Origin of the sequence: Robertmurraya mangrovi (genome assembly GCF_034427655.1) — a bacterium.
GTDB lineage: Bacteria > Bacillota > Bacilli > Bacillales > Cytobacillaceae > Robertmurraya_A > Robertmurraya_A mangrovi.
On record NZ_JAXOFX010000006.1, the window covers coordinates 1 to 115,343 of the forward strand.

Annotated in this window: 109 protein-coding genes, 2 pseudogenes and 4 other annotated features (1 of these 115 running past the window's edge); of the genes and pseudogenes, 19 read left to right on the plus strand and 92 right to left on the minus strand. The window is 36.9% G+C overall.

The features are described 5' to 3' along the window. Nucleotides 1–124: 124 nt before the first annotated feature. Both SM124_RS10730 and SM124_RS10735 read right to left on the minus strand, forming a co-directional pair. Entirely contained in the window at nt 125–889 is a 765-nt protein-coding gene (locus SM124_RS10730) for a hypothetical protein (protein ID WP_322446530.1), read from the minus strand. Between the two features lie 75 nt (nt 890–964). Beyond that, nucleotides 965–1,297 (minus strand): hypothetical protein, encoded by a 333-nt coding sequence (locus SM124_RS10735; RefSeq protein ID WP_322446531.1) that lies wholly within the window; start codon nt 1,295–1,297, stop codon nt 965–967. A gap of 427 nt (nt 1,298–1,724) precedes the next feature. Here SM124_RS10735 and SM124_RS10740 point away from each other — a divergent pair, with 427 nt between their 5' ends. After that, nucleotides 1,725–2,735 carry a DUF3231 family protein gene (locus SM124_RS10740; protein WP_322446532.1) on the plus strand — a complete coding sequence of 337 codons (1,011 nt, stop codon included), beginning with the start codon at nt 1,725–1,727 and terminating at the stop codon, nt 2,733–2,735. 316 nt (nt 2,736–3,051) lie between these two features. Here SM124_RS10740 and SM124_RS10745 read toward each other — a convergent pair whose 3' ends face one another. The 3 genes from SM124_RS10745 to SM124_RS10755 form a co-directional block, all read right to left on the minus strand. Next, nucleotides 3,052–3,561 carry a GNAT family N-acetyltransferase gene (locus tag SM124_RS10745; protein WP_322446533.1) on the minus strand — a complete coding sequence of 170 codons (510 nt, stop codon included), beginning with the start codon at nt 3,559–3,561 and terminating at the stop codon, nt 3,052–3,054. A gap of 167 nt (nt 3,562–3,728) precedes the next feature. Further along, nucleotides 3,729–4,745 (minus strand): DUF3231 family protein, encoded by a 1,017-nt coding sequence (locus tag SM124_RS10750; RefSeq protein ID WP_322446534.1) that lies wholly within the window; start codon nt 4,743–4,745, stop codon nt 3,729–3,731. 121 nt (nt 4,746–4,866) lie between these two features. Further along, nucleotides 4,867–5,568 (minus strand): ArsR/SmtB family transcription factor, encoded by a 702-nt coding sequence (locus SM124_RS10755; protein ID WP_322446535.1) that lies wholly within the window; start codon nt 5,566–5,568, stop codon nt 4,867–4,869. Between the two features lie 93 nt (nt 5,569–5,661). Here SM124_RS10755 and SM124_RS10760 point away from each other — a divergent pair, with 93 nt between their 5' ends. Further along, nucleotides 5,662–6,135, plus strand: coding sequence for a DinB family protein (locus SM124_RS10760; RefSeq protein ID WP_322446536.1), 474 nt, complete (start codon nt 5,662–5,664; stop codon nt 6,133–6,135). Between the two features lie 126 nt (nt 6,136–6,261). Here the strand turns inward: SM124_RS10760 and SM124_RS10765 are convergent, their stop codons facing one another. Further along, nucleotides 6,262–7,890, minus strand: coding sequence for a hypothetical protein (locus SM124_RS10765; protein ID WP_322446537.1), 1,629 nt, complete (start codon nt 7,888–7,890; stop codon nt 6,262–6,264). Between the two features lie 421 nt (nt 7,891–8,311). On the opposite strand from SM124_RS10765, the gene SM124_RS10770 reads away from it, so the two are divergent. Together SM124_RS10770 and asnS are read left to right on the plus strand one after the other, a co-directional pair. Beyond that, nucleotides 8,312–8,686: a hypothetical protein gene (locus tag SM124_RS10770; RefSeq protein WP_322446538.1), complete on the plus strand. Its 375-nt coding sequence runs from the start codon at nt 8,312–8,314 to the stop codon at nt 8,684–8,686. 155 nt (nt 8,687–8,841) lie between these two features. After that, nucleotides 8,842–9,074 (plus strand) — a binding site (T-box leader). A gap of 53 nt (nt 9,075–9,127) precedes the next feature. Then, nucleotides 9,128–10,519 (plus strand): asparagine--tRNA ligase, encoded by a 1,392-nt coding sequence (gene asnS, locus SM124_RS10775; RefSeq protein ID WP_322446539.1) that lies wholly within the window; start codon nt 9,128–9,130, stop codon nt 10,517–10,519. Between the two features lie 94 nt (nt 10,520–10,613). On the opposite strand, the gene SM124_RS10780 is transcribed toward asnS, so the two are convergent. The 15 genes and pseudogenes from SM124_RS10780 to SM124_RS10850 form a co-directional block, all read right to left on the minus strand. Continuing rightward, entirely contained in the window at nt 10,614–10,991 is a 378-nt protein-coding gene (locus SM124_RS10780) for a RidA family protein (protein WP_322446540.1), read from the minus strand. A gap of 48 nt (nt 10,992–11,039) precedes the next feature. Then, nucleotides 11,040–11,660, minus strand: coding sequence for a hypothetical protein (locus SM124_RS10785; protein ID WP_322446541.1), 621 nt, complete (start codon nt 11,658–11,660; stop codon nt 11,040–11,042). Between the two features lie 194 nt (nt 11,661–11,854). After that, nucleotides 11,855–12,604 (minus strand): aminoglycoside phosphotransferase family protein, encoded by a 750-nt coding sequence (locus SM124_RS10790; protein WP_322446542.1) that lies wholly within the window; start codon nt 12,602–12,604, stop codon nt 11,855–11,857. A gap of 65 nt (nt 12,605–12,669) precedes the next feature. Further along, nucleotides 12,670–13,212 (minus strand): type II toxin-antitoxin system HicB family antitoxin, encoded by a 543-nt coding sequence (locus SM124_RS10795; protein ID WP_322446543.1) that lies wholly within the window; start codon nt 13,210–13,212, stop codon nt 12,670–12,672. Nucleotides 13,213–13,307: 95 nt separating this feature from the next. After that, nucleotides 13,308–13,559 (minus strand): hypothetical protein, encoded by a 252-nt coding sequence (locus SM124_RS10800; protein ID WP_322446544.1) that lies wholly within the window; start codon nt 13,557–13,559, stop codon nt 13,308–13,310. A gap of 166 nt (nt 13,560–13,725) precedes the next feature. Then, nucleotides 13,726–14,256: a GNAT family N-acetyltransferase gene (locus tag SM124_RS10805; protein WP_322446741.1), complete on the minus strand. Its 531-nt coding sequence runs from the start codon at nt 14,254–14,256 to the stop codon at nt 13,726–13,728. A gap of 75 nt (nt 14,257–14,331) precedes the next feature. Then, nucleotides 14,332–15,702, minus strand: coding sequence for a PAS domain S-box protein (locus SM124_RS10810; RefSeq protein ID WP_322446545.1), 1,371 nt, complete (start codon nt 15,700–15,702; stop codon nt 14,332–14,334). 195 nt (nt 15,703–15,897) lie between these two features. After that, on the minus strand, nt 15,898–16,302 hold the full coding sequence (locus SM124_RS10815; protein ID WP_322446546.1) for a hypothetical protein: 405 nt from the start codon (nt 16,300–16,302) through the stop codon (nt 15,898–15,900). A 135-nt stretch (nt 16,303–16,437) separates the two neighbouring features. Next, on the minus strand, nt 16,438–16,860 hold the full coding sequence (locus tag SM124_RS10820; protein ID WP_322446547.1) for a DUF3995 domain-containing protein: 423 nt from the start codon (nt 16,858–16,860) through the stop codon (nt 16,438–16,440). Between the two features lie 252 nt (nt 16,861–17,112). Then, on the minus strand, nt 17,113–17,505 hold the full coding sequence (locus SM124_RS10825; RefSeq protein WP_322446548.1) for a DUF2178 domain-containing protein: 393 nt from the start codon (nt 17,503–17,505) through the stop codon (nt 17,113–17,115). Then, nucleotides 17,498–17,710 carry a helix-turn-helix transcriptional regulator gene (locus SM124_RS10830; RefSeq protein WP_322446549.1) on the minus strand — a complete coding sequence of 71 codons (213 nt, stop codon included), beginning with the start codon at nt 17,708–17,710 and terminating at the stop codon, nt 17,498–17,500. Before SM124_RS10830 ends, SM124_RS10825 begins: the two co-directional genes overlap by 8 nt. Nucleotides 17,711–17,832: 122 nt before the next feature. Further along, nucleotides 17,833–18,483, minus strand: a pseudogene (locus SM124_RS10835) (uridine kinase family protein). Nucleotides 18,484–18,501: 18 nt separating this feature from the next. Further along, on the minus strand, nt 18,502–19,095 hold the full coding sequence (locus SM124_RS10840; RefSeq protein WP_322446550.1) for a GNAT family N-acetyltransferase: 594 nt from the start codon (nt 19,093–19,095) through the stop codon (nt 18,502–18,504). 61 nt (nt 19,096–19,156) lie between these two features. Continuing rightward, nucleotides 19,157–19,786 carry an FMN-binding negative transcriptional regulator gene (locus SM124_RS10845; protein WP_322446551.1) on the minus strand — a complete coding sequence of 210 codons (630 nt, stop codon included), beginning with the start codon at nt 19,784–19,786 and terminating at the stop codon, nt 19,157–19,159. 148 nt (nt 19,787–19,934) lie between these two features. Further along, nucleotides 19,935–20,531, minus strand: a complete 597-nt coding sequence (locus SM124_RS10850; RefSeq protein WP_322446552.1) for a class I SAM-dependent methyltransferase — start codon at nt 20,529–20,531, stop codon at nt 19,935–19,937. A 241-nt stretch (nt 20,532–20,772) separates the two neighbouring features. On the opposite strand from SM124_RS10850, the gene SM124_RS10855 reads away from it, so the two are divergent. Further along, complete coding sequence (locus tag SM124_RS10855; RefSeq protein WP_322446553.1) at nt 20,773–21,144, plus strand: VOC family protein; 372 nt, start codon at nt 20,773–20,775, stop codon at nt 21,142–21,144. Nucleotides 21,145–21,349: 205 nt separating this feature from the next. Here SM124_RS10855 and SM124_RS10860 read toward each other — a convergent pair whose 3' ends face one another. From SM124_RS10860 to SM124_RS10880, 5 genes are all read right to left on the minus strand, one after another. Then, entirely contained in the window at nt 21,350–22,399 is a 1,050-nt protein-coding gene (locus tag SM124_RS10860; protein WP_322446554.1) for a DUF3231 family protein, read from the minus strand. Nucleotides 22,400–22,570: 171 nt separating this feature from the next. After that, nucleotides 22,571–23,443: an aminoglycoside 6-adenylyltransferase gene (locus SM124_RS10865; protein WP_322446555.1), complete on the minus strand. Its 873-nt coding sequence runs from the start codon at nt 23,441–23,443 to the stop codon at nt 22,571–22,573. A 58-nt stretch (nt 23,444–23,501) separates the two neighbouring features. Beyond that, on the minus strand, nt 23,502–23,789 hold the full coding sequence (locus SM124_RS10870; protein ID WP_322446556.1) for an SdpI family protein: 288 nt from the start codon (nt 23,787–23,789) through the stop codon (nt 23,502–23,504). Nucleotides 23,790–23,878: 89 nt separating this feature from the next. After that, complete coding sequence (locus SM124_RS10875) at nt 23,879–24,043, minus strand: hypothetical protein (protein ID WP_322446557.1); 165 nt, start codon at nt 24,041–24,043, stop codon at nt 23,879–23,881. A 175-nt stretch (nt 24,044–24,218) separates the two neighbouring features. Then, nucleotides 24,219–24,785 (minus strand): DUF4256 domain-containing protein, encoded by a 567-nt coding sequence (locus SM124_RS10880; protein ID WP_322446558.1) that lies wholly within the window; start codon nt 24,783–24,785, stop codon nt 24,219–24,221. A 264-nt stretch (nt 24,786–25,049) separates the two neighbouring features. Between SM124_RS10880 and SM124_RS10885 the strand changes: the two genes are divergently transcribed. Further along, nucleotides 25,050–25,478, plus strand: a complete 429-nt coding sequence (locus SM124_RS10885) for an ASCH domain-containing protein (protein WP_322446559.1) — start codon at nt 25,050–25,052, stop codon at nt 25,476–25,478. A gap of 499 nt (nt 25,479–25,977) precedes the next feature. On the opposite strand, the gene SM124_RS10890 is transcribed toward SM124_RS10885, so the two are convergent. From SM124_RS10890 to SM124_RS10945, 12 genes are all read right to left on the minus strand, one after another. Then, nucleotides 25,978–26,769 carry a phosphotransferase gene (locus SM124_RS10890; protein ID WP_322446560.1) on the minus strand — a complete coding sequence of 264 codons (792 nt, stop codon included), beginning with the start codon at nt 26,767–26,769 and terminating at the stop codon, nt 25,978–25,980. 149 nt (nt 26,770–26,918) lie between these two features. Further along, nucleotides 26,919–27,767 carry a DUF2785 domain-containing protein gene (locus SM124_RS10895; RefSeq protein WP_322446561.1) on the minus strand — a complete coding sequence of 283 codons (849 nt, stop codon included), beginning with the start codon at nt 27,765–27,767 and terminating at the stop codon, nt 26,919–26,921. A 69-nt stretch (nt 27,768–27,836) separates the two neighbouring features. Further along, a complete protein-coding gene (corA, locus tag SM124_RS10900) occupies nt 27,837–28,793 on the minus strand; it encodes a magnesium/cobalt transporter CorA (RefSeq protein WP_322446742.1) in 957 nt (318 codons plus the stop codon). A gap of 183 nt (nt 28,794–28,976) precedes the next feature. Further along, a complete protein-coding gene (locus SM124_RS10905; protein ID WP_322446562.1) occupies nt 28,977–29,516 on the minus strand; it encodes a histidine phosphatase family protein in 540 nt (179 codons plus the stop codon). Between the two features lie 464 nt (nt 29,517–29,980). Then, a complete protein-coding gene (locus SM124_RS10910; RefSeq protein WP_322446563.1) occupies nt 29,981–30,586 on the minus strand; it encodes a hypothetical protein in 606 nt (201 codons plus the stop codon). A 215-nt stretch (nt 30,587–30,801) separates the two neighbouring features. Next, nucleotides 30,802–31,293, minus strand: a complete 492-nt coding sequence (locus SM124_RS10915) for an STAS domain-containing protein (RefSeq protein ID WP_322446564.1) — start codon at nt 31,291–31,293, stop codon at nt 30,802–30,804. 387 nt (nt 31,294–31,680) lie between these two features. Next, nucleotides 31,681–32,904, minus strand: coding sequence for a threonine--tRNA ligase (gene thrS, locus SM124_RS10920; protein ID WP_322446743.1), 1,224 nt, complete (start codon nt 32,902–32,904; stop codon nt 31,681–31,683). 28 nt (nt 32,905–32,932) lie between these two features. Further along, nucleotides 32,933–33,159 (minus strand) — a binding site (T-box leader). 229 nt (nt 33,160–33,388) lie between these two features. After that, nucleotides 33,389–33,619, minus strand: a binding site (T-box leader). Nucleotides 33,620–33,718: 99 nt separating this feature from the next. Beyond that, complete coding sequence (locus tag SM124_RS10925) at nt 33,719–35,143, minus strand: NAD-dependent succinate-semialdehyde dehydrogenase (protein ID WP_322446565.1); 1,425 nt, start codon at nt 35,141–35,143, stop codon at nt 33,719–33,721. 206 nt (nt 35,144–35,349) lie between these two features. After that, nucleotides 35,350–37,041: a methyl-accepting chemotaxis protein gene (locus SM124_RS10930; protein ID WP_322446566.1), complete on the minus strand. Its 1,692-nt coding sequence runs from the start codon at nt 37,039–37,041 to the stop codon at nt 35,350–35,352. Between the two features lie 185 nt (nt 37,042–37,226). After that, complete coding sequence (locus tag SM124_RS10935; protein ID WP_322446567.1) at nt 37,227–37,568, minus strand: hypothetical protein; 342 nt, start codon at nt 37,566–37,568, stop codon at nt 37,227–37,229. A gap of 49 nt (nt 37,569–37,617) precedes the next feature. Beyond that, on the minus strand, nt 37,618–39,756 hold the full coding sequence (locus SM124_RS10940) for a histidine kinase dimerization/phospho-acceptor domain-containing protein (protein ID WP_322446568.1): 2,139 nt from the start codon (nt 39,754–39,756) through the stop codon (nt 37,618–37,620). Then, nucleotides 39,734–40,426 (minus strand): response regulator transcription factor, encoded by a 693-nt coding sequence (locus SM124_RS10945; protein ID WP_322446569.1) that lies wholly within the window; start codon nt 40,424–40,426, stop codon nt 39,734–39,736. The genes SM124_RS10940 and SM124_RS10945 overlap by 23 nt, the downstream gene beginning before the upstream one ends. Nucleotides 40,427–40,972: 546 nt before the next feature. Between SM124_RS10945 and SM124_RS10950 the strand changes: the two genes are divergently transcribed. Then, entirely contained in the window at nt 40,973–42,184 is a 1,212-nt protein-coding gene (locus SM124_RS10950) for a M14 family zinc carboxypeptidase (protein WP_322446570.1), read from the plus strand. A 53-nt stretch (nt 42,185–42,237) separates the two neighbouring features. Here the strand turns inward: SM124_RS10950 and SM124_RS10955 are convergent, their stop codons facing one another. Next, entirely contained in the window at nt 42,238–42,615 is a 378-nt protein-coding gene (locus SM124_RS10955) for a hypothetical protein (protein ID WP_322446571.1), read from the minus strand. Between the two features lie 220 nt (nt 42,616–42,835). On the opposite strand from SM124_RS10955, the gene SM124_RS10960 reads away from it, so the two are divergent. After that, nucleotides 42,836–43,006: a hypothetical protein gene (locus SM124_RS10960; protein ID WP_322446572.1), complete on the plus strand. Its 171-nt coding sequence runs from the start codon at nt 42,836–42,838 to the stop codon at nt 43,004–43,006. Between the two features lie 163 nt (nt 43,007–43,169). On the opposite strand, the gene SM124_RS10965 is transcribed toward SM124_RS10960, so the two are convergent. Continuing rightward, nucleotides 43,170–44,291, minus strand: a complete 1,122-nt coding sequence (locus tag SM124_RS10965) for an NADH-dependent flavin oxidoreductase (RefSeq protein ID WP_322446573.1) — start codon at nt 44,289–44,291, stop codon at nt 43,170–43,172. 159 nt (nt 44,292–44,450) lie between these two features. Between SM124_RS10965 and yxiS the strand changes: the two genes are divergently transcribed. Continuing rightward, nucleotides 44,451–44,744 carry a protein YxiS gene (gene yxiS, locus SM124_RS10970; RefSeq protein WP_507185123.1) on the plus strand — a complete coding sequence of 98 codons (294 nt, stop codon included), beginning with the start codon at nt 44,451–44,453 and terminating at the stop codon, nt 44,742–44,744. Between the two features lie 104 nt (nt 44,745–44,848). Here the strand turns inward: yxiS and SM124_RS10975 are convergent, their stop codons facing one another. From SM124_RS10975 to garR, 41 genes are all read right to left on the minus strand, one after another. Then, on the minus strand, nt 44,849–45,538 hold the full coding sequence (locus SM124_RS10975; RefSeq protein WP_322446574.1) for a response regulator transcription factor: 690 nt from the start codon (nt 45,536–45,538) through the stop codon (nt 44,849–44,851). Nucleotides 45,539–45,551: 13 nt separating this feature from the next. Continuing rightward, nucleotides 45,552–45,989, minus strand: coding sequence for a redoxin domain-containing protein (locus tag SM124_RS10980; protein ID WP_322446745.1), 438 nt, complete (start codon nt 45,987–45,989; stop codon nt 45,552–45,554). Nucleotides 45,990–46,169: 180 nt separating this feature from the next. Further along, nucleotides 46,170–46,886, minus strand: coding sequence for a cytochrome c biogenesis CcdA family protein (locus SM124_RS10985; protein ID WP_322446575.1), 717 nt, complete (start codon nt 46,884–46,886; stop codon nt 46,170–46,172). Nucleotides 46,887–46,975: 89 nt separating this feature from the next. Beyond that, nucleotides 46,976–47,644 carry a hypothetical protein gene (locus SM124_RS10990; RefSeq protein ID WP_322446576.1) on the minus strand — a complete coding sequence of 223 codons (669 nt, stop codon included), beginning with the start codon at nt 47,642–47,644 and terminating at the stop codon, nt 46,976–46,978. Between the two features lie 35 nt (nt 47,645–47,679). Beyond that, complete coding sequence (locus SM124_RS10995; protein ID WP_322446577.1) at nt 47,680–48,069, minus strand: OsmC family protein; 390 nt, start codon at nt 48,067–48,069, stop codon at nt 47,680–47,682. Between the two features lie 135 nt (nt 48,070–48,204). Continuing rightward, nucleotides 48,205–48,594: a rhodanese-like domain-containing protein gene (locus SM124_RS11000; RefSeq protein ID WP_322446578.1), complete on the minus strand. Its 390-nt coding sequence runs from the start codon at nt 48,592–48,594 to the stop codon at nt 48,205–48,207. Between the two features lie 94 nt (nt 48,595–48,688). After that, entirely contained in the window at nt 48,689–49,822 is a 1,134-nt protein-coding gene (locus SM124_RS11005; protein ID WP_322446579.1) for an MBL fold metallo-hydrolase, read from the minus strand. A 41-nt stretch (nt 49,823–49,863) separates the two neighbouring features. Continuing rightward, complete coding sequence (locus SM124_RS11010; RefSeq protein ID WP_322446746.1) at nt 49,864–50,097, minus strand: glutaredoxin family protein; 234 nt, start codon at nt 50,095–50,097, stop codon at nt 49,864–49,866. A 213-nt stretch (nt 50,098–50,310) separates the two neighbouring features. Beyond that, a complete protein-coding gene (locus SM124_RS11015) occupies nt 50,311–51,090 on the minus strand; it encodes a sulfite exporter TauE/SafE family protein (protein WP_322446747.1) in 780 nt (259 codons plus the stop codon). Between the two features lie 70 nt (nt 51,091–51,160). After that, nucleotides 51,161–52,291, minus strand: coding sequence for an MBL fold metallo-hydrolase (locus SM124_RS11020; protein WP_322446580.1), 1,131 nt, complete (start codon nt 52,289–52,291; stop codon nt 51,161–51,163). A 42-nt stretch (nt 52,292–52,333) separates the two neighbouring features. Beyond that, nucleotides 52,334–52,723 carry a DsrE/DsrF/DrsH-like family protein gene (locus SM124_RS11025; protein ID WP_322446581.1) on the minus strand — a complete coding sequence of 130 codons (390 nt, stop codon included), beginning with the start codon at nt 52,721–52,723 and terminating at the stop codon, nt 52,334–52,336. A 15-nt stretch (nt 52,724–52,738) separates the two neighbouring features. Then, on the minus strand, nt 52,739–53,308 hold the full coding sequence (locus SM124_RS11030) for a sulfurtransferase TusA family protein (protein ID WP_322446582.1): 570 nt from the start codon (nt 53,306–53,308) through the stop codon (nt 52,739–52,741). 165 nt (nt 53,309–53,473) lie between these two features. Next, nucleotides 53,474–53,593, minus strand: coding sequence for a DUF4023 domain-containing protein (locus tag SM124_RS11035; protein ID WP_322446583.1), 120 nt, complete (start codon nt 53,591–53,593; stop codon nt 53,474–53,476). Between the two features lie 149 nt (nt 53,594–53,742). Continuing rightward, entirely contained in the window at nt 53,743–54,393 is a 651-nt protein-coding gene (locus SM124_RS11040; protein WP_322446584.1) for a YdeI/OmpD-associated family protein, read from the minus strand. A gap of 102 nt (nt 54,394–54,495) precedes the next feature. Continuing rightward, on the minus strand, nt 54,496–55,218 hold the full coding sequence (locus SM124_RS11045; RefSeq protein WP_322446748.1) for a rhamnogalacturonan acetylesterase: 723 nt from the start codon (nt 55,216–55,218) through the stop codon (nt 54,496–54,498). A gap of 237 nt (nt 55,219–55,455) precedes the next feature. Beyond that, nucleotides 55,456–55,851 carry a GNAT family N-acetyltransferase gene (locus SM124_RS11050; protein WP_322446585.1) on the minus strand — a complete coding sequence of 132 codons (396 nt, stop codon included), beginning with the start codon at nt 55,849–55,851 and terminating at the stop codon, nt 55,456–55,458. Between the two features lie 1,172 nt (nt 55,852–57,023). Further along, nucleotides 57,024–58,283: an MFS transporter gene (locus tag SM124_RS11055; RefSeq protein WP_322446586.1), complete on the minus strand. Its 1,260-nt coding sequence runs from the start codon at nt 58,281–58,283 to the stop codon at nt 57,024–57,026. 178 nt (nt 58,284–58,461) lie between these two features. Continuing rightward, nucleotides 58,462–59,457 (minus strand): L-glyceraldehyde 3-phosphate reductase, encoded by a 996-nt coding sequence (gene mgrA, locus SM124_RS11060; protein ID WP_322446587.1) that lies wholly within the window; start codon nt 59,455–59,457, stop codon nt 58,462–58,464. Between the two features lie 103 nt (nt 59,458–59,560). After that, nucleotides 59,561–60,898: a glycoside hydrolase family 30 protein gene (locus SM124_RS11065; RefSeq protein WP_322446588.1), complete on the minus strand. Its 1,338-nt coding sequence runs from the start codon at nt 60,896–60,898 to the stop codon at nt 59,561–59,563. Nucleotides 60,899–60,919: 21 nt separating this feature from the next. Beyond that, nucleotides 60,920–64,111, minus strand: coding sequence for a cellobiose phosphorylase (locus tag SM124_RS11070; protein WP_322446749.1), 3,192 nt, complete (start codon nt 64,109–64,111; stop codon nt 60,920–60,922). 23 nt (nt 64,112–64,134) lie between these two features. Then, nucleotides 64,135–65,469, minus strand: coding sequence for a GH1 family beta-glucosidase (locus SM124_RS11075; RefSeq protein WP_322446589.1), 1,335 nt, complete (start codon nt 65,467–65,469; stop codon nt 64,135–64,137). Between the two features lie 19 nt (nt 65,470–65,488). Beyond that, nucleotides 65,489–66,298, minus strand: a complete 810-nt coding sequence (locus tag SM124_RS11080) for a glycoside hydrolase family 16 protein (protein ID WP_322446590.1) — start codon at nt 66,296–66,298, stop codon at nt 65,489–65,491. A 183-nt stretch (nt 66,299–66,481) separates the two neighbouring features. After that, complete coding sequence (locus tag SM124_RS11085) at nt 66,482–67,993, minus strand: response regulator (protein ID WP_322446591.1); 1,512 nt, start codon at nt 67,991–67,993, stop codon at nt 66,482–66,484. Further along, complete coding sequence (locus SM124_RS11090; RefSeq protein ID WP_322446592.1) at nt 67,986–69,848, minus strand: sensor histidine kinase; 1,863 nt, start codon at nt 69,846–69,848, stop codon at nt 67,986–67,988. Before SM124_RS11090 ends, SM124_RS11085 begins: the two co-directional genes overlap by 8 nt. 179 nt (nt 69,849–70,027) lie before the next feature. Then, nucleotides 70,028–71,683: a type 2 periplasmic-binding domain-containing protein gene (locus tag SM124_RS11095; protein ID WP_322446593.1), complete on the minus strand. Its 1,656-nt coding sequence runs from the start codon at nt 71,681–71,683 to the stop codon at nt 70,028–70,030. 210 nt (nt 71,684–71,893) lie between these two features. Beyond that, nucleotides 71,894–72,793: a carbohydrate ABC transporter permease gene (locus SM124_RS11100; protein WP_322446594.1), complete on the minus strand. Its 900-nt coding sequence runs from the start codon at nt 72,791–72,793 to the stop codon at nt 71,894–71,896. Between the two features lie 16 nt (nt 72,794–72,809). Continuing rightward, nucleotides 72,810–73,736, minus strand: a complete 927-nt coding sequence (locus tag SM124_RS11105) for an ABC transporter permease (RefSeq protein WP_322446750.1) — start codon at nt 73,734–73,736, stop codon at nt 72,810–72,812. A 700-nt stretch (nt 73,737–74,436) separates the two neighbouring features. Further along, complete coding sequence (locus SM124_RS11110) at nt 74,437–75,843, minus strand: sensor histidine kinase (RefSeq protein ID WP_322446595.1); 1,407 nt, start codon at nt 75,841–75,843, stop codon at nt 74,437–74,439. Continuing rightward, nucleotides 75,843–76,520: a response regulator transcription factor gene (locus SM124_RS11115; protein ID WP_322446596.1), complete on the minus strand. Its 678-nt coding sequence runs from the start codon at nt 76,518–76,520 to the stop codon at nt 75,843–75,845. Before SM124_RS11115 ends, SM124_RS11110 begins: the two co-directional genes overlap by 1 nt. A gap of 93 nt (nt 76,521–76,613) precedes the next feature. Next, nucleotides 76,614–77,294 (minus strand): ABC transporter ATP-binding protein, encoded by a 681-nt coding sequence (locus SM124_RS11120; protein ID WP_322446597.1) that lies wholly within the window; start codon nt 77,292–77,294, stop codon nt 76,614–76,616. 1 nt (nt 77,295) lies between these two features. Then, nucleotides 77,296–78,330, minus strand: coding sequence for an ABC transporter permease (locus SM124_RS11125; RefSeq protein ID WP_322446598.1), 1,035 nt, complete (start codon nt 78,328–78,330; stop codon nt 77,296–77,298). 171 nt (nt 78,331–78,501) lie between these two features. Then, a complete protein-coding gene (ilvA, locus tag SM124_RS11130; protein WP_322446599.1) occupies nt 78,502–79,764 on the minus strand; it encodes a threonine ammonia-lyase IlvA in 1,263 nt (420 codons plus the stop codon). Nucleotides 79,765–79,788: 24 nt separating this feature from the next. After that, on the minus strand, nt 79,789–81,456 hold the full coding sequence (gene ilvD / locus SM124_RS11135; RefSeq protein ID WP_322446751.1) for a dihydroxy-acid dehydratase: 1,668 nt from the start codon (nt 81,454–81,456) through the stop codon (nt 79,789–79,791). Nucleotides 81,457–81,597: 141 nt separating this feature from the next. After that, complete coding sequence (locus SM124_RS11140) at nt 81,598–82,587, minus strand: ketol-acid reductoisomerase (protein ID WP_322446600.1); 990 nt, start codon at nt 82,585–82,587, stop codon at nt 81,598–81,600. Nucleotides 82,588–82,601: 14 nt separating this feature from the next. Then, on the minus strand, nt 82,602–82,832 hold the full coding sequence (locus SM124_RS11145) for an ACT domain-containing protein (protein ID WP_322446601.1): 231 nt from the start codon (nt 82,830–82,832) through the stop codon (nt 82,602–82,604). Further along, complete coding sequence (ilvB, locus tag SM124_RS11150) at nt 82,829–84,553, minus strand: acetolactate synthase large subunit (RefSeq protein WP_322446602.1); 1,725 nt, start codon at nt 84,551–84,553, stop codon at nt 82,829–82,831. The genes SM124_RS11145 and ilvB overlap by 4 nt, the downstream gene beginning before the upstream one ends. Before the next feature lie 23 nt (nt 84,554–84,576). Next, nucleotides 84,577–85,476, minus strand: coding sequence for a branched-chain-amino-acid transaminase (gene ilvE / locus SM124_RS11155; RefSeq protein WP_322446603.1), 900 nt, complete (start codon nt 85,474–85,476; stop codon nt 84,577–84,579). A 138-nt stretch (nt 85,477–85,614) separates the two neighbouring features. Further along, nucleotides 85,615–85,864 (minus strand) — a binding site (T-box leader). Nucleotides 85,865–86,392: 528 nt separating this feature from the next. Further along, nucleotides 86,393–87,622: a GGDEF domain-containing protein gene (locus SM124_RS11160; RefSeq protein ID WP_322446604.1), complete on the minus strand. Its 1,230-nt coding sequence runs from the start codon at nt 87,620–87,622 to the stop codon at nt 86,393–86,395. A gap of 206 nt (nt 87,623–87,828) precedes the next feature. Next, on the minus strand, nt 87,829–89,172 hold the full coding sequence (locus SM124_RS11165; protein WP_322446605.1) for a GntP family permease: 1,344 nt from the start codon (nt 89,170–89,172) through the stop codon (nt 87,829–87,831). Nucleotides 89,173–89,278: 106 nt separating this feature from the next. Continuing rightward, a complete protein-coding gene (locus SM124_RS11170) occupies nt 89,279–90,706 on the minus strand; it encodes a four-carbon acid sugar kinase family protein (protein WP_322446752.1) in 1,428 nt (475 codons plus the stop codon). After that, entirely contained in the window at nt 90,706–91,599 is an 894-nt protein-coding gene (garR, locus tag SM124_RS11175) for a 2-hydroxy-3-oxopropionate reductase (protein ID WP_407691400.1), read from the minus strand. Before garR ends, SM124_RS11170 begins: the two co-directional genes overlap by 1 nt. Before the next feature lie 321 nt (nt 91,600–91,920). Between garR and SM124_RS11180 the strand changes: the two genes are divergently transcribed. The 3 genes and pseudogenes from SM124_RS11180 to SM124_RS11190 all read left to right on the plus strand — a co-directional run bounded on the left by SM124_RS11180 (nt 91,921) and on the right by SM124_RS11190 (nt 95,150). Beyond that, a complete protein-coding gene (locus SM124_RS11180) occupies nt 91,921–92,538 on the plus strand; it encodes a GntR family transcriptional regulator (protein ID WP_322446606.1) in 618 nt (205 codons plus the stop codon). Nucleotides 92,539–92,826: 288 nt separating this feature from the next. Beyond that, nucleotides 92,827–94,220, plus strand: a pseudogene (locus SM124_RS11185) (PQQ-dependent sugar dehydrogenase). 222 nt (nt 94,221–94,442) lie between these two features. Beyond that, a complete protein-coding gene (locus SM124_RS11190) occupies nt 94,443–95,150 on the plus strand; it encodes a DNA alkylation repair protein (RefSeq protein ID WP_322446607.1) in 708 nt (235 codons plus the stop codon). A 195-nt stretch (nt 95,151–95,345) separates the two neighbouring features. Here the strand turns inward: SM124_RS11190 and SM124_RS11195 are convergent, their stop codons facing one another. Continuing rightward, nucleotides 95,346–96,395 (minus strand): DmpA family aminopeptidase, encoded by a 1,050-nt coding sequence (locus tag SM124_RS11195; RefSeq protein WP_322446608.1) that lies wholly within the window; start codon nt 96,393–96,395, stop codon nt 95,346–95,348. A gap of 451 nt (nt 96,396–96,846) precedes the next feature. On the opposite strand from SM124_RS11195, the gene SM124_RS11200 reads away from it, so the two are divergent. From SM124_RS11200 to SM124_RS11225, 6 genes are all read left to right on the plus strand, one after another. Beyond that, a complete protein-coding gene (locus SM124_RS11200) occupies nt 96,847–98,907 on the plus strand; it encodes a prolyl oligopeptidase family serine peptidase (protein ID WP_322446754.1) in 2,061 nt (686 codons plus the stop codon). Nucleotides 98,908–98,990: 83 nt separating this feature from the next. Beyond that, nucleotides 98,991–99,959, plus strand: a complete 969-nt coding sequence (locus SM124_RS11205; protein ID WP_322446609.1) for an ABC transporter permease — start codon at nt 98,991–98,993, stop codon at nt 99,957–99,959. Between the two features lie 9 nt (nt 99,960–99,968). Beyond that, nucleotides 99,969–100,826, plus strand: coding sequence for an ABC transporter permease (locus SM124_RS11210; protein ID WP_322446610.1), 858 nt, complete (start codon nt 99,969–99,971; stop codon nt 100,824–100,826). 12 nt (nt 100,827–100,838) lie between these two features. Beyond that, nucleotides 100,839–101,810 (plus strand): ABC transporter ATP-binding protein, encoded by a 972-nt coding sequence (locus SM124_RS11215; RefSeq protein ID WP_322446611.1) that lies wholly within the window; start codon nt 100,839–100,841, stop codon nt 101,808–101,810. Continuing rightward, a complete protein-coding gene (locus SM124_RS11220) occupies nt 101,803–102,816 on the plus strand; it encodes an oligopeptide/dipeptide ABC transporter ATP-binding protein (protein WP_322446612.1) in 1,014 nt (337 codons plus the stop codon). Before SM124_RS11215 ends, SM124_RS11220 begins: the two co-directional genes overlap by 8 nt. Nucleotides 102,817–102,910: 94 nt before the next feature. Further along, nucleotides 102,911–104,497: an ABC transporter substrate-binding protein gene (locus SM124_RS11225; RefSeq protein ID WP_322446613.1), complete on the plus strand. Its 1,587-nt coding sequence runs from the start codon at nt 102,911–102,913 to the stop codon at nt 104,495–104,497. A gap of 78 nt (nt 104,498–104,575) precedes the next feature. On the opposite strand, the gene SM124_RS11230 is transcribed toward SM124_RS11225, so the two are convergent. Continuing rightward, the gene (locus SM124_RS11230) at nt 104,576–105,286 is read right to left on the minus strand and encodes a DUF2711 family protein (RefSeq protein WP_322446614.1); all 711 of its coding nucleotides are present in this window, start codon (nt 105,284–105,286) and stop codon (nt 104,576–104,578) included. A gap of 302 nt (nt 105,287–105,588) precedes the next feature. On the opposite strand from SM124_RS11230, the gene SM124_RS11235 reads away from it, so the two are divergent. Next, nucleotides 105,589–107,343, plus strand: a complete 1,755-nt coding sequence (locus SM124_RS11235; protein WP_322446615.1) for a dihydroorotate dehydrogenase — start codon at nt 105,589–105,591, stop codon at nt 107,341–107,343. A 48-nt stretch (nt 107,344–107,391) separates the two neighbouring features. Here the strand turns inward: SM124_RS11235 and SM124_RS11240 are convergent, their stop codons facing one another. The 9 genes from SM124_RS11240 to SM124_RS11280 form a co-directional block, all read right to left on the minus strand. Continuing rightward, entirely contained in the window at nt 107,392–107,820 is a 429-nt protein-coding gene (locus tag SM124_RS11240; protein ID WP_322446616.1) for a protein-tyrosine phosphatase family protein, read from the minus strand. Between the two features lie 12 nt (nt 107,821–107,832). Continuing rightward, complete coding sequence (locus SM124_RS11245; RefSeq protein ID WP_322446617.1) at nt 107,833–107,964, minus strand: hypothetical protein; 132 nt, start codon at nt 107,962–107,964, stop codon at nt 107,833–107,835. Nucleotides 107,965–108,124: 160 nt separating this feature from the next. Continuing rightward, complete coding sequence (gene arsA, locus SM124_RS11250; RefSeq protein ID WP_322446618.1) at nt 108,125–109,906, minus strand: arsenical pump-driving ATPase; 1,782 nt, start codon at nt 109,904–109,906, stop codon at nt 108,125–108,127. Nucleotides 109,907–109,918: 12 nt separating this feature from the next. After that, nucleotides 109,919–110,272 carry an arsenite efflux transporter metallochaperone ArsD gene (arsD, locus tag SM124_RS11255; protein WP_322446619.1) on the minus strand — a complete coding sequence of 118 codons (354 nt, stop codon included), beginning with the start codon at nt 110,270–110,272 and terminating at the stop codon, nt 109,919–109,921. A gap of 82 nt (nt 110,273–110,354) precedes the next feature. Then, nucleotides 110,355–110,774 carry an arsenate reductase (thioredoxin) gene (gene arsC, locus SM124_RS11260; RefSeq protein WP_322446620.1) on the minus strand — a complete coding sequence of 140 codons (420 nt, stop codon included), beginning with the start codon at nt 110,772–110,774 and terminating at the stop codon, nt 110,355–110,357. A 37-nt stretch (nt 110,775–110,811) separates the two neighbouring features. Continuing rightward, complete coding sequence (locus SM124_RS11265) at nt 110,812–112,110, minus strand: arsenic transporter (protein ID WP_322446621.1); 1,299 nt, start codon at nt 112,108–112,110, stop codon at nt 110,812–110,814. Between the two features lie 12 nt (nt 112,111–112,122). Next, the gene (locus SM124_RS11270) at nt 112,123–112,452 is read right to left on the minus strand and encodes an ArsR/SmtB family transcription factor (protein WP_322446622.1); all 330 of its coding nucleotides are present in this window, start codon (nt 112,450–112,452) and stop codon (nt 112,123–112,125) included. A 221-nt stretch (nt 112,453–112,673) separates the two neighbouring features. Continuing rightward, nucleotides 112,674–113,924, minus strand: coding sequence for an MFS transporter (locus SM124_RS11275; protein ID WP_322446623.1), 1,251 nt, complete (start codon nt 113,922–113,924; stop codon nt 112,674–112,676). A 60-nt stretch (nt 113,925–113,984) separates the two neighbouring features. After that, nucleotides 113,985–115,343: the 3' portion of an NAD(P)-binding domain-containing protein gene (locus tag SM124_RS11280; RefSeq protein WP_322446624.1), read on the minus strand. Its footprint extends 6 nt past the window's final position; the window shows 1,359 of its 1,365 coding nt (coding positions 7–1,365); its start codon lies beyond the right edge, outside the window — the gene reads right to left on this strand; its stop codon occupies nt 113,985–113,987.

Consider the following 115,343-nt stretch of genomic DNA (forward strand, 5'->3'; position numbering starts at 1 on the left):
TCCACTGCTTTCTTTTTAAAGGCAACATCATATGTAGTAACTTTCTTTTTCCCCATAAAAAAATCCCCCCATAGTAGACAGATTAGTGTGCTTTCTTTTTTCTGTCTACTATAAGGGGATCATATCATTTTGTAGGTAGCTGTTTTTTTATTAATTTGCACCATTCTCCATACATAATAGCAACGACTGCCTCCGCATCATGTTGCCAGAGATGATAAGGGGCACAAAGGAAGTCCTCTCCGTACAATTTCATCTGGTCAATCTTATACAGGTTTTGAACTTTTTTTAAACGGATAAAACCGTAATAATAGGCAAAATAGGTGACACCTTTTAGCGAACCTTCGATGCTTTCTAGCTCAATGAAATAAGGAACCATATCCTTTTCATCAGGAAGTCTGTTGATCTTTATTACATTTAAATGTCCAATCCCAGCAAACGATTGAAGATATTCGTTATAGGAAACCCTTTTGCGATAGTCTTTAGTAAAAAAGTTATAAGCAATTGGAAATGGCAATTTGGCCATCCCTACTGTTCCGCACCCACCCAACTGGTTTTGAGTAAGGTTTTCTGCCTCTCTTAAAATACTAAAATAGTTTAAAACCGTTTCATCAGGAGTTCGAGTTAATGTTGCAGGGAGTCTAATTTCATTGTAGTTTTTTTCATAAAAGGGATCAAAAAATTGGATGTTCTTGACAAGGGTATTTTTGATCGGGAGGCAGGAGGGACGAAAGTATTTTTCGGGATCTCTTGTATTTATTAACGAAGTTTGGGTTCGTTCAACTGGTTGTCCAAATGTTTGCGGTTCGTATTGAGCACCCATAACAAGAGTCAATTTTTTTCTGGGATAAAGATTGAACGTCTTGTCTATCCATTTTGTAATGGTTTTCAAATAGAATCACCCTTCAAGAATATTCTATTTTACCTTATTGGCTATTTTGTAAATGATTTTAAAAATAGCCATTCACTAAATATATTTCAAAACTAACTGATAGATTGCTAAACAAAATCCTAAAGTACTCGCCTTCATTTTTGATGGATGGTTTCTTTCACTACGAAACAAGTAAAAGAAAACTACGATAAATCCCATGGGAATCCATAGCTGAAAGACACCTTCTTTTGTACTTTGAGAATAGATTGGAGCAATATATGTGCTAATTAGAAAATAAAAGAAAAGTGTATAACGTCGTGTCTCTAGTCGTTTACTCCACCTAACTAATAAGATAATAATAATGATTGCAATGATGGTAATGTGTAATTGTGGTAGAACAATTGCACCGTCTCCAATTTTGAATTCCATCGATTACTTTCCTCCTTTACGCAATTTGTGGAAGCAACATTTACTATTTCTTATTTACCTAACAAATTTTTTCTCGTTATCTCCTATTATATGGCTTTTTAGAGGTAATTCCTACCATATATTTTTTACTCCTACTACCTTATTAATCTATAATCGACCCCAGGCTTATTGAACGATCACAGACTTAAATAGAAAAAGTGTTTATCCATATTTGAAGCATCACATCCATTACTATGCAAAGTAGGTGTGAACCACAGTAAAGAATAATAAAAGCCATTTTATTCCCCATTAAAAGTCCTCCTACTATCATCAAGAATATATTTCCTAATAATGGGAAGTTTATAAGAAGAAACAATAAATTCAAAAATCTTCTAAGCAGTAAAAAATAGACATATTCCAATAAATAATGAACGGAGGTAAAAGAGACTTGATTTTAACAAATCCAATAAACGTATCCGAAGTCGGAACACTATGGCAAACTTATCTAGAGAAAACTTTAATAATGAGATTTTTGGAATATTTTATAGAAAAGGCAGATGATACACAGGCAAGGAATATTTTAGGAGGATTATGGCAGGAATTGAATTTTTATGTTAAAGAAATGGAAGAGTTATTTGCCGAACAAGGAATGGTTAAGCCCATTGGATTTACATCAGAGGATGTTCATTTGGAAGCTCCAAAGTTATACGACAATGGTTTTGATATTATGTTTGTCCGTGTATTAAAAGAAGTAAGTATGGGACTTTACACCTTAAATATGAATATGACATATAATAAAAAAGTTATGTCCATTTACGAGGGACTTACAACCGTTACTCAAAAAATTTATAAACTCGCTACCTTTTATTTACTTGAAAAGGGGATTCTTTCCTTGCCTCCAAAGGTTACAATTCCGAAGAAGAATACTTTTATTAATTCTAAAAAGTATATGGAAGGCTTTAAGTTAATGGGTAATAAAAGAGCTTTAAATGATCTTGAAGTCGGTATTCTTCATCACAATATGGAAGCAAATAATATTGGTATGCAACTTATTACTGGTTTTGCACAATGTGCTCAAAACAAAGAGGTAAAACAATATTTTTTAAAAGGAAAAGAACTTGCCAAAAAACAGATTAAAATGATGGAAGAATTACTTTTAGAGGATGATATTCAACTGTCTGCAACCTCTGGGGCTACGGTAACTACATCAACAGTCCCACCTTTCTCTGATAAGTTAATGATGCATTGTATATACATACTTAATGGGTTTTCAATTGTAGGTGCTGGAACGGGTGCATTCTTCAGTTTAAGAAATGATCTAGCGATGAAATCAATGCTAATAGCAAAGGATATATACTTCTACTCACAAGAAGGGATTGAAATTAAGATTAAACACGGATGGTTTGAGGAACCACCTCAAACAGAGGACCGTTCTGAGATCATAAAAGGAAATGAATAAAGTAGTTTTTTATCGCAAAAATTAAACATAGTGTCGGTTATGCCGAACACTAATTTCAATGTGGGGGGCTAAAATTTGAATACAATTTCCAGGTTAATTAAAAGATTAATCACTTTATTGATTAAAGTAGAGTTCTTTATGGAAATGGTAAAACAAAGACTTAGCTCACTATCAAGAAATCAAATTTTAACATAAGCAACTAAAATTTGATCATATTCTTTTTCCACATTGTAAAACAGGTAAGCATAACTTGTGTTTACCTGTTAAAATTTACTCTGCGTTAGTCGATAAGAGCTGACGATTCAAAAAAAATGCCTTAAAATGAAAACCCGTATTGTATAAGTTGGTTTTCTTCCCCTAAATATTCTTCACTTCCGATTCTACTAACCTCCTTAAATCCTAATCTCTCAAGCATTTTTCTCGAACGAATATTTGCTTCATGGGTTTCTGCATTGAAAGTTGTAATCCCTAATTTGTTAGAAGCGAATTCCATCATTCGGATTGCTGATGTAAATCCAATCCCTTTTCCCCATAACTCACTCTCACCGATTGCAATACCTAATTCGCAGTTGTTATCTTTAATAAAGGCTAAATCTGCATATCCTATTAATTTCTCATTTAACTCTATCCCCATTCGGATAAAATCTTCAGCTGCATTGTTTACACTATTGAGCCACCATCTATATAACTCTTCTGGACTTCTATTAATCTCCCATCCATTGGCCGTACAAAAAGAGGCATCCTTACTCCATTTCAAGATAAATTCAAAATCATCTATGGTTATAGGTCTAATTTTTAGAGATTGGTTTATATCTTCTAATTTCACTTTACCATTCCTCCTAGCCCCTATTTTATTAAATCAAATACTTCGTTAATAATTCAATACTAAAAAGTATAAATGTTCCATCTTTATGTATGCATCCAACTCTAAAAATATTGAACATATATAAAAAGGTCCTTCCTGTTAATACAGAAGGACTTAGTCATTTACGATTAATGTTTTTTTCTAATTAATTCATCTCTATCGGATGCCATTGGAGGCTGCTCCAACCAACCATTTTTAATCATGATATTAGCTCCATCTTCAGAATACATCTGAACTTCTAGGGATAGCCTGTTATACATTGCGCTAATATCTCCTCTAGGGCTTTGACCAATAGCTGTACCATAATAACCAATGCTCAAAGAAATCAAACCACTTGTGTAGAACATCATCAGTTTATCAGAAAAAGTATGGGATGTACTATTTGTTATCTCTGAATCCCAACCCATTGGTGCTGGAAGTTTACTTTCTTCTAACTTATTTCTAAACAATTTAACATGTTTATTCCCAACTTCTAAACCCTTTAAAAAAAATTGTTTTACATCCTTATCCTTAGCAACCTGACTAAAGCCAGTAAGTGCAGCTACTCCCAGAGCATTTCTTTGTAGATTCGCAAATAAATGATCGACTTCGGCAGCAATTAGTGGTCTTTTTTCACCAAACACATCTAATATAAACCCTTGCTTTTTTACAAATTCAACCTCCTCTAAATTAGGGAGGTTAGGAGACCTGATAAACAATCCTTTAGACAATAGTAAATCAGTTGATTTATCATATAATTCCATCGTTTCTTTAAGGCAATCCATGTAATAGGATTTAATGTCACTTCTTACAGATGTCCCTACACTACCAGCATAGGTTGTAAGTCCAACTCTAGACATTTGGTGTATAAAATTTAGTACAAAACTGTCAGAAAAAAGTCTTGGAGCATTTAAATTCACATCTTCTTTAATGCTAAAACCATATGGAACAACATTTTTTTCCTCTGTTAGTATGGCTGTAATCTTTTGAATATGTGACTTTGATAATTCTAAAGCAAATTCAATTATAGGCTTAATCTCCATATCCTCAACTTTTTCTAGAAAATATGTAAGAACACACATGCTAGAGCTATCATTTAAGTATTGAGCCCAAAGTTGACCAACCTCACCCGCTGTTAGCCTAATCTGTTTCTCCATCTCACCCATTAGTAACCTCCAAGAAAATTATACTAAGTATACCTTCCCCAGATTTTACCTACAGTATGTATTAGTTATCTAATAACCATCCTATTATTTAAAAAATTTAAAGTACCAGAAAACCGCTATTTCATTTGCTGTCGAAAAGAATTTCTATTTCAAAAACATCTCTAAACCCTACCCTACCTCTAGCAGATATTTTCAACGCACGGGTTAAAGGCATACGTTCAACCCAATGGTTTTCAAGTGCAAATAAAAGAATCGAATGTCCAAGCGCGCCAGCTAAATGAAATCTTCTTTCGCTCCAGTCTAAGCACTTACAAGAAAAAGTTCTCCGTTTTTTTCTAACTTCTTTAATGTTTATCCCTAGTTTTGAGAGATACCTTTCTCCATTTTCAGTTAAATCAAATGAATTTTCTTTTTCAATGATAAAATTGTTTTTTAATAAAAAATTCGTTATTTCAACACCAAGCGTACCCGCCAAGTGATCATAGCATGTTCTAGCAAGATGGATTTCTTTGGATCTAGCTACTTCCCTAAATGAATTAGGTTTCCTGTCCGGTGTCATACACAAAAGAGATTCTAGTACCCTAGCAACCTCACCATTAGCCATAGAGAGGTACTTATGCCTTCCTAGCTTTTCAGATAGGACTATGCCCTTTTCAATCATTTTTGTTAGGTGAAAACTCGCTGTTTGAGGGGTGATTTTTGAAACCATTGCTAATTCAGAAACCGTATACTTTCTGCCATCCAATAAAGTTAATAACATGGCCGAACGAGATTCCTCGCTAATCATAGAAGCTACTTCAGAAACGATAGGATCAAAATTCATATTTTCTATTCCTCCTAATGTAATCCATACTTCGATGATAATCTTCGTTTTTTACCATTACAATAAAATTATCCATTTATAGGAGGAATTTTATTGAACGCAATTGACTTGTTTTTATTAGATTTTAAAGAAAGTAGACGTCGTTTTATCATGACAGCCACTGCCTTTCCGAGTGAATTCTTTACATGGAAACCAGACAAAGATGCCTTATCTGTCGGTGAGACCATCCGTCATGTGTTACTCCATGATTTTTCTTGGTTGAAAATATTTGAAGAAAATCGATTACCAACAGCAGAAGAAACCGATCATTTATGGGCGGAACCGTATACGAATCTCCAAGATGAAATCATTCGCTCAAACATATACCATGACCAATTCATTACCTATGTATCTTCCCTACAGACGAATGACCTTGATTCGAAATACATACAATGGCCACATAAACCAATTAGAAGAACATTAGGTGATGCATTAGAACGTAAATCCTATCACGACGCCGTTCATACCGGTCAGTTATTGCAATATTTACGAATGTTAAATATTGAACGCCCTATGATTTGGGATTAAAAATAAAATGATGGTGAAAGGAAGTTATGCTCCCTCCTTTCACCATCACAATTATTAAATCAAATATTTTTATCATCTGATGTAGGTTATCACCATAAATCGTTATCAACATATTTTACCAAACCCTTAATTTCTAATTTGATAACACAAAATATGCCCATCGATAGTTCCCGCAACGATTTTGTTATCCCTTACATCTATTGAAAGTACCATTGTGTTCGAGCCCTCTATTTCCACAGATATTAGGTCTATTAGCTCACCTGTTTTTGAAGATAGAATACCTAATTGACCATCATCTGTAGAGAATATAATTAAATTGTAAGCCTTCACTTCGCACATGGAAAGAATTTGACCAGTCACTCGTGTAACCCACAAATTTTCTCCATTAAAGCTGTCCATTCTTGAAATGTAATGGCAGTCCTCTATACTTCCACCTAATGGATACACTTTAGCAGCTATAATGAAGGCTGGACCATCCTCATCTTCTAAAAGAAAACTCTCATCAACCCTCAAGAATAGTTCAGCCTTTTCACGATTTTGTATTTGTGGTGGCACGGTTACCGTTACAAGTTCCTTTTGCTCAAACGTGACAGAGTCAAGCTCCCATATTTGATAGCTAGTATTACCTCTCTTCTTTTCAGAGGTTAAAAAATAAAAATGGCTTTTACCATTAGCTCTCAAATAGCCGATTGGTTTATTTGCATCCCACTCCTGTAAAATGGTATGGTCACCGTTCATCAATATATCTTTATCCCTACCAAAGGTTGAATCATAGACACTTTTTAACAAAACATTATTCTCTTTATTCATCGTTACAACAGTTGGTCGTTGTAACGATGTTTGATGAAGAGGCTGAAGTGTTTTTGTATCAAAGCTAATTAAATAATAATCTGGCACTTCAAATTTAAATTCGGGATGTAATTTGACCGCTTCCGTGTTAACAAAGATTGTTTTTTCATCACTTGAAAAGAGTATTTGTACACCACGTGCATACAAAGTATGAGCACACTCTCGTTGTCCATCCTTCCATTTTTCAAGAAAATGACATTCTCCTGATGATAAGATTTCCGTTTCGCTCAACGACTTTACTGCCCAAATGTTAGTACGAAATTCGTAATTAGGTTGAAGCTCTTTTAATCTAGCAATTGTTTCTTCTTTTATCATTTTGTTTCTTTGCATCGTTCTTGGTTGAATTTTAAACTCTCTTGTTGCAACTAGAGGTAGTTTACTTAATTTTATTGTACGATGAATATGATTCGTTTTGTGAATATAATAAAGTCCAACCTCTCGTTTCTCCTGATCATCTCTTGGACTCAATGTAAAAACAATCGTATCCCCATGATCATCGAACCGCGCAGAAACAACTTCTCTGTTTTCTTCAAAAACTCTGTTCGTCGTATTTGTTTCGTAATTCCAAATTAAAAGCTCACCTTCATATAAATAACCTCCATCATAAGACCCTGTTGCGATGGCAACGATTGGTTTTGATGGATGGAAGGATACTTCGTTTATTTCATATTTTGTATCTAAAGTGGCAATTCTTTTACCTGTATCAACTTGATTAATTGTTACTCGATGTTTCAATAACACCGAAGACGAACTTCCATTTCCAATGTTCTTTACTTCCCAACCATAAAGGTCAAATATGCTGGTAATTGAAATAAGCTCTTTATTTTCACAAAAATAACTTCCTGTCATACGTCCATTTCCAGGAAAAGGAGTGGACCCTATTATTTGCTCTAATTGAATGTTCACCCTTGCTCTCCTTATTATTTTTTCCTTCCGAATGATTATGGAGATGAATCTTTGTAGATAACAACTCTACTTTTTGATGTTCTGTTTATAACATCCTAACTAATTTGCCATTAATGATCTTCGATTTGTTCATAGATGGTTCATTTTGTATCCATATGGAGTACCGAAAAATCGGTCTTCCCCCTTTTACATGAATTATAACAAATATTTCCATGAACATTGTGATTATTTGATTTTCTTTTAAGCTATCAAACCATCACCCACTTTATTAAAGTTGCATTGTAATTTAACTAAATGGGAACCAGGAATTGACCGTTAGTTATATAAGATAAATGCATTTATTGCGAATTAACATAGGAGGGTTCAATATTTTTTTGTAACTATCTACGATATTTAACGTCCAAATAATTGAGGTGAAATAATGAATAGGAAGTTAATGATTAGGATGGTTTCACTTGGATTGATCATATGTATGGGTTATTTGATTTTTAACTTGTTTGTGCCACAATCCCCTATAAAATCGATATCAAATACAGAAGTATTAACAAAAGCAATATTTTCAGACAAAGTGTTAACTCCTCTTGGAGACGAAGGAGAATATACTTATTACATCACTAAACATGAAAATGGAGCTTTTAAGCAAAAAGTGATTGATTTCATGATGAGTAAAGATTATTCATTCTTAACTCAAGAGGGATCGGGTTTATTTTTTGAAAAAGAAGATAAAGAGGTTGTACTTACTACTCAAATGTGGACTAGAAAATATGTGATATTGAAGGTTCCAAACATAGATTGATAACGAAAGAGAAGTTGAAGAAACTTTTACCTTACAAGGCAAACTGGCATAAGCCTAGGTTTCTTTGAGCAAAGTGATGGAATTTCTTTAGGAGAACTGGACAAATCATATGTTTTGTGATAAATTATCACAAGAAAATTGAAAAACTACATATTTTTAAATCGATGAAGAGGAGAGTAGTTTTTGCTATACTCTATAGCGATCCGGGGACGGTGGAAGCCTGGAGATGATGCAAGTATGAAAAACACCTCTGAGTTCTAACCGAAAGAGATATCTTAAGTAGGCTTAGACGTTACCAGAACGTTATTTACTGGGGTAAGCAATATTAAAGTTGGTCATAGTATGACAATTTGGGTGGTACCGCGGAAGTTAGTCTTTCGTCCCTTTCTTTGGGGATAGAAGGCTTTTTTTATTGCAAAAAATACTGTATGGAGGCAAATGATGATTAAAACCGTAGTAAAAGATTTATACAGAAATCAAGAAAAATTCACAGACCAAACTGTTCAAATTTCAGGCTGGATCCGTACTTTACGCGATTCCAAAACAATTGGCTTTATGGAGCTAAACGATGGATCATTTTTCAAAAGTGTACAAGTGGTTTTTGAAGATACTTTAGATAACTTCAAAGAAATTACGAAGTTACCTATTAGCTCTTCTGTGTTAATAGAAGGTGAATTTGTACCAACTCCTGAAATGAAACAGCCTTTTGAAATTAAAGCGACAAAGATTGTTGTTGAAGGATTATCGGACACAGATTTTCCGTTACAAAAAAAGAGACATTCTCTTGAATATTTAAGAACAATCTCTCATTTACGTCCGAGAGCCAATACCTTCTCAGCCGTTTTCAGAGTAAGATCTCTTGCATCTTATGCTTTACATAAATTCTTTCAGGAAAAAGGATTTGTATATGTTCATACACCGATTATTACCGGAAGCGATACAGAAGGCGCCGGGGAAATGTTCCGTGTAACATCAATGAATATGAACGAGATTCCAAAAACTGAAGATGGAAAAGTGGATGACAGTGCAGACTTCTTCGGCAAAGAAACCAACTTAACCGTTAGCGGTCAATTAAATGCGGAAAGCTTTGCACTTGCCTTCCGTAATGTGTATACCTTTGGACCTACCTTTAGAGCAGAAAATTCTAATACGGCAAGACATGCGGCAGAATTCTGGATGATCGAGCCGGAAGTTGCTTTTGCAGAATTACCGGATATCATGGACCTCGGAGAAGAAATGGTCAAGTATGTGATTAATTACGTTCTTGAACAAGCGCCTGAGGAAATGGAATTCTTTAATAGCTTTGTTGATAAGACACTTATTGAAAGATTGAAGAATGCATTAGAATCCGATTTTGGAAGAGTCACTTATACGGAAGCTGTTGAATTATTAATGAACTCCACTAAGGAATTTGAATACCCTGTTGAATGGGGAACGGATTTGCAAACGGAGCATGAACGTTACTTAAGTGAGGAAATTTACAAGCGTCCTGTCTTTGTAACCGACTATCCGAAAGAAATTAAGGCATTCTATATGAGAGCGAACGAGGATGGCAAGACCGTAGCTGCGACTGACCTTTTAGTTCCAGGTATTGGCGAGTTAATCGGAGGAAGCCAACGTGAGGAAAGAGAAGAAGTCCTTGCAGATAGAATTAAAGAACTTGGTATGAATGAAGAAGATTACTGGTGGTATCTAGAGTTGAGAAAATACGGTGGGACAAAGCATTCAGGCTATGGAATTGGGTTTGAACGTCTACTCATGTATTTAACTGGAATGAAGAATATCCGCGATGTAATCCCATTCCCTCGTACACCAGGAAATGCAGATTTTTAATTAAATAGGTGAAAAAAATGAACAATAGAGTGCAATGGCACTCTATTGTTTTTCATTAAGCTTAATTATTTTGATGAACCAGGTCTCCTGAATTTTATCTTCTAGCGATCATCTCGATTTCAACCTGTGCACCTAGAGGTAGGGATAACACACCTATCGTTGTGCGAGCTGGAAATGGCTCAGAAAATTGATTGGAATACACTTCATTCATTGCTGTGAAATGATTCATATCCGTTAAAAATACATTTACTTTTACCACATGATCAGGAGTTAATCCTGCTGCTTCCAATACCTCAAAAAGATTCTTAAAACATTGATTGGTCTGTTCAACAATATCCCCTTCTACAAGCTTTCCAGTCTGTGAGTCTACTGGGGTTTGTCCAGATAAAAATATTAAATCACCTGATTCAATGGCATGTGAATAAGGACCAACAGAAACAGCTCCAGAGGAACTGAAAGCCTTTCTTGACATATACAATTCCTCCTTTAGTATTAGAAAAAATAAATATAAATGGAAATTCTACGGGTATGTATTACCCATTTCTATAAGAATCCCTTCCTTATCAATCCTTTTATGAATGTAAGGAATATAGCTTAATTTCTTGTATTTTTCCCTCCAAATGATATTTAAGAAATTAGTTGATTCTTTAAGAAAATAGTCAGGAGAAAAGTTTTCATAACGATAACATTCGTTTGGGTATGTTTCACCAAACCCATATAATTCAAGAATATCTTGTTCGATTGCAATTCCACCGATTTTAAATTCATAAACGGAATACAAATCTATAAGAAAACTTGTAAACCCTGAAAATTCTTCTTTTTTTATACCTATTTGGTCCCATCCTGGTTCATCAAAGTCATCTCCGGAAAACCAAAAATCAACCAATAGTGCATTTGATGAGACCATTTCTATTTGTAATATTGCCTTTCGTTTCTTTAATACATTGACATATAATCTTAATCTTAATGAATGTATTTTTATGGATTGGGGGTCTTCTTCATCATAGGGATAACCCTTATCAAAAAAATCAATAATTTCATCCAAGTTTTTATCAACGATTTCAACTTTATTAGTGACCTTAGATAAATTTCTTATTATATCTTGTATTGTTTTCCTTTTTTCTTCTTTAAGTTCCAACAAAAAACTGACTTCAAGGAAAGGGCCACCTTCTAACCATCGGGACCACTCCATGTATAATTCCTCCTAGATCTTTGATTCAATACAAATTTATCATAAGAATGAAAATAACTTTTCATTCCTTACCTCACTAAACTTAATTAGGTCAACATCGAAAGCTTTTTTTTCTGTAAAAATATTACGCTAATAAATTGATATTATACCGGGCAATAGTAATTTATCAGCTCCATCAGTCGATCAGAATTCTCTTCTGACACATTTTCTGATAATCTTGCTGCCGCAATGATTGGAGCCCATTGAAAAACTTCTGACCTTAAAATCCCACTCTTTTCGCAATAAAGTCTTAGGTACATTTCAGCTAATTCAGTTGAATATCCAGAATACAGTAGATAGGTCCGATAAATATCAGCTCGAATATCACCTGTACTAGAATCCACCCAGTCGATGACCACCACTTGGTTATCTGTCTCAATCAAATTAAATAAATGAAAGTCACCGTGACAGAGCTTACCCTCGTATGTGAATGATTCCAATTTTTTTAGCAAAATTGACTTTTGTCTACTATCTAATTGATCCACACTTTCAATTTGTCGGTATATTTTCTCATCCATTCTTTCAATTGCATTTGGGATAATGCTATGAATCTCTTGTTGAAGATTGACCGAAATATTCAAGTAATATTCAGCTTGTTCTTTATCTTTGAACAATAAATCACCTAATGTCTCTCCCTTAACATACTCCATGATAATCGCTTGATTTCCCTCTATCTTAGTAACACCGAAAATCTTAGGTACAGGAAGTCCACATGAATAGGCATATTTTTGTTTATTTGCTTCTTTTTCAGCCTCTTTATCTGGTAAAAAATCGTTAAAAACTTTTACTATTTTATCGTCGCAAAGGTAAATGTTTGCCGTGTTTCCACTAGCTATCGGATGACCTAAACTCATGAGGCTCTCTCCCTCTTTCATTTCTTCATGTTAAGTTAATGCCCTTTACCACCAATCTATTTATTTTAATTAGCTCCACGCTTTAGAATCTTCTCCTCAACATATTGTTTAAATCTCTCCTCGGCTTCAGAACGTAGTTTGACGGTAAAAAGGAAAGTTTCAATATGATCTCCTTCTTCCTCTGAGTAAAACTCATAAAAAATGTCCCACATTCCTTGGTCATTTTTAAACCCAATTGCCTCTAAATACTCCTCCGTATCTTCATCGTAATAGCCTATATGCCAATGACGGCCCTTTAGATGTTCCTGTATTTCTTGGCCATACGGTTCAAACAATGTTTCTATATTGATTAACTCCATCTCTGGAGAAAGCCGATCACTTTGAATGGGGATAGGCTCAGGAAGTTCTTCATTGTCATATAAGATCCCTGCCAAAGAGTATGCTAAATCCTTTTCTGCATTTTTTATCGCTTTTCGTTTTGTTTTTGCTTTTGATAAAGGGAATTCCCAGCCAGATTCAGGAAAAAGAGTAGGGAAATAAACACAAAACATTCCTTCATCGTCTTGTTGAACGAAGGCTGGATAAACCAGTTTTCCGAAACTTTTCATTGTCCCCACATCCTTTTCAATAAAGTTAATTTAAAATAAAACCAGAAAGAAGCAATCACTCTTTCTGAACAATCTCCCCCATTAGGTTAAAAACTCTAAAATTGACTCCCTTCACAACCACACTCATATTCCTTAAATTTATATTCTTTATATAGTACAAAATTTTTAAAATCACTTGTCTCTGATTCATAAACTTTTATTACAGGGGCAACATCAACCTTTGCCAAATCCCTTATTTGTGTATCAAAATCCCTAGATGAATCTAATTGATATTCGTTCATATCTAAATAAATTTTATTGTGTTCACACACCTCGTACGTAACAGCAATATAATATTTTTTCATCATTCTATCCCTCCTTTAATTTTAAGTTACCCTAATTCTACCCATCCTTTTAGAACTAATCTTTAGATCAATAAAAAAGGAGCGATCTATTTTAGAAATCTAGTAAGTTACCAATTATTTAAACGCACATTGCATGACTTATTAAAACTTCAATTTAAGAAGAAGCATTTCATTTATGATATTCAATTAACCAACAATCTTCATATTTCCCCTCATGAAGCTCACGACTTGGTAGTAATTTTACTTTTTTAAACCCACATTTCTCATAACATTTTATTGCTCTCGTATTTCTTACTTGAGGGTCCATAACGATCCGGTCTGCCTTTTTATGTTCGATTAAATAATTAATCATTGATTTAACAAGTAATGTTCCAATCCCTTTGTTCCAATACTCTGTTTCTCCAATAAATTGATCTGTTCCATAAACCATTTCGTTTAAATATCCATATTCTTTTTTCGTTTCGTCATCTAATGGATAGAAATGAATATAGCCAATTTCGTTCCCTTCAAACTCTACCATACATTTAACTTCATCATCTTCAGCAGCATAAAAAACTTCATTCACTTTGTTAATATCAAAAGGATTATCCCTACCTTCATAAAACTCAAGAACTGACGGGTCTGATAGCCATTTTGCTAACAGAACATTATCTTCTTTTTCTAATTTACGAACTAATATATTCTCATTATGAAACAACATCATAATTTCTCCCTTCACGAATGTATTCCAAAATAAATAAATGCCCTTACAAGATGCATGGGCATTTTCATTTAGTTAACTAACTGGTAGGAAAACGGTAATCTCAGTCCCTTTTCCAACCTCACTAACAATATCCATTTTTCCCCCATGAGCTTCAATAATTTTTAATGTAGTTAACATTCCAAGTCCTGTTCCTTTTTCCTTGGTTGTATAAAATGGTAATCCTACATTGCTTAAAAACTCATCTGGGATCCCACACCCCTCATCAACGATTTGAATGGAAATTTCGTGTTCGGATGTTTGGTCAATATGAATGTTCAACTCTCCTCCATTTGGCATGGATTCAATTGCATTTTTCACTACATTTATTAATACCTGTTTTATTTGATTGCTAATACAACGAATAATTGGATGTATTTCGTCCTTGACAATAATATTTACATTATTCATTAAAGCTTGTGAATTAAGTAAGGTAACAACTTGCATCAAAATACTATGTATATCCTCATCCTTAAAATTATGAGCTTGTGGTTTTGCATGCAGTAATAGTTCACTCGTGATAGATTCAATCCTTGAAATTTCATCGGTCATTATATCAAAATATTGAGGTAAACTATTTACAGAGCCTCTTAATAACTGCATGAACCCTTTAAGAGAAGTCAATGGGTTTCTAATTTCATGAGCAATAGAAGCAGACAATTCTCCCACTACTGTCAATTTTTCCGAGCGAATGAGCATTTCATCAGACTCTTTCTGCCTACTCAGATTCTTAGCAATCCCATATACACCAACAATCTCTTTATCTACAACTATTGGTATATTAGTCACACTTACGGGAACATGTTTTCCACTTTTATGTAATGCAACTGTTTCATATGTTTGAGTTAACCCTGTTGCCGCAATATTAAAATATTGATTCGTTTGTTCTATATGTTTTTCCTCTACTAATGGCACATAAGACAGGTTTAAGAATTCGTTTGATGTATAACCTAGTAAATCCTCCATCGCGGAATTCACACTTAAATATTTACCATCAAGGTCAAAGGAAAAGACTGCATCTGGATGATTTTCGAACAGTGATTTATAATGTTGTTCGTTTTTTAATACCAGTTGTTTTCTAGCTGTGATATCTTGAAAAAAAACGGAGAGTCCGTTCTGCGAAGGGTATGCTCTAACATCAAACCATGTTTTTAAAGGGGGAAAATAGGTATCAAATGTTACCGAAACTTGCTCGGACATAGCCTTATGATACATTTTGTAGAAGATTAATTCTACTGCTTCCGGGAATTCAATCCATATATTCTTACCAATTAAATCTTCCCGACTCCGAAATAATAGATTAGAAGCCGCATTATTTATATAAGTAAAATTCCAGTCATTATCAATTGAAAAAAAACCATCTGTAATTCTTTCAAGTATTTCCGCTGCATTTAGTTCACAAGTCATTATATTTCTCCCTAATATCAATCCATTTTATAAGTTATCTCGATTTTTTCAAATATTTCAACAATTGTCAACCTCTACCCTTTCTAATAACCTCCTTCTTTCATTAACTTGGTTCGTTAGTTGATAAAGAAAAAAGAGCTGTCGATCTCCACGTGATCTTCAACTCCTTCATTGATTAGTTAAAATCGGAAAGGACTAATGAATCGGTTCTTCTGTTTCCCTTACAATCATCCATTTTTCGTTAATGAAGTTCCAATTTTCAATCGTAAATAATCGAGCTAACACTTCCTCATCTTTTACGATCAACTGTTCATAGAACACTACTGCATTTTCATTATTCCTTAGACGAATGACTCTATTTTCAAACCTTTTATTTGCACCTAAAAAGTGATTAACCGATTGCTCCATACCACTTATAGCTTCTTGCTTAGTGAAAAAAACAGGTTTTTCGTTTCCACTGTTAAAAAAAGCTACGTAATAATCTTCTGTCATTCTATCTACTGAGGTTGTATCACCTGAGCTCATTGCATGGTTCCAATCACTGATAAATTCATCATGCATTTTAGTAAATTCATATAAACGATTTTTTAACTCAGTCATTTTAAAACCTCACATTTCTATTATGTATGAGTTAATTGTTCGGTACGTCTAGTCGTTTATCCTCTTACCTAACGTTACTTTTTTAATAAGAAAAAACACCTTCTTGAAAAATAGCTACCGTTATATTTTTTAATACTAAAATAACCATGAAGATAGAAATGTAATGCCTAGATATATGCAAAGAGGAGAATAAAGTTGTGTATCGTACTTAGCGAAATTTGTATTTTTAATCTTCTTCGTGAAGCCTAAATACTTGAAATCACCCATTGCTCTAAGTAAGAAAATGAAGGTAAAAATGATACTTGACCATTTTGTAAAGGAGTTTGATGTAAAGAAGGGTAATAAATTGTTCTGTGCTAGTAATATGAAGGCAACACCAATCAAGCCAAATGCAACAATTAAAGTTTCAATCCATCTCGGTTTAAATACCGTTTCACCCTCTATTTTTTCTGGTAACGCAGCTCGAATACCCCATTTCCCACCCAATACCCAATAAAAATGTAGCACGCCAACTAAAACTAAAATGATAAATGATGAATAAATCAGTAAAAGTTGCATCCCTATACCTCCATTCCTATTTTTAATCTCACACAATCCCTTACTACTAAAAGCTCTTCAATCTATAACCAGTTTTTCAAATAAGTAACTAATCCTAAGATTGCACCAATCACTAACCCAATAAACACAAAGTATTGTGTTTTAGTTTTGGTTGAACTCCATTTTTGACTTCTCTCATTCATTACAAGCCCTCCATCCACACCACCTATTATTTTTATCTATATTCCAGTATTCTGATAGAAGATTCGTTTATTACTTAAACTTTTTTGAATAAATGAATTCTGTTATAGGAACTGTAATAAAAGTTAGACCTACCACAAAAACCAGTGGATAGTTATCAATTTTATTAAAATCACCCGTTCCTTCTGAAACAAATAAGATTAAACCAGATAGAATCATTAGTACATAATAACCTATTTTCGCACTTTGCGTTTCTATATGTCTATCTAATTCATCTTTCTTACCACCGCCTTCATGGTCCCCCCAATTAAGCAAATTAAAAAAAAAGCTTAATGCAAGAAAACTGAAGAAGATGGACCCAGCATCGATCACACCGAATCTGATCCATTTATATAAAGAAAATCCTGCAATCGACATAAAAACCATAAAAGCTATTCCTACTGTCATCTTTTTTGATTTAGCCATTCCTTTTCCCTTCCTTCTCTAATATAAATAAATCCTCCATAGTAACTCCTAAAGTCCCTGCAATATCAAATGCTAACTGCAGACTGGGATCATACTTATTGTTTTCTATAGCGTTAATAGTCTGCCTACTTACATTACACTTCTCTGCTAGTTTCCCTTGTGAGAGCCCGAATTGTTCTCTGTATTCCTTTATTCTATTTTTCATTCACTAAGCCACCTTTGTATTTTGTAAGGTGTAAAACATCTTTTACACCTTAACTATAAAAAAAAGACAAACGAGATGTCAAATACTTTTTACACCCCGTTTGTCTTATTACATATACTTTATTAAATTTTTTGGAAGCAATCTTTTTCAAGATGATATGTATCATTCGAATTTTTTAATATGATATCAAAATCTCGATGATAAGGATGCATAAATAATTCATATTGAATTCTTCGTTCTTCATGAGATTTTCTTAAATAATTAATATCTGTACCTCTCTCAGAAACATCGCGTATACTTCTTCTCATCAACTCTGTTTCTCCATCCGTATAGAGATACACTTTAAGGTCATACAAATTAAGATTAGTGAAGGCTACGCTCATGCCTTCTACAATATTAATCTTGTTTTTTGAAGATATTAACTTGCTCTTTGTATAATTTGTACCTATCGTGTAAAAATCCAGTCCATCCCTCATCATATGAATGTCTCTCTCTAAAGCGTATACATTATGTGCCGCAGGATGACAAGCGGTCATTTTATCCTGATGGATTTCATTATTGTACTCATAATCTATAGAGGTATATTTCCTTAGGTGTGAGCCGATAAGATAGGTGTCTTATTTGATATAATTTATATTTTCATTTCCCAGAATTTCGATAAGATTATTAGCAAATGTAGTCTTTCCAGATGCACCATGACCCGAAATACCAATGATCATTCTCTTATCTTCACGTTTTATCAAATGACTAATCTCTTGTAATACCTTGTCCATAATCTACCCCACTTTGCTCTAATAACAATTTTTTTTAACTATTCCATTTGTCTTATTGTTCCATTCATTCTTATGCAGTGTATAGTGATGATAATTTTCACCTTCAATTTCTATATCCCCGACAAATTGAAAACCACATTTTTGAATCACTCGATTGGAGCTTATATTTTCTATAAGGACAATGGTATTTAATAGTTCTACATTGGTTTTATCGAACAAAAAGTTAATTAATCCTTTTACTGCTTTTGTTGTGTACCCTTTATTCCTATAATGCTTTGAAATAGCAAAAGCAATTTCTCTATTTGGGGCAGGCAGCTCCTCTTTAATTCCTGTCGTGCAAAAGCCGATAAATTCACCAGTTTCCTTTAATATAATCCCTAGTTTCAAGTAATTTTGCTCTTCAATATTGGGTATTGCGGTTAAAAACTCTTTGTTTGAGGGTATTTCATAATGAGTTACCCAGTTTAAACGTTGTTCTCTAGTTGATTTCCAATCTGGTAAAAATTCATAAACTTCAGGTTGTGAAGTAATTTCATAGATGGCATCAACATCTTCTATTCTAAATTCTCTTAATAAAATCTCTCCACAGTCGATTTCGAATATATTATTCATTAATTTAACTCCTAGCTTTCATTGATTAACTTATAAAAAAATGACACTGTTCCAGGAAACCTTAGTTGTCCCTTCGCTTTTTTAATATCTTTTCCATCTGTTTGGCGACTTGAATAGAATTTGGATTTCCTTCATATTTTAACTTATCAATAATGTTCATGTAATCCTTTTCATTTCGATTCTGACTTAATTTATAAGCAGCTTGGATTTCTCCCACTTTAATCTTAAAACCTACAATGCCTTTTAATTCATTTTCTAATAGTTCAGGAGATAGTTTATCCCATAAAACAGCATTTTCACGATATAGTTCGTATTTTTCCAACATTCCTGTTAATTCATCTATTAGTTCATTTTTTTCTACGATACTTGCTTTTCCATACATGTGTACAGCCTGATAATTCCAAGTTGGAACATTTTCATGAGAATACCAAGAGGAAGAAATATATGCGTTCGGTCCCTGAAACATAACAAGCACATCATCACTATTTTCAAATGTTTTCCACTGCGGATTCCCATAAGCCATATGTCCAGTGAGGTAGTATTCCTCCCCGTGTTTCTTTATTCCCAATGGTAAGTGAGTGGCAATCGGTTTCCCTTGTTTTACTGTTACAATCGTGCCAAAAGAGTTTTTCTGAACAAAATCCCAAACTTCCTCATCATTTGTGACCTTATAGTATTTAGGAATATACATTATAACCCGCCTTTACTTTCAAATTATTTAGCTACCTGTATCTGCTTTCTTTATTTCATTACAACCTGCATTGCATATTGTTTGATAAAAATCGAGCTACTTAAATGTATATTTCTTGCTATAAATACTAAAACCCTTTTGAAAGATATTACTTTTTACTACTCGAAATAAACATGGATGCATCTTGATTCATAAAAATTCTTTCACCGTGATAGAAAGTTCTTATTTCAGTAGATTTAAATCCTACTTCAGATAATCTTTTTGTCAGTTCTTCATGCAAGAAACCGTTATGAACTTTTGGATGATTAATTTTATCGTTTTTGTCAAAATCAATAATCAGTAGCTTGCCACCATCATTTAATATCTTAAACAATTCTCGTAAAATTTTATTAGTATCCGGAATATGAAGAAGGACTAGTGATAGTAATATGATGTCAGCCTTAAGTTCAGATGTTCTTTGAGTAAAATCTGAATATAGTACTTCTGCATTAGTAATTCCTTTGTGAGCGATCTTAGCTTTCGCAACCTCCAACATTTGTTTGGAAGAGTCTACCAACAAAATATGATTAACCAAGTCTGATAACTCTAGACTAACTAAACCCGTTCCACTTCCGTAATCCATTAATGATTTTGATTTACTATTTTGTAATTCTATTCTTACTTCCTGAGCAATTATTCTAGCTAATTCCATTCTTTCTTCTGTATCATATCTATTTGCCAATTGTTCAAAAACGTTATTTTCCATATTTTCACTCTCCATTATTAATGAATAAAGCAATATAGTGGTCATTATAGCAGTCTTGAAACTTTAAGGCATGATACTCCCCCTCAAAATCCTCCTTCGCTTTTGGAAGCATCTTATCCTTTAACTAACCAGAGTGGTAGCTCAAACAGAATATGTTTGGAAAATGTTGCTAGTCTTAAAACACTCATATATAGTAAAATTAGGCTAAAATATTTTCCAAAGAAAAATAGGAGATGAACAAATGAAACTAGGTGCATTTTCTGTAAGTTTAAACGTAAAAGATATCCATGTTTCCAAGGCGTTCTACGAAAAACTAGGATTTCAGGATTTAGGTGGAGACATAACTCAAAATTGGCTGATTATGAAGAATGAAAATTGTATTATTGGATTATTCCAAGGAATGTTTGAAAATAACATTCTAACTTTTAATCCTGGTTGGAATGAAAATGCCCAAAATCTCGAATCGTTTACTGATGTTCGTGAGATTCAAAAGCATCTTAAGGCTAATGGAATAAAAATGCTTTCTGAAGCAGATGAAACAACCAGTGGACCAGCACACTTTTTCATTGAGGATCCAGACGGCAATCAAATATTAGTAGATCAACATCGATGAAAGGTCCATTAGAAACTTTCAACTAACCTACACTAGTAGTTCATTCATTTTCAAATTTCATCAAACAAAAAAAGAAACTACACATCGTTTGTTAAAGCAGTCTAACAATTAATGTGTAGTTTCTTTAGTCTATAGATAATAATTTTCCCATTGATACTATCAGTAGGAAAACAAGTGTTTTAATCTAGATACAATTATTCTACATTTACCTTCTATCAAACGCTTTTGGTGGTGATTCCATCCATCCATGATCAATAAGAATATTGGTAGCATCATCAACGAAAAGACCCACGTCGATAATAAGCCTTCCATATAAAGAAGCAATATCTCTTCTACCATTTACAGCCATCGCATTCCCGAATGATCTTACCTTCATAGAGAACATGTCCACCTTATGAAATAACATTAATTTATCCGAAAAAGGAGGTTGGGGGGATGTTGTCACCAAATGGTCTATATATGACGGTGTTAGTAAGTTCTCTTTATGTAGTTTTTCACTTAATTGCTTTAAGGTCTTATCAGTCATTTCTATTCCTCGTTTAAACAAAGCTTTTAATTTTTCGTCTTTAACAGTCTGATAAAAGCCTAATAACAGTGCCTTGCTTGTCGCGTTATTTTCAATGTTATCGTAAAGGTGTACAATTTCCAATGCATGTAATGGTCTTACTTCACCAAACCAACCGGTTAAAAAACTTTGTTTATTTATAAAATCAACTTTTTCGGGTGTAGGAATAATAGGAGGCTTAACACTATATTTTTTATCAATTAAAACGCTATTAATCTGCCCTAGCAAAACAGTCGTACATTGATTTACATAAACGAAAAACTCCCTTATATCCTCTCTCATTACTAATGGAAGGGCTATTGCATATAGACTAAGACCCGCCTTAGCAGCATATTTCAAATAGTGAACATAAAATTCATCTTCAAATAAACGTGGGGCATCAAGATTTACATCATCTTTCGAGAATCCCGCAGGACTAGGGAAATTATTCTTTTTAAAAATTACTTCTACCCTTTGTAAGAAATCTTTACTTAATGCTATTCCATTTTCCAATAAGGTCCTAACATATTCATTCTCGCAATGTCGTAGAAAATATGATAAGAGTTGACCGGACATACTATTTCCAATATAGGTAGCCCAAAGTTTACCCATTTCAACAGTAGTTAAGGGTTGATTTTCATCTAATTCTTTTGAACTTAAATTGATTGGCTTTAAAACATCCATTGGATTTAAACCCTTATCCGTAGTCATCAATAAACTCCTTTTCCAGCATTTTGGTTTTAGGGTTACCGTTTCCATATTATTTCATTCAATATGTTCTAAGCATTTGAAGTATTACGCCTAGGATAAAAAGTGAGATAGGGAATACAAGTGCTTCTCTTCTACTTAAACACTCTTACTGTTAGAAAAAGTACTGTTGTATTAATAAATCTTAGGAGGTAATTTTCTTACATGGGTAAGATAATTTGTCATGTTCTGATCATCCTCGAATGGATAAGAGAACGATAAATGATCGGCAACTTCCACCGCTAATAGTCTAAATAATTCACATGTAACAAAGATTGACTCCCAAAAATTCTCATAGTTGTGATCGGAATAAGTTTTCAGATACATCTCCCAATATGATTCTGGAAGATGGTTTTTAAAGTATTTTCCTAACTTTCCTGTTGATACTTGGAAGTTATATTTAGTCCCAATCCACCATGACACCATTTGATCAAGAGCTACTCTTGTATTATATTCAAACATTAACTTTGCATATGGTAACTCGTCTCTCCAAATTCCTTTAGCTACGTTTTGTAAACACCACCAAAAATTGTTTGTACAACTGACAAACATCGCTTCCGATGGTTTTTTCACATGGTAATCAATATCTGTGGGTAATGGGATAGAGGGTAGAATATGGTCTTTATCCATTAACGGTACTGTAAGTTTATCCCTTCTATATCCATCAATCATTGAATCTTTCGTTTCTATATGTAAATCAATTCGATTTCCGTCAGTTAATAGCATCAAATACCCGTATGAACGATCCAAATCTACATCCATACCCATTTCCTTATCCATTTTTTCTGGCTCTTGAAGCATTAATAAATCTCCAAAATTACGAATCCAATTTTTATCTTTTATAAAGGTTGCTGTTTCCGTTACGACAAATACGATATCGTAATCCTGAAACATATCTTTTGGAGCATTGGGATTCGTTCTGGAACCGTTCATATAAACAGCTCGAATGCGTTCGTCCTTTTCCGCAATCCCTAATATGAGTTCAAACATTTCTTTTTCGTTTCTCAAAGACAGACTCTCCCTTATGATAAAATCGTGTGGCTGTAACTCTAGCCTCGTCAAAGTATTAGGAAATTTTCATTTCTACTAAAATAAAAATAAGAGCAATTGAAACACTTAACATGATTAATGTAAAAATGATACTCTTCACAATTAAAGCAAATAGTAATAGGAATATTCCAAATATCATTAATAGAATACTGGAATACCTATTTGCTTTTTGCCAATTCTCCTTATTTCTCATTGAATTTGAAGTTCTATATCCATATATGTGATTAATCTGCTTTGGTGGAAATAAGAATAAAATTATCCCTGCTACAAGAAAAACAGTTCCTATTACTAATCCTTCATTCATATTTATTTCCTCCAAACGTTTCAATTTTTGCTAGTTCATTCATGAACATAAGCATTAATATTTGTTTCTTTAAATATAGGCCACATAGACTAAGAAATTTCTCTCTTGAAATAAAAAACAGTTCCATTTACACCTGACAATTCCCAACCTTCTTTTCCAAGGGAATTTAGCTTCTCAGACATTGCTATATTGAAATCAATACCGTTCTTCAATTGAATTTGAATGTTTTCCACTTTGTACTCAAACTGCTTCATTGAATATCCTCCTCAAAACTTTATTCTACTTGTAATACGAATGACATTGAAAATAGTTTCTTCTCTAATTATCCTGTACCTCCAGTTCCACAAAGACATATAATTAAATATATCCCTACAGAAATAGACACTAACCACAAAGGATTAGTGTCCATTCTCCTAACTGTACAATCTTTTACACTTTAAGCGATCCTCGAAAACCCCTAGCACCATAGTAGGAATCAGCTCCATTATGGTACACAAAGACGGTGTCGTATCGGCGATCACAAAAGAGAGCTCCACCAAGCTTTCTAATAGGACCTGGTGTTTGGACCCAGCTCGATGTTTTCGTATCAAAACTACCTAGTTTCTGTAGCTCACGGTATTGTTCTTCCGTTAAAAGCTCAATACCCATGGCAGTTGCCATATCAATAGCATTATTTTCTGGCTTGTGTTTTTTTCTTGACTCTAGCGCTTCACGATCGAAACAGACACTTCTGCGACCTTTAGGACTTTCCGCTGAACAATCATAGAAAATGTATTCGTCCATCGTCTCATCGTAGCGAACCACATCAGGTTCACCGCCTGTTTCTTCCATTTCATTTAATGACCATAGTTTTTCCATATTACCTTCAAGCTTAGCTTGTACTTTACCCCATTCAAGACCATCATGTCGGTTCATATTTTTCTCAAAACGGGTTTTCAACGTTGTAAGTAGATTTTCACGTTGTTCTTCTGTTAGCTCTTTATTTTTCTTTGTCATATTTGATCACTCCTAGTTGAAGATTTAGTGGCATATTAACCACGGTCAGTCAATTTTTGCTGAAGCCACAGCCATTTGATACCGTCAAAGGTCAAATGAGCTTTCTTGTCATTATGTAATCGGTTTGTTCTTCATCACCATTTTCGGGATGCCACAATAAAGGAAAAAACATCCCACTAGAGAATATAACTATTATCTGATACAAAACTTAGTTGGAATTAACATGAATTAATTTAAATAATACTACACAATAGGAGCAATGCAATGAAAAAATTGACATTTTGGGGTAGAGATGAAAAGGATGAGAGGTTACTGGTCGAATGTATGCTTGGCTTGAAAACTGCAACATGTACACCTAAAGTTTGGTGTTCATCATCAGAGGATGTAGGTGAAGTCGGTGACGAGATTCAAGTTTTCACTAAATTAGGGCAGCTTGCTTGTAAAATCTTAATTACAGAAGTTTATGATATCAAATTTGGTGATATTAAAGGTGAAATAGGTGAAAAAATTGCGCGAGGAGAAAATTCAACTTTGGATGAATACATAAAGGATCACATCTTTAGTTGGGAGAAGGACTTACTAAATGATGGGATTATTTTAGACGAAAATACACTTATCGTTGTGGAGCATTTTAAACTGATAGAAAGTTATATTGATTACAATAGCCTAGGTCATAAAGTAAAAGTATTCTAGTAAACTATTTTTACATTTATCATAGCCCCTCCATTTGGAAGGGCTTTTAATACAAAATGTAGCTCTCTTTGCAATGTGTCATTCCTTTTCAATTAACAAGTTAATTTCAAACTTTAACCACTTTAATTTTATTTTAATAAGTTTCCAAAAAAAATAACGAAAGACAAAAATGCAGATAATCCGAGAGTAAGAGTTATAGTAACAAAACTCCTTGTCATTCCCTTCCAATCATGAATACCCGAGAATCCTATTAAGCCTAAAAAGAAAGTGATCAATGTTATACATAAGACCAAAGTTAAAGGGTTGAAACCCATAATGGAGTAATGTATAGGACCTATAATGGAAATAATCACAAATAATAAAATGCAAACGATAGAGAATATAAATGACCAAAAGTTTATCCTTTTTTTCAATTCAAGAACTCCTTTTTATTCCGGTAAAACGATTTTCAGAGATAACTTCTTTTATAGTTCGTTAAAAAAAGACTGAATTCATTGTCTTAAACCCACTCTTTTCCATGTTTACGGATGAATAGAATATCTTTTTGATAATGCTCAAGATGTCCTTCATCTATCATTCTTTGAAAAGCAGAATTGCCTTCCTTCGCTTTTCTTTTAATTGTCTGACATAACCCTTCTAATCGTAACAATACCATCTCCAGAAAATCTCCGTCTAGCCCCTCACCATAGGATTCAAAAAACAATCGAATTCTTTGCTTAATAAGTTCCGCATGCATTAGTGAATGATAATGGACTTTCTCCCCTGATTCAGAAAGATAAAATCGACTCAAGGGGACACATGTATAAAGAGTATAAGCGATGTCCCAAAGTCTAGGACCTGGGCCCGCTACATCAAAATCAACTACCCCTACAGGTTTCTTATGATGAAAAATAATGTTGTATATCGCAAAGTCATTATGGCATATTACCTCAAATGGCTGGGGGGTGTAATCAATTGGCTGCCAACTGTCATCAACTGGAAAATCACTCACCGAATCATGATACAGTCGAAGCATCTTCGCTATATGTGCTAGAGTATCATTAGACCACATGTATTCTTTTAAAGGGTAATTTCCAGCTTCTCCCTCAATGAATGAAAGAATTTCTCTGCCTTTTTCATCGATTCCTAAAAACTTAGGGGCATATTGGAAACCTTTATCTTCCAAATGCTTTAATAACATGTGAATTTTGGTACTCTCTGGTTTCGTTTCCCGTCGAACTGTATTTCCTGATCGATAAACGTTTGAGACATTCCCTCCTTTTAGAGGTACTTCTTTCTCTTGGTTTGACAACAACTATTCCTCCCTAGCAGGTCTTACTTAATATAAACCTAGAACTAATCTAAACTATTAGAAATATGGACAATACTCTTAATGACAGAATTGACTTGCTCGTTATCTTTAATAACAAATAGATAGTCTTGATAATCGCAGTTTCGAGGTTAAAGAGATTCAAATTTCGCCTCTTTATACCACTTCATCATATATCCTTCAATCAACCCCCTTACATTTTCTCCTAAATTGTTCAATAATAACGTAAAATATAAAGTCTTCGTAAAATTCAACACATTTGTTTTTGTACGGTAAAATTCAAGAGAGTAGTGCTCTGTTTGATGAACTTCTTCTAATTGAGCAAATATTTTTTCAAGCCATTGCTCCAATAACTGCTCTTCTATCCCTTTTTCCATTAAAGCCTCAATAACAGCTATTAGTCTTTCATCTTCATCATCCACGTAGGGAACTCCTTCTTTAAATAAGCAGCTACTTACACTTGCCAATATACTTTCATAGAGATCATTTGTAAACAGAGGATGTAGGACACAAGCGGCAAGTAAGTCAGCACCGTGAGCGATACTATGAGCCCAACCCTTCCCCTCAACATATCCCCTAACATCTTCTTCAGCATGCAAATAAGTGATACTATCATTAAAGACCTGAAGAAGCATATCATCATGCAGAAATCTTAGTTCTCTATCTTTTTCTAACACGCTCGCAATTACTAATGAGGAAAAAGAACGAGTAAATACTGCATCATCATTTAGTTTTCCAATGTTATAAAATAAATGTTTCTGATCAAGACAGGTTTCTAATATGTACTGAAGTTGATGATTGGTTAGAAAATCCTCGCTTATCCACTTGGCAAAGGTAGAATAAATCAGTTGATCCCTTAACTCTGGGTCTAGCTCCCCTATATGAACCAACATATCTTCAATGGTGTCGTTTATCACTTGGTCGTCTATTTCTACTTTGGACAAATGGATGACTTCTTTTAGTTTATTTTTAAGTTCCATATATTTCGACCTCTTTTTCAATAGAAAATAGAAGCCACAAAGACAATCGATTGTGGCCAACATAAAACGTTATTTAAACCAGCCTTTTCTTTTAAACCAAAGAAACATCACAACTCCCATAGCTCCCATAGTTCCTAATATAAGAAAATACCCATACTCCCAAGTTAGTTCGGGCATATTTTCAAAGTTCATTCCATATATTCCTGCAATAAAGGTTAACGGAGCAAAGATGGAGGTAATAATGGTTAGGACTTTCATGACATTATTCGTTTGATGAGAGTTTAATGAGAGATAACTGTCCCGAATGTCTGCCGTTACCTCCCGATTAGACATTACCATTTCAGATAGCTTTAACAAATGGTCATAAATGTCTGAAAAATACTCTCTTCTCTCTCTAATGCCGCTTAAGTGATGAGAATTTAACATACGGTAAAGCAAATCACGCATTGGATTTACGGTATGTCTTAAATTTAATAGTTTGTATCTTGTATCAAACAGCTCTGTCATCAGCTGATTCATGGATTTGTTTTGCGTATTGTCTTCTATCTTGTCTAGTTCATCCTCAATTTTATAAAGCAACGGAAAATAATTATCTACAATTTTATCGAGAATTTGATAAAACACATAAAAAGTGTCCCATTTCTCTACATTGGTTTGAGTCAATAAACGTTCCCATACTTGTGTAACTTCCTTTGCCGGCATATGATGGAAAGTGACGACAAAACGTTCCCCTATAAAGAAGTTCAGCTCTTCTTTTACCATTTCATCCTCTGCTTCACGAACAATGTGGGTCACATAAAATGTATGATCATCATAATAATCTAATTTCGGACGTTGAAGTCTTTGTACACAGTCTTCAATGGCTAACGGATGAAAGTGAAAAGTATCGGTTAGGTGATTGATTTCCTCGTCAGTAGGTTCATTAAAATCAGCCCAGAACCATTTATACCTTGATAAATGGGTAGGATTAAAAGTAGCGTGAGTCTCTATTTCATTTTGATAAGTAATTCCGATAAAACGTAACAACATCTACACCTTCTTCATGACAGTAAAAATAATGTCCTACTATCATAACGAAATTAGTAAAAAGTCACAAATCACATATTTCTTAAATATGAAATGACCTCATATACAGCTACTGGTTTCAATATGCAATTATAAAGAAAGAAACCTCTCCCAATAGAAAAGGTTTCATTGCATGTAGGTTAGTTACACATTTGCCTTTTTAAAATCATAAACCTTATGTTCTCCATTTTTAGAGGAATAGATCGTAATATTTCCATCTTCTGGGACACCATTAAAATAAGCTCCAATAGATCCCGTCGTACATCCGTGTCCAGAAATTAAAATATTCACCTCTTTTTCGCCGTGCTCTGCTTCAAGCTCGCGCATAAATTCAAAAACTCGATTTAAATACACGTGAACATCCTCTACCCCACGATAAACACTTGGATCCGGAGTAACACCAGCGAGTTTCACTTCTTCCTTTTTCAATCCATCTGCTTCCCCCAAATCAAAAACATTAATCCTAGGATCAATAACGGCCTTCATACCCGTAGCAAATTCTGCTGTTTGTATCGCTCTTTCCTGAGGTGAAGAAAATACATAATCAAATTGAATATGTTGAAGATTTTCTCTTAGTAGTTCGGCTTGCTTAATACCCGTTTCATTTAAAGGAAGACCCTTTCTTCCTTGGATTCTGCCCTCTTTGTTAAAATCCGTTTGACCGTGACGAACGACATAAATCATCTAAAAACCTCCCTATTAAAATCATCATGTACTATTATTAGTAGGTGCTAGTTTAAGCTTAGACAATTATCCGATAATTGTAAAATAATAGAACTCTAATTTTAGTAAAACTATTTCGTAATTAGATAGATTTTCTCAAACCAAGGACAAAAGCGCAAGCGCCTCGGTCAGCCCCGACAAGCAAATGTTCTTCAACCCTAAAAGTCTGCCTTTCGACTTTTAGGGTTGAAGGTTATTTGACCTCGAGGGGCTAGGCGCTGGAGCTGGACGTGGACAATCAATATAAATGAGTTATTCACAAAGCGAGAAATATATAGTTTCCTAAACAACAAAAAAGAGAGCACTTTAGCGCCCCCTTAGATTAGAAAAAAAGTCCTTATAAAGTTGATTTTTAAAAATACATTCTACACCTTACTGTCTATTCAAATGTTCAACTTTTGATTCTAACTTATATACTCTCTTGTTTAATACTTCTGTCTTGTTTCTACATATTCGACTATTCTATCAGTATATTCTCCTAAGCTTGTTACTAGGTTCTTCTGTAACTTTTCAAGACCCATTTCCAGTCTATTCTGTCCTTCTTTTAACTCAGTTATATCAGAACGCATTTCTTGTTGACCTTGTTTTAAATCACTTATGTCTGTACGCATTTCTAGTTGGCCTTGTTTTAAATCACTTATATCCGTGCGCATTTCTTGTTGGCCTTGTTTTAAATCACTTATATCCGTGCGCATTTCTAGTTGGACTTGTTTTAAATCACTTATATCCGTGCGCATTTCTAGTTGACCTTGTTTTAAATCACTTATATCCGTACGCATTTCTTGTTGACCTTGTTTTAAATCACTTATATCCGTGTGCATTTCTAGTTGGCCTTGTTTTAAATCACTTATATCCGTGCGCATTTCTAGTTGGCCTTGTTTTAAATCACTTATATCCGTGCGCATTTCTAGTTGGCCTTGTTTTAAATCACTTATATCCGTGCGCATTTCTAGTTGGCCTTGTTTGAATCCACTTATGTCTGATTGTATGTTTTTCAGTCCATGTAAGATATGTTTTAGTGTTTCTTCCACAGTATCTCCCCCAATCCGACAACTTTTTCCCTACATTATATCATCTCTTTTAAAACTAAACAGCTAAAATTTAATCATATTACCCTATGGTGGATTTATTATAAATTCCACCTTGTTTACATAATAAAATTATTGTCGATTTATGTATATTTACATACTAAGCCATACTAAATTAAAACCCCTGCCACTAAATAGAAGCAAGGGTTTTTAAAAATTTATTCGACAATTCCCTCGGTTTCACTAACTAACTTTAATCCCTTCACCTTCATTAAATACTGAAGAGCTGCCCTGAATGTTAAGAACGTTTTCAGTTCCTTTGCAGCATTCATCTGCGATTTTACAATTTCATTTGTCACTTCTGGTCTAAATCCAACAAAAAGAACTTCTACCCCTAGTAAGTTCAACGTATGGGAAAGCTTTGATATAAACTCTCCTAAAACTTCTAATTCCCCGATTTCACTTTTACCTATTCCACTAAAGTCAATAATGATCGTGTTAATTTCGTCATCATAAACTCTTTGTGAAATTTTAGTAGTAATTAACTCTAATCTATCAGGCAACAACTGCCCCGTAATGGGTAATAATGCTGTCTCAGGAAGAATGGATGGAATCACTGGGACGGACATAGATTCAATGATTTTTTTATACTGATTGATCTCCTCTTTTAGCGCTATAACTTCCTCTTGCAGCTCTTGGATTTCTGACATTTTGTTTCCCCTACCCTTTGCTATTTTCACCATAACGGTTATAGTAATCGTTTATGAATGTTCCTATTTAGGTAAAAAGGCTATTTCTAAAAATAACAAACTTTGAAACTCTGTAATCATGCGTCTTACAATAAATTTAAAAAGAGCCTCTATTTAAAGAAATTATAACATTATATGAGTGATAACTATAACTTTAAAACAGTAAAATGGGACGATACTTCATTATTTTTAGTTTTGGAGATTTTCATTTATATGATGGGATGTAGGACCGATTTTGTTTGAAGGATTATGGGGGAAAAGGGTACGTTGTGAAATATGTTCAACTTGTACCCTTTCCTTCTATATAATATAAGTGTTAAAAGTCTGGTGTCGGTGGTGGTGTCCAATTTAGTATGACCCTCTTTCTTTTTCAAATTTATTGATGATTTGTTCTAGACTCATTTCTCCGATATTCCCTTCCTTACGTTTTCTTACAGCAAGCATTCCTTTCTCTACTTCTTTATCACCAACGACAAATGCATATGGCACCTTTTGTAATTCAACTTCTCTAATTTTCAAACCAATTTTTTCCACCCTGTTGTCTACCTCAACTCGGAATCCTAATGCTTGGAGCTGTCCTTGAACTTCATATGCATATTCAAGATGTGCGTCAGAAATCGGTAATATTTTTGCCTGAATAGGTGCTAACCAAAGGGGAAACTCTCCAGCTACGTGTTCAATTAAGATGGCCATAAACCTTTCTAGTGAACCATAAATCGCTCGGTGAATCATGATTGGGCGAAGGGGTTTGTTGTCCTCACCAATATACTGACAATCAAACTTTTCCGGCATTTGAAAATCTAGTTGAACTGTACCGCATTGCCAGCTGCGACCAAGGGAATCGAGGATATGAAAATCAATTTTTGGCCCGTAAAACGCCCCGTCTCCTTCATTAACCTGATAGTTAAAGTCTTTTTTCTGTAAAACAGATTCGAGCGCCTTTTCAGCCTGTTCCCATTTTTCAGGTGATCCTATAAACTTTACCGGACGAGTAGAAAGCTCCACCTTATAACTAAATCCAAACTTAGAATAAACTTCATGAATTAAATCCAATATCTTATCAATCTCTGATTCGATTTGATCCTCTCTAACAAACAAATGCGCGTCATCTTGAGTGAAGGAACGTACTCTCAATAAGCCATTTAGTGAACCGGATAATTCATGGCGGTGAACTAAACCTAATTCTGCATATCGAACCGGTAACTCGCGATAACTTCTTCTTTTACTGTTAAAAATTAAGATCGCCCCAGGGCAGTTCATCGGCTTAATGGCGTAATTTTGCTCATCCACATTAGAAAAATACATATTCTCATGATAATGATCCCAGTGCCCTGACTGCTCCCATAGCTCTTGCTTCATCATAAACGGAGTTTTAATTTCCTGGTAACCCGCAAGCTGATGCTTCCTTTTCCAATACGACTCTAACTCATTTCTCAACACCATCCCATTTGGTAAAAAGAATGGCATTCCAGGAGCCTCCTCCATTGATGCAAATAGCTCTAATTGCTGACCTAACTTTCTGTGATTCATTTCTACTGACATGTTTGTTTCCTCCTTAAAATGATTTTTTATATAAAAAAACGACCACACCCATCCCTAGTTAAGGGACGAGTGTGGTCGTGATTCCACCCTAATTCCGTAATGCATGTAAGTGACATTACGCTCAAAAAGTTAACGGTTTCCCGATTATGGATACTTGATCTTCTCGTTCCCCATAATAGCTCGGAGGTGGTAAATGACTTTCTTTTCTTCAGGGCTCTCAGCCTATGACCCTGTTCTCTGATAAAGAAATAGGAAAATCATTCATGTCCTCTTCAACGCTCTATCGTATTAATTTGTTCCATAAACCTATTTCGATCATGATTGTTGTCTTTGTAAAAATCTTAAAGCCGATTTTTACCCTGTGTTGTAAGTAAGTGCTACAAATGTAGACACTTGGCTTTTTCTAAAACAAATTTAAAAAATCTTTATAGAGCAAATTTATTTTAGGTAATCTTTGAAGTTAGAATCATCTATGTTTTAGAAAAAGCCCATAAAAAAACGCACTCATCCTCATAAAAGGGACGAGTGCGGTCGTGGTTCCACCCTAGTTCCGTAATGTATGAAAGTAACATTACGCTCTAAAAAAGTTAACGGTTCTCCCGGTTATGGTTACTTGAATATATTCTTTCCCCATAACTGCTCAAAGGTGGTAAATCATTCTCTTTTCTTCAGGGCTCCCAGCCTATGACCCTGTTCTCTAGTAAAGAAAATTAAGGATGATTCATGTCCTTATCCATGCATTTTTTACCATATGAATGTTATTTATTGATATTAAATTAGTATTTTTAGGAAGTCAAGAACTTTTTTTATAGTGTATGCTCATTTTGCTGAAATGCTGCAAACTTTATACACCTATGGAAACATACTTTGTTTCTAAATACTCTTCCAATCCCTCTATACCACCTTCACGGCCCATTCCACTTTCTTTCATTCCACCAAATGGGGCTTGTGCAGTTGATGGAGCACCGTCATTCCAGCCAATAATTCCATAATCTAACGCTTCTACAACTTTTGTGCCCCTTCTATTGCTCTCTGAGAAAACATAAGCTGCGAGTCCATAAGGTGACTGGTTAGCTAATTCAACCGCATCTTCATCCGTTGTAAATTTTTGAATGGGAGCAACAGGACCGAACGTTTCCTCATGCATCACTAACATAGTTGAATTCACATCTTTTAATACGGTCGGCGGGTAAAAATAAGCTCCATTTTTCGGAGTTCCTTCCCCTCCTAAAACACAAGTCGCCCCTTTGCTTAACGCATCTTGGACATGCTCTTCAACTTTTTGATAGCCGTTTTTGTCAATGATCGGACCAATATCTGTCCCTTCATCCAAGCCATTTCCAACCTTCAACTTGCTCGCTTCTTCAACAAAACGTGTGATAAACTCTTCGTAAATGTTCTCTTGAACGTAAATTCGATTTCCACAAATACAAGTTTGACCCGCATTACGGAATTTAGAAGCCATGGTTCCTTTTACAGCTAGATCAAGGTCTGCATCATCGAGTACGATAATTGGCGCATGTCCTCCAAGTTCGAGGGATAAATTCTTGATGTGCTTAGCCCCTTTTTCCATTAACACTCGGCCAATTTCTGTTGAGCCAGTAAAAGTAATTTTTTTCACGAGTGGATTGCTTAAAAGCTCATCTCCGATTTTCGACGCATTTCCTGTCACTAAATTGACAACACCCTTTGGAATACCCGCTTTTTCCGCTAATTCTACTAGAAAGACGGCTGTTAACGGAGTTTGTTTTGCTGGTTTAATGACAATAGAACAACCGCTTGCAAGGGCTGGCCCTAGTTTTCTTGTAATCATGGCGGCAGGGAAATTCCATGGAGTAATCGCTCCTACCACTCCAACGGCCTTTTTAATTACCTGTAATCTCTTGTCCCCATGCTGACTTGGTACGGTGCGTCCATACACTCGTTTCCCTTCTTCTGCAAACCATTTTAAAAAGGAGGCAGCGTATTTAATTTCTCCTTTTGCTTCATGAAGGGGTTTTCCCATTTCTAACGTTAACACTCTCGCTAACTCATCTTCGTTTTCTAACACTAAGTCATAGTAACGTTCTAATAAATCACAGCGTTCATAGGCGGTTAACTTAGACCATTTGAGATATGCTTGATGAGCGGCTTCAATCGCTTGCTTCGTTTCCGTTGCCCCTCCGTTTGGAACCGTCCCCACGATTTCCCCTGAGGCTGGATTGGTGATATTGATTTTTTCTAGTTCTGAACCAGTCCATTCGCCGTTGATGTATAGTAGTTTATCCATTGTATCACTTGACCTCCTGTGTTTTTTGTTTTTATTATACCTGTTTTTTGGGGACCTGAGAGAGCGAAATGATTTCATGTAGAAGGTTTATTTGGCCATTTTGCCTAGTAAGCTATCAATCTGTTATAGATTCAAATTTTTATTTAAAAAAGCTTTTCAAAAGCAAAAAACCTAGCCATTCCGACTAGGTTTTCTTCTCAAATCTATTAAACTTTAAACCTAGCAACCAATTCTTGCAGGTTTACCGCTAATTGAGACAAGCTTTGTGCACTTGCGGTTACTTCTTCTATCGTTGCTACATTTTCTTGTGTTCCTGCACTTACTTGTTGGGAGGATGCGACGCCCGCTTCAGCAATCGATTGTACATGTTCAATTGCTTGTACCATTTGTCCACTTAGAGCGTGCAGCTCTTCGATGGATGAGGATACTTCTTCCACTTTTCGGGCAACAACATCAATGGAATTTTCAATTTGTTCAAAGGATGAATGAGCTTTATTTGTAAATTGCAAGCCTTCTTCAACCACTTGATTTTGCTCTTCCATAGAAGTGACGGCTTTCGTTGTTTCTTCCTGAATCTTATGAATCATCCCCGTGATTTGTTCAGCTGATTTTCTAGATTCTTCAGCCAATTTTCGGACCTCATCCGCAACAACCGCAAACCCTTTTCCATGCTCTCCAGCACGTGCTGCTTCAATGGCCGCGTTCAAAGCTAAAAGATTCGTTTGTTCCGCAATTTGAGTGATAAAGCCAACAATATTTTGGATTTCTTTTGATTGATTTCCTAACTCACGGACAGTATCAGCAGTTGAATGAACAGATTCATTGATTTTAGTCATCTGATTTACAACATTGGTTATGGATTCAGCTCCCTCTTTCGTGATTAAGTTTGCTGATTCCGTCGAATGAAGCATGTCCTCACTATTTTGAGTCATTTGATCCATTCCAGATGCCATCTCTTCCATTGACGTTTTGATTTCTGAAAAGAGTCGAAGTTGTTGTTCGGTTCCTTCTGCATTTTGTTGGATTAACTGTGCAATTTCCTCGCTTGAGCTGCTGCTTTCCTCCGCACTAGCGGTTAATTGTTCGCTACTTGCTGCCACTGATGATGCAGACGATCGAACTTCTGATACGACACTTCTTAAATCAGTTGTCATTTGATTAAAAGCATCCCCTAGTTGGCGAATCTCATCTTTTGTCTTGACATTTACTCTTGAGACGGATAAATTTCCAGATGCCACTTCTTTCATTGCTTGTACAACCGTTTGCACTGGAAGGGTGATTTGACGACTAATCATGAACGCAATGACTACTCCTAGCACTAATGAAACAATTACGATGATAAGAGAGATGTTCCCTGTTTGAATGACTTCACTTGTTGTAGACTCTATTCCAGTTTCCATATGGCTTACTTGATAAGTAATCAGTTCCTCAATCGTCTCATTAAAAGCTGCACTCACTTCATTCGCACTTGTATTCATCACCATGGCATAGCCATCTTCATTTCCTACTTTTTTAAAACTAATGGCTTGTCCCATGACATCACTGAATTTTTGATGAAGTATGTAAAGGTACTCGACTAATTGCTTTGGTCTCTCCGCAGTCGTAACCGCTTTCAATTCATCTAGTTTATTAATAAATTGGTTATTAGCCTCTTCGTAGTTCTTTAAGTGAGACTCATCATTGGATATAACATATCCACGAACAGCTAAGGTTTGATTGGTCATTTCTTGTTTTAAATCCTTCACTAACATGAGTTTCGAAACTCGATCGTCAAACAAAGCTTTGTAACCTTCATTGACGTTAGCAAGCTGGAAAGTTCCGAATCCTCCTACTAAAACTAACAAAATTAAAATAATTGAGAAACCGCTGATTAATTTTTTCCTGATTGTCCAATTCATAAGATCCCCCCCTGGTTTTTAACCCTATATAGTTCTTTATAATTAAAATTATCGCATAAAATAGGGCTTTTTGAAAAGAAATTAATCCTTTAATCCTAGTTATTTTTTAGAATATTAGAACTATTAGTGGAATAGCTATGAATTTGGCCATATATAAAAAACCCAGATCCAATCTCAGACCTGGGTTAAAATGTGGCAAGTAAAGATTTAATATTCGACAGCCTCACCGAAAACAAATACAAATCCTGATAGTTGCTTTCCACATATTCATCAATGGTAACCAATTTCTCTTTCACACGGTCGACTAGCACTGGCGTGACTTTTTCATCCCAAACAAATTTATTCACCCTTAACAGTTCCTCTGAGATAATGTTAAACCGATACTCATCCACCAGTGACTTTAACCGATACACCTTGTCATGATGAAACTCGAAATGTGTTTCCTTATTATAGCTTCTATACACTAAATCAATGAAGCTTTTTAACTGCTCGGCTAACAGGGTAGCTTTTTCCATTTGAACATTCATGTTCCTCACCTCTATACCTATGTATAAGATTCGGAACCACGATTCATGCCTACAGCTTGATGGTCACTTTAAACAAATCTCCGTCCACCTCGATTTCCATCATTCCTTCATGAAGGTCGACGATAGACTTTGCAATGGCTAAACCTAGGCCGGAGCCATCTGTATGACGAGAGGTATCTCCTCGTTTGAACCGTTCAAATAACTCCTCGATGTTTTCGCTTAATTCATACTTCGTCACATTCTTAAAACTAATCATCGCTCTTCCGTTTTCTTCTTTTAAAGCAATAAACACTCGTGTACCTTCTAAGGCATATTTAAGAATGTTTTCGATTAAATTATCAAACACCCGCCATAGCTTTTGTCCATCCACATAAGTCGTAAGCGGAACATCTGGTTTGCTGACACGAAAAATTAAATGGGTGTCCATAATTTGTTCTTCATGTTCCGCTAATGCTTGCTCTAGTAATTGAGAGAGGTCCACTTGTGCTTTGTTTAATTCCATATTTCCGCTGACCATCTTGGAAACCTCAAAAAGGTCTTCAATCAATACTTTTAATTTCTTCGATTTGCGATCAATCACATCGATATAGGAGTTTCTCTCTCCTTCATCTAGATTTGGTTTTTTCAGCAATTCGGTATAAGCAATAAGTGAAGTTAATGGAGTACGGAGGTCGTGACTAACGTTTGTAATCAATTCCGTCTTTAACCGCTCACTTTTTAACTGCTCATTTCGAGAGGTGATTACACCTGACTTGAGTGTATTAATATCAGCTGCAAATGACGATAGCGGGCTGTAACCTTCATCAACAGGGATGGTCACTTCCAAGTTACCAGCTGTCATTTCCTTTGTGCTTACCATAATTTGATTCAAGTAACCGATGCGTTTTAAGAGTAAATATACGGCTCCTAGTCCCACTAGGATAAAACATATTCCTAGCAAAATGAAAGGCGTAGGCCTCTGGATAAAAGATAGGACCGTTACTGAGATAATTACAATTAAACTCCCTAGTAAAATCATTATCTGAGTCCCAATACTTCTAATGAGAAATGCATCATTTATTACGTTATAGCTTTTATTAAGAAAACTCTTACGCCATTCCTCTTGAATGGCTTCCGATTCTCTTAGTCTTCTATATAATAACTTAACCATCATGACAATCATGCCAATCATGAACGTTGTAATCATAAACGTACCTAACAGCCCTTTTAGATTTTTTTCAAAATAAATCGAAAGAAAGTTGTAGGTATCCATATAATAAAATGCTGTGAGTCCCATGCCGACAATGATTAAAGCGTTCAAATCAATAGGGAGATAACGTTTCCAAATCACTAAACTAGCTTCAAAAAACCTTCTCTTATATAAAAATAGCAAACTTCCTACTAAACTAATGAACCCCGTTATAACGTAAAAATAGAAGATTTGTTTTTCTTGATTAAACTGATGATAGTTGTAGATTAAATTACTCGTTTCTGGAGCTGATTTCTTCACCCCGATATATCCCTTCAGCTTTATAGGAGTGATTTCAAAATGAGGGGGTCCAGATGGTTGAAGAGTACCGCTCCATTCAACCATGTGAAGCATATGTTCACTATTAATATCATTTTTATTTCGAATATTTGAATATTCCATGCCAGTATTCACATCTTTTAGGTGATAGGCAAATACCTCCTTGTAATCTAGAAGATAAGGCAATCCTAACTTAAGATTCTCATAATATTGTTCCATTTCTTTTGTTCGTTCTTTCATAATAAAAGATTTCACATATTCATCTTCTTTAAAAAAACGTGTCATATCTAGTATTTTGTTCGTTCTTTCCATATTTAACTTCTTTACTTTATTCTCATCTTTTGCCTTTTTCGCTTCATCAATTTGGTATTGATATTGTTGATTAATCAGTCTCGTTTGAGTTTCTAGACTACCTTTCTCGGAACGTAGCTGCTGAATATCTTCTTCTGTAATCATATTAGGCAACTGATATTTGGCTTCATTTTTACTCATATAGTAGATTTCATTTTTCCCTAAATACTCGAGAAATTCACCCACATAAGGAAAGTCATTGTATTCAAAAAAACTTTTACCCCAATATTTATTCCCATACGTTAGGAATGAAAAAATACTTCCTATTCCATAAGTTAGGATAATTACCATGACCACTACTAAAAATTTATTTTTCGATTTTATACCCAATTCCCCACACAACCTTTAAATATTTTGGATTCTTCGGATTAATTTCCACTTTCCCACGAATTTTCCGGATATGTACCGCTACCGTATTTTCTACATTAAAGCCTGGTTCCTTCCAAACGAGTTCATAGATTTCACTGATTGAAAACACTCTCCCCTTATTGACCATTAATAACTCTAAAATACGGTACTCAATAGGAGTTAGTTTAATCGGCTCTCCGTGAACCGTTACTTGTTTAGCCTCTTGATTTAGAATCAGTCCATTTATATCTATTACTTTACTTTTTTCCTCATAAGTTCCTAGAGTGACATATCGACGCAGCTGAGATTTTACTCTCGCAATCAGTTCAACAGGATTAAAAGGCTTCGTAACATAATCGTCTGCCCCAATTTGTAAGCCTAATATTTTGTCCGTGTCTTCACTCTTGGCACTTAGCATAATGATCGGAATGTTCTTCTTCTCACGAATCTTAAACGTTGTCGTTATCCCATCCTGACGCGGCATCATAATATCCATCACGATCAAATGGACCTCCTGTTCATTTAAACAGTCCATCGCCTCTAGGCCATCCTTTGCTTGAATTACCCGTAAACCTTCATTTCGTAAATAAATTTCAATTCCTTCCCGAATCTCTTTATCATCATCCACTACTAAAACTGTTAATGGTTCCATCCTACATACTCCTCCGTAATTTCACACTATTTCCTATTTTAGTCTCATTTTTGTAAAAATCTAGTGAAATAGGAGGGATTTTGAAATAGTAGACTTGATTACAACCTTACACACTTTGAAATTTGCCGCCTCCTTTCAAGCTACCCTTATTGTAAAAGCCAAAATTGAAGAATTTCTTATGATAAAAATGAAGAATTTCTTAAGATTTTTATTTTCATCATTGATTGTTAGGTAAAAGGAATACTTTCTAACTGACTAGATGAATCCTGATTTCGAAATTTTTAACCAATATATACATGTCTATATCACTACAACAAATGACAAAATAGGAGGAAATATTCATTTATTTCTATTTACGAAATAATCGACAAACTCCTATCGTTTCTTACAATATTAGAACTGGACGGCCTATATGATTCGGCAAATTTTTACGCTTTAATCCAATAAAATAGTTTTTAGATTCCCTAAAGAATATCTCTTATCTCGACATACATAGATCATGCAATCTTTAGGGAACCTACTATTTTTTAATCAGGGAGTGATAGTATGAAAGGGAAAAAACTATTAACGGGGTTAAGTGTGATTGCTTTATGTGCAAGTCTTGCTTCGCCCACTTTTGCGACGAACTCTTCTAATGGAAATTTAACCAATCCGAATCAAGAGCTGCCCGTTGTAGGATTTACTGATTATGCGGAAATGGTGAAGCGTCTCCAACAAATTGAACAAAACAGTCAAGGGTTGGTGTCTCTTGAAGTAGTCGGTCAATCCAATCGTGGAAGAGATATTTATAAAGCACGTGTAGGAACGGGTAAGAAAGTTGTTCTAATTGAAAGTGAGATCCATGGAAATGAAAAAACGGGAACAGAAGCCCTTTTAAGCATTCTTCAACATTTAGGTTCTAGTAACTCTCCTCAAGCTAAGAAAATTAGAGAGGAAATTACGTTAGTGGTGTTACCAAAAATGAACCCTGATGCATCTGAGTTAGACCGTCGTGGAAATGACCTTTCTTGGGCAGAGGTAGTAGAAAGATTCCCTCAGCTTGCGGAAGCATCTAGACCAGCTTGGAATTATTATGCTTCAGGGGTCAGACAAGCAAGAGATTACACGGGCAAGCCAGGGTTTGACGTGAATCGTGACTTTAACCCAGACTTAAATTATGTACCTAAGGCAAGTGATGTTCCTGGTGCTTCCAATCGCCCAGGCTGGTACATCACTCCAGAAGCTCAAACCGTTCGTGATGTATATAAATCATTAAAAGCAGAATTCGGTAAAGTGGATGTGTTTATTGACCTTCATCACCAAGGTCAATACTATGTAGAAGGAACAGATGACCTGGTAACGATGTCACTATCAGCTGACTTTGTTCCAGATCCAAATACACCTGCGGGAGCAAAATACGCACAATATAAAGATAACTATAACTTCGAGTATTCTAAGCAGCTTAACCTTGCTGCCTATAATGCACTTCAATCATTAGGCAATAACTCACCATTCAACAACATTACTTTATATGACCAAAACCTTGACTTACCTGGTACGGCTCTAGGTAGCTTTGCCCTAAACGGTAGTGGAACGGTTCTATTTGAGGTGAGAGGTCAGTCTCATACATTAGGACAAAAGAAAAAAGGTCAGCTAGTGAAAGCCGTTGAAACGGGTCTTTATGGAATTATCAATGGAGTGGCAGATGGTTCTGTTGAACAATTAGATGCATCTAAATACAATCAAATTCCTCGCACGTCTTATAGTCCTGGGTTCTAATCAAACGAAAACCCTTAGCTGCTGTTGAGCTGCTAAGGGTTTTCTAATTCCATTTATGCAAATAATTTTTTGACTTGCTTCAATACTTTTTTATCACTTGTAGACATGTTCTTCGGTTTGATAGGTGAAACCACACTAAATTCTTCTTCCAGCTTGGATGACATAATCTGAAGATAAAACGCAGACGATTTTTTATCTCCACCAAGATATCCTTTTAAAATCTTCATCTTATTAAGTGGACCGGTAATTTCCTCGTTGTACTCCCACTGAATTTCATTTTTATAAAGGGTATCCATTTTTTCTTTCAATGCCATAGCTTCTGATACAGCTTCTTCTGGAGTATTAAAAAAAGTATTGGATCTCTTTAAACCTTTTTTCTTCACTCCGTCTCCAGCTTTTGCTTGATATACCATACTTGTTTTTGTTTTCATCTTGGTCATCCTTCCTAAATGGTCTCTCGCCTTCTGCCAAAAGAGATAAGCACCAGAAGACCAAGGGGATGTCCCCTTCTATGTAAGTATACCCTTAAATGCCAAAAACTACATTGTTTTATTAAAATTCACTCTATTTATTTTTTATTTTAAAGGGAAAGTTATACATTATCAGACTTATGTGAGATAATGGACTCTTAAGGAAAGGTGGTTAACCCCCATGAAAAATAAAGTGAAGTATGAGGTAAACCAAAAAGTTTTACTTAAATCTACTGGTGAAACGGTTACCATCAGCAAATGCAGTTACGTCGCGAATATGAAAAGATATTCTTATACGTTAAAGGAACATCCGAATACTTTTTATTTTGAAGAGGAATTAGGAACGATTTAACTTCACTCCTTCTTCCTACTTTTTAAATTAATAATTCGAACCATACTAGATGAATTTAAGGTATTATAGTTGTCTTTTGCGCTAATGTACTTTAAATGTCTAGTTTTTTTATTTGTAACTCTCATTAGAAAAGCGGCTAAAACCTAGCCGCTTATTTTTTCTATTACTCTACCACTGGGAACCAACCAGGTGTATGGATAATTGCTCCCCAAAGCGGATCTGGAATCACAAGTCTTTCTTGATCCTTTTTGGAAAGAGTCGTCGCAATTTCACTTTCTCTTCCCTTCTCCACTTTTTCCACCCAATCCGGCTCCATAATTAACTCACGTCCTAAGGCTAGTAAAGGAACACCTGTCCGAATCGCTTTCAATGCCTCATCCGCCGTATGAATGGAACCCACTCCGATTAACGGAACTCGGTTACCGATCTTTTCTAGTAGATGCTCCATTCGCGTTTTGGTTTCATCCGCTCCACGTCTAGGCTTCGACCAAAAATCCTGTAAGGAGACATGAAGATAATCTAGTTCTTGATCGGCTAAAGCATCAACAAGTGCCAATGTTTCTACCATCGTGATTCCAGGAGTATGTTCTTCCTCTGGTGAAAAACGATAGCCGACGATAAAAGGCTCTTTCGCATGTTCAGCTACAACCCTTTTTACTTCTTTCACGATGGCAAGTGGAAAACTCATTCGTTTTTCTAAGCTTCCGCCCCATTTGTCTTCACGACGGTTCGTTTGCGGGGAGAAAAACTGTTGAATCAAGTACCCGTTCGCTCCATGGATTTCAACCCCATCAAACCCAGCTTCAATCGCACGTCGAGTGGTCTCTCCAAACGCTTTTACAATCTCATCGACTTCAGACTCTTCCAATGCTCGTGGAGTGATGTCACTACCCTCTTTTCCAACCGCACTCGCACTAACCGTTTCCCCGTTTGGTACTAACTCAGGTGGACATTCACGACCTCCATGAAAAATTTGAAGAACAGCCGTCGCTCCCTGCTCCCTTAGGGCACTGGCTAGACGACGTAAGCTTGGAATCATCTCATCCGTATCTCCACCAAACTCACCATGAAATCCTTTTCCGTTTTTCGTCACATATGTACATGCAGTAATCGCCAGTCCCACACCTTTTGTTCGGCGAATGTAATAATTGATTTCTTCATCAGAAACGGTTCCATCCGGATGGGAAGAAAAGTTGGTCATGGGTGCTAAAACGATTCGATTTTTTAGTTCATGTCCACTTTTTAGCTTGACGGTATCAAAAAGTGGTTTATAGTTAGGATTCATATTAGACTCACTCCTTTTATAAAATAACAACTTTGTAGCCAGTAACATACCCATATAAGTTACCCAATTACGACGCGAATATGAACGTACCTCTAAAGAATTAGCGTAACAGTTAGTGTGATATAATAAGGACAGAAGCCTAAAGGAGCGAACAGAAAAGTGAACAAAGAAGTCGAAAAACAAATTATTGAAAACTACCAAAAAGACGAAAATATGATGATTTTAGTTTTTGCCCAATGGTGTGTAAACAACAATCTTGACCCAGTTAAGCTTTATACAGAAGCTTATCCTAATCAAGTGAGTAACCCCGCCTTATTAAAAACGATGGAGGAGTTAACGGTGGATAAAGAAGAAGCAGGTGAGATTCCTACTAGCACGGTGTTAAATGTATTATCTCTATTTGGGAATGAGGATTTGGCTTTTGTCGTTTCGGAGTATGCGAAAAAACTGTAATTATAGTTATTCTATTTTTAATTGTGAAAAACTTAGTTTAATCAAATAGTAAAAGCTGCTCATCAAATTTTGAGCAGCTTTTACTATTTGATTGCCTTATGCAATTAAAACGCTACAAATCGATACCCTACTCCTCTAATCGTTTCGATCCATTCGCCATCTATATATGATTTAAACTTTTCTCTCAGCTTCAAGATGTGTACGTCGACGGTTCTCTCAGAGACTAATTTCTGATCATTTGGATATAACTCATCTAATATTTGTAGCCTAGATAGTGCTTGATTGGGATGCCTCATTAAGAAGTATAGAAGCTTGAATTCATGAAGGGTTAATGAGATTCCTTCACCTTCCACCTTAACTTCCCCTTTTAAAGGCTTAAGGGTAATCCCCCTATACGTTATTTTATTACAACGGTGTGCCGTTCTTCTTAACACCGTTTCCACTCTTACGGTTAACTCTTTTAAATTAAAAGGTTTGAGCAGGAAATCATCTGCCCCGCTCTTTAAACCTTTAATCGTATTGCTTTCATCTGGTAATTTAGACACTAGGATCATAGGAATCTCACTTTTTTGTTCTGTTCGAATCCAATCACACCACTCAAATCCATCTAAATCCTTCATATAGACTTCTAATATAACAAAGCAAGGATTATATGTTAAAAAAATGTCCTTTGCTTCCTGCCCATTTGTCGCTTCTAACACTTGGAATCCAGAGGCTTCGAGTTCTTTTTTCATTTCAGACCGAAACATTCTGTCATCATCACACACTAAAATCGATTTTCCTCTATAATTCAATTTCTCACCACATTTATTGGACACTATTGATTAGTTGTAGCATCATTTCCTTGTCCATTGGTCCTGTAATTTTTTTACGAATAATTCCACTAGAATCAATCACATAACTCGTTGGAATCGTAAATGCTTGATACGTATCAGCAATTTCTCCCTCACTATCTAGTAAAATAGGAAAGGTTAAGCCATAATCTTCAACAAAACTCCAAAGAGCAGTCGGATCTTTTTCCGTTGTTGCTAAATTGACAGCCAGGATTTCTATGCCGTTCTCTTTTTGCTCTTCATAAAATTCTTGCATATGTGGCATTTCCGCTTTACATGGTGGACACCAAGTAGCCCAAAAGTTCACAATCACTTTCTTCCCTTGCAAACTAGAAAGTTGAATCTCTTCCCCTTCCATTGTTTGTAGTTGGAAGTCTGGTGCTTGGTTACCTTCTTTAATTCCTACCTCTATTTGTTCTTGACTAACGGTTTCATTAGTAGTTGAATTCGCTTCGTCTCATTTAGATGAATTGAGATCAAAAATTCCCCAACCTATTAGCCCCATCAATCCTATTATAACAAGAATATTACTTTTCACTAACTTTCACCCCTTAAAATGTACAAGCTTTTTTCGAGTAATAATGCAACAAAGTTAGAAACTAGTCCATGTAAATGAAGAAAAATAGGCACTGATCTTCTGCATCTGACCTGTAAACAATAAAACTCCCATCACAATTAATATCCACCCGTTCACTTTTGATAGCTTAGGTAGAATCTTATTCACTTTTTTCACCACATTTAAGGAGTAAGTGACAATGAAAGATATCATGAGAAATGGAATTCCTAGTCCTAATGAGTATACCCACAATAGACCCATACCTGAAAATACGGTCTCCGATGAACTAGCAAGTAACAAAATAGAAGATAAAGCTAGTCCAACACATGGGGTCCAGCCCGATCCGAACGCCACCCCAAGAATAAAGGACCTCAGCGTAGTTGCCTTTGAATTCTCTTTAAAAGAAAACCTTTTTTCCATCATCAAAAATTTAATCTTAAAGATTCCTAGCATTTGTATTCCAAAAATAATGATCAGTAAGCCGCCAATCATTTGAATTAGTTTTTTATTATCTAAAAACAATTGTCCAACAAAGCTAGCTGACGCACCTAATAACACAAAGACGACGCTAAATCCTAGGATGAAACTAATTGACCTGGTGAGTAATACCTTTTGGCTCACATTCACTTTCCCTGAGGAGACATTTCCATCTGTTAAATGAGCGACATATGCGGGAATAAGCGGGAACACACAAGGTGAAAAGAAAGATAGCAATCCCGCGGTTAAAGCGAAGAGAATTGTAATATTTTCCACAGACCTTTCCTCCTTTCTCCTTAACAGCATTTTTTCAAATGATTGTTAAGAAACGGTTAAGATGACAAAATTTATTTAAAAATTGAGATTTAATTCAATGACCGTAGCTTATTGCGATGGAAAAGTGATACTAAAATGATTCCTATTAGAAACCACTGTTCCACTGAAAATAAGAATACTGCCTGACTTTTAATCAAAATCATGATTAGAATAAAGTGGACGAAAGAAAATACAATAGTGACCATATAGATCCACTTTAAAGAATAAATGTCCTTTTTAAATATCCCTATTACTAAGACGGTAATCATGAACAGACTAATTAGAGAGTGATAAAGAACATCTTCTTCTATAAAGAAAACAGTCAATCCGTGATATGCCGTTAATACGACCAAACTAAAAATAAACATCAGCTTTATTATGAACTCATTCGAAATTTCTAATTTCTTTGCTTTTAAGAAAAAATAGGCAAAAGAAAAAATAATCGCTAGAATAAGACCCTTACTTCCACCTGTAAAATACAGTATTGAAAATGGACTTTTCAAAATGATGGATGGCTCTAATAGAAGTAAGCTACCTTTCCAAACGAGAAAACTCAAGAAAATCGTATTAAATAGTAAATCCATGATTGGTTTGATATTTTTCTTTTCTGTTGAGCTTTGTAACCATACTCGAATACTGATATAGCCGATAAAAATAGCAATACCAAGAAAGACCCACTTATATAAAATAGCAATCGAGCCTATTTGTAATACGTTCATACAAACCCCCAGTACTAACTTTTTCCTACTTCTGTTTAACTGTCCACAATTTCAAACGACTCGTTAATATCAATACCATTTTTTACCGATTGTATGATTCCGCAATTTTTTAGGGTGACTTCAAGTGACTTCTCCATTTGTTCCTCAGAAATGTCCTCTCCCGCGATGACAAAATGAAGATGGATCTTCGTAACCCTGTTTGCCTCTTCCAAGTTTCTTTCCACACTTACTTTTACTGTCATTCCTTTTACCGCTATTCTCTTTTTTTCTAACACCTTTTGAAGAATAGCACTGCTGCATCCAACGATAGATGAAACGAGCAATTCAACAGGCTTATATCCTTTTAAAGGATCAGGAGAAACCATTAAGGTTCCATAGCTACTGTTTAGTTGGGATACACCATCTTTTACTTCAAATTCAAACATTGACATAACCTCCTCCATTTTATAGAGTCCATCATGCCACCCAATTGTTTACTTTCTGTTAAGAAGCAATAATTTTTTTTTATTAATAAAAAAAGGGCTAATCTCTAGCCCTGAATGACTGGATGGTTTGCCCTATTAAAAAACAAGCTCCCCATCCCAACTCATAATCCCACCATCAACATTAACAATGTTGTTATAACCTAATTCTTCTAAAATCTTTGCTGCCTGCATACTTCTATTCCCGCTTCTACAAATAATCACAATCTGTGAATCTTTTGGAAGCATCTCTGTATTTGTACTCAAAGTACTTAATGGTACATTAATCATTCCTTTTATATGTCCTTCTTCATACTCTGAAGGTTCACGAACATCAATAAATACAACATTTTTGGAGTTAGCCTCTTGTTCTAGCTTTTCTGCTAACTCAATAGTAGAAATCGTTTGAATGGATTGATTTCCTAAAAAGTAATACGCACCCCATGCTAATAAAATAACTAGAGGAATATAAGTTACGATTTTCTTCAATGTATTAGACCTACTTTCTGTTTCATTTTAAGCCGGGGATATGGGAGAAGGGAACTCTATCAAAGTTCCCTAAGCTCCCTCTATTCATTGTTTATTAGTCAGCATGATGAACCGCACAACGGTTTGGACCAATCTCTAACTCTTGCTTTCTTTCATAATCAGCATCTTGAACACCACGATTAATCATAATAATTTCTTCAAAATTTGGTGGTTTTACGGAACTAGCTGATTTTTCAACATCATTTAGGAAATCTTCACGAGTCGCATTGAACATTTTTTCATTACGCTTACGGATATTTCCTAATGTGTCCCCAATGTAGCCTTCTTCGTTTATTTCGCCATCAAAATCAGCATAATGAGCCGGTAAAACAATCACATCATCAGCAATTTCTGATACTTTATTGTAAACGGTGTTGTATAGGTCGTTTGCCCATTCTCTCACTTTGTTTCCTAAGTCTGGACGTCCTAGACCGCTGACAAAAATCGTATCTCCTGAGAATAATAACTTTTTATTCACGAAGAATGACACACTTCCAGGAGTATGACCTGGTGTTTTTACGGCTAATACTTCTAGTTCAACGTTTTTAAAATGAATTTTTTCATGGTCTTCAAATGGGAAGAAATCAAACACTGCACCTTCACTCTTCATAAGGTAGTAAGAACCACCTGTCGCATCTGCCATTTCTTTCCCACCAGAAATATGGTCAGCATGTAGATGAGAATCAACAATATGAGAAATAGTTGCTCCTTCTTCCTTAGATGCTTCCACGTATTCATTTACAAATCTAGCAGGGTCTACAATCAGAGCTTCATTGTCTGATACAACCATGTAGGATAAGCATCCTTTCCCTACACGAACAAATTGGTATACTTTAATGTCGTTATCTTCATATACCTTTGCTTTGTATAAATGCTCACTCCATGCTTTCATTCCACCAGATAGATAAGCTGCATCGATTCCTTCTTGAGATAACATGTCAGCTACCATTATAGAAGATCCTTCTTTTGCACAAACAACTAAAACCTCTTTATCTGAAGGAATTTTATTAAGAATTGGTCCCACACCATCAATTAGTTCGAAGTAAGGTACATTTAAATATTCAAAATTTTCTCCTTCAATTTTCCAATCGTTAAAATCATTCTCATTTCGTACATCTAAAATAAATAAATTTCTTTTTTCTAATACCTTTTCTGTAACTTCTTTCGCAGTCCATGCTTTTACAGCCATCTATATTACCCCCAGGAGTATATTTGTAGTTAAAAAATTTGTTAGTTTCTTAATAAATTCATAATTAAATTTGGGTCAAAGCCTAAAACCCACTGGCCATTAATTTCTGTTTGTGGAACTCCCATTTGACCTGTTGCATTGACTAATTGTCTCATCATCTCAGGTTGATCTTCAAGGTTAATTTCTTTAAAAGGAATATTCTGTTCAGATAGGAAATTCTTTAACATGACACAATAAGGGCAGCGTGTCGTCGTATAAACTGTAATTGAGTTCATCATTTAAATCCACTCTCCGTAAAATATTATCCAACATACCTATAAGGGTATATTTTTGTTAAAAAAATTTTTTTGAAACCATTTTTATTAACTTTACATGACTAATAATATACCCCTATAGGTATAACGTCAACTATTTTTTTATGAAAATTTTTATGTAGATGTAAAAAATGTCGGAAATGTGAATCCGACATTTTAAAAATTGTTCCACAATTAAAACAAAATATCTGTCCAAATCTTTATGGAAGTAGCTAATATTAATAATGCTAAGATCCACTGGAGAACTTTTGTATTCACCTTTTTCCCTATATTTGCACCTATTGGAGAGGCGATTAAACTAGCAATAACCATTATGAGAGCTGGGAAAAACTCTACCTGCCCCGTTGTTATTTTGCCAATTGTTGCTCCAATAGAGGAGATAAAGGTAATGGCTAAAGAGGAGGCAATTGTCATTCTAGTAGGAATTTTTAATACAACGAGCATGATGGGAACTAGAATAAATGCTCCCGCTGCACCGACAATTCCGGCTCCAACTCCAACAATTAAAGCTAAACTTGCCGCAAGCCATTTATTAAATTTCACTTGATCAAAAGGAATATCATCTACCCCTTTTTTTGGCAAGAACATCATAATAACGGCTATAAGGGCAAGAATTCCATACACTAGATTGATTCCACCCTCACTCATAAGCTTCGAACCATAACCACCGATAAAACTTCCAATTAAAATGGCTGCGCCCATATAGATGATTAATGTTTTATTCAGAAATCCACCTTTTCGGTATGCCCAGACTCCTCCAATCGTTGCGAAAAACACTTGAACCGCACTGATTCCAGAGACCTCATGCGCACTAAAAGCCGCTAATCCAAATAAAGGTGGTAAATAAAGTAACATAGGATATTTAATGATAGATCCACCGATTCCAACCATTCCAGAAATAAAGGAACCGATAAATCCAATTAAAAAGATAACCACAATAAAGGCTATGTCCAACATCATCACCTCTTTTTTCAGAGGGGAAGGCAGCTTAGAGTATCTCCCCCCTCTTCTTACCCCCTCCTATTTATCTAACCGCACAACGGTTTGGACCAATCTCCATTTCACGTTGCTTCTCGTCATCTGGAGAGATTTTACCCATATTCGTCTCACGAATTTCTTGATAGGAATTCGGTTGTGGCGGAAGATTTTCAGTAACGGTTCTTCTAAATTCAGATTCATCCGTAATATTGAGTCCGTGATTTTCTTTATACAGAACTCCTAACTTTTCGCCTATACTTCCATCATCATTCATCTCTTTTATCGTCATATAATGAGCTGGCAAGACAGTTAAATCATCTGCCAATTCTTTGTAACGTTTATAAAGGGTATTTCGTAAATCTCCTACCCAGTCTTCCGCTTTCCCAGCTAAATCTGGGCGACCAATGGAATCAATAAATAAAATATCACCGGTTAATAAATATTGATCGTCTACCACAAACGAAGTACTTCCGATCGTATGTCCTGGAGAGTACACAGCTTTAATCGTTGTATCTCCAACTTGGTATTCATCACCATCGTGAATATGCTCATAATTAAACGTCACTTCTTCTGCATCTTTCGGCGGAAGGTAATAAGTAGCTCCTGTCTTTTCAGCAAGCTGCCTTCCTCCTGAAATATGATCCGCATGTAAATGAGTGTCTAAAATATGAGTAAGCGTAATATTCTTCTCTTTTATAAAAGACTCGTAAGGCTCGAGCATACGATTCGTATCAATCATCGCACCTTTTCCGTTTGAATCTACTAAATAAGACAGACAACCTTTACCAATTCGAACAAATTGATAAATCGCTCCTCCATTTTTCAAATCACCAATTTTTACAGGCTCTAAATGTTCACTCCATGCTTTCATCCCGCCTTCAATGGAATAAACATCTGTAAATCCTGCTTCTGAGATTTGTTGAGCAACGAATTCAGATGAACCACCTTTTGCACAAATGACATAAATATCCTTATCTTTTGGCAGCTTATCTAAAATAGAATCTACGCCTTCTAACAACTCAAAATAAGGTTCATTAATAATTTGAACATTTTCCCCTTCAATCTTCCAATCATCAAAGTCGTCTGTATTTCTTGCATCAATGATGAATACATCTTCATGATTGAAAACCTTTCTAGCAAGCTCTTTTACCGATATAGTTTTAACAGACTCTGTCACAGTTCAACCTCCTTTTTTGATTAATATTTACCTATTAGGGTATTAGAATGTAAGTGTTACGTCTGCATCCTTCGCAAAAGTTAAGAACGTTACGGCTCCACCTACATCGATACCTTCAATAAACTGTTCTTTCTCTAAGCTCATGACATCCATCGTCATTTGACAAGCAATCATTTTTACACCCATTTCACTAGCCATGGAAACTAGTTCATCAACTGGAGGAACATTGGCTTTTTTAAATCCTTCTTGAAAATGTTCAGCACCAGCTGGCATAGGTAGATTTTTATGAGCCTCTTTATGAATCAGATTTAACCCTTCAAAAGTAAAGAAGATTCCCACTTCTGCATCTGTTGCAGCAGCTGCTGTAGCAATATTAAACACTTTATACGCATCAAACATTCCGCCATTAGCGGCAATAATCGCGACTTTCATTTTTCGTTTCCTCCTTTAAAGTTTATTTGTTGGGCCTGTCCAAACTTTCATTCCAGGTACAACATTCTTAACATTCTTAAAGCCTTTTTCAGTCAGCTTCTGCGCTGCTAAATCACTTCGATTCCCTGAGCGGCATACGATATGCAAGTCTTCCATACTTTCTATTTCCTTAAATCGTTCTTCCAATTCTCCTAGAGGGATATTGACCGCTCCAGGTATATGTCCAAACGCATATTCAGCAGGTTCCCGTACATCAAGGATATTTATTTTTTCATTGCCTTCCAGTTGTTTTAAAAGTTCCTCTAATTGAACGACATCTGGATGCTTCGTTTCAGACTTTTCCTCTTCAGCACTTGCTTTTCGTAAGTAATGCCTTAAAACATCCCCATCTTCAACTGTTCCTAAGTATTGATTTCCGGTGCTCTCAGACCATGCTTTTAAATCGGCCGTAGAACCTTTATCTGTTGCCTGGATTTCAATCACTTGGCCAGGCTCAAGTGCCGTCATTTCTTTCTTCGTTTTCACAATCGGCATCGGACAAGCCAGGCCTTTTGCATCAAGAACTTTATTTACAGTAACCTCCATTGTTTATTCCCTCCTTTCATATTTAGTATCTATCTACTTTGGTTGAACATTCTCGTATAGAACTACCTATTATTGGTGAATGTAGGATAACGACTATTTGTCCTTATAAACATGCATGCAAAAAAGGACCATGAATCACTCATGGCCTTTCGTTTACAAGGTTTATTAATGCTGTTTATTAGGCAACTTCTTTTCTGGATGGCCTTTGCCTTGACGCTTTCTATTTTGCTCATCCTTTTGTTGCTTATCATGAATCTTTTGAACAAACTCGTTTGTACTTTCCATGATAACCCCTCCTTTGATGTAGGAATGGTTATACTTTTTCCAAACAAGCCACGAATCATTCATGGACCATGGGGACAGGTCCCTTGACCCGAAGTGTAGTTACTAAATCAACTTTTAGCTGGTTCCTCAGCTATTGTAATTTTAGTACTTTATAACTTTTTTTGGCGAAATAAATCAATTGATTTATACCCTTGTCCAAGAATATTGGTCATCTGCTGACGGCGTTTTTCACGTGTTGCCTCTTGTTTTACTGAAAAAATATATCGAGCCCAGTCTCTTTTATAACCAGGTGTTAGTTTCTGATAAAAAGAAAGTTCAACCGGATTGTCTGCTAATATTTGCTCAATATCTTTCACATTCTCTTCGTAATCAGCAACACACTGACTTGGAGCTGTTGATTTTTGGGCTTTCTTTTGTTCACGCTTTAATCCAACAACAGTAAAAACCTCATCCATACTTACCATACGTGAAAATTTCACATCACTATTTTCAACATATCCATCTTCTCCTACATTCATTGCTGGAAAAATCTCATCTCTATGTACAAAGGTTTCGTATTTCTTATTTCCCTTTTTTGGATAAGCAAAAAATAAATATCCTTTTTCAAGTAAATGGTTCTCTTTAATGATCTGTTTAGTATGTTGAACCATTTCATCGACCGTTTGTACAAAGATGAAAATAGCGTCATGTTGTCCAGATAAGGTTGCCTTATTTTCCTCAAATATATCATAGTCACTAGGTTGATTAATCACTGACAAGCTTTTGTACTTTTCTAGATTTAGTTTTTTTATTATTGACATAATAAGCTCCTTCGTAAATCTTTCGACATAAAAATGACCGGGAGACAGTATTCTCCCAGTACCATTTACTCTTTATTTTATCATATTTTGAAAGTACCAAAATTACTTTTTAATATGAGTGCTTAACGGTTCTAAATTTAATTCTCTAATCCCTTCTACTACTAGTCGTGCAATTTCCCTCGCACCGTGTTCCTTAAAATGAACATCATCCTGAATTCCATCAGGAAAGTTCTCACTCTCACCTGGTTCTAACCACAGAAACAGTTCCTTCGTTTTCTCTGGTCCAAGCTTATTAAAAAGAGTTCTACTGTTAGAGGCAAGGTCAATAACAGGAACGTTTTCTTCTTTACCAAGCTCGATCATTGCCTTTTGATAGTCCCCATGTGAGTTCCCAGCAACACCATCTTTCAGAAAAAACCTTCGTTCAACTGAGGTTACAAGAACAGGAATAGCCTTTTTCTTTCTTGCACCATCTATGTAGTTTTTCAAGTAACTTTTATACGTTGTATGGGGGTCTGTATAACGGTTAGGGTCATATGCCTTTTGGTCATTATGGCCAAACTGAATAAACAGATAATCGCCTTTATCAATTTGCCTCAATATTTTCTTCAGTCTCTTTTCCTCAATAAAACTTTTAGAACTTCTGCCTGACTTTGCTGCATTTATAATCACAACATCTTCATCAAAAAAGGTACCAATCATCTGCCCCCATCCTGCACGGGGAGCTAACGATTCCGTGTAGTTTGAAACAGTGGAATCACCTGCAAGAAACACCGTAACTTTCCCCTTTTGATGGCTAACATCCTTCTTCGCTGTTCCCAGCATATTAACAAACCCGACGCAGAAAACTAAAAGAATCATGGATAGAAATAACATCTGCTTTTTAAACTTATTACCCATGATACTCCTCCTATATATAAGCTAATATTCTATGATGTGGATTTTTCTGCCTAATTAGTAAAAATAGGCATTTCTCTCTATGCCCTCCACCTTTAACTAGTTAAAAGTTATTATAAGTAATCTACTTACAGAAAACAAGACAAAATTTTCAGAAAATTAATTTTATTTTAATGTTAGTTCAACTAACGTGTACTTTTGGGAATGTTTCTTCATCACCTTAAACCCATGATGTAAAAAAACATCCATATTCGCCGTCGTACACAATGCCGAAACAACCTTAATATTTTCATTCTCTTTAATAAAATTCATCCGGGCTTCAAATAATTGATTATAGATCCTTCGTCTTCTAAACTCTTTTAAAACAAACCCTCTCTTAAAATAAGCTTTTTGTTGTTGTTCCCTAACAATACAAGAAACAACTCCAACAACTTTCCCATCAACACTAGCCGTAAACCAAACATTCCCATCAGAGCGGCTAATATTTAAACCATCGTTGAAGGCTGGTCCAATTAATGGCTTGACCTGATTGAAGTTGCTTTGTTGGATGGTGATGTTCACGAAATCCCTCTCCTCTTTTCGACATTATTTGCTTATAGTATTTGTATATGTTGAGGGGGGAGGATTTGTAACGGCTAGTGGCTGTAGGAGAGGCTTAGGGAGAGGAAATAAAGAAAAAGTGTCAGTTACCATATATAGAATTTGGTAACTGACACTCCATAAATCACGAACATATATTCTATTTAATCTAGCTAATATTAAAGTAGAATACTAGAATATAGGTATTTACAACTACATAGTCAGGGTGGCGGCTAACATCCCCAGTTGAAAGGGGTGAAAGCTATGACGACAGATAAAGTGTTAACGATTATATTTGCAGCATTAACTTTTGAGGCTGTATTTGTTGCAACTATTGTTTCCATTGTCGTCGCAATAATCAAAAAGAATTAGCCACCCTGCCGACCAAGCTCAGGTGACTATTTCTCTAGAAATTAGGTTAGCCGCTAAACGGCATGTATGTTGTATAATCTGGTGAGAACTCACCTGATCTTTTCTTTTATATCCTAATTATAGAGAAGATATTCTTAGATTTAAAGGAAATTAAAACACTTTTAAAACCGGAAAGATTGTTCTAATCACTTATCTCAGGTTCCCTTGTTTTCTTTTTAATTGGTCTATTTTACCTAATTCTCTCAAACAAACAGGACCAAACAGAAACAAACAGGACAAGCAACCTGTCCCTATGACCTAAATACGAACACACATTCTATTTTTTATAGCAAAACTATGAAAATAATGTTAAAATACATGTATTACAACTACATAGTCATGGTGGTAGCTAACACTCCCTTTTGAAGGGGGGTGAAAACGATAACGACAGATAAAGTGTTAACCATTATATTTACAGCATTATCTTTTCAAGCAGTATTCGTCGCAATGATTGTATCTATCATCGTTGCTATAACAAAAAAGAAATAGCCACCTGCCGACCAAGCTACGGTGACTATTTCTCTCAAATGTTAAGGTTAGCCGCTATTACGGCATGCATGTTGTAATGGTCAGGTGAAAATTCACCTGATCTGTTCTTTTATATCCTAATTATAGAGAAGATATTCTTAGATTTCAAGGGAATTAAAATACCCTAAAAAACCCTTATGTTCACTTTATTAGTTTGATAATTTAGTTGTCCCTTCAACATTTTCCACCTACAAACCCTATGTCTCTTGTGATGCCTAATTCCTTTTAGACAACTGGTACAAGGAACCTGTCCCTCCGACCCTGACAAAGAGAACTCCAATTAATCCAAATATAGCAAAGATGACTGGAGTGAAGAAACCGTAGTAGTATCCGTCGACTATTTGTCCGGATGTGGCTTGAAAATAGTCCAAAATAAATCCGAAGATACTTGGCAACAGAACAGCACTCAAAAAACCACCTGTATTCGCAAAGCCCGAAACAATTCCCGATTCCGTTACTGGAAACGTCTGGCGAACGATGGCAAACGTTAAGGAGTTTGATCCAAATCCAAATCCAATCATAAAGAAAAGAATGATGAGTATGTAAAAGGGAGGATGATTAGGAAAGAATAGAAACGTCGACCAACAAAGTAAAACCATTAGATGAAACACCACATATGTTCGTTTAATGGCGCCTAAATAACTAGCAAGCCAGCCTATTAAAGGGGCGCCAATGAGTGCTCCAAGCAGACTAATCAAAACCAATTGACTGGCATCTAAACGCGATATTCCATACACATCGATCATATATGGCACTGCCCAGGAACCGATAAACCCTATATACCCTCCTACGAGTCCAAAGTGACATAAAAATAATGCCCATGCCTGCCTATTCAAGCAAACTCTTCGCAATAAAACAGTTATTTTTTCACGTGGTCCTTCTTTTTTTACGAATAACGGTTGATTGGCCTTTTTAACAAAAATGAAATATAGCCAAGTACTACAAAGGCATAATACAACTCCAGCTGTAAAAAAAGCCCCTCTCCAACCAAGTGAGACAATCAATACGGAAAAAGGAACGGTTGCTAAAAGAAAACCAAGACTCCCTGTCATTCCAGCAATCCCAATTAATCGAGTAAATTCCTTTTGATTAAACCACATACTTAAAACCAGTATCATATTTACCCAGATGGTCGCATCCCCTATTCCCGTTAGGATTCGAGCAAAAATAAGGACATATTCATGTGTAGTCACACCATAAATGATCGTACCCAAACCTGTAAGGGCGGTGCCAATAATGAGAAAGAGAATCGGTCCATACCGATCAGCGAGTAAGCCCATTGGAATCTGTAAGCCAGTATAAACGAAGAATTGAATACTTGTCACAAGTCCAATCGTCGATGCAGTTACACTAAAATCCCTCATTAATTGATCGGTAATCAATCCCGGAGCTGTACGCTGACTCGACATGAATAAATAGGCTACCAGCACAGAAGCAAATATAACCCACCTAAATTTATGATTTGCTTTGTCCAATGAGATCTACTCCTGTTAGCTCTTTTTATCCTATATATATGGGGTTTTTGTGGGAGTAGAAATCATAATTAGGGAATATTTTTCTTTGGTAAAATAAAAAAAGATACAAAGAAAGGCCCCATATAAAAAGTGCCGGGACCTAACCTCTTGAATAGATTTATTAATCTCTACTCAACTACTATTTTTTATCTAAAACTTCCTCAATCCTCTTCAATTCTTCTTCGCTAAACCCTAAATTGTTCAACGCAGCAACATTCTCCTCAATTTGGCTCACTTTACTAGCTCCGATAAGGGCTGAAGTAATTTTTTGTTCACGGAGAACCCATGCAAGGGCCATTTGAGCAAGTGACTGGCCTCGTTCTTGAGCGATTTCATGTAACTTTCTTACCTTTTGAAGTACTTCTTCAGATACGTCCCCTTCATTAAGGAAGCTGTTTGGCTTCAAGGCTCTTGAGTCACTTGGAATTCCGTTAATGTATCTATTGGTGAGTAAACCTTGAGCTAAAGGAACAAAGGCAATGGAGCCGACTCCTTCTTCTTTAAGCAAATCTGTTAAGCCGTCTTCTACCCATCTGTTAAGCATTGAGTATGCAGGCTGGTGAATTAACAACGGAGTGCCCAACTCCTTTAATATTCCGATTGCCTTTTGAGTGTCCTTTACACCGTAATTAGAAAGTCCAACATAAAGTGCTTTACCTTGTCTAACTACATGATCTAATGCCATCATTGTTTCCTCTAATGGTGTCTCTGGATCTGGACGGTGATGATAAAAAATATCAACGTAATCTAGTTGCATTCTTTTCAAACTTTGATCAAGGCTCGTTACCAGATACTTTCTAGAGCCCCAGTCCCCATAAGGACCAGGCCACATTCCGTAACCCGCTTTTGTTGAAATAACCATTTCATCACGAAATCCTGAGAAATCTTTCTTTAGAATAGCTCCAAAATTTTCTTCTGCTGAACCAGGTGGTGGTCCATAATTGTTAGCCAAGTCAAAATGAGTAATTCCTAGGTCAAAGGCCTTTCTAATCAAAGCCCGCCCATTTTCAAATAAGTCTCCACCACCAAAGTTGTGCCATAACCCAAGAGAAATAGCCGGTAATTTTAGACCTGACCTTCCACATCGATTATATACCATAGATTCATAGCGTTCGTTTCTTGGTTGATAAGTCATTGGTTGCCCCCCATATATCTTTTACAATCCTAAAGATGGATTTTATCCGGTATTGAGTAATCTACCCAATCTAAAGTTAATCAATCATTTCCTGCAAAACAGCCTAACTTTTTATTACGAACGTACTAATAGAACGCTCTGGCAGCACCGCTTCTGTAACCTTCCCTTCTAGTGAAATCGTGATCGTTTCTGACTTATCTTCATCATTCATCACGACTACAACAATAGATCCATCTTCGTTTTGAAAGGAAACCGTCTTCAACATTTCATGGTGAAGGTCATGTGCAATTCTTATTGCATTCGGTTTGATGTATTTGCTGAAATGACCAATATAATAATAAGAGCTATTATAGTGAATCTCACCTGTCTTCGTATCAACAATAACTGGGGCGTCACAATAGTTGCCTACATGGTTCGGGCCACCTTGTTCATTTAGAACGATATTCCAGTCGATCCAGCCTTCAAGCCAGTTGTTGATATCACCCATGATGTTGCGCGCATATCGTTCACCTGTATGCCAGGCTCCTAGCTTCACTCCACCTTCAATGCAACCCTCGGTAAAAATTAAATGTTTATCTGGGAATTCTTCATGAATTTTGCTTAAGTTTTCGAACTCCTCGGAAACATACCAGTGTAGACCAGTGCCCCAAATATATTTTGCAGCTTCAGCGTCTGACAGAATCGTTTTTGCTCGTTCATACGCTATATCACGGTTATGATCCCATATGATAATTTTCTTGTCTTCAAGACCTTCTTGTTCCATAACGGGACCTAAATGGTTTTTCACGAAATCTCGCTCTTCTTCAGCCGAGTATCTGCAAGAATCCCAGACTTGAGTTGCTTCTGGTTCATTTTGCACGGTAATTCCCCAGATAGGAATTCCTTCCTGTTCCATCGCTTTAATATATTTCGTATAGTACAAAGCCCATGTGTGATAGAATTCTGGCTTCAACTGCCCACCGTTATTCATTTCATTATTTGTTTTCATCCATGCCGGAGGGCTCCAAGGAGAAGAAAGAATCGTTAATTCCTCTCCCCTTGATTTCACAGCATCTTTAATGAGCGGCAGTACATATTTTCTTTCACGCTCAATGGAAAAGGTTTTAAGTTCTGTGTCATTCTCTTCCACATACGTGTAATTTTCCAGTGCAAAGTCACAACTATGAATATGAGTTCTGCCAAGGCTGTAGTTGAGTCCTGTTTCAGGGTTAAAATAGCTTTCTATTACACTTGCACGATCTTCATCAGAAATCTGCGCTAGTGTATAAGCAGCTGCTTCAGTAAATGCTCCGCCAAATCCCATAAAGCTCTGAAACTTTTGTTTTGGGTCTAGTTTTAACATCACGTTCTGCTCATTAGTTTCATTTGTAAACGTAAGGCTTCCTTTATCAGCGAATCGGTCTCCCGTATTTTTAGCGGTTTGAATCATCTTGATTTGCATACAATAAGCCCCCAAGCTCTATTAATCTAGATAAACGTCTATTCTTTCGATTTTTCCGTCCCTTATATCCTTTGCATACGGTGCTTGAATCCATGGTCCATCAATTTCAACTTTACTTCCATCCACTTGAAGTACATACTTCCTTGTACTAGCACCTCTAGGACCAAAAGTGTTTTTACCCGAAGGATTATGGTAGGTTACATCAGTATGTCCTAATAATTTGAAATGAACTTCTCCGTTTGCATCAAATAGCCATGATGGTAAAACAGGCTGTAACTTTAAGGCTAATCCGGATTCTTTAACGGTGAAGGCTTCTTTACCAACCATCATGTATTGCCAAATGCTTAAAAATTCAGCAGTCGTTCCACTCAGTCTGGCAACAAACCCTTGACCATGAAGACTTTCATCTGGATTCACACTGCTTGCAATAAAGGATGAGTTTTCAAGGATGCTTCTACCGTAAACCTCTGGGTCCATGAAAGGAGGAAGTACATTTTTTATATCCTCAAAAAACTCTTCATATAATCCAGATTTCAAAACACTAAGAAGATATTTGAATTCCATATGCATGAAGATTGATTCTCGCTCCAACCAGCCTGGTGTGAAAGCTCTTGCTCGACCAATTTCAAAGGTCTGTTCTTCTAATGAAGTAGATGTTTTATACATTTTCAGCTTCGTGTCAAAAATCTCAGAATTCCTTACATGGTCATAAATCGATTTAGCGGTTGTGAAGTCCGCACTCTTCAGCTCTCTTGCAGGACCTTCAAGGAAGTGTGGAAGCATAGAAACATCAAATTCTTCAACTTTTACAACCGGAAGTCCCTTTTTGTTTTTCTTCTCCACGCCACTTTCATCGGTAATTTTCTCCCATTTCACTGCTTCGAAGTAGAAATAGGTAGGAATCAGTCCATCGCCTATTTTTGTTGCGCGAGTAATTCCTAATTTTGTTTTTTCTAGCATCCTTTTTGCAAATTCAGTTATCTTCAGGATAGAGAAACTCTCCTCTTCTCCATTAAAGCCATTTCGAACTTCTTCACGGTATTGCTCACGAGCACTTGCTACTGAATTCCAATAGTCGAAATCGTTCAATTGACCCGTTTCGTATTGTGTGAGGTTGTTATTTATAGAATTTAGTAAGCTACCTACTTCGGTTGGAAGGAAAACTTCACCCTCTACCTGTTGCCCAGTTGCAAGAACAAACTCTAGAACACGTTTTAGCTCAAGTGTTTCACTCATTGCTGAACCAAATAAGCCTGGTAGTCCGTTCATCGAATCATTCCAGCCTGGTTTATTTGCTTCCATCTCCACACCCATTCCATAAGGGTCCAGTGTAGAAAATTTAATGAGTGCTAGATTAAATAATTTGCTGTATAGGTTGGATGTAAAGTAATCACCATTTGGTTTCTTCACCCAATTTGAATCTGTTTGGTGTCCTTCCTCCACAATGGCTTCATACTGACGAACCTTCCCATCAGTAAGAACATATTTCTCCGAACGAGGAAGAACAAATACAGGGCTATGAAAATACTTGTAGTCAGTGTCCTCAAATAATAGCTGCTTCTTTTTGTCCGGGAAAACCTTCAAGTAGTTTTCAATTAAATCCAGATTATAAGTCCAGTGATCCATCCAATAACCTTCACCGAACTCCGCCTCAATCTTTTGGTTACTCTTTGAAAGAACCTTCTTAAGAAATTCAGGAAGCGATACTTCTAGCTGAATACCTTTATCCGTGATCGTCTGAAGTAAATCACCTGGTGTATACGTTCCCGCAAGCTTGTTTTTAACAAAATCCGCATCAGTTGCCTCAGTTACCATCTCCTCAAGCCAGTTCCAATCTTGCTTCTTTGAAATTTCAAAGCTAGCTCCTTTCACGACAAGAGGATTATATCCATCGGCTTGAATCAAACTCATGAACAGCTTGATATTATAATCGCCTGTTTCAGGATGGAAGAAGACATCATTACGACGATTTTGATTTACATCACGAAAGTTCCCATTTCCTTGGGAGAAGAACTCAGGAGCGAGCGAGAAAAAGTTATAGTCTCTTTCAAGGTCGCCGTGTTTTCTTGAGTATACATAATAGATAAATGGCTCATGGTCCGTTTCTAATAAAACTGGGTATCCCCCGCGTAGTACATTGTCAAGGTAGCTCTGATTGACATAAGCATCAAATAATGGTGAACGTGTTTTTGTTTTTATATCTTCCGTAATTTCAGAAACAAGACTTTGACTTTCTCGATATTTTTGTTCCATATAGCCACTTGTCATGATTTCAGCAGCCTTGTTATTCATGATGTTGATATCCTTCACATGACCAACAAGTGTATAGAATGAAATCTTCTCATTTTGTGCTAGTTCCTTGCCTAAGCCAGAGAAACCGCATGGTACTTTATTGGAAGTTACCGGATTCGCACCAGTTAATTCATCAATGGATTTCATTTCAAACTCGTTAGGGTAAGAAAGAGAGCTGTTATACCCAAAAATCAGTTCAGCATCTACGATCGGTGAGATCAAATTGCCTTCTTCCGTAAAGCTTAAATAAAAATGCCCTTTCGAAACTTCTTCCACCTCTGCGGAATCATTGGTTGATGAACGTACTCTATAATAAGGAATGCCATTTTCAAGATTGAAAACATCCATCCAGCTTTTTAGCGTGTTACCAACTGCTTTATAAGCAGCATCATCCACGCCAAAAGGAATGATGGCTGGAAGTCCGTCGAGCACTTCAAGTTCCATTGTCTTTGCTGAAATATTTTCGATTTCAACCTTACGAACTAAAGCACCGAAGTTTTCATTCGGAAGGGTAAAATAGGTGACGAGCGTTTTCAATCCCTCTTGCTCATTCACTTCTTCAATTTTCAACTCATTTTCTTTTATAAACATATTTCTAGTGCGACCCTTAGTCGAGCCATGGGATGCAAATGGTTCGATGATAGTCGTTCCGTTTTCAGCTGTCTTTTTGATAAATGTACGGAATCCGTTCATCGATACTCTCTGGTATGCTTGGTTAGCTGGGAAAAATTCTGTAATGGCATGGTTTTTATCCTGAACGCCAAAGCTCACCATTGCCTGTCCACGATTAACATAAAATGACCAGATTGGAACCCCATATAAGCCGGCAAGCCCGGGCAAAAAGCTCGAAAACGTTTTTGCTTGGTCAAATTGTTCAATTACTAAATACTGATTCTCATCCATTCGGTATTTTTCCATCATACTCAACTCCAGTGCTCCTGAATTTAAATTGATCGGTTTTTAATAATTTCTGCATAACGATAGCCGCTGTCTTTTAAAATTCTTTCCTGTGTTTCAAAGTCAACATAGGTAATACCAAATCGTTTATCATAACCAAATGCCCATTCAAAATTATCAAGAAGAGACCATAGATAATACCCGGCGATGTTCATCCCCTCTTCATTCAGCTCGGCCACCGCTTTAATATGTTGTTCAACATACTCTTGGCGCTCACGATCACGAACTCTGTTGTCCTCTGACACTTGATCATCAAACGCCGCACCATTTTCCGTAATATAGATTGGTAATTTCGTATATTCTTCACGAAGACGGTGTATAAGGTCTTTGAATTCTACAGGCGAGATATCCCAGCCCATTCCAGTCTTAGGGTAGTCTGAGTACGCTGACTTGTATAGAAAATCGGAGGCTGCATTAAATTCCACCAAGCCACGACTGTAAAAGTTGATTCCAAAGAAATCACACTCGATTGATATTTTCTCCAAATCACCTTCATGAATAAAATCATAGGAGTGAACATATTTGGAGAACAAATTGATCATATCTACCGGATAAGATCCTTTTAACACAGGATCAAGAAACCATCTGTTTGAATAGCCGTCTGCATTATTTGCAGCCACTTGATCATTCACCGAATGACTAGCAGGATACATAGGTGACAGATTCAAGGTAATGCCTATCGGTGTGGTCGATGCAAATTTCTCTTTTAAAAGGGACACTGCCTCCCCATGGGAAAGTAAAATATGATGCACAGCCTTTAATGCTTCTTCCATATTCGTATGTCCCGGAGCGTGAATTCCCTGATGGTAGCCAAGGAAACCAGCACACCAAGGCTCATTGTGGGTAATCCAATAATCTACTTGGCTATCAAGCTCTTCATAGCATTTTTCTGCATATTCCATAAACCAGTTCACGGATTCCCTGTTCGTCCAACCGCCTTGTTCATGTGCCCACATCGGCAAATCCCAATGATAAAGTGTAACAGCAGGCTTGATGCCATTTTCAAGCAAACGCTTAACTAAATTTTTATAAAAGTCCATTCCGGCTTGATTATATTTTCCCTGCTCAGGAAAGATTCTCGGCCAGGCGATGGAGAAGCGATAGGAATCTACACCAAGGGTCTTAAGCACCTCAATGTCATTTTCATATAAATGATAATGGTTACACGCAATATCCCCTGTATCCATGTTAAATACTTTTCCAGGTGTTCTTGAAAAGGTATCCCAAATAAAAAGGCTTCTTCCATCCTCCTGATAAGCCCCTTCAATTTGGTAGGAAGAAGTAGCCGTTCCAAAAATAAAATCCTTAGAAAATTTATTCATTTGAATTTCTCCTTTACATTTATTCGTCTTGTTTCTCGTAAACTTTTATATAGTCAATGATCATTTGTTGTGGGAAAGTAGTCGTCTCGTCAGGGTATCCCGGCCATTTTCCACCAACAGCAAGGTTAAGCTGTAAATAAAACTCCCGGTCAAACGGTGCATCACCAGAGATATTCTCTCCCTCTAGGTCAGGCTTGGTGAACCATTCGTTCTGCCGTGCATACAGAACTCCATCTACATACCACCTGAATTCCCCTGGTTCCCAGTCTAGGGTAAACACATGGAAATCATCAGAAAACTTCGCATTTCCTGGCAGCGTGTAATTTTCCCCTGTATAAGTGTGAGGCAGCCCATAGTGAAGGGTTCCATAAACCGTACCCGGCTGATGTCCAATCTGTTCCATGATGTCTATTTCCCCACAAGCTGGCCAACCGGAATACCGTTCCATATCTTCAGGCATCATCCAAATCGCTGGCCAGATACCCTGACCCTCAGGCATCTTGGCACGTATAGAAAAGCGTCCGTACTTCCATGCTGCTTTTCCCTTTGTTGTCAATTTAGCGGAAGTATAATTCATCTTCTCATAGGCTTCCTGTCTTGCCTCAAGAACCAACTTTCCGTTCTCTATTCTTGCGTTTTCTTTGCGAGCAGTATAATACTGTGACTCTTCATTCCCGAAGCCCCAGCCTCCCTCAACGAAATTCCACTTGCTAGAATCTATTTCCGAAAGTTCAAAGGAATCTTCCCATATTAAGTTCCATTGCTTTGAATCATCTAATTTTGAAAGCGTCATCATTTCTTTGTTTAAGTTATCTTGATTTAGTTTCAAATCAACCTCTCCTTCCATGGAGCAAATATTTACCCTATTACCTAACTCTTATTTTACCTGTGTTAGCCGAACATCTTCAGACAGATAATTTTGTATAGGGTTTCAATATTTTAGGCATAGAAATTCTATATAAAATACTGAAATGCGCTTAACAAAAAATGGATGAGCATTTCAGCCCATCCATTACTTTGTTTCCCTATATTCTTTTGGAGAGATTCCTTCTATTTCTCTAAAAACTCTTGCAAACTGCTTCGGATTCTTATAGCCTACCATTTCACTTATTTCAAAAACTTTAAAGTCCGTTTCCTTTAATAACCGCCTTGCCTCTTCTATCCTGACCATTTTCAGGTAATCAACAAAGTTCTGACCTGTAAACTCCTTGAACATATGGCTAAAATAGGAATAATTGAGCGAGATATAATTCGATACGACAGCAAGGTTTAAATCTTTATGATAGTTTTCTCTGATATATTCAATCGCTTTGTCCATATACTTTTGTTCGGAATACACCGATTTCATTTGTTTATGGTATTCATGTATTCTCATCAAAAAGTCTTCAAGTGCGTGGAAATAGTCATTAAAATTATCAAAATTGTAAATCTCACTCATTTTATTTAAGAGCTTAAATGTCTCGAGTGACTCCTCACCTAACCTAGCAAAGAAGCTCTTAAAGATCGTTTCATTGATTTCTTTATTTACATTTTCAAGGTAGCTTATGTCGTTCTTAGAGATGACTTCAAAATCCATGATTTGCAATAAATAAGATTTAATCTCCTTTTCCCGGTCTGTCCCAAGCATATTGGAAATCTTATTGATTAGATCGACTGGTAAGGATGAAATCTCTTGTTTTCCCTTCACCTTCTCATAAAAAATTACTTGGCTACGAGGGTAAAGAAAGTGATATTTCAAAGCTGATTCTGCCTGATTGTATACGTCTTTTAACTCTGTAAGATCGTCAGCCTTCTCGCTGACACCGACTGAAAATACAAAATTCCTGTCCCTTGCTAATTGTTCTTTCAGGTGAGGAAGAATTTGGACATTAGCAGTGATTAAAACCGTTCTACCATCCTTATCAAGGAAGGACAGGTAATTCCCATTGAGCTCTGAGGGTAGTAACTCATGAATTCTCTGAAGCAAATCTACTCCTTGCAATTCCTCACTCGAATCAACAATCATCACATAATAACCATCCGGATACGATCCGATTTGCATTTTTTTAAAAAGAGAATGGATATCTTCTTTGTTGAGATTGGGATTTAGTAAAATGTAATTCAACTGACTAGCACGATACTCATCCATATGCTGATAAGTCATTTTATGATTAGATTCTAACTCTTCAATAATCGTATTCAATGTTTTGAACAGTTCTTTCCTATTTACGGGCTTTAATAAATAATCCTTCACCCTATGTTTAATCGCTTCTTTTGCATAAGAAAAATCGTCGTATCCGCTAAGAATGATTAGTGCCGGTTTCTGATCCCTCTCTTGGAGCTCTTTAATTAACTGTATGCCATCTAGTCGCGGCATTTTTATATCGGTAATCAGGATATCAGGTTGTTCTTGTTCCGTACATTCAAGAGCATCTAATCCATCTGCAGCAATAAAAGTTTCAAATGTTGGGTATTCTCTTTGAATCATCGCCTGGATTCCTTGACGGATATTTTTCTCATCATCAACAATGAGGATTTTATACACGATGGCTCCCCCCTTTCATCAACTTACTAGGCACCTTAATAGTCACCGTTGTAAATTCTCCTTCTTTACTTGTGACAGATACTCCATATTCATTTCCATAGTATAGTTTTATTCTCTCATTTACATTTCTAACGCCTATTCCATTTCCGTCCTTAAAGGAGTATTGCGCATTTTCCTGTTCGCATTGAATTCGAGTATTTAACTGGTCGCATTGTTCTGGATTCATCCCTATACCATTGTCGGTGATTTCAATAACCGCTATCCCATCCGAATAATCTACTTTGATGGTAATCGTACCATGACTGCTCAGATTTTTAGGGATAATCCCGTGTTTAACCGCATTTTCCACAATAGGTTGAAGGGACATTTTCAAAACTTCCTGCTCTAGTAATTCACGCGGAACGTCAATTTCCAAATTAAGCAACCCATCCAAACGTAAATTCATAATATCGATATAATTTTTTATATAATGAAGTTCTTCATCTAGTACAACAAAATCATTTTTCCACCTGAGATTATAGCGCATCATCTCACCTAGGGAAGTGATAGCGTCAGAGATATCGTATTTCCCCTCAATTTCTGCCATCATCTTGATATTTTCAAGGGTGTTGTACAAAAAGTGCGAGTCTATTTGTGTTTTCAATGCCTTTAGCTCTGTTTCTTTTGCAGCCGCTTGTTTGTTTACAGCATCCGCAATCAAGCTATTTATTTTTCCAATCATACTTTTAAAATGAAAACCGAGTTCTGCAATTTCATCATGACCGCTAATGTCTACATCAACGTTGAAATCCCCTTTTTCTACTCGTTTCATTGAATCCTTTAGATGATACATTTTTTTAAGAAGCAAGGAAACCAGCACATAGGTGAACAAAGAAAGAATGGTTACGAGAATAATAATTCCGCTTAAAAAGACATTCCTAGTCTTGGCTGTTTCAGCATTCAAACCCTCAAGGGAAATCACATTTAGGAGTGTCGCCTCTAAATCATCTAAATAAGCAGTAATAACAAGGTACGGGGTGCCATTGCTATTGAATTGAAAGCTTACCTTATGTTCTTTTTGAGATTTTACAAATTCACTCTTAAGCCATTCAGGGTTAATATTCTTATCTTCAAAGAAAGTGTGTTGATAATTTCTGATCATGTTCATATCCTTATCTAGGACAACATAAACAGAATCATGGTTATTCATCGTGCCAAACATCTTTGGAAAAAAGTTTTTCAGAAACATATTGATTTCAATAATCCCCAAATGTTCATTCTTTGGATAATCGAGCTCTCTTAGCAAAGAGATCTTAGACGTATTTTGTGAAGGAAGTCTTTCAAGAACATCTTCTGTTTGTTGGTCGAACCACCACAATTCCATTCCGTTCCGGCGGATGACCTCTCCTCTCCAAGGCTTGTTCATGATCCTCTTCTCTTGAAAAAGGATTGGCCACATTTCGGTGACATAGGGATTAGTCGTATAAAGACGGATGTTTTCAATTGCTGGATTATTCGCCTGGAGTCTCGTTACATTAGATAGCTCATTCATTTTAAAATCAATCAACTCATTAATATTGGCTTCATTCCTCGTTTTAACGAAATCAATGAATTCCATATCAGAAATGACCATTTGTGCGGTTCGCCTCATCGTTTCAATGTTGTTTTTGATATGAATTTTTTCAATTTCAAGAGCACTTTCATTTTGTATTCTGATTTCGTTTATCGCTCGGTTGTAAACATCTTTTGAATAAATTGTAGTGAAGATAATAATTGGGATAATGATAATGGTAATATATAAAGCAATTAGCTTTTGCTGTAGAGACAGGTTATTTAATTGATTAGCTATCACTTTAAATAATCGCAAAATATTCATACTACTCACATCCATCTATTTTTAACCTATCCATAGTATAACTAGTTTTATCATTAAAAGTATCTGAGGGGCCTTTTTTCAAAAAACTTTATTGCTTTTTACCTAATAGATTATCCTATAAACATAAATAGACCGTCCCATTTAGAAAATTTCTAAATGAGACAGTCTTTTAATCAACATTATTTTGCTGCGTCAAGTTTACCTTTGTTCAGTTCGTAAGTTTTTTGTTGATACTTCACTACTTTGTCGTATCCGTAAGAATCGCGTTTATCTAAGAATTCATTCATCAACTGATCGAATTCCTGATCAGATTTAGCTAGAAGCAGTTTAGGAAGTGTTTTACCCCATGCCTGTGCAATTTTACTTGCGGCAACTCCTTCAGCAGATGTTCCAGTTGGACTGATACCATCAAACTCTGCAAAGCTCACAGTCTTTCCTTTTGTCCAGTCTTCCATCTGTTTGAAAGGCTCAGATGAAGGTGGTAGCCATTGAAGGTTCATATTTGTATCCATTAACATCCAATATTTATAAGAAGCACCATATTGCTGGTCAAAAGCTGCACGGTCCTTATTTAATAAATCTAGAACTTCTGGCTTGAATTCTGGCTTTCCGTTGACAACATCATACGTTTCTCCTTCTTTACCTAAGTAAAGATCTTTTTGACCTTCTTCACTGATTAGGTAAGTTAGGAATTGAATCGCTCTTTCTTTATCTTTTACATCTTTTGAAATTAATGTTACTGTCCATCCAGAGATACTGTCTCCTGCTAAAGTAGGTGCATCTCCTTTTGAGTTTGCAGGTCCATCAACGGCAATGTATACAGAGTTTGGATCTTTTGCATATAATGCGTGCTGTTGTGCAGCAAGGTCACTACGTTGGTATAACATTGCGAAATATCTACCTTGTGAAATTTTCTCTTCCATTTGTGGACGTTTGTCGATAAAGATATCTTTTGCTAGAAGGCCTTTATCGTTTGCTGCTCTGAATGTTTTTAACCATGCAAGATACTCAGGATCCTGGCTACGGTCATATACTTTTCCGTCTTTTTCCATAGGAATTGCAAGGAAGTTTTGTAAATACGCTTCAAGTGATGTATTACCTACATCTGTAAATTCATTCAATCCAAACGGAATCATAGGAGCACCGTTTATTTCAGGGAATTTTGCTTTTGCATCTTCAAGTGCTTTTAAGAAACCTTCAGGAGTACTCATATCAGGACTTCCAATTGCTTCATACATATCTTTTCTAACTAGGAACGTTTGGTTAGAAGGCTTAAGGTCTTTGTATTTATCAAAATCTTTCGGTGAAGATGAAGCATTTGGATAACCGTAAGTATTGCCATCCTCTTGCTTATACCACTCAATTTTCGCACCGTCTGCTACTTTATAAAAATAAGGATCATATTGGTCAGCAAGTTCATTTAACGGAAGAACTAACTCTCCCTCAACCATCTTTTTAACTGCATCTTCCCACCAACCTAATGTAATGAAATCAGGAAGCTTACCAGAAGCAATCATCGTGTTCATTTTCTCTGCTTCGTTTCCCGCTGGAGAAATGTAATTGACTGAAACACCTGTTTTTTCTGTTACATATTTTGAAACAACATCATCGCCCCATTTATGTGCAAACCATGAAAAGTTTACATACCAATCAAAAGTAATTGGATCTTTATTAGATTGCCAACCTGGAGCATCAGCTGTCGCCTTCGGTTTATTTGCATCCTTTTCTTCGGAAGCGTTTTCATTTGTTTTGTTGATACATCCTGTAAAAAGGGATAAAACCAACGCTAGAACAAGAAGGATAGAAAAGTTTTTAAAGAATGATTTTCTCCTCATTTTTTGACCCACTCTCTCTTTTTTATTTTGGGACCCCATTACTCAATGTACACTGCTTTAAAAAGATGGGGAAAGACTGTTTTTGCATAGCATATTCAGCCTTCCTCCTACATATTTGGAAGGGGGTATCTTCCATGAATAAAGCATGACATCCAATAATGAAGCATTTATTATTTAATTTCTTCAATGAAGAAGAATTAAATCCGTTTATTAGCCTTTCACAGAACCAATTAGCATTCCTTTTACAAAGTATTTCTGTAGGAATGGATACACTAGCATGATTGGAAGGGTTGTAACAACCATTGTTGCTAGTTTGATAGATTGAGATGTGACCGTTTTTGTAGCCACTGTTCCTGCAGCATTCATCATCATCTGATTAGAGCTTGACTCTGCCACAACTTTGTATAAATAAGTCTGGATCGGTTGAAGATCCGGATTATTGACGAAAATGACACCAGCAAAATAATCATTCCATTGATATACTCCTTGGAACAAGGCGATTGTAGCAATAACCGGCATGGAAAGTGGAATAATTACTTTTATAAAAATCTCAAAATCATTCGCTCCGTCAATCTTTGCTGCTTCTTCTAAAGAAGCAGGCAGCTCCCTAAAGAAGGAAACGAAAATGATTAAGTGGAAGAAGTTAAACATAGTTGGGATAATGTATACTAAGAAATTATCAAACAATCCAAGATCCCTAATTAATAGGAAGTAAGGAATTAACCCGCCACTGAAGAACATTGTGATGATCCCAATCATCATATAAAGTTTTCTTCCGTAAAGATCTCTTCTGGAAATCGCATAGGCAACCATTGCTGTAAAGAACACATGCGTGAGAGTTCCTATAACGGTTTTTGCGATGGTGACTCCAAAAGATGTTACAATTCCTGGAGTCTCAAATACAGCTTTATAGTTTTCGATGGTAAACTCCCTCGGCCACCAGTAAATGCCGCCTCGCATCGCATCCACACCGTCATTTAAAGAATTCACTACCACGTACCAAATGGGATAAAGGGTAATCGCACATATAAATAGCATGATAAGAATGTTTATATTATCAAAAATGTACTCGCTCGTCGTTCTTCGATTACGTTTAAATAGCTTAAACATAGATAATCACCTCACTTTAGAATAAAGATGTTCCATTTAGTTTTTTCACAATTTTATTAGCAGATAGTAGAAGGATAAAAGCAATGATTGCTTTCAGTAATCCAACTGCTGTTGCATAAGAGTATCTGGCGTTCTGAATACCCATTTGATAGACGTAAATATCAATTACATTTGATGCGCTTTCATTTAAAGAGTTTCGAAGGATTAATATTTGATCAAAGTTTGAATTTAAGACACCGCTTACAGCAAGGATAAAAAGGATTGTGATGGTTGGACGAATAGATGGCAATGTGATATGCCACATTTTTTGAAAACGATTCGCTCCGTCAATCGTTGCAGATTCATAAAGTTCAGTAGAAACACCTGCAATGGCTGCAAGATAAATGATGGCCGACCATCCAAGCTCTTTCCAGATATCCGATAGAATGATAATGGCCCAGAAATTATCCGGCTCAGCTAGGAAATTCGTTCGTTCACTGATTAATCCAAGACCTAGTAAAATATCATTAATGACTCCGATATCCGCAAGCCAAGTGGTCAAGATTCCTCCAAGAACTACCCATGAAATAAAGTGAGGTAAGTACGAAATGGTTTGTACCGCTTTCTTCAGCTTTAATGAGGTAAGCTCATTAAGCATAAGGGCAAATATGATGGGAAGCGGAAACCCGATAAACAATTTAATTAAACTGATTCCAAGTGTATTTTTTAGGACAATCCAGAAGTTCTCATCTTGCAGGAATTCTTTAAACTGCATCAAACCAACCCATGGTGCTTCTGAAATTGGTTTAATGATGCTGTACTCCTTAAAAGCGATGACCAACCCATACATCGGGATATAGTTGAATATGAACATCCAAACTACCCCTAATAGTGCCATCACCTGCAAATATTTTTGAGAAATGATTGTCTTTTTCAATTTTTTAAATTTCTCTTTCTTACTCATTTTAATAATGGTGCCGCTTTCTTGTTGTTCGACTGGTTGTTGTATTTTGACTTCCATTTCTATCACCACCTAGCTGCATTTGTCTTTCCTATGTCTTTATATTAAAAAAAATGAAGAACATTTATAAGCCATGAAATTTTGCTTATGGTACCAATTTTTTAGATTAAGGTTTAATGGGAGAAATATTGATACCATCATGATGGTATCGTTTTCATAGAATGTGGGAGAGTGCTTGAAAATGGGGTATATGAAGACTATTAAAATGGAGTTTTGCGGTTGAATTTTACCTTAGTATCACATGGTCTCTTGGATAAATTTTGGATTTATTTATTTTTTAAGTACAGCAAAAAGCTCCTCTATTTCAGAGGAGCTTTTGAACCATTGTATCCATTGTCGTCGCTATAACCAAAAAGAAATAGCCATCCTGCGCGACCAAGCTCGGTGACTATTTCTCTCATACTCAAGGTTAGCCGCTATAACGGCGTGTATGTTGTAATGATCAGGTGTTTCATCCACCTGATCTTTTCTTTTATATCCTAATTATAGAGAAGATATTCTTAGACTTCAAGCAAATTAAAAATCAAGCAAAATTTTTTGTATAATAAAAGCCATTTTAAATTTAGTGGACAATATAGGAAGGTAGAACCCTATCTCTACTTTGGTTCCGTTATATAATTTATGCTGAAAACCCCCTTCCCCACTATCGGGACAACGAACCTGTCCCCCCGTCCCGCGATGGTATTTCAACTATGAATGAAGACCCTTCTTTTTCTTTACTATTGACGGTAATTTGCCCACCATGCATTTTTACGATCGTCCAGACGATGGATAGTCCCAGGCCAGTTCCTTCAATGGTTCGGGTTCTGGCGGTGTCTGCCCGGTAGAAGCGGTCGAATATTCTTTCTGTTTCTGCGTTTGTTAGACCTATTCCTGTATCGGAAACCGTGACGCTGATTGATTCGCCCTTATCTTCTATTGATATATCGATACTGCCATCTGGTTTATTGTATTTGATCGCATTCGTGAGGAGATTTTCCCAAACGGTATGGAGTAAGGATGGGTCCCCTATCATTTCTGTATCTGGTAAGTGGTAGCTAAGCATGATTCCTTTTTCGCTTATTTGCCATTGGTAATTACGTATGAGCTCCTTAAGCTGCTGTCCGACATTGAAGGGTTTTTTCTTTAAAATATCCACATCACGGTCTAAGGAAGCAAGAAGTAATAACTGTTTCGTTAAAGTAGATAATCTTGTAATTTCACCGTTGATGATAGAAACGTATTGACGTCTTTCTTCTATAGTAATTGACTCCTGATCAATTAGGTTGATATACCCTTTTATATTGGATAATGGGGACTGGATGTCGTGAGAGATGTTCGAGATGAACTCTTTCCGCATATCCTCCATTTGCTCTAACTTTTTAGCCATTCGTAAAAAGCTTTTCGAAAGCTCTCCCAGTTCATCTTGACCTGACAATTCCAGTTCCACATCGAACCTACCATTTGCAAGAGATGTAGTCGCTTTCGTTAATTTCGTAATGGGTTTTACTAAATATTTCGTACTAAACACTACCATAATCGTGCTTAATAGGATAGTGAATGCAAGCAGCCATCCAAACAAAAGATGCATCTCATTAAATAAGAGTTTAATATCTGGCCTAACAAAAAGAGCATAAATTTTTCCGTTATGTGTTAATGGGACCCCAATTGTATTTTTTAATTCATTGGCAAAAAATCCGGTGACGAACGTTTCTTGTGGAAATTGAAGAATTCCATGAAAAATCTGGCCGTCCAACACTTGTCTCTTCGTTTCCTCCGTTAGACTTTTGTCTCGAAAAGGAGCTCCAAAATAAGATTCTCCTCCCAAATCATCCATCAAGTACATTTGATATCCGATTGTAGAGAGGTTTTCCAAGTACTCTTCTAAATCCATATTCGGATGATGTTCCGTAAATGTTGCAATGGATTGGGCGATTTTTGTGATTTTTTCATCGTTAAAAGGCTTTAATTTTTGCTGATAATACGTGTTTGATATTAAAAAGGCAAAAATACTACTAACCATCATAATTCCAATCGTAATGACCACAAATTTTATATAAAGAGATTTCATTACCCTTTGACCTCCAAAGAATACCCAACCCCTCGCACCGTTTTGATTTGAAAATCATCGGTTAATGGAGAAAAACGCTCTCTTAATCTCTTGATATGAACATCTACCGTTCGGTCATCCCCCTCATAATCTAAACCCCAAATTTGTTCAATCAGGAGGTCTCTTGAGAACACTTGGGAGGGTTTGGACATAAGAAAATACAAGAGTTCAAACTCCTTTAATGGTAAAAGAATCGTTCGGTCATGAATCTTCACTTCATAACTCTTTTTGTTTATCGTTGTATTTCCAATTTGAATCATGTGATCGGCTAATTCATGATGGTAACGCCTCAGCAAAGCTTTTATCCGAAAGCTTAGTTCTTTCGGTTCGAATGGTTTAACAAGATAATCGTCTGTCCCCGCTTGAAATCCCTTCTCCTTATCCTCAATTTGACCTTTTGCCGTTAAAAGTATGACTGGGATATTGTGCTGAGTTCGTATCACTTTCGTTAGTGTATAGCCGTCCATAAACGGCATCATGACATCAACAACAGCTAAATGAATGGTCTCCTTATTTAGAATGTCCAAAGCCTGCAATCCATCACCTGCTAAAAAAACGTGATACCCTTGCTCAGTCAGGTGTATATGGATTAGCTTGATCATATTGATATCATCATCAACTAGTAGAATATTTGTCATATTGTTTACTCCTATACATCGTGTCAAAAAAAGTCTGATGTTATGAAACTATTGTAACCGTACTTACGGAATTTAAGAAATGCAAAACAGGAATTAATGCTGCAAGATGAGTCCATCACTCATTTGAACGATGGAGTCAGCGAAACTGAGCATGTCTTCATCATGGGTAACCATTAGGGTGGTGATGTTTAGGGTTTTGGTTAAATCTCTGATTAACGACATTACCTCGATGGATCGTTTTGAATCTAGACTGGCGGTCGGTTCATCCGCGAAAAGTACTTGCGGCTTATGAATGATGGCACGTGCAATGGCCACTCGTTGTTTCTCCCCTCCTGATAAGGAAGAGGGGTACGCCTGTTTCCGGTGACCCATCCCAACTAAGTCTAGAATTTGATGAACTTCTCTTTTTTGTTCCTGTTTACTAAATTTCGTTTCCGAAACATCTAGCATGAGTAGAAGTTGTTCTTCCACTGTAAGAAAGGGAACGAGATGGGCAAATTGAAAAACAAAACCAAATTTACTAGCTCGTATTTTCCGAATTTGCTCCTGATTCAGTGTATTTAACTCTTGTCCCTCAAACAGAATTTGACCATCTGATGCCGGTTGAAGTCCTGCCGCAATGGTGAGTAACGTACTTTTTCCCGACCCTGAAGAACCGACTAAGGCGGTAATCTCGCTCTTTTTCAGAGAAAGATTAATTCCTTTTAAAATTTCTTCTTCTACTGTACCATTCGTGAACACTTTTTTAACTTCCCTCACCGTAAAAAATTCCATGTTACACCTCTCCTTGTTGAATCGCTTGTAATGGTTCCACTTTTTTAATTTGGATGCCTGAAAGTGTAGCTCCCATAAATCCGATTAAGATAAAAACGATGGACAAGAGGGTCGTATGTTCAATTGTTAGATAAAATGGCATTCCTTTAGGTGCGATTTGATTAAAACCTTGGCTAATGATGACAGCTAATCCTAGTGCTAGGACAGTAATCATTAACATTTGAGTCCACATCATTTTGAATAAGTCACTTGTTTTTAATCCAATGGCTTTTAATATACCGAACAATCCCAATTTTTGGACGTTCATCATATAAAAGAAAATGGCGAACAACATTCCACTAATAACGACTAAAAACCAAATAATCATAATTAGAGACAGTTGTTCAGCGTTATAACTTGGAATCGTCTGAAGAAACTGTTTATTCGTAAATGCTTGTAAGCCAGCTTTTTTCTCTGCTTGCTCCATTCCTGGGAAGAACATTAATTGCATTTCCTTGACTCGATAGATCTCTTTGTAGTTATCGATATGAATAAAAGCAACAGGGGCATGGCTGAACTTCTTTTGGTCAACAAATCCTTTAACAACAAACTCCCCTTGAAATTGATGGTTTGTTAAAATATCTCCCACTTTTACCCCTTTGGCTTCCATAGAGCGATCCAATAGAATTTCACCTGCTTGAACATCTGGAAACAATGTCGATGGTGTGGAGGTAACAAAAGCCACGCTTTGTTGTTTGTTATTCTCATCATTCAGGAAACCCATTTGAATGGACAGTCCAACCCCATCCTTCTGCTTGTCTAACCATTTTTCCTGGACACTTGAATCGATTCGCGAAAGATTAAAGGTTTCCTCTGCATCTTCATCCATGTAAAAATATCCGCTTGGTAAGTCCTTAATTAATGAAGCATTATCCTGTGATAGACCATTGGCCAAACCAGATATCATAAACGTTAGCAAGCTAATGAGAAAAATAATTCCACCTAGAATTAAAAACCTTACTTTATTTTTCTTCATTTCCTTCCATGCGAGATTCATCTTTATTCCTCCCCTAATTTTATATTGTAAGAATACCTCTTCAATATGAACGGAGGATGAACAGTTCTTTACATTTGGTTGTTTCGTTGGAACTGGGTAGTGGAATGTAAGGAGAAGCGGGTTATTAGGGGTACCGCCAGCATGATTAGCTGGCGGATTTCACTCAAATTATTAAATTAATAAACTAAATAACACCGGGTTTTTATTCAACTCTATATATCGAATGTGGTTCTGGTTGAATCTAGAAATGAGTGGCTCATACCCCTCCTTATTTTTCAGTTCAATTCCGACGAGGGCTGGTCCGTTTTCTTTATTATTTTTCTTAATATATTCAAACCTTGTAATATCATCATCCTTGCCTAAGCCTTTAACGAGAAATTCTTGCAGTGCACCTGAGCGCTGTGGGAATTCGACAATAAAATAATGCTTTAACCCCTCGTAAATAAGGGATCTTTCTTTCATATCCTGCATTCGATCAATATCATTATTTCCGCCGCTTATGATGCAAACAACCGTTTTCCCTTTAATTTCTTCTCTATAAAAATCTAAGGCAGCAATGGACAAAGCACCAGCTGGCTCGACAATGATGGCATTTTTTGTATACAGATCTATAATGGTTGTACAAACCTTTCCCTCTGGAACGACTACGATGTCATCCAATACTTCATTACAAATCTCAAAAGTAAGATTTCCGACTCGTTTAACGGCTGCTCCATCCACGAATGGATCAATCGTTTCTAGCTCAACGTTTTTCCCGTGTCTAAAAGCTTCTTTCATTGAAGCAGCACCAGCTGGTTCCACTCCAATAATGTTAGTGGAAGGACTCACACCCTTAAAATATGTCCCGATCCCCGATGCTAACCCACCACCTCCAATAGCGGTGAATACGTAATCGATTTGTTTATCGATATCATTATTGATTTCAACAGCGACTGTACCTTGACCGGCGATTACGGATGAATTGTCGAATGGATGAATAAAGGTCTTACCATGCTTATCACAATAACGCTGTGCTTCTTGAAAGGCGGTATCAAAGGTGTCACCGACTAAAATAATTTCAGCAAACTCTCCCCCAAAACGTTCAACCTGTAACACTTTCTGTTTCGGGGTCGTCGTTGGCATAAAGATTTTCGACTCCACCTTTAATAAGTGACAGGTGTATGCCACTCCTTGTGCATGATTTCCAGCACTTGCGCACACCACCCCATTTTGTAGCTGCTCCTCGGATAAATTCCGAATAAAATTGTAAGCACCGCGGATTTTAAACGAACGAATCATTTGCAAATCTTCTCGTTTCACATAAACATCACATTCGTATTGTTCCGATAAATTCGGATCCCGTTGTAGCGGCGTTTTAAGAACAATATCCTTTAGCCGATTATGTGCCATCAGGACATCTTCAAGCTTCACTCTCTCCTTCGTACCTTGAACCATTTCAATCATTCCTTATTATTAAAGTTACTCTGGCATTTTGAGTACTGCGCCTGTATTCGCTGATGTGACCATTGCCGCATAACGTCCTAACCAGCCTGTTTTGACTTTTGGACTTGGCCTTTTCCATTCTTGTCGGCGTTTTTCTAGTTCTTCTTCACTGACTTTTACTTCTAAAAGACGTTCTTCCACATCAATGCATACGATATCTCCTTGTTGTAAAAGGGCGATTTCCCCTCCTGCTGCTGCCTCTGGTGAAATATGTCCCACAGAAATTCCCCTTGATGCACCTGAAAAGCGACCGTCCGTCAACAGAGCGACATCGGCATCCAATCCCATTCCTGCAATCGCAGATGTCGGTGCCAACATTTCCGGCATTCCCGGTCCACCTCTTGGGCCTTCATAACGAATGACGACAACATCTCCTTTTTGTACTTTGCCGAGCATCATTCCAGCAAGCGCTTCTTCCTGCGAGTGAAAAATAACACATGGTCCTTCAAATCGCTTCACGGAAGTGGCACCACTTTTAATAACCGCCCCGTCTTTGGCCAGGTTTCCTTTCAGAATACGAAGGCCACCTTCCTGACTATGTGGGTTATTTAGGGTATGAATGACCTCTCGATCTTGAATGTCTGCATCCGCGATATTTTCTCTGAGTGTGTGACCTGTAACCGTGATGCGGTCAAGGTGAAGAGTTCCTTCTTTTCTACTTAACTCTTTTAAAATTGCACTAATACCACCAGCGCGGTCAATGTCCTCCATATGCCAATTAGAAGCAGGACTAACCTTACATAAATGGGGAACATGACGTGAAATTTCATCAATCCGACTCAAATCGTACTCAAGTCCCGCTTCATGGGCAATTGCCAACGTATGTAGGACCGTGTTGGTCGAACCTCCCATTGCCATATCCAGTGCGAATGCATCATCAATCGCTTCTTTTGTGACAATATCACGAGGTTTAATATCTTTCTCGATTAATAACTTTAGCTTTTCAGCAGCCTGTTTGATTAGATTTTTCCTTCGCGGATCGGTTGCTAAAATGCTTCCATTACCAGGGAGTGCAAGCCCTAATACTTCGCATAAACAGTTCATGGAATTTGCCGTAAACATTCCTGAGCATGAACCACAGGAAGGACATCCATGATCTTCAATGTCCTTTAATTCTTCCTCTGAGATTTTCCCAGATTGATAGGCTCCAACTCCTTCAAACACAGAACTTAAATCAACGACTTTACCCTTTGACGTTTTCCCCGCAGCCATGGGTCCTCCAGAAACGAAAACGGTTGGAATATTGACTCTCATCGCCGCCATCATCATACCCGGTGTGATTTTGTCACAGTTTGGAATACAAATCATCCCATCAAACCAGTGAGCATTGACCACCGTTTCGACTGAATCCGCGATGATTTCACGGCTCGGTAGCGAATAACGCATTCCAATATGCCCCATCGCAATTCCATCATCTACCCCAATCGTATTAAACTCAAATGGAACCATGCCCGCCTCCCTAACTGCTTCTTTCACAAGGCGGCCGAACTCATTTAGATGCATATGACCTGGAATGATTTCAATAAAAGAATTGCAAATCGCTACAAATGGTTTATCAAAATCTTCATCCTTTAATCCAGTCGCCTTCAGTAAACTACGATGTGGTGCCCGGTCAAATCCCCTTTTAATTTTGTCGCTTCTCATCTCAACCATTTCCCTTCATCATTGAAATCTCTCTTTTTCGTTGGTTTTAGCTTTGGTACTACATTGCGTTCTTTGCATTATGGTTTTGTACTACATTGAGTTTATTGCATTTTGGTTTTGTACTATATTGCGTTCATTGCATTATGCTTCTTTAATCCAACTCATCATCTCCCGTAATTGTGAGCCCACTTCCTCAAGCGGATGAATTTGTTCGGCTTTTTTCATCGCATAATACGTTGGACGTCCCGCCTGATTTTCTAAAATCCACTTTTTCGCAAATTCTCCTTGTTGAATTTCTTTAAGAACTTGTTTCATCTCCTTTTTCGTCTCTTCTGTAACCATTCTCGAGCCAGTTACATAGTCACCGAACTCAGCTGTATCGGAAATGGAATGGCGCATGGCTGTTAAACCACCCTCGTACATCAAGTCAACAATCAGCTTCAATTCATGCAAGCATTCGAAATAGGCAATCTCCGGGCGATAACCCGCTTCGGTCAGCGTTTCAAAACCAGCTTTTACAAGAGCCGTAACGCCTCCGCAAAGGACCGCCTGCTCACCGAACAAATCAGTTTCTGTTTCTTCTTGGAATGAAGTCTCAATGACACCCGCACGCGTACAGCCGATTCCTTTCGCATAAGCTAGCGCCACATCAAGGGCACTTCCTGTTGCATCCTGATGGACAGCCACTAGTGCTGGAACCCCCTTCCCTTCATTAAACACCCGGCGGACAAGGTGCCCTGGACTTTTCGGTGCGACCATGGCCACATCAACATAGTTTGGAGCTTGAATTTGTCCAAAATGAACATTAAAACCGTGAGAGAAAAGCAACATTTGCCCTTCACGTAAATGTGGTTCTACTTCTTTTCGAAATACTTTTGCCTGTTGCTCATCAGGAAGCAAAACTTGTACCACATCCGCTGTTTGAACCACTTTTTCAACAGACATCACTTGAAAGCCGTCTTGTTCGGCTTGCTGAAAGGATTTCCCTTGGCGTACACCAACGACTACTTTTACACCAGAGTCACGTAAATTCTTTGCTTGAGCATGGCCTTGTGAGCCGTATCCAACAACTGCAACGGTTTTCCCCATTAATACCTCTAGCTGAGCATCTTTATCGTAATATGTTTTCATCTTTCTCCAACTCCCTATAATTTTTCGACTTGTCGTACATCAATCAATTTGTTCAACTGGCGGACGAGCAGTATGGCTTCTGATTCCGTACACGCCGCCGTAATTTTCATTTGTGAAACTTCTTTCATTTCTTGTTCATTTAAGTGTAAAGAAGAAATATTATATCCGCGCCGTGCAAAAACACTGCTTACCCGTAATAACACGCCTGGATCATTTGTAACCACTAATGAGAATGTTTGATTCATTCCTCCCACCTCTTCATAACCATCTCGTGATTTCCTTTATTGGGAGGAACCATTGGGAATACATTTTCCTCCTCCACAACATGGAAGTCGACAACAACAGGTCCTTGGTGAAGAAAGGCTTCCTGCATCGCGTGCTTTGCTTCCGTTGGAGTTTTAGCACGTAATCCTTTTACCCCATAAGCTTCTGCGACCTTAACAAAATCAGGTGACCCGATTTTTGATTCAGATAATCGGTTGTCGTAGAACATTTCTTGCCACTGTCTGACCATTCCGAGGAAATGGTTATTGATGATAAATACCTTTACAGGGATCTGGTTCTCAGCAATCGTCTGTAGTTCTTGAATATTCATTTGAAAGGACGCATCACCCGCTAGGCAGATAACCAGCTTATTTTCTGCTGCTAGCTTGGCGCCGATTGCTGCTGGAAAGCCAAATCCCATGGTTCCTAACCCGCCTGAAGTTAGGAATGTACGCGGGTTCCTTGCTTTATAGAAATGAGCCGCCCACATTTGATGCTGGCCCACTTCAGTTGTGACGATTGCTTCACCCTTCGTTAATTCACTAACTAGGTCAATCACAAACTGCGGTTTTAGCTCTGACTCTTTGTTTTCATAGGAAAGTGGATATTCCTCTTGCCAGTCTTTGACCTCTTTTAGCCACTTATCTGTTTGACCCTGGGTGGACATTTCTAACAACAGTTGCAAAGCTTGTTTCACATCCGATCTAATTGGATAATCCACCATTACATTTTTATGAAATTCTGCCGGATCTATATCCACATGGACTTTCTTAGATTGAGGGGAGAAAAGCTCGAGCTTTCCTGTTACCCGGTCGTCAAATCGAACACCAAAAGCTAGTAGCAAGTCACACTCCGTTACAGCCATATTTGCCGCATATGTACCGTGCATTCCTAACATTCCTAAGAACAGTGGATCATCCGCTGGAAAAGCCCCGAGTCCCATTAAAGTGGACACAACAGGAATATGATTTTTCCTTGCAAATGTTAAAAGTTCCTCTGATGCCTCTCCGTGAATAATGCCTCCTCCAATATAGAGGAGCGGCCGTTTGGCTTCTGAAATCGCTTGGGCTACTATTTCAATTTGCTGTTTATTCGGTTCTGGCTTCGGTTCGTAACCTGGAATAGACAAATCTCCTGTATGAAAATGAGTAACCCAATCATTTTGTACATCCTTTGGAATATCAATGAGAACCGGTCCCGGTCGGCCACTCGTCGCGATATAAAAGGCTTCTTTTATGATACGTGACAGCTGTTTAATGTCTCTTACTTGATAATTATGTTTTGTAACGGGAACCGTGATTCCAACCACATCCGCCTCTTGAAAACCATCTTTACCAATGAGTGATTTAGCCACCTGCCCTGTAATCACCACTAAGGGAGTAGAGTCCATATGTGCGTCGGCTAAACCGGTTACTAAGTTCGTTGCCCCAGGACCGGAAGTGGCGAAAACAACCCCAACTTTGCCTGAGGCTCTCGCGTATCCCTCCGCCGCATGGATGGCCGCTTGTTCATGCCGGGTTAAAATATGTTGAAGGTTGCTACCATATAAGGCATCATAAATCGGTAGAATCGCTCCTCCCGGATAACCAAATACCGTAGTTACACCTAACTCTTCCAAACTTTGAATGACATGTGCAGCACCTGTTACTTTCCTTGTTTCTGTAAAAACAACTTCCTCATATGAAGCGTGTTTTGCCTCCATTACTCTTCTCCTTTCTTTTTTTGTTAAGCGGGTTGTCCGGCTAATCCAGGAACACGTACTCCTTTTTCCAACGTTAGTTTTCGGAATTGTTCTATCAGTTGCTTTGTCATCTCTCCCGGTTTTCCATTACTGATTTCTCTGGAATCGACCTTAACGACTGGAATGACCTCAGCAGCTGTTCCCGTTAAAAAGACTTCATCTGCTACGTACACATCGTGGCGCGTAAAAGGCTGTTCCTCACACGGAATGCCTAACTGTTCACAAAGCTCCATCACAATATTTCGTGTAATCCCTTCAAGTGCCCCAACATAAGCCGGCGGTGTAATCACTTTCCCATTTTTAACGATAAAGACGTTGTCTCCTGATCCTTCACAAACATAGCCTTGCTGGTTCAGGACTAGTGCTTCTAAGACACCTGCTTGAGCTGCTTCCAATTTCACGAGCACACTGTTCAAATAGTTCAATGACTTAATCCGAGGATCGAGGGCATCCGGCACATTGCGGCGTGTGGCAACCGAAACCACATGAAGGCCATTATCATAAAATTCTTGCGGAAACAGTTTCAACTGTTCAGCGATAATGATGACACTTGGTTTCTCGCAGCCACTAGGGTCTAGCCCTAGATTCCCTTTTCCACGGGAAACAATTAACCGAATGTAGGCATCAGCGTACTCATTGGTTTGCAACGTCTGTAAAACGGCTTGCTCCATCTCCTTCATTGACAGCGGGATTGTTAGTAAAATCGATTTAGCCGATTCATAAAGGCGTACCAGATGTTCTTCTAAGCAAAAAACATTTCCTCCATAGCTCCTAATGCCTTCAAACACCCCATCTCCGTATAAAAAACCGTGATCATAAACCGATACCACCGCTTTTTCTTTCTCCACCATTTCTCCATTCATGTAGATGTATTGATTTTTCAACTTACGTCACTCCTTTAAAATTTTGGGTCATTCGATAATCAATTGCTGAGACCAATTATTTTTTGTCATATTCTGACTCAAGACATAAAAAATCCCTCGTCACAGCAATCGATTCACTACATAGTTGTAGCTATCCATTGCTGAGACGAGGGATAATTCGTGGTACCACTCAGCTTCCTTATACTCCTCACGAAATATAAGCTTTGTAAGTCCTATCAGACTCCCGTCCTGTTACCGGAGACGAACCCGTCGCTCACTACTCGGTTACCCTTTCGCAAGCGCTGCTCGGAGGTGATCTTCGATGATTTGATCGTTACTGCCCTCACAGCCTAGGGGCAGCTCTCTGAAAACTCTCTCCATCATCTACTTTCCTCTTCTTTGCATTCATACTATTCTTTATTCTCAAATACATTTTGTTAAGCATGGAAAATTTATACATAAATATTCTTGGCACAAAAAAATCTCTCGCCTCAGCAATCAATGACTACACAAATGTAGCTTTGATTGCTGAGGCGAGAGATTCGCGTTACCACTCAGCTTCCTTATACTCCTCACGAAATATAAGCTTTGTAAGTCCTATCAGACTCCCGTCCTGTTATCGGAGACGAACCCGTCGCTCTCTACTCAGTTACCCTTTCGCAAGCGCCGCTCCGAGGTGATTTTCCATGATTCGATCGTTACCGCCCTCACAGCCTAGGGGCAGCTCTCTGAAACTCTCTTCATCATTTACTTTCCTCTTCTTCGCAGTTCAAATATGTTACGCCTATTATAGATTTGACTTTTTCTAAATGTCAAGAGATTTTTTTGCGGTTTTTTCAAAAAAAAATAAAAGAGTAAAAAAACAGGAACCTTTTCTAAGATTCCTGTTTCACCAACAAAACCATATACTAATATAATAAAAAACACTACTAAAGAGTTAAACCAATCCGTTTTCTCCCGTAATTCGATTTCTACCTAATCTCTTAGATTGGAAGAGTAGATTATCTGCTTGGATATACCCTTTTTCAATCGTTAAAGGACCTGAAAAAGTATGGTAGAAGAGCCCAAAGGAGGATGTATATGTAATGTTATGTTCCATCCCATTAAAATCAACCTCTACGCTTTCCTTTTCAAGCTCCTGTCTGAGTTGTTCAAGTAGTTCGTATGCTTCTTCATAAGTACGGTTCCTTAAGAATAAGGTGAACTCTTCCCCACCGCTCCTAAAAAGAAAGTCATCCTCTTTTAAAAAGCTTTTTAAATAATTGGCGTAATGTCTGAGCACTTCATCACCGATCGCGTGGTTATAAGTATCATTAATCATTTTGAAACGGTCAATATCGGCGACAACAATCCCCATCGTTTCACCTAAAAGGGATAACTCCTTAATCTTTTTATCCATAAAAGCACGATTATGGATTTCTGTTAGAGCATCCTTATAGGCCAGTACCTCGAACTGGTCTCTCTCCATCTTATCTTGCAAATTTTTTGTCTTCATGATAATCGAGTGATTCACAAAATAGTTTAGAACCATCAGTCCGATTAAGTATTGCCACTGCTGTTGCTGTAGAAATACGAATAATAAACCGTTTGCCAAAATAGTTTTTCCTATATCGAAGAGGTTCCAATAATGATAGAATTGAATCCCATCTTTTAGTGTACGAATTTCTTTAATCAGCCAGAAATAGACTAGCATAATGGTGTCGGAGGTAAAGGTTGATACTACTGCAATGATGGTAAAAGTAATCCAGAATCCGAATGGAATACTGGATAATTCAGGCCATAAAAAGAGATATAAATAATAGGCTACTAGGTTGGCAGCCGAAAACGTGGTGATATTATAAAAAGTATATAAATAAGGCCGGTCATTCGCCCTCTTTTTCCATATATTCATGAATAGAATCAATAGATTATGTACTATCTCGTATAGGAGAAGCCCAATAGGCCCTGTATAAATGGCAACAGCAATTCCATAATTAATCGCGTATGCAGTATTTACCCCTTTTAATTCTGATTGAATGCTCAAATGGTAATTAACGATAGAAAAAAGAATAAACAATAAGAGGGCCAAGAATATGTTCTTTGTGTCTAATTCCACTCTATCTCCGAAGAAAGCAATCATTATGACCAATAAAAAGAGTAGAACTTTATAAACAAACTCCTTTTTCAACGAAATCCCCCCTACTGTACCCAAATGCCGATTCTAAATATTATATTATAATAATATCATAACAATTTAATGGTTTAGTATTTAATTTATTATATCATATTTCGCCAATATTTTTAATTTTCTAACTAGTTTCTGTTATCTAAGATTTTTTCCGTTATTAAAAGAAAAGAGTACCCGGTCTATGACCAGATACTCTTCCTTCATTTTTACAGCCCTGGTAGAATCCCAGAGAATAAGCTTAAAATTAACACCGTTATGATTGCAGTAAGACCTGCGATGAACCCACCAAGTGTCCATGCTTTTAACGTTTGAACGACTGTTAGCTTACCGAAGCGGTTCACAACCCAGAAACCTGAGTCGTTTGGAAGTGATAGACCAATTCCTCCCGCACAGATTGCTAGACCAAGTAGGATTGGAGAAACTCCTAATTCAGCCGTCATAGGTCCAAGAATACTAGATGTCGTTACAAGGGCAACTGTTGCAGATCCAAGGGAAGCACGTAGGATTTGTGAGAAAATGAAAGCAAGTAATAATACTGGGATACTCCAGCTTTGCATCGTTTCAATTAAAAAGTCACCGATTCCACTTTTGTTAATAACCGCTCCAAAAGCACCACCCGCACCTGTAACTAAAATGATGATACCTGCTGAGTTGATTGCTTCTGAATAAAGCTTGCTGTTCGGTGTTGCAATATAAGGTCTTAATAGCACTATGGCAGCGATTACACTTATAAGTAAAGCAACGTTTTTCTCACCGACAAAGCCTAAAACGTTTGATAGAGTCGTTTCTGGGAACACCAATTTAGATACTGTGTTAGCTAGAATAAGAACGATTGGAAGAGCTAGCATGAAAAAGCTAAGTCCTGTACTAATTTCTTTTTTCGGTAAATCTTCTTTGTCTACTTCGATTTCTTCAATTTCACCTGAATGATTGATACGTTTACCGATAAATAATCCGTAGATATACCCACCCACAAGTGTTGCTGGGATCGCAACAAGAATTCCATAAAGAATGAATAAACCAAGCTCTGCTCCTGTATTTTCTGCTACAACTAGCGGTCCAGGAGTTGGCGCAATCATGTTATGAGAAACAATTAATCCTACACCAAGTGCTGTTACGAATGAAATAACTGAAATTCCTGTTTTCTTTGATAAACTTTTTACTAGTCCACTTAAAATAACGAACGCTGCATCAAAGAATACTGGGATAGAAACAGCTGTACCCGTTAATGCAAGTCCTGCTGGAGATTTTTTGATTCCAAACACTTTTAATACGGCAGCGGCAATTTTTTCAACCGCACCTGAAGCCCCAAGGAATTGTCCAAAGATTACTCCAAGTCCAATCAAAATCCCTACGCCGGTCAATGTGTTACCAAATCCTTGTGTGACGGTAGCAGCGACTTCACTTAATGGCATCCCAATTGCTAGTGCTGTTAAAAATGCCACCCCAATTAATGATAAAAACGGTTCAACTTTTAATTTTAAGATTAAGAAAAATAGTGCAGCTAAAGCTAAAATGAAAACTACAATTAACATATTGCCTGTAATCATTCCCGATTTCCCCCTTCATTTTAAAAAAATACTATTGTATAAAAGCTTCTAGTAATCAAGCAGAATAGACCCTCCCCTTTTAAGGGACTACCCTACTCTAACTTGTTTATTTATTTTCTAATGTTAACACCACATCTTTTAATGTAGTAACGGCTCCAACGTTACCCGGGAAGATTACGTATGGAATGTAAGGGAATGTGCTTTCTTCCCCCGTTTTCCAAACAGGAATTCCCGGTGCAATTTGCCCTGCGACCGTTGCACGTTTAACGCATAAGCCTTTCGTACCCACATCACTAGACGTAATTCCGCCCTTTGCTATTAAGAAATTAGGTCGGATGGAGAAGTTTCGAACAATACTAGTGACCGCATCGGAAATTTCAACTGAAAGCTTTAATTCCTCTTCTTCCATTCCCTCACCAAGATCAAGTCGTTTTCGTTTCGTATAGATGACCGTTGTAATTCCTTTAGCGACCGTTTGTTCAGCTTCATTTTGAACTCTTGTAATTTCCTCTTTAAAGGCTTCCTTATCTAACACAAGATGAGCATCGAACTCGATAAAATGAAGGTTTGATAGCGTTTGCAATTCTTTCAACTGATCGGTTGTCTTTTGTACGTGTGAACCGACAATCACCAATCCGCCATGTTCTTGTTCCTCACTAATGAGTTCGTCCCTAGTTAATAATGGGCGTGAGGAGATATCTCCAATGACCTTCGTGAACGTAGCCGCTGTACGGAAAACAAATCGTTTTCCTTTTTGAATCGCTAGAATGAGTGCTGTTGTAAAGATTTTAACATCTAACTCTTCCAAAGCATTAACAACCACTTTACCGAAATCGCGAACCTGCATCAGTTGTTCAACGATAGTGTCGATCTCTAAATTTCGGATGGATTCGAGCGAAATATAAGTCACGCTCTCTTTTGAAAATTCACCTTTTGTTTTCTCTTCCACCCATTCACCTAAATGGCTTGATTGGTAACCAAAGGTGCGGTCACTAGCAAATTCCGTTTCCCCAGCTGGTACAAGGGTTTCATCCTGTTGTACATAATGGATGTTGTTAACGGTTAATCTTCCACCTTCTTTGAAAAATGGGAGAATCACTTCACCGTCTACTTTTACACCGCTCGAAGCTTCTATTGTATGGCGAAGAACCTCGGTTTCAAGTGGGTAATGTCCTCTAAGGGTGGAATCCCCCCTGCTAATAATCAGGTAAGGAGCACCCAATTTTTGAGCGATTTTCTCAGAGCGTTCGGCAATATCACGGTGAACTTGTTCGGTTTCCGCCGCTGTAAACGCCCTTGAGTTCGTTAAAATAAAGAATAGTTGATTGTCTTCTAGAAATCCTCGTTCAATCGTATCCTCATTCCAATCGGTATAAACAGACACGCCATGAACCGTTTGAACACCAGTTGGATCATCATCTAAGACAATGATTTTATGAGTAAAAGCCGACCTTACTTCGGACCAAAGCTGTTGTACTTTTTCCTCATTAATAGCAGGATAGAAAGAAAGTTCATCCACTTTTAATGATTTCATCACTTGCTATCACCCTTTACTTCAAAATTCGCAAGTTTTTCGTAAAATTGGATTAATCCGCCGTGATCGTCTCCTGCTTTTCCTTCTGCCATTAACGAGTGATACATTTCAAGAACCTGGCTTGTTAATGGAAGTGGAACACCAATCGAGTGAGCTGTATCCATTACGTTCGTTAAGTCCTTCGCATTGATATCGATTCGTCCGCCTGCAACAAAGTTTCTTTCAAGAATTAAAGGAACCTTTGCATCAAGAACGGCACTACCTGCAAGACCTCCGCGAATCGCTTCATACATTTTCTTTAGGTCAATTCCCGCCTTAGAAGCTAAAATCAGTGCCTCTGACATTGCTGCGATATGAACATTCACTAGTATTTGGTTCGCAAGCTTCGCCGTAGTCCCGCAGCCATGATCCCCCACTAACGTAATGTCCTGTCCCATACTTTGTAGGACTGGTTTGACTGTTTCAAATATGTTTTCCTTACCGCCCACCATGATCGCTAGTGTACCGTCGATCGCTTTCGGCTCTCCCCCACTAACAGGGGCATCTAGCATGTGCATGCCTTTAGCCGCTAGTGCATCCGCAATTTCTTTCGATTGAACCGGAGAAATGGAACTCATATCTACAACGATGGCTCCTACCTTCGCTCCTTCAATGACACCGCTTTCACCAAGGACCACACTAATGACATGTTCTCCCTTTGGAAGCATCGTAAAAATAATCTCGCTATGTTCTCCCACTTCACGTGGAGTTTTAGCACCTCTAGCACCTTGACCGATAAGCTCTTCTACCGCCGCTTGATTGATATCATAAACAGTTACTTCATAACCATTTTTTAATAAATTTTGTGTCATGGGTTTCCCCATAATTCCCAGACCGATAAATCCGAGTTTCATATGAATCCCTCCAATTATGCTGTTTTGGCAAAATGATTGTTGTTATTGTAAAAAACCTAATGCCAATTTAAATTTTGTTAAAAAGCTCTACAAATTGAGATATTAAGCTTTGTAATAAAAACGCTTTCACTAACTTGTCACCAATTGTACACAAAATATTTATTTTTGTATACAAAAATTTTAAAAATGTATACAAAATAAAATAAAACTTTTAAATAGAGGGCTATCGTTCTATACTTTAAAGAAAGGGCTTTCTTTTTAAGAAACCCAAATAAGTCAGAACTTTTAGTAAAGAGTCTGTAAAATGAGGTCGATTTTTTCATGGAAAAGAAAGCACCGCAGCTAGCCTATCTGCAGTCATATGAATATATTCGAGATAAAATCTTAAACGGCGAGCTAGAGCGAGGAACGAAGCTAATCGAGGAGAAATTAGCGGAAGAGCTAGGAGTTAGCCGGACGCCCATCCGTGAATCCATTCGAAAGCTTGAACAAGAAGGACTCGTTAAACAAAAACGGGTCGTTAATCCAACTGATACGGACCTTCGTCATTATTTTGAGGTCAGAATTTTATTAGAAGGCTTTGCTGCGCGATCAGCAGCTACTTATATGAGCGAAGAGAATTTAAAGAAGCTGAAAGACTGCATCGACATTGCTCGAACCGGTGAACCACAGGAAATCATGGAAGCGAACGAATTATTCCATGACCTCATTGTAAAATCAACGAATAACCCTGTTATGGTTGATACAATTGAGCGAATGCAATCCATCATCTACTTATTTCGAAAAACCGTTGTCTACCACAACCGTCCATTCCTGATTGATGAACATCAAGAAATCTATGAAGCGATTCTTGCTCATCAAGGGGATGAAGCGGAACGTTTGATGAAAGAGCATATACAGGAAGATCTTGAATTTTGTTTGCATGTGATGAAGCGGTGAGGATGAGATTGTAACGTACTTGAAAACAACAAAAAGGCCCAATTTAGTAGGTTTAACCGCTAATTGGGCCTTTTTAAATTATTGAAAAAGAATCCTTTACTTAATGAACAATGGTGTCGTGGTGTCAATCGTACAGATCTTCCAAACAGCCCTCTAATGACTTCCCTCCCTGTCGTATTCCCATTATATTCCTGGGACAAGGAACCTGTCCCTCCGACCCGAGTACTAAATTGAACGGTTCTCAACATACTTTTATAAGAGAAATCTTATAGAAGGAGTGGTTATGAGTTGGAAAAGGTGAAGGTTCGTTTACGGCCGATTGTTTCAAATATAAACTTACCCACTGTGATAAAAACAACCATCTTCCCCGGTGACACTGAGGAAAGTCTATTTATTGCGACTCAAGTAGGAGAATTATTTTGTATTAGAAATGGCAATTTGTTCACTTTTTTAGATATTCGTTCGCGTATCATAAAATTAGGTAGAGATAGTGGGTATGATGAACGTGGTTTACTAGGAGTGGCATTTCATCCTTTTTTTCAGAGTAATGGTCTGTTTTATCTTCATTATTCAGTAGCTGGGACACAAGGTCCAGGCACTTCTGTTTCAGGTTCTTTTAAACCAGACCCTTGTGACTCTAGTACCTTACAGCTACGTTGGGAGAATAGAGAAACTCAATACGACCATATGGATACGGTTGAAGAATGGGTCTTACAATCGAATGGTCAGCCAGTAAGACGACGCACTTTATTAAACTTAAAGAGACCATTTTATAATCATAACGGTTTTAATAGTTTAAATTTCTCTCCTGAAACAGGAAAACTAGTTTTAACAACCGGGGATGGAGGATCAGGCTATGATCCATTTAATTTAGCTCATGATGACATGGAAATAGCGGGTAAAATACTTGAAATCGACGTAGCTTCAAATACCTTTTTCGATGATTCGCCCGCCGTCAGCCGCTTTGATGAGCTCCCTTCTTCTATACTGGATACAATTACAATCATGGCTAAAGGAGTTCGAAATATCCCAGGCATTGCATTTCAAAAGGTTTATAATCAGTATATCAAACATGTGGGAAATGTCGGTCAGGATCTAGCCGAGTCAATTTTTTCATTCGTTAACTACACACCTTTACCAGCTAAGGACCTTCTTCGGACTCGTTTGATGAATTCTCCGAGCTTGATTGACTTTGGTTGGCGAGCATGGGAAGGTGCTTTTCCTACGTCCATTATGAGCGACTGCCCAGAAAATTCTACGATTGATAATAAAAAGGTCATCGCTTTTTACAATGAAGCAGTCAGCCATTCAGTTAATCGCATTCCCCCACTCACTACTTATTTTCATGATGAAAATTTGAAGGAAACGCTCTTACAGGAGTTCAACCATATATGGGTAATGAAATACCCGATTTATTTGGAAGCGTTGTGTTTACTGATATTTTCCGTAGCAGTGAATCTCAGTCTCCAGCTAGAGGAGTGTTAGCTCATTCACGGGTAAGATTAGACGGCAAACTTAGTGATTTTCATGTAATCGAAACGGATTACCATTTTGGATCGGATCCAGCTCATTACGTTGGTTTAGGAACGAATCTCACCCAAACGAAACTCTATTTAGGAGTATATAAGTCTTTAAGGGTGACAGATTACAATCAAGGGACTATTTTTGAGATTATTCCGTAATTTAACTTAAGAGCATCTCAGCTGGTTCTTTAAAAACAAATATAGGACAATTTTGTGTAATGAAAATTGTCCTTTTAGTGTAATTCCCCCCACCCAACCTTTTCTCTCTTCAATTGTTCAATTGCATCTAATTTTGCAACCTCAATAACATAGTGATGAATACTGTACCACTATTAGGTAATAGATGGTAAAATAATAAAAATATCATACTGGAGGTTGTACATGAACGTTGAGGAAATAATGGAAAAGCTTGCTGAGCTAGGTTCTGAGCAAACGAAAAAAATATTTATGAATCATGGGGCGAGTGAAAACCTGTTTGGAGTAAAGGTTGGAGATTTAAAAAAGCTCGTCAAGTATGTCAAAAAAGACCAAGAGTTGGCTTTGGCATTATATGATACGGGAAATTCTGATGCTATGTATTTAGCAGGACTGTCTGTTAACCCTAAGTTAATGACAAAAGAAACCCTTCAAAATTGGGTAAAAAAAGCAAACTGGTATATGCTTGCGGAATATACTGTTGCAGGTGTAGCCGCTGAAAGTCCGTATGCTCTGGAACTTGCACGTAAATGGATGGAATCAGATGAAGAGATGACTGCAGTTGCCGGCTGGAGCACATATGCCAACTATTTATCCATCACCCCTGATGAAAAACTCGATTTAGAAGAAGTACGTGCCCTTCTTCATAGAGCTGAAACCACCATTCATCAAGAAAAGAACCGGGTCCGCTATTGTATGAATGGCTTTGTCATTAGTGTAGGAGCCTATGTAAAAGACTTACACGATGAAGCCATTAGAGTCGCTGAAACGATCGGTAAAGTTCATGTCAATATGGGTAACACCGCGTGTAAAGTACCTCTCGCCGTTCCTTATATTAATAAAATAGCAGACCGTGATAAAATTGGTGTGAAACGGAAAACTTGTATTTGTTAAAAAAGGAAATTAATTTACAAGGGATTTCTACTGCGGCCTCGTCTCAACAGAATTGAAACAATGAAAAAACACCCTCTGTATCAAATTTTTGATACTAATGAAGGGTGTTTTTTCGTCGAGAATAAACAGTGATTAATTTAGTCGTCTAATTTGGGGTTCCTTATATCCACAAACAATAAGCGTCTTTTATAAGTTTTATAAGAAAGGCAATTTCTCTACAATAGTCCCCCTCCTCCCCTTTGTGGTTTTGGCTTGAGTCATGGAGTTTAGGATTGATTCTTCGGTTGACTCTGCAGCAGCTACAAAGAGTTGGTTCATGACAGGATGGTCTTCTCTGAGTTGGTGATGAGCAATTGCACTGTTGTTTGATACATGTGGATGAAGATGAGCGGTTGAAAATGCAAGGATGATATCTCCGCTTCCATGACTATAATGACTACCTGTTCTCCCTAAGCCAATTCCACATCGTTTTGCTACTCTTAGTAGTTGTCGATCACTTAATGGGGCATCTGTTGCTAACACGATGATAATTGAGCCATCCGTTGATTTGGATAAAGTAGTAGAGTTTGAGTTTACTTGGTTAAAATACCTCTGGAATTGAAATTCTTCTTTATCTCCAAAATTACTTAGCACCATACACCCAACCGTGTATTCTCCGTTCTCCCCACTATTCACTACTCGTGAAGATGAGCCAATTCCTCCTTTATAGTCAAAGCAAACCATTCCTTTTCCTGCGCCAACATCTCCTTCTTCTGCTTGATTACTGGAAGCTTTCATGATGGCCTCAATGGCATGTTCTGGTTTTACTGGGAATAAGCGAATGCTATTAAGATAGCTGTCATTACATTCCCCTACCACTATATTAATCGTTCCTGTTGTATCACCTATTTCAGGATTGTTTTCTAACATGTATTGCAATGTTCCTTGAGTGACAGAGGGAACACCAAACGTATTTGTTAGCATAATAGGAGATTCAATTAAGCCTAATTCATTCAATTGAACTAGCCCGGTTGTTTTTCCAAACCCATTTAATACATAACTTGCCGCAGTTACCTTTTGTTTAAATAGATTCCCTCCATGCGGAAGAATTGCTGTTACACCTGTACACGCATACTCATCTCCCGATTCATCTATCGGATAATCTAAGGTAACATGTCCAACCTTAACTCCGATAACATCCGTAATACAGTTCTTTTTGCCAGTTGGTAAGGTTCCTATCTCAATACCGTACTCTCGTAACTTCATAAATTCCTCCGCAATCGTTATTTGTAAAATTATTAAAAGACTAGTTTTATCTTGATAACTTATGTGGGCCATCCATTTAAAAAAATTACATACGTTCCATCCTTGTATCTATATATTTTGAAGTGGTTCCTAGTATGTTAAAAAAATAATAGATTATCGATTGTCTCTCAGGAAAAAACAAATGTATTAGTTGATTTACATATGTAAAAATTAACATATTCAAGAAATTTTTTACATAACTTTTTAAAAAGCATTTCAAAACTCTTAATAAACTGATAAGGATAGCAATGTTTCTCTATCTCAATACTTCAAACAAAAAGACTCATGCTAACATCTACTATTATATGAATCAATACGTGTTTATAAATTCGTTAATATTTTTTTGTAATTTATATTCTGAATATTCAATCTATTTTTAGTAAATTTAGTGACGGGAGAGGGACATTTGAACATGAATAATAAATTAAAAGCAATTCAATCCATTAATCATTATCACGGAACAGAAGTGTCGGATCCTTTTAGTTGGCTTGAAGATTCTAGTTCAGAGGAAACGAAACGATGGTTAGAGGAACAAACTGAGAGAACGAAGGAGTACTTCTCAACCCTATCTGATCAACAACCCATTAAGGACAGGCTAACCAAGCTATGGAATTACTCCAGATTTTCTCCTCCACAAAAACATGGAGACTATTACTACTTTACTATGAACGAAGGATTGAAAAACCAAGATATTTTATACAGGACAAAGGATTTAAAGACCGAAACGTTCGAAACTGTCATTGATCCAAATTCATTTAGCAAGAAAGGAACAATAGCGTTAACAAAATTAGCATTTAATGCAGACGGCTCCTTATTAGCCTATGCAACATCACTCAATGGTAGTGACTCGGAAGAAATAAGAATTCTAGACTTACACACGGGGAAGGAATTTTATGAAGTAATAAAATGGTGCAAATTCACTTGCATTACTTGGGATGAAACAGGAAAAGGCTTTTATTACAATCGTTTTCCAGATCCAAAAACCGTTAATGTAGAAGATCAAAATAACTATAACAAGTTATATTGGCATCAAGTTGGAACGGAACAATCGGAAGATCCACTAATCTTTGAACGTCCTGATGTAAAAGAGTTAGCATTTGATTCATTCCTTACTGAAGATCGTCGCTATTTAATTATTAAAGGATGGAATGGTTCCGGGGTAAAAAACCGACTGTATTACAAAGATTTACATAATGATAGTCCAATCATAAAACTATTAGATGACGAAGATGCCACTTACACATTCCTCAGCAACAAGGGCACATTATTCTATATTTACACAAATGAAAATGCACCTATGGGAAAGGTGATTGCCATTGACATCAACGAGCCAAGCCGTAATAACTGGCAAGAGGTAATCCCTGAAAAAAGGGACGTTCTACAAGTAGCTCGTATCATCAATAATCAGCTTGTTTTATGTTACTTGCATCATGCCTACCACCAATTAGAACTATTCGATTTAGACGGTTCTTATATAAAAAACATCCCGCTTCCTGGAATGGGTTCGGTTATCATCAACGATTCCATTAATGAAGTGTTTGGAAATGTTAATAGTGCTGAATTGTTTATAAGTTACACCTCTTTTACTGAGCCAAACACCGTTTATCATTATGATTTTACCCTAGAGAAACTAACAAAGGTTTTCTCTCAAAAAAGTAAGAATAATGTGGCTTCTCCATTTGAAACAAATCAAGTATTTTATACATCCAAAGACGGCACCAAAATACCCATGTTTATTACAGCAAATAAACATTTAAACAAAGAGACTACTCATCCAGTGATCCTAACCGCTTACGGAGGGTTTAGTAGATGTAATTCGCCATTCCATTCCCCTTTTTATCAGAAGTGGTTAGAAGATGGTGGCATGGTCGTACTTGCAAACATTAGAGGTGGCGGAGAATTTGGAGAAGAATGGCATAAGGCAGGCATGCGCGAAAACAAACAAAATGTATTCAACGATTTCATTGCTGCTGCTGAATGGTTAATTGAAAACAAGTACACAGAATCATCTAAACTTTCAATGTTAGGGATGAGCAATGGAGGCTTACTTGTATCCGCTTGTATGGTGCAGCGTCCTGAATTGTTTGGATCGGTCATATGTCAAGTCCCTCTAACAGACATGCTAAAATACCATACTTTCACAGTTGGTAGGTTCTGGATTTCTGAGTATGGAAGTGCTGAAGAAAATCCTGAAATGTTTCAATCACTATTGGCTTACTCTCCTTATCATAATGTAAAAACAGGAGTTTCCTACCCTCCTATTTTAATTACGACAGCAGATACCGATGACCGGGTCGTTCCTGCTCATGCAATGAAATTTGCTGCAGCCTTGCAAGCTTCAGATAGTAAAAATCCAGTTATTTTACGCATGGAGAAGGATGCGGGACATGGAGTAGGAAAACCGGTTAAAAAGCAGATTGATGAGTTCACTGATATTTATACTTTTCTATCTCATTTGCACTTAAGAAATTAACACGGGAGGAGTAACGACCTCCTCTTCTATTCTAAATAAACGGGTTGAAGTTAAGGAAGATCATTGGGCTTGGAGGTAATCACTTGTCTAAATATATCGGTAGACGAATTTTAACAGGAACCCTTATCATTTTTGTTTCTATATTCTTAAATTTCTCCATTATTCATTTGGCACCAGGAGATCCCATCTCTATGCTGTCTGGCCAGGAAGCTCCCTCTCCTGAAATGATAGAAGCTTTACAGAAAAAATACGGATTAGATCAACCGATCATGGTACAGTTCTATTCCTATATTAAAACACTATTAAGTGGAGACCTTGGCGAATCGATATTAAGTAACGAACCTGTCACTAAAATTATCATTGATCGGTTAGCTGCAACGCTCTTTTTATGCCTCACTTCTGCCATACTCTCAGTGATTATTGGTAGTCTACTAGGAATCTATTGTGCAAGACGTATGGGTTCTAAAATTGATGTCACTTTAAATGGAATTTCTTATATCTTTGACTCCATGCCTACATTTTGGTTAGGAATGATGTTAATTTTACTATTCTCTTCATGGTTACCTATTTTCCCAACTGCGGGAATGACGAATCTGCGTGAAGGTTATACAGGAGTGGCCTACCTTTTCGATGTCTTATACCATTCTATTTTACCAATGACTGCTCTCACTCTTATTAGTGTTCCGTATTATTTTAGAATCTCCCGTTCTTCTGTTATTCAAGTCATGTCAGAGGACTTTATTACTACTTTTAAAGCAGCTGGAATGAAAGAGAATCAAATTTTTAGAAAATACGTGTTTAAAAATGCCATCTTACCTACTGTAACTGTTTTTGGTATTACTCTAGCGTTTATTGTTACAGGTGCAGCCATTATTGAAATTATCTTTTCTTGGCCAGGGATGGGTCAATTAATGTTAAATGCCATCATGAGGAGAGATTATCCTCTCTTAATGGGAATCTATCTAGTTCTTTCCATTTCAGTCGTAATCACCATGATTATTGTAGATGTTGTATATGCTTTTATAGACCCGAGAATTCGATATAAAAAATGAGGTGATTCTATGCGGGATGAAAAGATGCTTATTAAGTTTAAAAGAAAACTAGAAATCATTAATGATATTCCTCAACTTAAATACGGATTGATTCTATTAGGGTTATTGTTAGTTATCGCGCTTTTTGCTCCAATTATCGCTCCTTATGATCCTTATGCATTAAGCAATGACACCGTGTCTCCACCTAGTAAAAGCCATTTACTAGGCACAGATGGTTTGGGTCACGATATGTTTAGCATGATTGTATATGGAGCTCGGACTTCTTTAGTCATCGGCGTCATTGCTGCTCTTATTTCAGGTTTAATAGGAACAATTCTTGGTGGTATTGCAGGATTCTACGGTGGAAAAGCAGATCGATTTTTGAACGAGATTACGAATATCTTTTTCATAACTCCTACCTTCTTTTTAATCCTAATCATTGTTGCCTTATATGGTAGTAGCATCATTAATGTCATATTGGTTATCGGACTCACCGTTTGGACGGGTAACGCACGGTTAATGAGAGCCCAGGCCATGTCCCTAAGAGAACGAACTTTTGTAAAAAGTGCATTTGCTATTGGAGAAAGTAAGAGACAAGTGTTATTTAAACATATTATTCCTAATGGGATCTTCCCTATCATTTCTAATACGACCATGAATATCTCTGCTGCCATTCTTATTGAATCTGGCCTAAGTTTTCTTGGTTTAGGTGATCCAAATGTTATAAGTTGGGGGCAAATTGTAAGTGATGGTCGTTCCTATTTAACTACTGCTTGGTGGATTTCTACTTTTTCAGGACTTTGTATCGTATTCACTGTGTTAGCCTTTTATCTTGTTGGTGATGGTCTCAATCGTGTTCTTAGCCCTAAACTTAGCAATCATTCATAGGAGGTGGATAAATTGCCCATTTTGCAAGTAAAAAACTTAAATGTTACTTATCAGACAAAAAACAAACAAATTACCGCCGTAAACAAGGTGAATTTTTCTATCAATGAACAAGATTCAATTGGAATTGTTGGCGAGTCTGGTTCAGGGAAATCTACTTTAGCCATGGCTATTTTACGACTACTTCCAAATCGAATCGCAACAGTGGAAGGAGAAGTTTATCTAAACGGAAAGGATTTTCTCAAACTGTCTGATGAGGAATTAACAAAAAAGAGATGGAAAGAAATTGCCGTTGTATTCCAAAAGGCTATGAATGCTCTAAGTCCTGTTCATAAAATAGGATCTCAGATGGTAGATATTTTTCAAATTCATGATAAACAACTATCTAAAAAAGAAATAAAAAATAGAATGATTGATTTATTAGAAATGGTTAATTTACCACCACGAGTCTATAATCTTTACCCTTTTGAATTGTCCGGCGGGATGCTTCAGCGGGTCTCGATTGCCATTAGCTTAATGCATAATCCAAAACTATTAATACTTGATGAAGCAACCACTGCCTTAGACGTAGTGACACAGGGCCAAATACTAGAAAACATTATGGAGCTAGAAAAGAACTTCAATACCACTCGTATGATGATTACTCACGATATGTCCGTTGTGGCTTCTAGTTGTAAGAAAGTGGTAGTGATGTATGGAGGGCATATCCTCGAGTCAGGGTTAGTAAAAGATGTTCTAAAAAACCCAAAACATCCATATACAAAAGGATTACTAGAATCATTGCCTTCCTTTACGGGTGAAAAAAATAATATTCGTGGAATTCCTGGTTCCCTACCAGACTTAAGTTCCCCTATGAAAGGCTGTGTTTTTGCGAATCGATGTGAACATGTCATGGACATATGCAGGGAAAAACTCCCTTCAGAAGTGGCTTTACCTGGTGAGCACAAAATATCTTGTCACCTTATAGGAGGTGAATTGGATGACTAACCAACTTACAAAAGCAATCGAAGTAAACAATGTTTATAAGCATTATAAGCAAAGAAATAATATGCTCTCTACCAAAAATAAAGCTGATAGAAATGCCCTTGTTAAATCAGTGGATGGTATAAGCTTCTCTCTGGAAAAAGGAGAAGTTCTAGGTATTATCGGTGAAAGCGGTTGTGGAAAGTCTACCCTAGGACGACTTTTAGTTAACCTAGAAAATACGACAAAAGGTACCATTAGCTTTAATGGAATATCTGCTCAAGAGCTTTACAAGAAAGATAGATTGAAATTTTACCGCACTGCCCAAATCATTTTTCAAAACCCCTTTGATACCTTTGATCCGAGGTTCAACATCGCTAAGATTCTTACGGGGACCCTGAAGCTACACAATATCGGGAAAAATCATGAAGAACGTTTGTCTATGTGTATTGATGTAATGGAAAAGGCAGGGTTGAGTCCAGCCAAAGACTTTTTATTTCGTTTCCCACATGAACTATCAGGAGGACAGCTGCAACGAATATCTATACTACGTTCCATGCTGCTAGACCCATTATTTCTAGTTGCTGATGAACCCGTATCTATGCTAGATGTATCCATACGTGCGGATATTATCAATCTACTAGTCAATCTTACTCGAAAACAAAACACTGCCTTAGTATTCATCAGCCATGATATTACCACTACTCGGTATATTTCAGATCGAGTTGCGGTCATGTATCTTGGAAGAATCGTTGAAATGGGCTCAACGGATGATGTGTTACACAATCCACAACATCCTTATACGAGAGCATTAATTTCCAATTTCACTAGAATTGATGATTCTTTTGAAAAACGAGAAGTAATTCCCATTAAAGGAGAGCCACCAACCCCTATTAATACAGGACCTGGATGTTATTTTTATTCGAGATGCTTCCAAAGACGGGACTCATGTAAAACAGAGTATCCCGATTATATAGACGTTGGCAATGATCATTTAGTTAGTTGCCCTTATATTCCGGAAAAGGAATAGAGCATTTTAGTAGTTCTATCATGCGGATTGTCTTCAGGAATGGGTAAACCACTCTATTTCTGAATAAATATAAAAAATTCAAGGAGGTTATTTTGTGAGAAAAGGCCTTTCCATGTTAATGATTGCATTTATTCTTTTAATGATTACAGGCTGTACGGGAACAAAAGAAACGGGTACGACGACAGACAAGGGTTCAAGTTCAGAACCTAAAAAAGGTGGCACATTCATTGTAAGTATTGATGAAAATGTTGATAATCTTAACCCAGATGCCAATGGAGGTCAATCATTCTATCCAATGGCACAAAATATTTTTAGCCGCCTGATTAAAATTAATAATGAACAAAAAATCATTCCTGATCTAGCAAAGGATTGGGTAGTTTCAGAAGATGGGACTGAAATCACATTTAATTTAAATACGAATGTGAAATGGCATGATGGAAAAGACTTCTCTTGTAATGATGTAAAATGGACTCTAGACACCATTAAAGCTAATAATGGTTTCGCAGTTGGAAATTTAAAAAACATTAAAGAAGTAAGTTGCACTGATGCAAACACTACTGTGATTCAGTTAAATCATGCGGATGTAACATTTTTAGGGAATTTAGCTTGGTACGGTACTTTTATCTTACCGGAGCATGTTTATAGTGGAGACAACTGGGAAGCGGGTACGAGTATTGATCCAGTAGGTTCTGGTCCTTTCAAATTTGAAAAGTTTGATAACGGAAAAAGTATGACACTTGTAAGAAATGATGACTATTTTGGGCATGTTCCATATGTAGATAAGGTGATTTTCTCCATTATTCCTGATGAAAACACCATGATGCAAGCATTCCTGAATGGTGATGTTGATAGTTCAGAACTTCCTCCACCAACTGCTATGATTCAACAAATGAAAGATGATCCTTCTATCGTGGTGGATCCTAATCTCTTTCCGGCACGTTATTATATCGCCTTTAATTTTGCAGAAAAACCTTTCGATAACTTAAAGGCACGACAGGCTGTTGCCTACGCCTTAGATAATAATGATATTGTAAACAAAGCAATGAATGGTCTTGCCATTCCAGCAGAATACTTCTTATCACCTGTATATGACTGGGCTGTTACAGACGATTATAAAGTCACTGGATATGATCCTAAAAAAGCTGAAGACTTGCTGAAAGAAGCTGGTTATACGAAAAACAAAGATGGATTTTATTTCGATGTTAGTTTTGACGTCTATGAATATAGCGCGTTTGTTGATGTAGCCAAAGTGGTTCAATATCAACTGAAACAAATTGGGATTAATGTAAAGCTAAACGTTCTTGAATTCGCTGCTTGGAGTGAAAAAGTTCAGAAAAACAAGAACTTTAATATGGCCATCACGAACGGTTATCATGGTCCTGATGTAGGCTCCATTGCCTTCCGTGTAGCTTCAGACGGTACAAACAATTTTTCAGGCTATCATAACTCAGATTTAGATAAACTATTATCAGAAGGTTCACAACTATACGATGAGGAAACACGTGCTCCTCTGTATAAAGACGTTCAACGTATTTTATCAGAAGACTTACCGATATACCCGATTGCGGACGAAAATGGATTTTTACCATATAAAAGTTACGTAAAAGGCCATCCGACTTCCGACGAAGCAATAGATTATACCGGTTTCAGTGAGTTCAATTATGTATGGCTTGATAATTAAAGAATGTTAATGTAAGTAGGTCCCGGGATAAAGCATAGGGACCTACTTTTCACTTATATACATAGTCTCATGTGTAAACTAACCATTTTTATATGTATTACGTATGCTCCAATATATCTCTGTACTATCATCACAGTAAAAACCATCCAGATTACACGTTTGGATAATTCTATCTATCTTCTTTTTATCATCTGAACAAATCATAGAAAAATGGCTATCCCAATGAGTGGTTATCAGTATTGAATGGTCATGTGTAAAGAGGTTATGGCTTGCCAATGTATCTTGGTTGATTAGATCATCTATATATTCTAACTTTCTTTCCGTACCAAATTCATCGCCTACCCAAATCCAATCATACTTTTCTCTTTTGATTGCTTCTAAAAGTTTATTTATTAAAATATCAGGCAAGTGACCTTCTGATGGAGGAACGAGACTGTACTTCTTACTCGCAATATCAATAATCTCCATTAATTTCTTATTCTCATACTTCTTCTTTAAGCCGAGTATACTCGTGCGAAGTCCAATATCCAACTCCTCATAACTTTTCATCCCACTTAGAGCTAAAAATTCTTTCCACGTTACCATTTCGCAATTTTTGATCACCTGAAATTTGTCTGGATACGTTTCTGGAGTAAACAAATCTAAATCAATGGTCACTGGCTTAATAAATGGATGAAAGAAAATAAAGATTTCATTGAAGACCCCTTTATAAAATTCCTTTATCGGCTGGTCTTCATGGGCACAAACAGCATATCTATGAGGTTCTGGAAGTACTCTTTTTATTTCCATATATCATACCCCTTTCATTTTCGTTTACCATTCTAAAAAAGTACTGCCTTGCTTTTTTAATCGATTCTCCCTTTTTAACTCGTAACATCAAGAGGACTAAGTGACTCTGCATAAAAGGACCATATTCATTGAAAATCTCTTATCAACTCTTTTTATTTTATTTTACCATATTTTTGAAATTGCATTTATTACTTAAAGCTCCTTACAATTTAGAGACTAGAATATACTGAATGGGCAAGCACCATCCCGCTTCCGTCTCCTTTCATGCTAAAATAAAGAAAAATAGACAGGAGGAACTCTTCATGCCAGATTGGTCTTATCACGGTATTTTCAAGCCCATTCTCTCAGCATTACCTCCAACTTTATCTAGAGAATTCATCCACCGTGGAATGAGCATCGTTGCTTCTCTTCCTTTTGGCATGGGATCACATGTCATTAATTTTTTAGGAAGAGAAGAATGTTCAAAGCTTTTACATAAAAAAATCAATCATATTGATTTTCCTAATCCGGTTGGGCTGTCGGGCAAGATTGATCCGCTTCTAACTGGAACGAAGGCTTTTACCAACTTAGGATTTGGCTTTTTAGAAATTGGTCCTGTGACCATAAGGAAGTCTGATAGATTTACAGAACCAAAAGTGGATACGAAGAATAAAAAAATAGAATTTCCGAAAAAGCCTGAATCCATAGGCTTAGAAGAAACGATAAAAAAGCTTTCTACACTCAGAAAAAAACAACCTATTTTCGCTCGTCTTTCAGGAAGTTACGATGAGATTAAAATCATGATTGAAAAATTAGATGGACTTGTGGATGGGTTTATTTTAGAAACGGCACATACCAGTATCTTTTCTGAAACTAGGAAACCCATTTATCTAACCATTTCTAACGTCGATGACAGCCTTTTAACTGAAATATCCGCTTTGTCAGGAGTTGTCCTTGAAACGAGATTAATAGAAAACATCAAGGTACTAAGGCAGAATGGATTTGAAAAAACGATCATTACCTCAGGTGGCATAACTGAGCCCGAACAAGCTTTGGAACTGCTAGATGCTGGTGCTGATTTAGTGATGGTTTCCGACGGATATGTTTTTGCTGGCCCTGGTTTGACGAAACGAATAAACGAAGCCCTATTAGATCGCCTCATCCTTTCACCATCCCCTCAACCGGGTTGGTTTGCCTACTGGTTGTTTGGGCTATTCATCTTTTTCGGAGGACTGCTCGCTCTCCTATTTAGTGTCACTACGGTCATCCTCCCTTATGACGAATATTTTCTCGAAATGTCTCGGCAGTCGGTTTGGAATTTCAATGAGCGAATCATGTTGTTTATGGAACATGACCGGATGACATTAGCAGGAACGATGATCTCTGGTGGAATTGTATACATGCAGCTTGCAAAGCACGGTGTGAAAAATGGATTGAAATGGGCTAAACAGGCGATTGATGCAGCAGCTATTGTAGGTTTTCTCGGGATCTTTGCCTTTATTGGCTATGGTTATTTTGATTGGCTGCATTTATTATTTTGGCTCGTGTTGTTGCCATTTTACGTATACGGGTTCGTGAAAACTAGGAACATCTCTGGAACTCCTTCGTCGAAAAATAGAAGAAACGACGCTATATGGAAAAGGGCCGTTTACGGACAGCTCGCCTTTGTTCTTTTAGGTTTCTCCTTTGTCCTAGGTGGGGTGATGATTTCATATATTGGTGTAACGTCCATCTTCGTTTCAACCGATTTGAGCTATATTTGTATGACACCTGAAATGCTCGATTCATTTAACAAAAACTTACTCCCTGTATTAGCACATGACCGAGCAGGTTTCGGAAGCGCGTTATTAAGTGTCGGCTTGTTAGTATTATTGATTTCCTTATGGGGATTTCAACAAGGAAACAGGTGGATATGGTGGACGTATCTCGTTGGTGGAATTCCTGCCTTTATCGCGGGGATATACATTCATTTTGCGATAGGATATACGACATTTATTCATCTACTGCCTGCCTATGTTGCACTCGGACTATTTGTTGTGGGTTTAAGTTTATCTTATGCGTTTTTTTGTAAAAATTAAATTAAAAAACCCTCAAAAAGCAATGACTTTTGAGGGTTTGGATTGACCTTATGCGTCTGGATAAATCTTCTTTAGAGCTTCTTTCATTTCTGGTTTCACCTTAATTTTGGGACGGACCGCTGAAGACATCTCTTCTGCATCATTAATCGTTTCTGCTTCCCCTAATGCAAGTAGTGTTCCAATGGCAACTGTCCCTGTTCTATTACTTCCGCCACCACAATGAAAATAAATCTTTTTACCTTCATTATAGGATTTCATTACTTCATCAATAGCCTTTTTAACAGACTTTTCTTGGAACTCTTCATCGTCTACAATGGGATTGTGGATTCGATTATATTTCGATTCTTGCGTTGGAGCTTCTGCTCGTAAATCATAAATAACATCCACTGTTTCATTTCTCATTACTTCGTCAACATCATCGGCGCCACCGATGAAAATTCGATCCTTTATTAAAGCTTGGTAATTTTTCTCGCTCATTTTGGGTCCTCCTTAGCAACAGTTACTTTCGTTCCCTGTTAACACAAATGCCGTTTTCTCTTCATTCAGACCTAATACAAGATCTTGAATATGGGGTTCAATCATTTCATCAATCGCTACTTGTATTTCATTAATAATGACCACTTTATCGTCCTTTTCTGGCTCATCCAGAGCCAGTCCTACTTGTGGACTTCCTCAGCCATAGCCAGCAAAATAAACACGAATTCCACTAACATTTTTATCAGCAAATACTTTTTTCAACATATCTCTTGCATCATTGGTAATTTGCATTTTGTTTCTCCTTTCACTTACACTTATATAAAAAATTTTTTAATTGAAGGGAACCCATACGTTCTTCATTTATAATTGGAACAATGGCGCATTTTTCGGATAGCTCTTCAACTTTTTGTATCCACTGTATTTCAGAATTTGCTCTTCCCATTAATACAGGATCCTTTGTGCTGGTTGCATGTAAACTTTGATTGATAACCCACCAATTTGGATGGATATCAGCTCTCTTTAAATCATTCTGTAAACGACTAGCCTCTAAAACAGGAGTTGCTTCGGCCAAGGTAACGATTACCACACTTGTCTCATTTGGATTTCTTAATCGAGGTAATAGTTTTTGAACACTTTCAGGTACCTCTCCTGTAGAACGGGATAGCTCCTTATGATAAGATTGAGCAGCATCTAAAAGCAATAAAGTATGCCCAGTTGGTGCCGTATCAATAACGACAATCTCAGATTCTGATCGTTCCACCACTTCTGCGAACGCTCGGAAAACTGCTATCTCTTCCGTACATGGCGAGTTTAAGTCTTCCTCTAAGTATGCTAGACCATCCTCATCAAGATCCTTTCCTGCAGTAGCAAGGACTTCTTCCTTATATTTTGTCACTTCATGCTTTGGATGAATTTGACTGATTGTTAAGCTTCCAGTCAGTTGATTATCCTTAAAAATGTTGCCCACATGCGCTGCTGGATCGGTCGTGGTTAAGTGAACTTGGTGTCCTCTTTCTACTAATCCTATCGCAATAGCAGATGCGATGGTCGTTTTTCCAACTCCGCCCTTACCCATTGTGAAGATCACCCGTTTATTTTGATTAGATAGTTCATCAATCAAGTCCTTCAGCTTAGGCAGGTTTACTTGTGAGCTTCGTTTATTTGTTGATTCTTGGGTTGATGATAAGGTGATGTATTTGAATAAATATCTTAAGCTTTCTATTCCAGTTAAAGAGTAGGAAACATAAGGTAAGGAGTAAATAAGACCCTGTTTAAGTTGTAGTGGTAATTCACTAATCGCGCTTTGTTGTTTCATATAGAAAAACGAAGATACCTCATCATCTGGTAAGTAATTTTGCATAAGACCATTTATAATCAGTGTTTGATTTTCGATTCCAATTTCACGTAATTCTGCAGCAGCTCGATTCGCTTCTAATAATGATGATTCATCGGGTCTTGCTACGAGTATGAGCATGGTTTGCTTCGCATCAGATAAAGCCAGCATTGTTTTATTATAAAGTTCTTTCTTATCACCAAGGCCTGATAGTGGACCAAGGCAAGATGCTCCATGTGTACTCTCTTCTAAAAAACCTGTCCATGCAGTTGGAAGTTGTAGCAGTCGTAATGTATGACCCGTTGGAGCGGTATCAAAAATAATATGACCGTAACTCTCCGTTATTGCTTCATTTCCAAGTAAACTGGTGAATTCGTCAAAGGCCGCAATCTCGACTGTACAGGCCCCTGACATTTGCTCCTCCATCGTTACAACTACACTATCAGGTAGTACTCCTCTATAAGGCCCCACTACCCTTTCACGGTATTTACGAGCTGCTAGTTCAGGATCTAAATTGCATGCAAAAAGATTAGGTACAGTCGGAATTTCCTTAGGAGTATTCGTAAGTTCAACTTCTAACACATCCTGTAAATTAGACGCTGGATCTGTGCTTACTAATAATACTCTCTTACCATCATCAGCTAATGCAACCGCTGTTGCACAGGCAGTTGAAGTTTTTCCAACTCCACCTTTGCCTGTAAAAAAAAGATATGGTGTACAAATGGCGGTCTTAGGATCAAATGATTGAAACATAATTCAACTCTCCTAAATTAAATTTATACTATTCCCGCTTTTCTTCCTTTCTAATTCCTCAACGGATATTCCAAACCAATCTGCAAGTTGTTGATTAGAGGGATAAGTGGATGATTGAACCACTTCTCCATTCACTAAAGTCATCGGAAGAGAATTGGGTCCCTTTTCATGGAGAATCTGATTGACTTTGTTATTTTCAGCAAATTTCGCTGGTTCACTAGCAAGGTTAAATCTTGAAATGTCATATCCTTTTTTCTCTAAAATGAAAACGGCAGTTGCCATTCGTGTTAATTCTGGATCGACACTTGGGCCACATACTCCGGTAGGACAACACAGTGCTGGGTCAAAAATTTCTACTTTTGTCATACTTACACTCCTTTACCTTAAATACGTTCATTCTTAAAAATCATAATAAATGGCCCAGAGAAAGATTCTCTGAGCTATTTACTTACTTGCCCGTCTCAGCAAATTGTTTAATTCTATCTCCAATTTCATCACGTACACGTTGGAAAAATGCCCATTTTTCTTCGTCCGTTCCCTCCGCTTTAGCTGGGTCATCAAATCCCCAGTGAACACGCGTAACATGTGGTGGTGTAACTGGACAATGGTCCGCAGCATGACCACATAGAGTAACTACTAAATCAGCATGGTTTAAAATCTCAGGGTTAATTACATCAGAAGTTTGATTAGAAATATCTATACTAGATTCTTTCATTGCTTTAACGGCATTAGGATTAAGACCATGCGCTTCTAAGCCTGCACTATATACATCCCAATTTTCACTTAAATATTTTTTTGCCCATCCCTCAGCCATTTGGCTTCTGCATGAATTTCCTGTACATAAGAAGTAGATTGTTTTTTTAGACATATGAGTAGCTCCTTTTTCTGTTTATATTTTCATGTATTTAATAAAACACCAACAACCATAAATAAAGACCAATTAAAGTAATTAATAGTGTTGGGATGGTAAGAATAATTCCTACTTTAAAATAGTAACTCCATGTGATTTTCACACCTTTAGTGGATAGAACATGAAGCCAGAGTAATGTAGCAAGGGATCCAATTGGTGTGATTTTCGGACCTAAATCAGAACCTATCACATTTGCATAAATGAGTCCTTCACGAATAATACCTGTTGTATTCGTTTCTGCAATCGCTAATGCATCAATCATAACGGTAGGCATATTATTCATGACAGATGAAAGAATGGCCGCAATGAATCCCATTGCAATCGTTCCAGCAAATAAGCCTTGGTCTGCAGCTGCTTGTATCATATCGGCGAGAATATTAGTTAAACCGACATTACGTAGGCCGTAAACAACTACGTACATTCCAATAGAGAAAAATACGACAGCCCACGGAGCTCCTTTTAGTACTGTTTTTGTTTGTACTGCAGGGCTTCTTTGAGCCATTAATAAATAGATAATCGCGACCATTCCAGCAATGAATGAAACGGGAATACCGGCAAATTCACTGATGAAATATCCAACTAATAATATGCCCAATACAATCCATGAAAGCTTAAACATTTTTACATCTTTAATCGCTTCACTTGGCTTCTTTAAGTGCTTCAAGTCATAGTCTTTAGGAATGCTTTTTCTGAAAAATAAATACAAAACGATGGTACTTGCGACGAGTGAAAACATGTTTGGTACAATCATTTTGCTAGCATATTCCACAAACCCAATTCCAAAAAAGTCAGCTGAAACAATATTCACGAGATTACTTACTACAAGTGGTAGAGATGTTGTATCTGCAATAAACCCACTTGCCATAATAAATGGAAGGATCATCTTATCTTCAAATTTCAATGCACGAACCATCGCTAGTACGATAGGAGTCAAGATTAAGGCTGCCCCATCATTTGCAAAGAAAGCGGCAACAACAGCTCCTAGTAAAGTGACATAAATGAACATTTTCAATCCATTCCCACCAGCAATACGAGCCATATGAAGAGCAGACCACTCAAAAAATCCAATTTCATCTAGTATGATAGAAATAATAATAATAGCAATAAACGCTAATGTTGCATTCCAAACAATCCCAGTTACGGTAACAACATCACCGAAATCAACTACTTGTGCCAATAAGGCAAGAACGGCCCCTCCACAAGCTGTCCACCCAATGGATAGTCCTTTCGGCTGCCAAATAACGAAAACGAGTGTAAGTAAAAAAATACTGATCGCTAAAACTGTTGAAATCAATTCATATCCCCCCTATTCACAACTAATTCTTAAACCTTTTTCATTTAATTCATCAAGCTTTTCTTTTTGATTAGGAATATGATTGATTAAATCTTTCACTAACTCATAGTACTCACTTTCAGTATTCAGCGAATAAATCACCCATTGACTTCTCTTCTTTTCCTTCACTAACCCGCTATCTTTTAATTTCCTTAAATGCTGACTGATTGCTGGTTGACTCATTTGAAAAATTTCCACAAATTCGCATACACAACATTCACTTTCAACCAATAGCCCCATCATCGTTAGTCTCGTTTTATCACCAAGTAATTTTAAGATGTTTGCTACCTTTTCTACTTCCATGCTGTCACCTCCACAATACATATAACTAACCGCTTATATTAGAATTCATTTATATAATAAGATAATTATATACTGATATCAAGTAAAGAATTTGTAAAGATATTTTTTGATTATTATTAGCTCTAAGTGATTAACTTATAGCAAAGCTATTCTAATGAAGGGTAGTTATCAGGCAAAGACCTAACCCCCGTAGCATCTACGGGGGCTAAAAAGAGTATAAGCTAGTTACGATCTAAGGCAATTGAATGATTTTTTTGATTTAAGAAGCTAGAATGTTTATTAAATTTACCTAGTAATAACCACCTAATCGATAGGAATAATATAATGATGGCACAAACGACTAAAACGTTTCTTATACCAAATAATTGCTCAAATGTATAACCTAATATCGGCCCAAGAGCTGCACCTAAATCAGCAATAATCGTAAAAACTGTCATGATTTTCACTTGATTAGACATTTTTGAAGCCAGTTCACTCACCATTGTATCTACAATGGTCGTTACACTTGAAGAGATTAATAAGTGTACAATGAGAAACGGTAACCAGATTAACAGAGGAATATCTAATGAGATTATGAGTAAAGACAAGGTTGCCATGATCATAAAAACAAATAAAACGAATGGTTTCATTTTACTTTTATCCACTAAACTACCTACTCTTGGTGTTAAAAAAGGTAAACTCCCCCACCTTACCGCTTGTAGAATACCTGCTAATGAAGCAGCACCTATGAAAAAGTAAGTAGCGCTTTCTTCAGCTATCTGGATATTGATGATATGACTTAGCATGGCATTAAACATACCTTCTAAAATCATAACCGTTAAAAATGCTGTTCCCAACATCCAAAGAATATCCGAATAGCCATTTTTAAAGGAGCTCGAACCCTTGTGCTTATGTATTTGGAGGGCTACTGTATGAATGGTAGTCGGTAAGTATTTATATATCAATGGAATACTTAAGAAGGCAATGGTACCTAAAAAGAGACTAATCACCTTCATACCATAGATGTCTGCCAGAAACCCACCTAGTAACATTCCGAGTAAGCTTCCGAGTCTATATAAGCCATTATAGGTACCCATGAACTTTCCACGATTTGAATCTGTCGATAACTGGAGAATAAGAAGAAAAGCACCTAACTTAAACAAGGACCATGCAAATCCCCAAACACATCGCAAAACTACCCATAACTCAAATTTTTCGGCAAACCCATATCCTAAAGTGGTTATTCCACTAAGAAGAACCGCCAATAGAATTCCACTTCGAAAGTTTACTCTTGAATAGAATAAACCGATAATTGGATTCAAAGGTAACCTGACAAATCGATTGATGGAAAGAAGAATTCCTACTTCTACTAATGAAACTAAGCCGACTTCTTTCCAATGAGTAGGAAGGACAATATACAACATGGAATCGCCTGCTAAACATATGGCAGTGATTAAGGCAACGGCAACAATGGAACTTTTTTTATTCTCCATATTCATTCCTTCTTTTTATAAAATAATGAACTTATAAAAACCAGCCGAAAAACCGGCTGGTTAAGAACCACAGCAAGAAGAACTTTTCACTTCAACTTTAGCTTCCACGCAACAAGAATTTGTTTGGGGCTTTGCTACCTCAATTTCGCAACAGTCCACATTAGCTCCACTGTTACATACACCTGTTTCTGGTAAAATTAATTGAACTTCCTTAGCCCCTTTGAAATCACCAGTAAGATAAGCGACAACAGATCTTACTTGTTCATATCCTGTAGCTAATAAGAAGGTTGGTGCCCTTCCATAGCTTTTCATTCCTACAATATAAAAACCTTCCTCTGGCTGCCTTAATTCTTCTTCACCATGTGGTCTAACGGTTCCACAACTGTGAATATTAGGATCAATTAACGGGGCAAGAGCCTCTACACTCTCAAGTGCAGGGTCTAAGCTTATTCTAACTTCATTTAGAAACGATGTGTCTGGTCTAAATCCAGTCGCAACAATCATTTCATCTATATGGTTAACGGTGTAATCGGTGTCATTCAATGTCCCCTCTACAGTAATCTTAGTACCATTATTTATGATTTGATTGATATAAAATGGTGTTAAAATTTGAATAGCCTCTGTCTCCACTAATTCTTGAATTCTTATTCCTAGTTTTCCTCGAGCTGGTAGTTGATCATTTTCTTGACCACCATAAACATCTCTAACATGATTTTTTCTTAAAACCCAAATGATTTTTGTATCTTTATAAGTAGCCTTTAATTTAGCTAAGTCCAACAATGTGTTTATAGCCGAATGACCACTTCCAACAACCATAACCGTTTTATTGCTATACTTAGTTCCTTTATCTCCAAGTACATCGGGAATTCCATAGGTGATGTGTTCAGATAGATTCTTTTCTGCTTTTGTCCAAATTCCATTTGATAAGGAAGGGTTCGGATTCTTCCAAGTTCCTGATGCATCAATGATTGCTTTTGCTTGATAGACGGTCGTTTCGCCATCCACTTCTACATACAAATCAAAAGGCCTTTTTGTTCGATCCGATGTCTTTAACTTATCTAATCCATGTTTAGCAACGCCAACAATTTTAGCATTCAATACCATTCGCTTTTTTATGGAAGGAATTTCACTTAAAGGTACCAGGTAATCATTTACAAGCTCTGACCCATTAGGTACATCTTCAAGATTAGGTGTAGACCACCCTTCAGCATCTAAAAGTTCTTTTGCCACCTGGTCAATGTTATATTGCCATGGCGAGAACATTCTCACATGTCCCCACTCCAAAACACTTGCACCTATTTGACGACCGGCCTCGAATAGAATGAATTCTTCCCCTTTTTTTACTAAGTGAGCAGCTGCAGCCAATCCAACAGGACCTCCACCTATAATCGCAACTGGTAGCTTTTCTTTATTTAGTCG

Coding starts and splice junctions, on each gene's coding strand:
- SM124_RS10735 (WP_322446531.1), bottom strand. CDS start 1,297: ATGGAATTCAAAATTGGAGACGGTGCAATTGTTCTACCACAATTACAC.
- SM124_RS11275 (WP_322446623.1), bottom strand. CDS start 113,924: ATGGAGAATAAAAAAAGTTCCATTGTTGCCGTTGCCTTAATCACTGCC.
- SM124_RS11010 (WP_322446746.1), bottom strand. CDS start 50,097: ATGAACTCAATTACAGTTTATACGACGACACGCTGCCCTTATTGTGTC.
- SM124_RS10805 (WP_322446741.1), bottom strand. CDS start 14,256: ATGTTGTTTCATAATGAGAATATATTAGTTCGTAAATTAGAAAAAGAA.
- SM124_RS11095 (WP_322446593.1), bottom strand. CDS start 71,683: ATGAGGAGAAAATCATTCTTTAAAAACTTTTCTATCCTTCTTGTTCTA.
- SM124_RS10840 (WP_322446550.1), bottom strand. CDS start 19,095: ATGAATAATATATTCGAAATCGACTGTGGAGAGATTTTATTAAGAGAA.
- SM124_RS10905 (WP_322446562.1), bottom strand. CDS start 29,516: ATGATTTATGTCGTTCGTCACGGTCAAACGGATTTTAACAAAGAGGGC.
- SM124_RS11045 (WP_322446748.1), bottom strand. CDS start 55,218: ATGCTGGGAACAGCGAAGAAGGATGTTAGCCATCAAAAGGGGAAAGTT.
- SM124_RS11070 (WP_322446749.1), bottom strand. CDS start 64,111: ATGATGGAAAAATACCGAATGGATGAGAATCAGTATTTAGTAATTGAA.
- SM124_RS11170 (WP_322446752.1), bottom strand. CDS start 90,706: ATGAAATCATTAAAAGTGGATGAACTTTCTTTCTATCCTGCTATTAAT.
- SM124_RS10990 (WP_322446576.1), bottom strand. CDS start 47,644: ATGAACGTATTACAAATAGGCTCGATTGCTATTTTATATAAGTGGGTC.
- SM124_RS11030 (WP_322446582.1), bottom strand. CDS start 53,308: ATGGAGGTTACTGTAAATAAAGTTCTTGATGCAAAAGGCCTGGCTTGT.
- SM124_RS11120 (WP_322446597.1), bottom strand. CDS start 77,294: ATGGAATTTTTTACGGTGAGGGAAGTTAAAAAAGTGTTCACGAATGGT.
- SM124_RS10860 (WP_322446554.1), bottom strand. CDS start 22,399: ATGACTACGGATAAGGGTTTAAATCCAATGGATGTTTTAAAGCCAATC.
- SM124_RS10820 (WP_322446547.1), bottom strand. CDS start 16,860: ATGCAACTTTTACTGATTTATTCATCATTTATCATTTTAGTTTTAGTT.
- SM124_RS10845 (WP_322446551.1), bottom strand. CDS start 19,786: ATGTATATTCCTAAATACTATAAGGTCACAAATGATGAGGAAGTTTGG.
- SM124_RS10810 (WP_322446545.1), bottom strand. CDS start 15,702: ATGACTTGTGAACTAAATGCAGCGGAAATACTTGAAAGAATTACAGAT.
- SM124_RS10995 (WP_322446577.1), bottom strand. CDS start 48,069: ATGTTTGAATTTGAAGTAAAAGATGGTGTATCCCAACTAAACAGTAGC.
- SM124_RS11165 (WP_322446605.1), bottom strand. CDS start 89,172: ATGATTACAGGCAATATGTTAATTGTAGTTTTCATTTTAGCTTTAGCT.
- SM124_RS11240 (WP_322446616.1), bottom strand. CDS start 107,820: ATGAGCGAGAAAAATTACCAAGCTTTAATAAAGGATCGAATTTTCATC.
- garR (WP_407691400.1), bottom strand. CDS start 91,599: ATGAAACTCGGATTTATCGGTCTGGGAATTATGGGGAAACCCATGACA.
- mgrA (WP_322446587.1), bottom strand. CDS start 59,457: ATGACTTATCAACCAAGAAACGAACGCTATGAATCTATGGTATATAAT.
- SM124_RS11065 (WP_322446588.1), bottom strand. CDS start 60,898: ATGCAAATCAAGATGATTCAAACCGCTAAAAATACGGGAGACCGATTC.
- ilvD (WP_322446751.1), bottom strand. CDS start 81,456: ATGAGAAGCGACAAAATTAAAAGGGGATTTGACCGGGCACCACATCGT.
- arsA (WP_322446618.1), bottom strand. CDS start 109,906: ATGTTTCAATCATTTGATCCTAAGACCGCCATTTGTACACCATATCTT.
- SM124_RS11025 (WP_322446581.1), bottom strand. CDS start 52,723: ATGAAAGTCGCGATTATTGCCGCTAATGGCGGAATGTTTGATGCGTAT.
- SM124_RS10915 (WP_322446564.1), bottom strand. CDS start 31,293: ATGTCAGAAATCCAAGAGCTGCAAGAGGAAGTTATAGCGCTAAAAGAG.
- SM124_RS11125 (WP_322446598.1), bottom strand. CDS start 78,330: ATGAATCTCGCATGGAAGGAAATGAAGAAAAATAAAGTAAGGTTTTTA.
- SM124_RS11040 (WP_322446584.1), bottom strand. CDS start 54,393: ATGTCAATAATAAAAAAACTAAATCTAGAAAAGTACAAAAGCTTGTCA.
- SM124_RS11100 (WP_322446594.1), bottom strand. CDS start 72,793: ATGTTTAAGCTATTTAAACGTAATCGAAGAACGACGAGCGAGTACATT.
- SM124_RS10885 (WP_322446559.1), top strand. CDS start 25,050: ATGAAAAAATTGACATTTTGGGGTAGAGATGAAAAGGATGAGAGGTTA.
- SM124_RS11200 (WP_322446754.1), top strand. CDS start 96,847: ATGAATAATAAATTAAAAGCAATTCAATCCATTAATCATTATCACGGA.
- SM124_RS10830 (WP_322446549.1), bottom strand. CDS start 17,710: ATGAAAAATAGAATAAAGGAATACAGAGAACAATTCGGGCTCTCACAA.
- SM124_RS11115 (WP_322446596.1), bottom strand. CDS start 76,520: ATGACAAATATTCTACTAGTTGATGATGATATCAATATGATCAAGCTA.
- arsC (WP_322446620.1), bottom strand. CDS start 110,774: ATGTCTAAAAAAACAATCTACTTCTTATGTACAGGAAATTCATGCAGA.
- SM124_RS10875 (WP_322446557.1), bottom strand. CDS start 24,043: ATGAAGCAGTTTGAGTACAAAGTGGAAAACATTCAAATTCAATTGAAG.
- SM124_RS11230 (WP_322446614.1), bottom strand. CDS start 105,286: ATGGAAATAAAAAGAGTACTTCCAGAACCTCATAGATATGCTGTTTGT.
- SM124_RS11235 (WP_322446615.1), top strand. CDS start 105,589: ATGCCAGATTGGTCTTATCACGGTATTTTCAAGCCCATTCTCTCAGCA.
- SM124_RS10815 (WP_322446546.1), bottom strand. CDS start 16,302: ATGACTGAGTTAAAAAATCGTTTATATGAATTTACTAAAATGCATGAT.
- asnS (WP_322446539.1), top strand. CDS start 9,128: ATGATTAAAACCGTAGTAAAAGATTTATACAGAAATCAAGAAAAATTC.
- ilvB (WP_322446602.1), bottom strand. CDS start 84,553: ATGGAGGCAAAACACGCTTCATATGAGGAAGTTGTTTTTACAGAAACA.
- SM124_RS11190 (WP_322446607.1), top strand. CDS start 94,443: ATGAACGTTGAGGAAATAATGGAAAAGCTTGCTGAGCTAGGTTCTGAG.
- SM124_RS10955 (WP_322446571.1), bottom strand. CDS start 42,615: ATGAAAACAAAAACAAGTATGGTATATCAAGCAAAAGCTGGAGACGGA.
- SM124_RS10870 (WP_322446556.1), bottom strand. CDS start 23,789: ATGAATGAAGGATTAGTAATAGGAACTGTTTTTCTTGTAGCAGGGATA.
- SM124_RS11270 (WP_322446622.1), bottom strand. CDS start 112,452: ATGGAAGTAGAAAAGGTAGCAAACATCTTAAAATTACTTGGTGATAAA.
- SM124_RS10755 (WP_322446535.1), bottom strand. CDS start 5,568: ATGAATTTTGATCCTATCGTTTCTGAAGTAGCTTCTATGATTAGCGAG.
- SM124_RS10780 (WP_322446540.1), bottom strand. CDS start 10,991: ATGTCAAGAAAGGCTTTCAGTTCCTCTGGAGCTGTTTCTGTTGGTCCT.
- SM124_RS10790 (WP_322446542.1), bottom strand. CDS start 12,604: ATGAGTTTAGGTCATCCGATAGCTAGTGGAAACACGGCAAACATTTAC.
- SM124_RS10925 (WP_322446565.1), bottom strand. CDS start 35,143: ATGGATAAACTACTATACATCAACGGCGAATGGACTGGTTCAGAACTA.
- SM124_RS11145 (WP_322446601.1), bottom strand. CDS start 82,832: ATGAATCAAACATTCTCATTAGTGGTTACAAATGATCCAGGCGTGTTA.
- SM124_RS10850 (WP_322446552.1), bottom strand. CDS start 20,531: ATGGAAAATAACGTTTTTGAACAATTGGCAAATAGATATGATACAGAA.
- SM124_RS10950 (WP_322446570.1), top strand. CDS start 40,973: ATGAAAGGGAAAAAACTATTAACGGGGTTAAGTGTGATTGCTTTATGT.
- SM124_RS11195 (WP_322446608.1), bottom strand. CDS start 96,395: ATGAAGTTACGAGAGTACGGTATTGAGATAGGAACCTTACCAACTGGC.
- SM124_RS10880 (WP_322446558.1), bottom strand. CDS start 24,785: ATGACAAAGAAAAATAAAGAGCTAACAGAAGAACAACGTGAAAATCTA.
- SM124_RS10965 (WP_322446573.1), bottom strand. CDS start 44,291: ATGAATCCTAACTATAAACCACTTTTTGATACCGTCAAGCTAAAAAGT.
- SM124_RS10800 (WP_322446544.1), bottom strand. CDS start 13,559: ATGATGAAAAAATATTATATTGCTGTTACGTACGAGGTGTGTGAACAC.
- SM124_RS11090 (WP_322446592.1), bottom strand. CDS start 69,848: ATGAATATTTTGCGATTATTTAAAGTGATAGCTAATCAATTAAATAAC.
- SM124_RS10960 (WP_322446572.1), top strand. CDS start 42,836: ATGAAAAATAAAGTGAAGTATGAGGTAAACCAAAAAGTTTTACTTAAA.
- SM124_RS11110 (WP_322446595.1), bottom strand. CDS start 75,843: ATGAAATCTCTTTATATAAAATTTGTGGTCATTACGATTGGAATTATG.
- SM124_RS11210 (WP_322446610.1), top strand. CDS start 99,969: ATGCGGGATGAAAAGATGCTTATTAAGTTTAAAAGAAAACTAGAAATC.
- ilvA (WP_322446599.1), bottom strand. CDS start 79,764: ATGGTTCAAGGTACGAAGGAGAGAGTGAAGCTTGAAGATGTCCTGATG.
- SM124_RS11140 (WP_322446600.1), bottom strand. CDS start 82,587: ATGAAAACATATTACGATAAAGATGCTCAGCTAGAGGTATTAATGGGG.
- SM124_RS11180 (WP_322446606.1), top strand. CDS start 91,921: ATGGAAAAGAAAGCACCGCAGCTAGCCTATCTGCAGTCATATGAATAT.
- SM124_RS10770 (WP_322446538.1), top strand. CDS start 8,312: ATGAATAGGAAGTTAATGATTAGGATGGTTTCACTTGGATTGATCATA.
- SM124_RS10935 (WP_322446567.1), bottom strand. CDS start 37,568: ATGAATGTTCAAATGGAAAAAGCTACCCTGTTAGCCGAGCAGTTAAAA.
- SM124_RS10930 (WP_322446566.1), bottom strand. CDS start 37,041: ATGAATTGGACAATCAGGAAAAAATTAATCAGCGGTTTCTCAATTATT.
- SM124_RS10825 (WP_322446548.1), bottom strand. CDS start 17,505: ATGGCTAAATCAAAAAAGATGACAGTAGGAATAGCTTTTATGGTTTTT.
- SM124_RS10945 (WP_322446569.1), bottom strand. CDS start 40,426: ATGGAACCATTAACAGTTTTAGTAGTGGATGATGATAAAGAGATTCGG.
- SM124_RS11075 (WP_322446589.1), bottom strand. CDS start 65,469: ATGAATAAATTTTCTAAGGATTTTATTTTTGGAACGGCTACTTCTTCC.
- SM124_RS10855 (WP_322446553.1), top strand. CDS start 20,773: ATGAAACTAGGTGCATTTTCTGTAAGTTTAAACGTAAAAGATATCCAT.
- SM124_RS11035 (WP_322446583.1), bottom strand. CDS start 53,593: ATGGAAAGTACAAACGAGTTTGTTCAAAAGATTCATGATAAGCAACAA.
- SM124_RS10795 (WP_322446543.1), bottom strand. CDS start 13,212: ATGAAAAGTTTCGGAAAACTGGTTTATCCAGCCTTCGTTCAACAAGAC.
- arsD (WP_322446619.1), bottom strand. CDS start 110,272: ATGACAAAAGTAGAAATTTTTGACCCAGCACTGTGTTGTCCTACCGGA.
- SM124_RS11005 (WP_322446579.1), bottom strand. CDS start 49,822: ATGGCTGTAAAAGCATGGACTGCGAAAGAAGTTACAGAAAAGGTATTA.
- SM124_RS10750 (WP_322446534.1), bottom strand. CDS start 4,745: ATGGGTGAGATGGAGAAACAGATTAGGCTAACAGCGGGTGAGGTTGGT.
- SM124_RS11105 (WP_322446750.1), bottom strand. CDS start 73,736: ATGAGTAAGAAAGAGAAATTTAAAAAATTGAAAAAGACAATCATTTCT.
- SM124_RS11220 (WP_322446612.1), top strand. CDS start 101,803: ATGACTAACCAACTTACAAAAGCAATCGAAGTAAACAATGTTTATAAG.
- SM124_RS10895 (WP_322446561.1), bottom strand. CDS start 27,767: ATGGAACTTAAAAATAAACTAAAAGAAGTCATCCATTTGTCCAAAGTA.